At 64.7% G+C, this 105,375-nt stretch carries 107 protein-coding genes, 1 tRNA gene and 3 pseudogenes (1 of these 111 cut by a window edge); 49 read left to right on the top strand and 62 right to left on the bottom strand.

Annotated features, from left to right (window positions below):
- Window positions 1–1,581: 1,581 nt before the first annotated feature.
- From AC6I6X_RS14735 to AC6I6X_RS14725, 3 genes are all read right to left on the bottom strand, one after another.
- A complete protein-coding gene (locus AC6I6X_RS14735; protein WP_497931304.1) occupies window positions 1,582–2,985 on the bottom strand; it encodes an alkaline phosphatase family protein in 1,404 nt (467 codons plus the stop codon).
- Window positions 2,985–4,205: an inositol-3-phosphate synthase gene (locus AC6I6X_RS14730; RefSeq protein WP_497931277.1), complete on the bottom strand. Its 1,221-nt coding sequence runs from the start codon at window positions 4,203–4,205 to the stop codon at window positions 2,985–2,987. The genes AC6I6X_RS14735 and AC6I6X_RS14730 overlap by 1 nt, the downstream gene beginning before the upstream one ends.
- Window positions 4,206–4,306: 101 nt before the next feature.
- Window positions 4,307–4,516, bottom strand: coding sequence for a hydrogenase expression protein HypA/HybF (locus AC6I6X_RS14725; RefSeq protein WP_497931276.1), 210 nt, complete (start codon window positions 4,514–4,516; stop codon window positions 4,307–4,309).
- Between the two features lie 143 nt (window positions 4,517–4,659).
- Here AC6I6X_RS14725 and AC6I6X_RS14720 point away from each other — a divergent pair, with 143 nt between their 5' ends.
- From AC6I6X_RS14720 to AC6I6X_RS14705, 4 genes are all read left to right on the top strand, one after another.
- Window positions 4,660–5,445, top strand: coding sequence for a TatD family hydrolase (locus tag AC6I6X_RS14720; protein WP_497931303.1), 786 nt, complete (start codon window positions 4,660–4,662; stop codon window positions 5,443–5,445).
- Window positions 5,442–6,317, top strand: a complete 876-nt coding sequence (locus tag AC6I6X_RS14715; RefSeq protein ID WP_497931275.1) for a sugar phosphate isomerase/epimerase family protein — start codon at window positions 5,442–5,444, stop codon at window positions 6,315–6,317. The genes AC6I6X_RS14720 and AC6I6X_RS14715 overlap by 4 nt, the downstream gene beginning before the upstream one ends.
- A gap of 30 nt (window positions 6,318–6,347) precedes the next feature.
- Complete coding sequence (locus AC6I6X_RS14710) at window positions 6,348–7,286, top strand: UbiA family prenyltransferase (RefSeq protein WP_497931274.1); 939 nt, start codon at window positions 6,348–6,350, stop codon at window positions 7,284–7,286.
- Window positions 7,287–7,416: 130 nt separating this feature from the next.
- Window positions 7,417–8,268 (top strand): sugar phosphate isomerase/epimerase family protein, encoded by an 852-nt coding sequence (locus AC6I6X_RS14705; protein WP_497931302.1) that lies wholly within the window; start codon window positions 7,417–7,419, stop codon window positions 8,266–8,268.
- A gap of 81 nt (window positions 8,269–8,349) precedes the next feature.
- Here AC6I6X_RS14705 and AC6I6X_RS14700 read toward each other — a convergent pair whose 3' ends face one another.
- Window positions 8,350–9,321 carry a sugar phosphate isomerase/epimerase family protein gene (locus AC6I6X_RS14700; RefSeq protein WP_497931273.1) on the bottom strand — a complete coding sequence of 324 codons (972 nt, stop codon included), beginning with the start codon at window positions 9,319–9,321 and terminating at the stop codon, window positions 8,350–8,352.
- Window positions 9,322–9,601: 280 nt separating this feature from the next.
- On the opposite strand from AC6I6X_RS14700, the gene AC6I6X_RS14695 reads away from it, so the two are divergent.
- The 3 genes from AC6I6X_RS14695 to AC6I6X_RS14685 all read left to right on the top strand — a co-directional run bounded on the left by AC6I6X_RS14695 (window position 9,602) and on the right by AC6I6X_RS14685 (window position 12,539).
- Window positions 9,602–10,234: a plastocyanin/azurin family copper-binding protein gene (locus AC6I6X_RS14695; protein ID WP_497931272.1), complete on the top strand. Its 633-nt coding sequence runs from the start codon at window positions 9,602–9,604 to the stop codon at window positions 10,232–10,234.
- A 207-nt stretch (window positions 10,235–10,441) separates the two neighbouring features.
- Entirely contained in the window at window positions 10,442–11,410 is a 969-nt protein-coding gene (locus tag AC6I6X_RS14690; protein ID WP_497931271.1) for a sugar phosphate isomerase/epimerase family protein, read from the top strand.
- 10 nt (window positions 11,411–11,420) lie between these two features.
- Complete coding sequence (locus tag AC6I6X_RS14685; protein ID WP_497931270.1) at window positions 11,421–12,539, top strand: Gfo/Idh/MocA family protein; 1,119 nt, start codon at window positions 11,421–11,423, stop codon at window positions 12,537–12,539.
- 261 nt (window positions 12,540–12,800) lie between these two features.
- Here the strand turns inward: AC6I6X_RS14685 and AC6I6X_RS14680 are convergent, their stop codons facing one another.
- Window positions 12,801–14,447: a PQQ-dependent sugar dehydrogenase gene (locus AC6I6X_RS14680; RefSeq protein ID WP_497931269.1), complete on the bottom strand. Its 1,647-nt coding sequence runs from the start codon at window positions 14,445–14,447 to the stop codon at window positions 12,801–12,803.
- A gap of 243 nt (window positions 14,448–14,690) precedes the next feature.
- Between AC6I6X_RS14680 and AC6I6X_RS14675 the strand changes: the two genes are divergently transcribed.
- Window positions 14,691–15,047, top strand: coding sequence for a DUF8160 family protein (locus AC6I6X_RS14675; RefSeq protein ID WP_497931268.1), 357 nt, complete (start codon window positions 14,691–14,693; stop codon window positions 15,045–15,047).
- 222 nt (window positions 15,048–15,269) lie between these two features.
- On the opposite strand, the gene AC6I6X_RS14670 is transcribed toward AC6I6X_RS14675, so the two are convergent.
- The 5 genes from AC6I6X_RS14670 to AC6I6X_RS14650 form a co-directional block, all read right to left on the bottom strand.
- The gene (locus AC6I6X_RS14670) at window positions 15,270–16,319 is read right to left on the bottom strand and encodes an ABC transporter permease (protein WP_497931267.1); all 1,050 of its coding nucleotides are present in this window, start codon (window positions 16,317–16,319) and stop codon (window positions 15,270–15,272) included.
- Window positions 16,316–17,392 (bottom strand): ABC transporter permease, encoded by a 1,077-nt coding sequence (locus AC6I6X_RS14665; protein WP_497931301.1) that lies wholly within the window; start codon window positions 17,390–17,392, stop codon window positions 16,316–16,318. Before AC6I6X_RS14665 ends, AC6I6X_RS14670 begins: the two co-directional genes overlap by 4 nt.
- A gap of 50 nt (window positions 17,393–17,442) precedes the next feature.
- Complete coding sequence (locus AC6I6X_RS14660; RefSeq protein ID WP_497931266.1) at window positions 17,443–19,026, bottom strand: ABC transporter ATP-binding protein; 1,584 nt, start codon at window positions 19,024–19,026, stop codon at window positions 17,443–17,445.
- A gap of 51 nt (window positions 19,027–19,077) precedes the next feature.
- Window positions 19,078–20,118: a BMP family lipoprotein gene (locus AC6I6X_RS14655; protein ID WP_497931300.1), complete on the bottom strand. Its 1,041-nt coding sequence runs from the start codon at window positions 20,116–20,118 to the stop codon at window positions 19,078–19,080.
- Window positions 20,119–20,330: 212 nt separating this feature from the next.
- The gene (locus AC6I6X_RS14650) at window positions 20,331–22,580 is read right to left on the bottom strand and encodes a glycoside hydrolase family 3 N-terminal domain-containing protein (RefSeq protein WP_497931265.1); all 2,250 of its coding nucleotides are present in this window, start codon (window positions 22,578–22,580) and stop codon (window positions 20,331–20,333) included.
- Window positions 22,581–23,518: 938 nt separating this feature from the next.
- Here AC6I6X_RS14650 and AC6I6X_RS14645 point away from each other — a divergent pair.
- The 3 genes from AC6I6X_RS14645 (at window position 23,519) to AC6I6X_RS14635 (ending at window position 26,608) form a co-directional block, all read left to right on the top strand.
- A complete protein-coding gene (locus AC6I6X_RS14645) occupies window positions 23,519–24,334 on the top strand; it encodes a sugar phosphate isomerase/epimerase family protein (protein WP_497931264.1) in 816 nt (271 codons plus the stop codon).
- 538 nt (window positions 24,335–24,872) lie between these two features.
- On the top strand, window positions 24,873–25,805 hold the full coding sequence (locus AC6I6X_RS14640) for a sugar phosphate isomerase/epimerase family protein (RefSeq protein WP_497931263.1): 933 nt from the start codon (window positions 24,873–24,875) through the stop codon (window positions 25,803–25,805).
- 191 nt (window positions 25,806–25,996) lie between these two features.
- A complete protein-coding gene (locus AC6I6X_RS14635) occupies window positions 25,997–26,608 on the top strand; it encodes a YqaA family protein (protein ID WP_497931262.1) in 612 nt (203 codons plus the stop codon).
- A gap of 167 nt (window positions 26,609–26,775) precedes the next feature.
- On the opposite strand, the pseudogene AC6I6X_RS14630 reads toward AC6I6X_RS14635, so the two are convergent.
- The 3 genes and pseudogenes from AC6I6X_RS14630 to AC6I6X_RS14620 all read right to left on the bottom strand — a co-directional run.
- A pseudogene (locus AC6I6X_RS14630) lies at window positions 26,776–27,015 on the bottom strand (zinc ribbon domain-containing protein); the annotation flags it as partial.
- 12 nt (window positions 27,016–27,027) lie between these two features.
- Window positions 27,028–27,663 (bottom strand): IS6 family transposase, encoded by a 636-nt coding sequence (locus tag AC6I6X_RS14625; RefSeq protein WP_497931261.1) that lies wholly within the window; start codon window positions 27,661–27,663, stop codon window positions 27,028–27,030.
- A 56-nt stretch (window positions 27,664–27,719) separates the two neighbouring features.
- A pseudogene (locus AC6I6X_RS14620) lies at window positions 27,720–28,641 on the bottom strand (nuclease/transposase family protein); the annotation flags it as partial.
- Between the two features lie 1,518 nt (window positions 28,642–30,159).
- On the opposite strand from AC6I6X_RS14620, the gene AC6I6X_RS14615 reads away from it, so the two are divergent.
- Together AC6I6X_RS14615 and AC6I6X_RS14610 are read left to right on the top strand one after the other, a co-directional pair.
- Window positions 30,160–31,395, top strand: coding sequence for an LVIVD repeat-containing protein (locus AC6I6X_RS14615; protein WP_497931260.1), 1,236 nt, complete (start codon window positions 30,160–30,162; stop codon window positions 31,393–31,395).
- A gap of 238 nt (window positions 31,396–31,633) precedes the next feature.
- Window positions 31,634–32,428: an NAD+ synthase gene (locus AC6I6X_RS14610; RefSeq protein WP_497931259.1), complete on the top strand. Its 795-nt coding sequence runs from the start codon at window positions 31,634–31,636 to the stop codon at window positions 32,426–32,428.
- A 21-nt stretch (window positions 32,429–32,449) separates the two neighbouring features.
- On the opposite strand, the gene AC6I6X_RS14605 is transcribed toward AC6I6X_RS14610, so the two are convergent.
- On the bottom strand, window positions 32,450–32,983 hold the full coding sequence (locus AC6I6X_RS14605; RefSeq protein ID WP_497931258.1) for a GNAT family N-acetyltransferase: 534 nt from the start codon (window positions 32,981–32,983) through the stop codon (window positions 32,450–32,452).
- Window positions 32,984–33,124: 141 nt separating this feature from the next.
- Complete coding sequence (locus AC6I6X_RS14600; protein ID WP_497931257.1) at window positions 33,125–33,835, bottom strand: enoyl-CoA hydratase/isomerase family protein; 711 nt, start codon at window positions 33,833–33,835, stop codon at window positions 33,125–33,127.
- A gap of 61 nt (window positions 33,836–33,896) precedes the next feature.
- On the opposite strand from AC6I6X_RS14600, the gene AC6I6X_RS14595 reads away from it, so the two are divergent.
- The 3 genes from AC6I6X_RS14595 (at window position 33,897) to AC6I6X_RS14585 (ending at window position 36,364) form a co-directional block, all read left to right on the top strand.
- On the top strand, window positions 33,897–34,700 hold the full coding sequence (locus AC6I6X_RS14595) for a DUF7114 family protein (RefSeq protein WP_497931256.1): 804 nt from the start codon (window positions 33,897–33,899) through the stop codon (window positions 34,698–34,700).
- Window positions 34,701–34,777: 77 nt separating this feature from the next.
- A tRNA-Thr gene (locus AC6I6X_RS14590) sits at window positions 34,778–34,849 on the top strand.
- Between the two features lie 276 nt (window positions 34,850–35,125).
- Window positions 35,126–36,364, top strand: a complete 1,239-nt coding sequence (locus tag AC6I6X_RS14585) for a trans-sulfuration enzyme family protein (protein WP_497931255.1) — start codon at window positions 35,126–35,128, stop codon at window positions 36,362–36,364.
- 254 nt (window positions 36,365–36,618) lie between these two features.
- Here AC6I6X_RS14585 and AC6I6X_RS14580 read toward each other — a convergent pair whose 3' ends face one another.
- Window positions 36,619–37,125 (bottom strand): hypothetical protein, encoded by a 507-nt coding sequence (locus AC6I6X_RS14580; RefSeq protein ID WP_497931254.1) that lies wholly within the window; start codon window positions 37,123–37,125, stop codon window positions 36,619–36,621.
- A 228-nt stretch (window positions 37,126–37,353) separates the two neighbouring features.
- Here AC6I6X_RS14580 and AC6I6X_RS14575 point away from each other — a divergent pair, with 228 nt between their 5' ends.
- Window positions 37,354–38,070 carry a class I SAM-dependent methyltransferase gene (locus tag AC6I6X_RS14575; protein ID WP_497931253.1) on the top strand — a complete coding sequence of 239 codons (717 nt, stop codon included), beginning with the start codon at window positions 37,354–37,356 and terminating at the stop codon, window positions 38,068–38,070.
- A 48-nt stretch (window positions 38,071–38,118) separates the two neighbouring features.
- Here the strand turns inward: AC6I6X_RS14575 and AC6I6X_RS14570 are convergent, their stop codons facing one another.
- The 3 genes from AC6I6X_RS14570 to AC6I6X_RS14560 all read right to left on the bottom strand — a co-directional run bounded on the left by AC6I6X_RS14570 (window position 38,119) and on the right by AC6I6X_RS14560 (window position 42,517).
- On the bottom strand, window positions 38,119–38,358 hold the full coding sequence (locus AC6I6X_RS14570) for a DUF8593 domain-containing protein (RefSeq protein WP_497931251.1): 240 nt from the start codon (window positions 38,356–38,358) through the stop codon (window positions 38,119–38,121).
- Between the two features lie 80 nt (window positions 38,359–38,438).
- Window positions 38,439–42,125, bottom strand: a complete 3,687-nt coding sequence (locus AC6I6X_RS14565; RefSeq protein WP_497931250.1) for an Eco57I restriction-modification methylase domain-containing protein — start codon at window positions 42,123–42,125, stop codon at window positions 38,439–38,441.
- A 98-nt stretch (window positions 42,126–42,223) separates the two neighbouring features.
- Window positions 42,224–42,517 (bottom strand): DUF7521 family protein, encoded by a 294-nt coding sequence (locus tag AC6I6X_RS14560; protein ID WP_497931299.1) that lies wholly within the window; start codon window positions 42,515–42,517, stop codon window positions 42,224–42,226.
- A gap of 142 nt (window positions 42,518–42,659) precedes the next feature.
- Between AC6I6X_RS14560 and AC6I6X_RS14555 the strand changes: the two genes are divergently transcribed.
- Complete coding sequence (locus tag AC6I6X_RS14555; protein WP_497931249.1) at window positions 42,660–42,893, top strand: CDGSH iron-sulfur domain-containing protein; 234 nt, start codon at window positions 42,660–42,662, stop codon at window positions 42,891–42,893.
- 26 nt (window positions 42,894–42,919) lie between these two features.
- On the opposite strand, the gene AC6I6X_RS14550 is transcribed toward AC6I6X_RS14555, so the two are convergent.
- From AC6I6X_RS14550 to AC6I6X_RS14540, 3 genes are read right to left on the bottom strand one after another with little or no spacing between them, the layout of a single operon-like run.
- Window positions 42,920–45,445, bottom strand: coding sequence for a heavy metal translocating P-type ATPase (locus AC6I6X_RS14550; RefSeq protein WP_497931248.1), 2,526 nt, complete (start codon window positions 45,443–45,445; stop codon window positions 42,920–42,922).
- 16 nt (window positions 45,446–45,461) lie between these two features.
- The gene (locus AC6I6X_RS14545; protein WP_497931247.1) at window positions 45,462–46,310 is read right to left on the bottom strand and encodes a sulfite exporter TauE/SafE family protein; all 849 of its coding nucleotides are present in this window, start codon (window positions 46,308–46,310) and stop codon (window positions 45,462–45,464) included.
- Window positions 46,311–46,316: 6 nt separating this feature from the next.
- The gene (locus AC6I6X_RS14540; protein ID WP_497931246.1) at window positions 46,317–46,523 is read right to left on the bottom strand and encodes a DUF8131 family protein; all 207 of its coding nucleotides are present in this window, start codon (window positions 46,521–46,523) and stop codon (window positions 46,317–46,319) included.
- A 99-nt stretch (window positions 46,524–46,622) separates the two neighbouring features.
- On the opposite strand from AC6I6X_RS14540, the gene AC6I6X_RS14535 reads away from it, so the two are divergent.
- Genes AC6I6X_RS14535 through AC6I6X_RS14520 form a run of 4 tightly spaced genes read left to right on the top strand, consistent with a single transcriptional unit; the run spans window position 46,623 to window position 49,639 of the window.
- Window positions 46,623–46,829, top strand: coding sequence for a hypothetical protein (locus AC6I6X_RS14535; RefSeq protein ID WP_497931245.1), 207 nt, complete (start codon window positions 46,623–46,625; stop codon window positions 46,827–46,829).
- Window positions 46,826–47,629: a cytochrome c oxidase subunit II gene (locus tag AC6I6X_RS14530; protein WP_497931244.1), complete on the top strand. Its 804-nt coding sequence runs from the start codon at window positions 46,826–46,828 to the stop codon at window positions 47,627–47,629. The genes AC6I6X_RS14535 and AC6I6X_RS14530 overlap by 4 nt, the downstream gene beginning before the upstream one ends.
- Window positions 47,622–49,409, top strand: a complete 1,788-nt coding sequence (locus AC6I6X_RS14525; protein WP_497931243.1) for a b(o/a)3-type cytochrome-c oxidase subunit 1 — start codon at window positions 47,622–47,624, stop codon at window positions 49,407–49,409. Before AC6I6X_RS14530 ends, AC6I6X_RS14525 begins: the two co-directional genes overlap by 8 nt.
- Window positions 49,409–49,639 carry a CbaC protein gene (locus AC6I6X_RS14520; protein WP_497931242.1) on the top strand — a complete coding sequence of 77 codons (231 nt, stop codon included), beginning with the start codon at window positions 49,409–49,411 and terminating at the stop codon, window positions 49,637–49,639. The genes AC6I6X_RS14525 and AC6I6X_RS14520 overlap by 1 nt, the downstream gene beginning before the upstream one ends.
- Before the next feature lie 216 nt (window positions 49,640–49,855).
- On the opposite strand, the gene AC6I6X_RS14515 is transcribed toward AC6I6X_RS14520, so the two are convergent.
- Together AC6I6X_RS14515 and AC6I6X_RS14510 are read right to left on the bottom strand one after the other, a co-directional pair.
- Window positions 49,856–50,167 carry a DUF7091 family protein gene (locus tag AC6I6X_RS14515; protein WP_497931241.1) on the bottom strand — a complete coding sequence of 104 codons (312 nt, stop codon included), beginning with the start codon at window positions 50,165–50,167 and terminating at the stop codon, window positions 49,856–49,858.
- Between the two features lie 60 nt (window positions 50,168–50,227).
- On the bottom strand, window positions 50,228–51,826 hold the full coding sequence (locus AC6I6X_RS14510) for an amidohydrolase (protein WP_497931240.1): 1,599 nt from the start codon (window positions 51,824–51,826) through the stop codon (window positions 50,228–50,230).
- Window positions 51,827–52,012: 186 nt separating this feature from the next.
- Between AC6I6X_RS14510 and AC6I6X_RS14505 the strand changes: the two genes are divergently transcribed.
- A complete protein-coding gene (locus tag AC6I6X_RS14505; RefSeq protein WP_497931239.1) occupies window positions 52,013–52,207 on the top strand; it encodes a hypothetical protein in 195 nt (64 codons plus the stop codon).
- A gap of 192 nt (window positions 52,208–52,399) precedes the next feature.
- Window positions 52,400–53,647 carry a hydroxymethylglutaryl-CoA reductase (NADPH) gene (gene hmgA, locus AC6I6X_RS14500; RefSeq protein WP_497931238.1) on the top strand — a complete coding sequence of 416 codons (1,248 nt, stop codon included), beginning with the start codon at window positions 52,400–52,402 and terminating at the stop codon, window positions 53,645–53,647.
- 11 nt (window positions 53,648–53,658) lie between these two features.
- On the opposite strand, the gene AC6I6X_RS14495 is transcribed toward hmgA, so the two are convergent.
- Together AC6I6X_RS14495 and AC6I6X_RS14490 are read right to left on the bottom strand one after the other, a co-directional pair.
- Window positions 53,659–54,015 (bottom strand): hypothetical protein, encoded by a 357-nt coding sequence (locus tag AC6I6X_RS14495; protein WP_497931237.1) that lies wholly within the window; start codon window positions 54,013–54,015, stop codon window positions 53,659–53,661.
- A gap of 80 nt (window positions 54,016–54,095) precedes the next feature.
- Entirely contained in the window at window positions 54,096–54,620 is a 525-nt protein-coding gene (locus tag AC6I6X_RS14490; RefSeq protein ID WP_497931236.1) for a DUF5817 domain-containing protein, read from the bottom strand.
- Window positions 54,621–54,722: 102 nt separating this feature from the next.
- Between AC6I6X_RS14490 and AC6I6X_RS14485 the strand changes: the two genes are divergently transcribed.
- A complete protein-coding gene (locus AC6I6X_RS14485) occupies window positions 54,723–55,061 on the top strand; it encodes a cupin domain-containing protein (protein WP_497931235.1) in 339 nt (112 codons plus the stop codon).
- Window positions 55,062–55,289: 228 nt separating this feature from the next.
- On the opposite strand, the gene AC6I6X_RS14480 is transcribed toward AC6I6X_RS14485, so the two are convergent.
- A complete protein-coding gene (locus AC6I6X_RS14480; protein WP_497931233.1) occupies window positions 55,290–55,685 on the bottom strand; it encodes a helix-turn-helix domain-containing protein in 396 nt (131 codons plus the stop codon).
- Between the two features lie 95 nt (window positions 55,686–55,780).
- Here AC6I6X_RS14480 and AC6I6X_RS14475 point away from each other — a divergent pair, with 95 nt between their 5' ends.
- Entirely contained in the window at window positions 55,781–56,401 is a 621-nt protein-coding gene (locus AC6I6X_RS14475) for a DUF7509 family protein (RefSeq protein WP_497931232.1), read from the top strand.
- A 22-nt stretch (window positions 56,402–56,423) separates the two neighbouring features.
- Here the strand turns inward: AC6I6X_RS14475 and AC6I6X_RS14470 are convergent, their stop codons facing one another.
- The 4 genes from AC6I6X_RS14470 to AC6I6X_RS14455 all read right to left on the bottom strand — a co-directional run bounded on the left by AC6I6X_RS14470 (window position 56,424) and on the right by AC6I6X_RS14455 (window position 59,498).
- Window positions 56,424–56,855: a GNAT family N-acetyltransferase gene (locus AC6I6X_RS14470; RefSeq protein WP_497931231.1), complete on the bottom strand. Its 432-nt coding sequence runs from the start codon at window positions 56,853–56,855 to the stop codon at window positions 56,424–56,426.
- 36 nt (window positions 56,856–56,891) lie between these two features.
- Window positions 56,892–57,410, bottom strand: coding sequence for a hypothetical protein (locus AC6I6X_RS14465; protein WP_497931230.1), 519 nt, complete (start codon window positions 57,408–57,410; stop codon window positions 56,892–56,894).
- A 226-nt stretch (window positions 57,411–57,636) separates the two neighbouring features.
- A complete protein-coding gene (gene icd / locus AC6I6X_RS14460) occupies window positions 57,637–58,914 on the bottom strand; it encodes an isocitrate dehydrogenase (NADP(+)) (protein WP_497931229.1) in 1,278 nt (425 codons plus the stop codon).
- A gap of 305 nt (window positions 58,915–59,219) precedes the next feature.
- On the bottom strand, window positions 59,220–59,498 hold the full coding sequence (locus AC6I6X_RS14455; RefSeq protein WP_497931228.1) for a hypothetical protein: 279 nt from the start codon (window positions 59,496–59,498) through the stop codon (window positions 59,220–59,222).
- A 103-nt stretch (window positions 59,499–59,601) separates the two neighbouring features.
- Here AC6I6X_RS14455 and AC6I6X_RS14450 point away from each other — a divergent pair, with 103 nt between their 5' ends.
- The 3 genes from AC6I6X_RS14450 to map all read left to right on the top strand — a co-directional run bounded on the left by AC6I6X_RS14450 (window position 59,602) and on the right by map (window position 61,924).
- Entirely contained in the window at window positions 59,602–60,549 is a 948-nt protein-coding gene (locus AC6I6X_RS14450; protein ID WP_497931227.1) for an isoaspartyl peptidase/L-asparaginase, read from the top strand.
- Between the two features lie 295 nt (window positions 60,550–60,844).
- Window positions 60,845–60,970: a hypothetical protein gene (locus tag AC6I6X_RS14445; RefSeq protein WP_497931226.1), complete on the top strand. Its 126-nt coding sequence runs from the start codon at window positions 60,845–60,847 to the stop codon at window positions 60,968–60,970.
- Between the two features lie 57 nt (window positions 60,971–61,027).
- The gene (map, locus tag AC6I6X_RS14440) at window positions 61,028–61,924 is read left to right on the top strand and encodes a type II methionyl aminopeptidase (protein ID WP_497931225.1); all 897 of its coding nucleotides are present in this window, start codon (window positions 61,028–61,030) and stop codon (window positions 61,922–61,924) included.
- A gap of 62 nt (window positions 61,925–61,986) precedes the next feature.
- On the opposite strand, the gene AC6I6X_RS14435 is transcribed toward map, so the two are convergent.
- On the bottom strand, window positions 61,987–62,187 hold the full coding sequence (locus AC6I6X_RS14435; protein WP_497931224.1) for a DUF7835 family putative zinc beta-ribbon protein: 201 nt from the start codon (window positions 62,185–62,187) through the stop codon (window positions 61,987–61,989).
- 368 nt (window positions 62,188–62,555) lie between these two features.
- Here AC6I6X_RS14435 and AC6I6X_RS14430 point away from each other — a divergent pair, with 368 nt between their 5' ends.
- From AC6I6X_RS14430 to AC6I6X_RS14415, 4 genes are all read left to right on the top strand, one after another.
- A complete protein-coding gene (locus AC6I6X_RS14430) occupies window positions 62,556–63,095 on the top strand; it encodes an HIT family protein (protein WP_497931223.1) in 540 nt (179 codons plus the stop codon).
- Between the two features lie 54 nt (window positions 63,096–63,149).
- Complete coding sequence (locus AC6I6X_RS14425) at window positions 63,150–63,917, top strand: NAD-dependent protein deacylase (RefSeq protein ID WP_497931222.1); 768 nt, start codon at window positions 63,150–63,152, stop codon at window positions 63,915–63,917.
- Window positions 63,918–64,015: 98 nt separating this feature from the next.
- Entirely contained in the window at window positions 64,016–64,249 is a 234-nt protein-coding gene (locus tag AC6I6X_RS14420; protein ID WP_497931221.1) for an Lrp/AsnC ligand binding domain-containing protein, read from the top strand.
- A gap of 166 nt (window positions 64,250–64,415) precedes the next feature.
- On the top strand, window positions 64,416–64,835 hold the full coding sequence (locus AC6I6X_RS14415; protein WP_497931220.1) for a cupin domain-containing protein: 420 nt from the start codon (window positions 64,416–64,418) through the stop codon (window positions 64,833–64,835).
- A 104-nt stretch (window positions 64,836–64,939) separates the two neighbouring features.
- Here the strand turns inward: AC6I6X_RS14415 and AC6I6X_RS14410 are convergent, their stop codons facing one another.
- Entirely contained in the window at window positions 64,940–65,176 is a 237-nt protein-coding gene (locus AC6I6X_RS14410; protein ID WP_497931219.1) for a glutaredoxin family protein, read from the bottom strand.
- 89 nt (window positions 65,177–65,265) lie between these two features.
- Here AC6I6X_RS14410 and AC6I6X_RS14405 point away from each other — a divergent pair, with 89 nt between their 5' ends.
- Complete coding sequence (locus AC6I6X_RS14405) at window positions 65,266–65,745, top strand: redoxin domain-containing protein (RefSeq protein ID WP_497931218.1); 480 nt, start codon at window positions 65,266–65,268, stop codon at window positions 65,743–65,745.
- A 106-nt stretch (window positions 65,746–65,851) separates the two neighbouring features.
- Here the strand turns inward: AC6I6X_RS14405 and AC6I6X_RS14400 are convergent, their stop codons facing one another.
- The 9 genes and pseudogenes from AC6I6X_RS14400 to AC6I6X_RS14360 all read right to left on the bottom strand — a co-directional run bounded on the left by AC6I6X_RS14400 (window position 65,852) and on the right by AC6I6X_RS14360 (window position 73,715).
- Window positions 65,852–66,220 carry a helix-turn-helix domain-containing protein gene (locus AC6I6X_RS14400; protein ID WP_497931217.1) on the bottom strand — a complete coding sequence of 123 codons (369 nt, stop codon included), beginning with the start codon at window positions 66,218–66,220 and terminating at the stop codon, window positions 65,852–65,854.
- 102 nt (window positions 66,221–66,322) lie between these two features.
- Window positions 66,323–67,576 carry a tRNA (N(6)-L-threonylcarbamoyladenosine(37)-C(2))-methylthiotransferase gene (locus AC6I6X_RS14395; protein WP_497931216.1) on the bottom strand — a complete coding sequence of 418 codons (1,254 nt, stop codon included), beginning with the start codon at window positions 67,574–67,576 and terminating at the stop codon, window positions 66,323–66,325.
- An 84-nt stretch (window positions 67,577–67,660) separates the two neighbouring features.
- The gene (locus tag AC6I6X_RS14390) at window positions 67,661–67,840 is read right to left on the bottom strand and encodes a CbaC protein (RefSeq protein WP_497931215.1); all 180 of its coding nucleotides are present in this window, start codon (window positions 67,838–67,840) and stop codon (window positions 67,661–67,663) included.
- A 15-nt stretch (window positions 67,841–67,855) separates the two neighbouring features.
- Window positions 67,856–69,604: a b(o/a)3-type cytochrome-c oxidase subunit 1 gene (locus AC6I6X_RS14385; RefSeq protein WP_497931214.1), complete on the bottom strand. Its 1,749-nt coding sequence runs from the start codon at window positions 69,602–69,604 to the stop codon at window positions 67,856–67,858.
- Complete coding sequence (locus AC6I6X_RS14380; RefSeq protein ID WP_497931213.1) at window positions 69,597–70,484, bottom strand: cytochrome c oxidase subunit II; 888 nt, start codon at window positions 70,482–70,484, stop codon at window positions 69,597–69,599. Before AC6I6X_RS14380 ends, AC6I6X_RS14385 begins: the two co-directional genes overlap by 8 nt.
- Before the next feature lie 6 nt (window positions 70,485–70,490).
- Window positions 70,491–70,694 carry a cytochrome oxidase gene (locus AC6I6X_RS14375; protein WP_497931212.1) on the bottom strand — a complete coding sequence of 68 codons (204 nt, stop codon included), beginning with the start codon at window positions 70,692–70,694 and terminating at the stop codon, window positions 70,491–70,493.
- Between the two features lie 518 nt (window positions 70,695–71,212).
- Window positions 71,213–71,416, bottom strand: a pseudogene (locus AC6I6X_RS14370) (AAA family ATPase); the annotation flags it as partial.
- 97 nt (window positions 71,417–71,513) lie between these two features.
- Window positions 71,514–72,608, bottom strand: a complete 1,095-nt coding sequence (locus tag AC6I6X_RS14365; RefSeq protein WP_497931211.1) for a DUF7972 family membrane protein — start codon at window positions 72,606–72,608, stop codon at window positions 71,514–71,516.
- Between the two features lie 87 nt (window positions 72,609–72,695).
- Window positions 72,696–73,715: an AI-2E family transporter gene (locus AC6I6X_RS14360; protein WP_497931210.1), complete on the bottom strand. Its 1,020-nt coding sequence runs from the start codon at window positions 73,713–73,715 to the stop codon at window positions 72,696–72,698.
- Window positions 73,716–73,864: 149 nt separating this feature from the next.
- On the opposite strand from AC6I6X_RS14360, the gene AC6I6X_RS14355 reads away from it, so the two are divergent.
- Window positions 73,865–74,593, top strand: a complete 729-nt coding sequence (locus AC6I6X_RS14355; RefSeq protein ID WP_497931209.1) for a DUF547 domain-containing protein — start codon at window positions 73,865–73,867, stop codon at window positions 74,591–74,593.
- An 81-nt stretch (window positions 74,594–74,674) separates the two neighbouring features.
- Here the strand turns inward: AC6I6X_RS14355 and AC6I6X_RS14350 are convergent, their stop codons facing one another.
- Window positions 74,675–75,196 carry an amphi-Trp domain-containing protein gene (locus AC6I6X_RS14350; protein ID WP_497931208.1) on the bottom strand — a complete coding sequence of 174 codons (522 nt, stop codon included), beginning with the start codon at window positions 75,194–75,196 and terminating at the stop codon, window positions 74,675–74,677.
- A gap of 176 nt (window positions 75,197–75,372) precedes the next feature.
- On the opposite strand from AC6I6X_RS14350, the gene AC6I6X_RS14345 reads away from it, so the two are divergent.
- Window positions 75,373–76,203 carry an HNH endonuclease gene (locus AC6I6X_RS14345; protein ID WP_497931207.1) on the top strand — a complete coding sequence of 277 codons (831 nt, stop codon included), beginning with the start codon at window positions 75,373–75,375 and terminating at the stop codon, window positions 76,201–76,203.
- 107 nt (window positions 76,204–76,310) lie between these two features.
- Here the strand turns inward: AC6I6X_RS14345 and AC6I6X_RS14340 are convergent, their stop codons facing one another.
- The 5 genes from AC6I6X_RS14340 to AC6I6X_RS14320 form a co-directional block, all read right to left on the bottom strand.
- Window positions 76,311–77,039, bottom strand: coding sequence for a guanosine phosphorylase (locus AC6I6X_RS14340; RefSeq protein WP_497931206.1), 729 nt, complete (start codon window positions 77,037–77,039; stop codon window positions 76,311–76,313).
- Window positions 77,040–77,172: 133 nt separating this feature from the next.
- Window positions 77,173–77,475 carry a HalOD1 output domain-containing protein gene (locus AC6I6X_RS14335; RefSeq protein WP_497931205.1) on the bottom strand — a complete coding sequence of 101 codons (303 nt, stop codon included), beginning with the start codon at window positions 77,473–77,475 and terminating at the stop codon, window positions 77,173–77,175.
- Window positions 77,476–77,611: 136 nt separating this feature from the next.
- Window positions 77,612–78,514 (bottom strand): ATP-dependent ribose-1-phosphate kinase, encoded by a 903-nt coding sequence (locus AC6I6X_RS14330; protein WP_497931204.1) that lies wholly within the window; start codon window positions 78,512–78,514, stop codon window positions 77,612–77,614.
- A 36-nt stretch (window positions 78,515–78,550) separates the two neighbouring features.
- Window positions 78,551–79,372: a DUF63 family protein gene (locus AC6I6X_RS14325; RefSeq protein WP_497931203.1), complete on the bottom strand. Its 822-nt coding sequence runs from the start codon at window positions 79,370–79,372 to the stop codon at window positions 78,551–78,553.
- Between the two features lie 100 nt (window positions 79,373–79,472).
- Window positions 79,473–80,453 (bottom strand): ribose 1,5-bisphosphate isomerase, encoded by a 981-nt coding sequence (locus tag AC6I6X_RS14320; protein WP_497931202.1) that lies wholly within the window; start codon window positions 80,451–80,453, stop codon window positions 79,473–79,475.
- Window positions 80,454–80,613: 160 nt separating this feature from the next.
- Between AC6I6X_RS14320 and deoC the strand changes: the two genes are divergently transcribed.
- Both deoC and AC6I6X_RS14310 read left to right on the top strand, forming a co-directional pair.
- Entirely contained in the window at window positions 80,614–81,255 is a 642-nt protein-coding gene (deoC, locus tag AC6I6X_RS14315; RefSeq protein ID WP_497931201.1) for a deoxyribose-phosphate aldolase, read from the top strand.
- 135 nt (window positions 81,256–81,390) lie between these two features.
- Complete coding sequence (locus tag AC6I6X_RS14310) at window positions 81,391–82,797, top strand: HPP family protein (RefSeq protein WP_497931200.1); 1,407 nt, start codon at window positions 81,391–81,393, stop codon at window positions 82,795–82,797.
- Window positions 82,798–82,832: 35 nt separating this feature from the next.
- Here the strand turns inward: AC6I6X_RS14310 and AC6I6X_RS14305 are convergent, their stop codons facing one another.
- Entirely contained in the window at window positions 82,833–84,020 is a 1,188-nt protein-coding gene (locus tag AC6I6X_RS14305; protein ID WP_497931199.1) for an NAD-binding protein, read from the bottom strand.
- 182 nt (window positions 84,021–84,202) lie between these two features.
- On the opposite strand from AC6I6X_RS14305, the gene AC6I6X_RS14300 reads away from it, so the two are divergent.
- Genes AC6I6X_RS14300 through AC6I6X_RS14290 form a run of 3 tightly spaced genes read left to right on the top strand, consistent with a single transcriptional unit; the run spans window position 84,203 to window position 87,009 of the window.
- Entirely contained in the window at window positions 84,203–85,450 is a 1,248-nt protein-coding gene (locus AC6I6X_RS14300) for a DUF8167 domain-containing protein (protein ID WP_497931198.1), read from the top strand.
- Between the two features lie 46 nt (window positions 85,451–85,496).
- Window positions 85,497–86,693, top strand: a complete 1,197-nt coding sequence (locus tag AC6I6X_RS14295; protein WP_497931197.1) for a TrkA C-terminal domain-containing protein — start codon at window positions 85,497–85,499, stop codon at window positions 86,691–86,693.
- 31 nt (window positions 86,694–86,724) lie between these two features.
- Window positions 86,725–87,009 carry a ubiquitin-like small modifier protein 1 gene (locus AC6I6X_RS14290; protein ID WP_250142000.1) on the top strand — a complete coding sequence of 95 codons (285 nt, stop codon included), beginning with the start codon at window positions 86,725–86,727 and terminating at the stop codon, window positions 87,007–87,009.
- Between the two features lie 230 nt (window positions 87,010–87,239).
- Here the strand turns inward: AC6I6X_RS14290 and AC6I6X_RS14285 are convergent, their stop codons facing one another.
- The 6 genes from AC6I6X_RS14285 to AC6I6X_RS14260 form a co-directional block, all read right to left on the bottom strand.
- Window positions 87,240–88,022 carry a methyltransferase domain-containing protein gene (locus tag AC6I6X_RS14285; RefSeq protein ID WP_497931196.1) on the bottom strand — a complete coding sequence of 261 codons (783 nt, stop codon included), beginning with the start codon at window positions 88,020–88,022 and terminating at the stop codon, window positions 87,240–87,242.
- Between the two features lie 257 nt (window positions 88,023–88,279).
- Window positions 88,280–88,453 carry a DUF1059 domain-containing protein gene (locus AC6I6X_RS14280; protein WP_497931195.1) on the bottom strand — a complete coding sequence of 58 codons (174 nt, stop codon included), beginning with the start codon at window positions 88,451–88,453 and terminating at the stop codon, window positions 88,280–88,282.
- Between the two features lie 193 nt (window positions 88,454–88,646).
- Complete coding sequence (locus tag AC6I6X_RS14275; RefSeq protein ID WP_497931194.1) at window positions 88,647–89,456, bottom strand: helix-turn-helix transcriptional regulator; 810 nt, start codon at window positions 89,454–89,456, stop codon at window positions 88,647–88,649.
- A gap of 117 nt (window positions 89,457–89,573) precedes the next feature.
- Window positions 89,574–90,596: a GNAT family N-acetyltransferase gene (locus AC6I6X_RS14270; protein WP_497931193.1), complete on the bottom strand. Its 1,023-nt coding sequence runs from the start codon at window positions 90,594–90,596 to the stop codon at window positions 89,574–89,576.
- A 6-nt stretch (window positions 90,597–90,602) separates the two neighbouring features.
- Entirely contained in the window at window positions 90,603–91,847 is a 1,245-nt protein-coding gene (gatD, locus tag AC6I6X_RS14265; protein ID WP_497931192.1) for a Glu-tRNA(Gln) amidotransferase subunit GatD, read from the bottom strand.
- Window positions 91,848–91,904: 57 nt separating this feature from the next.
- Window positions 91,905–92,120: a hypothetical protein gene (locus AC6I6X_RS14260; RefSeq protein ID WP_497931191.1), complete on the bottom strand. Its 216-nt coding sequence runs from the start codon at window positions 92,118–92,120 to the stop codon at window positions 91,905–91,907.
- A gap of 453 nt (window positions 92,121–92,573) precedes the next feature.
- On the opposite strand from AC6I6X_RS14260, the gene AC6I6X_RS14255 reads away from it, so the two are divergent.
- Window positions 92,574–93,200: a DUF8526 domain-containing protein gene (locus AC6I6X_RS14255; protein WP_497931190.1), complete on the top strand. Its 627-nt coding sequence runs from the start codon at window positions 92,574–92,576 to the stop codon at window positions 93,198–93,200.
- A gap of 92 nt (window positions 93,201–93,292) precedes the next feature.
- Here AC6I6X_RS14255 and AC6I6X_RS14250 read toward each other — a convergent pair whose 3' ends face one another.
- A complete protein-coding gene (locus AC6I6X_RS14250; protein ID WP_497931189.1) occupies window positions 93,293–93,973 on the bottom strand; it encodes an ArsR/SmtB family transcription factor in 681 nt (226 codons plus the stop codon).
- 155 nt (window positions 93,974–94,128) lie between these two features.
- Window positions 94,129–94,869: a hypothetical protein gene (locus AC6I6X_RS14245; protein ID WP_497931188.1), complete on the bottom strand. Its 741-nt coding sequence runs from the start codon at window positions 94,867–94,869 to the stop codon at window positions 94,129–94,131.
- A gap of 337 nt (window positions 94,870–95,206) precedes the next feature.
- Between AC6I6X_RS14245 and AC6I6X_RS14240 the strand changes: the two genes are divergently transcribed.
- From AC6I6X_RS14240 to AC6I6X_RS14220, 5 genes are all read left to right on the top strand, one after another.
- Window positions 95,207–95,596: a DUF5802 family protein gene (locus AC6I6X_RS14240; RefSeq protein ID WP_497931187.1), complete on the top strand. Its 390-nt coding sequence runs from the start codon at window positions 95,207–95,209 to the stop codon at window positions 95,594–95,596.
- 29 nt (window positions 95,597–95,625) lie between these two features.
- On the top strand, window positions 95,626–96,549 hold the full coding sequence (locus AC6I6X_RS14235) for a Vms1/Ankzf1 family peptidyl-tRNA hydrolase (protein WP_497931186.1): 924 nt from the start codon (window positions 95,626–95,628) through the stop codon (window positions 96,547–96,549).
- An 86-nt stretch (window positions 96,550–96,635) separates the two neighbouring features.
- Window positions 96,636–97,655 carry an N-acetyltransferase DgcN family protein gene (locus AC6I6X_RS14230; protein ID WP_497931185.1) on the top strand — a complete coding sequence of 340 codons (1,020 nt, stop codon included), beginning with the start codon at window positions 96,636–96,638 and terminating at the stop codon, window positions 97,653–97,655.
- On the top strand, window positions 97,652–98,692 hold the full coding sequence (locus tag AC6I6X_RS14225) for a dipeptide epimerase (protein ID WP_497931184.1): 1,041 nt from the start codon (window positions 97,652–97,654) through the stop codon (window positions 98,690–98,692). The genes AC6I6X_RS14230 and AC6I6X_RS14225 overlap by 4 nt, the downstream gene beginning before the upstream one ends.
- Window positions 98,693–98,853: 161 nt before the next feature.
- Entirely contained in the window at window positions 98,854–99,792 is a 939-nt protein-coding gene (locus AC6I6X_RS14220; protein WP_497931298.1) for a hypothetical protein, read from the top strand.
- Window positions 99,793–99,808: 16 nt separating this feature from the next.
- Here AC6I6X_RS14220 and AC6I6X_RS14215 read toward each other — a convergent pair whose 3' ends face one another.
- The 3 genes from AC6I6X_RS14215 to AC6I6X_RS14205 form a co-directional block, all read right to left on the bottom strand.
- Complete coding sequence (locus AC6I6X_RS14215) at window positions 99,809–100,273, bottom strand: AAA family ATPase (RefSeq protein ID WP_497931183.1); 465 nt, start codon at window positions 100,271–100,273, stop codon at window positions 99,809–99,811.
- A 188-nt stretch (window positions 100,274–100,461) separates the two neighbouring features.
- Window positions 100,462–101,487 (bottom strand): DUF7972 family membrane protein, encoded by a 1,026-nt coding sequence (locus AC6I6X_RS14210; RefSeq protein ID WP_497931182.1) that lies wholly within the window; start codon window positions 101,485–101,487, stop codon window positions 100,462–100,464.
- A 142-nt stretch (window positions 101,488–101,629) separates the two neighbouring features.
- On the bottom strand, window positions 101,630–102,682 hold the full coding sequence (locus AC6I6X_RS14205) for a DUF7972 family membrane protein (RefSeq protein WP_497931181.1): 1,053 nt from the start codon (window positions 102,680–102,682) through the stop codon (window positions 101,630–101,632).
- A 224-nt stretch (window positions 102,683–102,906) separates the two neighbouring features.
- Here AC6I6X_RS14205 and AC6I6X_RS14200 point away from each other — a divergent pair, with 224 nt between their 5' ends.
- Window positions 102,907–103,416 carry an FxLYD domain-containing protein gene (locus tag AC6I6X_RS14200; RefSeq protein ID WP_497931180.1) on the top strand — a complete coding sequence of 170 codons (510 nt, stop codon included), beginning with the start codon at window positions 102,907–102,909 and terminating at the stop codon, window positions 103,414–103,416.
- Window positions 103,417–103,479: 63 nt separating this feature from the next.
- On the opposite strand, the gene AC6I6X_RS14195 is transcribed toward AC6I6X_RS14200, so the two are convergent.
- Both AC6I6X_RS14195 and AC6I6X_RS14190 read right to left on the bottom strand, forming a co-directional pair.
- Entirely contained in the window at window positions 103,480–103,821 is a 342-nt protein-coding gene (locus AC6I6X_RS14195) for a hypothetical protein (RefSeq protein WP_497931179.1), read from the bottom strand.
- Window positions 103,822–103,960: 139 nt separating this feature from the next.
- Complete coding sequence (locus AC6I6X_RS14190) at window positions 103,961–104,779, bottom strand: PspA/IM30 family protein (protein WP_497931178.1); 819 nt, start codon at window positions 104,777–104,779, stop codon at window positions 103,961–103,963.
- 251 nt (window positions 104,780–105,030) lie between these two features.
- On the opposite strand from AC6I6X_RS14190, the gene AC6I6X_RS14185 reads away from it, so the two are divergent.
- Window positions 105,031–105,375 carry the 5' portion of an alpha/beta hydrolase gene (locus AC6I6X_RS14185; RefSeq protein ID WP_497931177.1) on the top strand. Its footprint extends 264 nt past the window's final position, so 345 of the gene's 609 nt are visible here — the first part of the coding sequence; the start codon lies at window positions 105,031–105,033; the stop codon falls past the right edge of the window.

Below are 105,375 nucleotides of genomic sequence, written 5' to 3'. Positions count from 1 at the left end.
GTGTCTGCTCGCGCTCCACAAATTCTAACTGAATGTCGGTGCTAGGTAGCGTGAGGCGGTTGAATTCGGGCATGGATACCGCGAATTCCACCGCCTCGCTTCTTCAAACTCTAATCTGAACAGCGCCCTTCTAGATAGCATCTTCTTTGAGAACACACAGAAAGACAGCCACTCTATTCAGTTTAGTATTATTTAAGTATAAATGGGTATATTTCCCACTTCTAAACTTTTTATCATAGCATCTTCGCAAGAACTTTATATCTTTCTAATTTGTCTACATAAATATTACGTTGATATAAATAGTATTTACAGTCTAGCACAAAAAACACCCCTAAATTTATCAATATAGTAGCTCAATTCATCATAATGGGCGAAACTGTAGCTATGCACAAAGTTCTAGATCATATGAAGATATATACTATATATGTTATTATATCTTTTCTGGTTGCTATCTATTCTAATCAGATAAAATATCATTCATCAGTTCCGGTGACGTCGGCGTTAGTAGACGCGAACTCAAGTGAGAACGGAGTTTGTCGTCAACGCCCAACCCATTGACGATCAACGTGATGTAGCAGGCGTTGTCGGCGGCGGTCTGGTCGTAGTTCTCGTACTGGGCCGCGATCGTCTCTTATCAAGGTCTGAAAACATCGTTTGTACGTCTGAAGCGTGGTGAGAGGGAATCGAGACGAGATCAAGAACGGTTGTGTCGATCGACCTGTCCGTAACTGTATGAGACAGGAAAGAGGCGGATTCGCACCCGCCCGCGGATCAAAGCCCGCGTATTAATCTCATGAGTTGCAATGGACCGACGAACAGTAGCTTACGAGCCACCGCATCCAACAAAACCCCTTCATTCGATAAAAACAGTTTATTAAAATATTTTGAATGATTTCCTCACGTGTTTCTGAGCAAACCTTCTCGAGGTCTATATTTCTAATCGGTATTCGCATCTAATCGCAGCGCATGAAACCTACCAGTCGGCTGACTAAGTCGATGTCGAGCGATTCGTTATTTGGCCTTTTCCCTAGACTCTTAGTTTTTGGGCCGACACCGACGTTGACGCAGTCGGCGATACGAAAGCGCGGCCCTAATCGCTTGGTAACATGACACAGTCAACCGTTAGGTTGAATACTGTGACAAGCTACTGCCGTCTCCGCACTTAATCGGGGAAACTGCGACTATGTCGGACTGCAGAACAGCGTTCGAAGGATCCTCAATAGAGTATTACTTTGGGCCAAAATAGCTACAGAAAATTATATAGGATTCACTTCTATACTGGGGCAATTAAAATATATTCCGGATAGTATACTATTATGGCGGGCGCTATGAGGACGAGAATTGTAAGTAATACTCTTAGATTTCCTTTACAACAGTATGGTCGTAATTTTGCAGAGTTCCGGGCCTGCAAAAGAGTCCCCGCCAGCTAAGTATATAAGTCAAGTTGGAAATTGGCCTAAGAGTAATATTGGTATTTCTAGTTAGGAAGACCATCGCTCTCGGACTTCAGATGATGGTTGCTACTATCTCGAAAAAAAGACGACCGTCCTCGTACCGAATATTCGTCAGTGGGAGAAACGTCTACTGCAGTACTGACGGATGTTCAAAGGACAGTGATATCGAGTCGGTGATCCCGAGTAGGTCTGCGACCGTCGGCGCGACGGCCTGTGCATCAACGGTGTCGCCTTCGATCGAAACGTCCGGTACTGCGGGACCGCCTAGTCCGTAGAATCCGAACGCTGATTCGTCAACGCGACCGTGTGATCCGGATACCTTCGCCGGATTAAGTGAGGCAAGTCCTGATTCACCGAAGAACAACTCGCAGGGATCGAATCCGGGCTTCGCGTGGATGTCCATATCAGTCGCGTAGTACGGCGAGTCCTCGTTGTCCAACCACCAATAGTACTGGAACCAGGCGTTCGAGTCAGCAACCAAGACGAGTTCGCCGGAGTTCGGGTGGTTGATGCTGCGCTCTGCCTTTCCCTCCTCGCCCAGAACAGTGTCGACGCCGTTGAGTTCTTCGAGAATACGTCGGGCTTCGGCCGGAGCATCCGTGTATACGTGGGCGACCTGATGATCGACCATCGCGAACGCCCGTGACGCGGCAAGGTCGACTTCTTCGCCGCCCTCCCCATCGTCCTGAACCGAAAGCAGCCCGGATTCACGGAGCGCACGGTTGGGAAACACCGGCGTATCGACAGGGTGGAAACCGTACTCGCTGACGAGGTTGATGGCCGTCTCGTGCCAACGGTCTGTAGATCCGAGCCATTTGAGGAACACACCTACTAAATCGTCGACGGTCGACACGGCGTCCTCTAGTTCCTCCGAGCCGGGACCGTACCGTTGTGCGTCGTAATCGAGGTGCGGAATGTACACCCAGAGCAAATCAGGGTCGTAGCGTTCGATGGATTCCTGCGCGGCCTGCAGGATCCACTCGCTGCTGGCCTCGTTGGCAGCTGGTCCCCAGTAGTTGTGCAACGGGAAGTGGTCGTATTCCGAGCGGAGTTCGTCGTAGAAGCCGTCTGGGTTCGTCCAGCAGTTCATCTCGATCATGTCGTTATTCTCGTCCTCGATCGGTGACGGGGTAATGGCGATATTCGCCGATGTGTCGATGAGGTGCTGGAAGAAGAGTACGCCAGTTTGTAGGCCTGCTTCTTCGATCGCGGCTTCCCACAGACGATTACGATCCGCCCGGTCGCGCTCCCAGAAGGCAGCCGTGTCCCGTTGCCTATCGTACTCGCCGTTAGCGACATCGCCGTGTTCGGCGGGAGAACACCCTGTCGCAAGCGTTGTTTGGACCGGGATGGTCACGGCCGGAAACGGCGGCCTGAGAGCCCTAATCGATTCTGCGTCTAGAACGCTGCCGATGTTAGGAGCGAGCCCGGCGTCAAGATGCCATGGTTGGAGTCCAACGACATCGAGAACAATCACCCGGCTGGCAGCTTGGCCTGCCCGGTTCCCGGTAGTCTCGGATCGTCCCTGCATCATTCAGCGTTCCCAAGGATGCGTCGCGAATCACTCCGGTGTTGCTCGGCGTACTCGTAGAGTTGCTGGAACTGCCGAGAGAGGTTGTGCTCATCTACGCCCTGAGGTGATTTGAAGAACGAGGCGAGCTGCGGCTGTTGCCCGCCCTCGGCGTGCTCGTCGGCGAAGGCGGCGAGTCGCACCAAGTCGAGAACGAGCGGCGCAGCGAGTGCCGAGTCGGACCCCTCCCACGTGAATTGCATTTTCATCTCGGTCTCAAGGAACCCCTGGAAGTGGATGTGATCCCACGCGGTCTTCCAGTCACCCAGCGACGGAGTGTAGTCAATTCGAACCGAATTGTGGTGGTCGTATCCCAGGATCGATTCGAGGAGGTCGCCCTTACTTTCTATTTTGCCCGCCTTGTTCGCATCGTCCTCTAGAACGAGTCCGTCCCTGTTGCCGAGGATGTTGTGGCCGTCCCACGATAGGACGCGGAGGTTCCGTCCGGCAAACATCGGGGCGAGGGCAGATTTCACGAGCGTTTCACCTGTTTTGCCGTCTCTGCCCATATGAGGAACTTCGTTCTGCTCGGCCAGTTCTTGCAACCCGCCTAGGGCCGAGCCCGTACTCGGAGTGAAGTTGATATATGGGTGTTCGTCGACTAGCGCGGCGTACGCGTACAGGGTGCTAGCCGGCAAATCGCCGTCGTCAGCTTTGATTGCCGACTCGAAGTCCTCTAACGTTTCGTACCGTTCCGGGTTGTCGATCGGCGGTTCGGTGGAGGCGACGTTGACGACAACTAGTCGATCAACGTCCTGTTGCTCCGCGAACGTGGCGTAGTCGCGGCGTATCTGGGAGACAATATCGGCTACCGTCTCTTCGTCGGCCACCCGACTGTCGGAGAGATCCTCAACCACCTGACCACAGCGCCTCGCTGTTCCGGTTGTCACCCGCTTGTCGATGTCGCGGAGGTCTTCGCGCACGGCATCAATCGTATCTTCGTCCGGAACGCCACCTGCCTCATTCGCCTCTTCGACTGTCTGTTCTATGCTCTGGGAGCGGATGTCGTGGCCGCCGAAGACGAGTTCGTCGACATCAGGGAGTGCAAGCGACGCCATCGGCTCGCTCGCCGTCACCATCCCCGTCGAGTCGACGACTCCTCTCGCGATGGCTCGCGCCCCTGTCATGGTGACACTTGCAACGTTACCTCTTGCTCCGATCAGCCAGACTCCAGTTGTCATACAGATCCGCTTGGTACGGACATATATAACTATTTTCCTACCGGAAACAGCGTACGGCGTCGCGGGATCGGAGGTTGCTCGCTACGGCGCCGACGGATGACTCACCAGGTCAGGTCGGTATCGGACTCTCGTCGCGAGAGTTGATTTCCGTTCTTGCTGAAATCAAGGTCCCTCGCGAGGATCGTCTCTTCAGGATGCCGCCACTCCTCCTCGCAGTTCTCACATCGCCATACCTCATAGGGACGGCCCTGATCGGGATTCCTTCGAATGGAGTCCACGGCGATGCTACAGTAGGGGCAGTACTCCGGCATGCTCTCTCGTTATCGTGTGATAGTTATATATTTACCCCAGCCTGTGATCATGAGTTCCACACCTGAAACGATACAAAAGGATAATTATGATCTAGAAGCCAATCTGCACGTAGATCATGTCCGTACCGATAATCGACCCTCATATGCATATGATCTCCAGGTCCACCAACGACTACGAGCGCGCGCGATTGGCGGGCGTGGAGTGCTGCATCGAACCCGCATTCTGGAGCGGCCAGGACAAACAGCACGCGGAGTCCTTCTTCGACTACTTCGAGCGCATCATCGACTTCGAGACGAAGCGTGCCGAGCGAACGGCCGGCGTCGACCACTACGTCACAATTGGCCTCGAACCGAAGGAGGCCAACTATCCGGAGATGGCGGAACGAGTGATGGATCGCGTCCCTGAGTACCTCGACAGAGAGAACGTCGTCGGGGTCGGCGAGATCGGTCTCGACCAAGGCACCGAAGAGGAAGAATACGCCTTCAAACGCCAACTCCGCATGGCCGAGGAGCGCGAACTTCCAGTCATGATTCACACACCCCATACGAACAAGCCCGAGGGCACCAAGCGCCTCGTCGAGATGATCCGGGAGGAAGACGTCACCGAGGAGCGCATCGTCATCGACCACAACACGGAGAACACGATCGACATCACCGCCCAGACGGACTGTTGGATCGGATTCACGCTGTACCCCGGGAAGATCGACGACGAGACGGCGATTGACCTGCTCAAAGAGTACGGTACCGACAAAATGATGCTCAACAGCGCAGCGGACTGGGACCCCTCCGATCCGCTGGCGGTGCCAAAGGCCCGTGACAAGATGCTTGACCGCGGCTGGGACCGAGAAGAGGTTCGGAAGGTCGTCTTCGACAACCCATACGAGTTCTTCAGCCAGTCCCCGAACTTTGACTTCGAGGGCAACCAATGAACTTCGGCTTCTCGATGAACGCGTTTCAGCGGCACGGCCTGGAAGAGAGCCTTGCGACACTCGGCGAGATCGGATATGACGGCGCAGAGATATTACTCGACGAACCGCACCTCTTCCCGGGGGCGGCCGACGAGAGCGATGTGGCGGCGGTCCGGAATTGGCTCGACGCGCACGATCTCGTGGTAAGCAACTGCAACGCGTTTATGCTTAGTGCGATCGAGCGAACGGAAGAGAGCAAGGCCGCAGAGTACAGCCGCGACACCGAAGGATTCCACCACCCTTCGTTTCTCGAACCCGCCGCTGAAGATCGACGTGCACGCATTGAACACACGAAAAACGCGCTGAAAACGGCTGACGCCCTCGGCGCGGACAGCATCTCGCTTACCCCCGGCGGTCCGATCCCGAAGGGCACCTCCGACGAAGAGGCGATGGATCTGTTCCTCGAGGGGCTGCGCGCCATTGTGCCGACAGCCGAAGAGGTGGGGGTGGACGTCTTGGTTGAACCGGAACCAGATCTGTTGATCGAGACGTCAGACGATTTCTTGGAGTTCGAAGAGCGGATCAACTCGTCGCGGATCGGCTGCAACTTTGACGCGGGACACTTCTTCTGCGTCGACGAGGATCCGGCCGAACTCGTCGAGACGCTTTCCCCTTACACGAGCCACTATCACCTCGAAGATATCCCCGCAGACGGGACGCACGAGCACACCCAACTCGGCGACGGAGGGATGGATATCAACGAGTTCCTGCAGGCGATCGAGGACAGCGACTACGAAGGGTTCGTCACCGTCGAATTGTACCCCTACGAAGACACGGCCGCCGAAACCGCCCGCGTTGCGATGGACTACCTCGAAAAGCATGGCTGGGCCTGAACGGCTCGGAAACGGGCGATTCGATCCGATATGAACGGGTACGACAGTCAGCAGACGAAGGCTGGTGGCTGGTTGCGCTCGACCGCGGCCTACGCTAGACTCATCCGTGTTCCGAATCTCTTTACCGCTCCTCCGGACGTCATCCTGGGCGCGGCGATCGCCGGTGGGCTCGGGTACGACGTCACGGTTGAGGTCATCGGTGGCCTCGCGGTCGCGTCCACGCTGCTGTATGCCGCGGGGACGACGCTCAACGACTACTTCGACGCGACTGAGGACGCCCGCGATCGACCAGAGCGGCCGATCCCGTCGGGGCAAATATCTCGCACTCGCGCGCTGCTTCTCGGTGGAGTACTGCTCGTCGGCGGCGTTGCCGTCGCCGTGGCGTCCGGCGGGACGACCGCTGGCGCTGTCGCTGCGACGCTCGCGCTAGCGATCCTGTCATACGATGCGCTGTTGAAGGGAACGTGGGCAGGATTCCTGTCGATGGGGGCCAGTCGGGGTCTCAACGTGCTCCTCGGGACTGCGGCGGCCGTAGCGCCGACCGCGCTGACGGGGCCCGCTCTCGGGATCCCGGTGATAGTTGTGCTCTACATCGGGAGCGTCACCTACATGGCCGAGAGCGAAACCGGGCAGAGCGATCTACTCTCGGTGTCGATCGCCGTAGCGGGTACTGCCGTCGCCGCATTGAGCGTCGTCGGAGCAATCGTCCGCAACTCGGCGTCGCCCACCGGTACCGTTGTGGCGGTAGTGCTATTGGTCGGGTTTCTCATCTGGACGGGGCCGCCGCTACGAGCGGCGTATGTGCACCCGTCGCCAGGGACAGTCGGGCCCGCCGTCGGCGCTTGCGTGCTCGGACTGACAGTCCTGACGGGGGCATTCGCCGCGACGTTCGGTTTCGAGTGGGGAGTCGCCGCCGTAGTCTTTTTTCTTCCGGCGGTCGGTCTCGCTACTCTCTTCGATGTGAGTTGAGCTTTCGGGAACGGCCGGAGGGGGGTAATTCTGTCGAACAGTTCGTTCACGCCACCTGATGTACAGGCAGGTCCGCGAGGACGACGTAATGGGAAGAAAAGATATAACCACGCGAACGAGTAGTAGCAGTGTGACGCAACTAGCTTTCTCGACGAACGCGTACACGCGATTCGAACTGCCCGAGGCAATCAGGCGGATCGCAGATCGTGGTTACAGTGGCGTTGAACTGCTGGCTGATATGCCTCACGCATATCTGCCCCAGTTCGATGAAGGAGATCGTGAAGCGCTTGCCGCGGCACTCGACGAGGCAGGTCTCGAAGTATCGAACGTGAACGCGAACACGGTTACGGGGTATTACGAAGACGCGCCCCCGTCGTCGTTCTTCGATCCGACGATAGTCACGGCGGACGATGACGAGCGTGCTTGGCGGATCGAGTACACGAAGGATGCGATCGACCTTGCGGAAGCGGTCGATGCGCCGGCCGTTTGCGTCGCGACTGGACGACCGTTGCCCGGAAATCCGCCGGAACAGGCCAGAGAGTATCTTCTTGACTCGCTCAACGAGATTACGGGCTACGCCGAGGCGGCCGGCGTTGACGTTGGCATCGAATTCGAGCCGGAACTCCTCGTTGAGTGCACCGAAGAGGTCTTAGAACTCATCGACGACGTCGGGAGCGACGCTCTCGGAGTCAATCTCGACATCGGCCATGCAGCGGTGTACGGCGAAGATCCGGCCGAGAGCGTCCGCAAGTGCGCCGGGAATATCACCGGTGTTCACCTCGAAGACATCGCGGGAGGGGTGCGAGGGAAACACTACCACCTGATTCCCGGCGAAGGGGACCTCAACTTCGAGAGTGTCTTCGAGGCACTGAACGATATCGGCTACGACGGTTTCGCAACCATGGAACTGTATACCTATCCGGACAGGCCCGATCAGGCTGCCGAAGATGCCTACGCATTCCTTGAGCGGTACGTGCACTAAACTGATCGTCAAAAGATTCCCGTTCGAGTACTAACGTCGTTCCCTCACCGAAAACGAAGATGCCTGGCAGAGGGCGTCGGCCTACAGTAGTGCAGGATGGGTGTCCGAGTCGGTCCCACAGATGCCGCTGTAGTTGGGACGACTGTTCATCCGTTCGAGCCAAGCGGCGCCGATCTTCATGCTCGCCATCGGTCGGGGCGCCGCGTCGTACTCGTAGATGAGGTACTCGACGTCAGCGGCGTTCCGCGCGACGGTAGCGACCGCCTCCATACTGACGGCGCCCTCGTCGATTTCGTAGAAGTCGCCGCCGGCCATGTTCTTCATGTGGATCGAGTTGACCTTGTCGCTGTACTTCTGGATGTACTTGATCGGGTCGTATCCGCCGGTCAGGACCCAGCCCGCGTCGATCTGAAGATGTGCGTTGTCGTTGAGGTACTCGACGAAGATGTCGTAGGCAGGCGTGTCGCCGATCGTCTCCTCGAACTCGTGGTTGTGGTTGTGGTAGCCATACTGGATTCCCTCCTCAGCCAGCCGGTCCGCAACCGCGTTGACACGGTCGGCGAACTCGGCGATGGAGTCCTCGTCGCTGAAGGTATCCCGGCCCTTCCACGGGTGAACGAGGTGGTTGACGCCGAAGTCAGACAAGGTCTGGATAAACTCGTCGTTCCCCTCGAGGTCGCCGACGCCGACGTGCGCACTACCCATGTGCACGTCGTTCTTTTTGAGTGCGGTTGCGATAGCCTCCTCGTCGTCGAACATGAACGGCTCGACCATGTCGTAGCCGGCGTCGGCACTTTCCTCGATCAGCTCGGCGACCGACTTGTTGGAATTCTCGGAGTACGTCCAGAACTGCGTTCCGATCTCGACGTCGTTTTCGTCCTCTCCCAAGGCCGCGGCATTAACCATATCCCGTTGCTGAGCCTGCGCTTGCGACGTCCCGACGACGCCGGCGACGCCGGCCGCGCCGATACCCTGTAGGACGCGGCGGCGGTTCGCCTCAGGAGTTTCGTTACTGCTGGTTTCTTCTGCTTCAGACTGGTTTGAATTGCTCATTGTATATGTTATTATCGGGTGTGTTCTGTCGTTGCTATCTATCTCCTACCATTGATTGATTATGATGGTAGGTTGTATGTCATTGAATAACTACCATATAATAATTGTTCCGGTAGTGTGATACGCGATTGCACCAGCACCGCGATCTCGCATGGGGACCTACGAACCGCCTGCAACCGCGAGGGATCCGCAGAGAGACGCCCTACGACCGTTCGTTTGACTGTCTGACTGCAGTTACGTAAAAAAATACTTATGAGTGTGGGATACACACTCTTTCTTGATGGTCGATTATATATCGCGCCGTAAGGCGCTCAAGATCGTCGGTAGCATAGCGACTACTACGTACCTCGCCGGCTGTTCCGGTTCGAACAATGACGACGGATCCAGCGATGACGGATCCAGCGACGACGGATCCAGCGACGACGGATCCAGCGACGACGGATCCAGCGACGACGGATCCAGTGACGACGGATCCAGCGACGACGGATCCAGTGACGACGGGTCCAGTGACGACGGGTCCAGTGACGACGGATCCAGCGACGATGGGTCCAGTGACGACGGTGGCAACTCGGTCGACCCCGCCGAGTGGGAAGACGTGAGCACGATCCACCTCAAAAGCGCCGGCACCGTCTGGAACGGGGTTGCACCAGAAATGATCGCCGACGTAGAGAACCCGACGCTCGTCCTCTACGAGGGCAACGAGTACGAGTTCATCTACGAGAACGGCGACGGCGGCTACCACAACCTCGAACTGCGGAACGCGGACGAAGATGTCGTAAATGAGTACAGCACGGAGATCGTGAGCGAGCAGGGCGAACAGCGGTCCCTCACTGTCGAGGCGACCTCGGATATCGTCAAGTACGTCTGCAAACCGCACAGTTCGTCGATGGTCGGCGAGATCCAGATCGAGTGACCCCTGAGGACGTTTAATAAAAAGATTGCGGGCGATCGGGTGTAGCCGTTTCCCTTGCCACCGGTGCCCGGCAGAACACGGGAGAAGTCCCGTCACCGATCTCTACGAACTGCGCGCTCGCAGGTCTCCGCCCTTAGCCGGGGCCCATCGTCCAGACCTGCACCGAAATATCAGAATACTTTTGAGATATACGCTCGATTTACCGGTATGGAAGTCGGAGTATTAACAGCAGCGTTAGCAGACGAATCATTTCCGGATGCTCTTGAATATCTCTCGGACCACGGGGTCAGCGCGGTTGAGGTCGGCTGTGGTGGCTTCACCGGCGACGACCACCTGCCGCAGTCGGATTACCTCGACGATGAGAACGCCCAAACTGAACTGCGGGACGCGCTCGACGAGTACGACATGCACATCTCGGCGCTGGCAACCCACAACAACCCGATCCACCCGGACAACGAACGAGCAGCACACGACGACCGAGAGTTACGAGAGGCGATCAGGCTCGCCGCGCAATTGGATGTCGACGTCGTCACCTGTTTCTCCGGGCTGCCGGCGGGCGGTCCCGACGACGAGGTGCCAAACTGGGTGACGGCGCCGTGGCCGGGCGAGCACGCCGACGCCCACGAGTACCAGTGGGAGGACGTCGCGATCCCCTACTGGACCGAGATCGCCGAGCACGCCGCCGCCCACGGTGTCGACATCGCCATCGAGATGCACCCCAACATGCTCGTCTATGAGCCCCACGGGCTGCTGGAACTGCGCGAGGCGACCAACGACCGGATCGGCGCCAACTTCGACCCCTCGCACCTGTACTGGCAGGGGATCTCGATCACCGACGCGATCCGCCTGCTCGGTGAGGCCGACGCCATCCACCACTTCCATGCCAAGGACACGAAGGTCTACGAGGAACAGGCCCGCGAGAAGGGCGTGCTCGACACCACGGCCTACACCGACGAACCGAACCGCTCGTGGCTGTTCCGCTCGATCGGCTATGGCCACGGCGAGACCCACTGGAAGGACGTCGTCTCGACGCTCCGGATGGTCGACTACGACGGCGCCCTCTCGATCGAACACGAGGACTCGTTGACATCATCCCGAGAGGGTTTAGAGAAGGCAATCGACGTCCTCGGTCGTGCGGTCTTCGAAACGACGCCCGGCGAAGTATACTGGGCCTGAGGTGATTACGATGAGTCAACCACTGTCAATTGGCATGCTTGGGTATCGGTTTATGGGAAAAGCACACACCAACGCATTGGCGCGGCTGCCGATGTTCTTCCCGGAGGCTCCGGACGTCGAGCTGAAGGTGCTAGTCGGGCGGGACGAGGGGGCGCTGGCCGACGCCGCCGACCGGTTCGGGTTCGCGGAGATCGCGACCGACTGGCGCGACGTCGTCGACGAGGTCGACGTGTTCTACAATCTCGGGCCGAACGCGCTCCACTCGGCCCCGTCGGTCACGGCGCTCGAAGCGGGGGCGTCAGTCTTCTGCGAGAAGCCGCTCGCTCGCACGCTGGAGGACGCGGATCGAATGCGGGAGGCGGCGCGGGCGTCCGAGGGGACTGCTGGCGTCACGTTCAACTATCGGTTCATACCCGCGATCAGGTATGCGAAGGAACTGATCGAGTCGGGTGAACTGGGTGAGATCCACCACGTCCGCGGCGCGTATCTGCAAGACTGGCTCGCCGATCCCGAGGCGCCCTGGAGCTGGCGATTGGACCGCGAGATGGCCGGCAGCGGGGCGCTCGGCGATCTCGGATCACACACATTTGACCTGGCTCGCTTCCTCGTCGGCGAGCGCACCGGCGACATCGCGCAGGTCAGCGGGAATCTCCGGACGTTCGTCTCGGAGCGGCCCACCGCCGACGGCGCCGAGACGCGGCCGGTGACCGTCGACGACGCCTTCACCGCGCAGGCCGAGTTCGAGAGCGGGGCGACCGCAACGATCGAGGCCTCCCGCTTCGCGACCGGACACAAGAACGACCTCAGCGTGGAAATTAACGGCTCCGAGGGGAGTATCCGATTCTCGCTCGAGAGGCTCAACGAATTCGAGTACAGGGGAACCGACGATAGGGGCTACCAGACGATCTTGGTTACTGACGAGTCGGATCCCTATGTCGACCACTGGTGGCCCCCGGGTCACGTCCTCGGCTGGGAGCACACGTTCGTCCACGCGAACTACGAGTTCCTGACTGCAGTCGAACGGGGAGACGAGCACGCCCCCTCATTTGAGGACGGGTACCGAGTTCAAGAACTGCTCGACGCCGTGAAACAGTCCGACGAGGGCAGTGAGTGGATCGACGTACGCTGAGCCGCTCGCTATGTTCGATCGCGTTCTGGATCGTATCGGAACAATTGGCACTCGAACGCCCACGATGTCGCTGCAGCGGTGCCGCCCACTTTTGTCTGTGGCGTGCCAATAGCTCGTCCCAACTTGACGGACGTGTTGAGGACTTCGTTACTGTTTCTTTGCGAGTGAGAGAAAATAGCAGCAGGAATGGACGGTCCGGCTGCGCGAAACGGTAGGCGGTGCTATGACGATCCGCGCCCGTTCGGTACTACGAGAGTTCGGTTATCCTTCGAACTCAATCATGTAGATGTGGCCCTCCTCACCGGCCCACGGCGGACCGTACGTCTGGAGGAACAGGCGACCGTTCGGACCGACCGCCATATCGTTGGGTGACTCGAACTCCTCAGCCGGGAGAAAGTCGTTGAATTCGATGCTTCCATCGTCGCCGTACGTGAGGTACTTGATGTAGTTAGCGCCCCACTCCATGATGAACTGCTTCCCGTCGAAGTAGGGGTTCAGCGCGCCCTCGCCGAATCCGTCTTCGTACCGGTACCGCGGCCCGGCCATCGGAGCGCCGCCGGCCGGGAGCTCAGGGAAGCTCTTCTCGCCGGGGACGGGCATGTCGACCCAGTCGGGGGCATCGACGTAGCCGTCCCACGACCGGGGATACCAGATGTCGGCCGGCCTGACCGGCGGAAGGTCCTTAAGTCCGGTGTTGTGGACGGAGTCGTTCGTGAGGTTCTGGGGCCAGTATGGCTGACCGGATTCCTCGCTCTCGAAGTCGTACCGCCGGTAGGGGTAGTTGTACCCCCGCGCGAACGGCCAGCCAGCGTTGTGAGCCTCACAGACCTCACGGTACTCAACGATACCTACAGGGCCGCGTTCAGGGTCCCAAGTGTCGGCGTCGGGGCCGTAGTCCGCGATGAAGAGGTTGCCGCTCTTGTCGTCTACAGTGATGGTATAGGGGTTACGACAGCCCATCACGTAGATTTCCGGCTTCACGAGACCCTCTTCGATCTCGTCGCCGTATCCGTTGGCCTCGGTGAACAGGTTGTCGTCTGGGATTGAGTAAGAGCCATCGTCCTCCGGAGTGATCCGCAGCACGCTTCCCCGGAGGTCAGCGGTATTCCCGGCGGACCGTCGCGCATCGAAGCTCTTGCGGCCCTCCCGCTCGTCGAGGGGCGCGTAGCCGCTGGATTCGAAGGGATTGGTGTCGTCGCCGGTCGTAATATAGAGGTGCCCCTCGGGACCGAACTCCAGGTACCCACCGACGTGGCAGCACGTCTCGCGCTGATGAGGGATCCGGATGATCTCCGTCTCAGAGCTGGGGTCGATCGTGTCGCCCTCCATGACGAACCGCGAAACCAACATGTACGGATCATCGGGGTCTTCTAGCTGCTCCTTCGGGGGCACATAGAAAATGTACACCCACCCGTTGTCCTCGAAGTTCGGATCGAAGGTGATCCCCTGGCCGCCGTCCTCCTCGAACGTGCCGACGGTGAGCTCGAGCGCAGTGCCCGTTTCGCCGGAGTCGGGGTAGATGTAGCTGATTTTGGCCGTCCCGGTCCGCCCCTCCGCGCCGAAGAGGGCGCCGCGGTTGATATAGAACACTCGCCCATCGGGAGCGACGTCAAGAGACATCATCGTCTCGTCGACCGCCAACTTCGTCACGGTGTAGTTCTCCCAGTTCGTTGCGGCGTCCGCGTCCGGCTCTGGGGGCTGGTTGCTATCATCTTCACCGCCACCATCGCCGCCGTCGCCACCATCGCCGCCGTCGTCACCATCGCTGTCATTGTCGTCGTCGGATCCTTCGTCATCCGATCTGCCGAAACATCCGGCCAGACCGGCGGTGGTCGCCCCGCCGAGGCTCTGGAGAATGCGTCGCTTATTACTAACGCCATCCGATTTGTCTGACTGTTGGTCAGGCATGCAAAGTGTAATGTTCAATAAAAGCAGAAAAGCTTTTCGGAGGTGGGCGGGTATTTAGCAGCATCCAAATGCAGGTTTGAGAACTACGGCCCTCGGTCCCACCTGAGAACGATTAGCACAAACCGAAGAAAATATACCGGAGGGATTCTCCGTAAGAGTAAGGATAGTAATGATCTCACCCCGGCCTCAAAAATCGGCATCTGTGTACGAAAGAGCGACTGAATTTCACACGGAGGACGAACGATGAGCGGCGACATCCCTCTTGACGTCGCTGACAGAGAGAACGGTGAGACTGAGTTGGAGCACTCGAAGGTGTGGATGAACAGATCGATCGACGATGCCGCGCCTTCTTCGGCCGACATCGACGTCAAGTCCGAGTGGGGGAGTGTGACAGTGTACTTACCCGAGTCACTGCGCACGGAACTCGAATTGACGTACAGAAAACTCGGGTACGAGTGCAAGCAGTCGCACGATCGAGACATCCAGAAACTTCGGGACTTCTATCCGCTGGTCGTTGCGATGGGTCTGGAAAGCCTCGAGAGCACCAGTAGTCAGGACGCACTTGCGATACTAGACTTCCTCCTCGAAGACTACGAGTAATCCCGTTGCGGCGACTCCTCCTATTCCCGTTCGGTTTTTGTACGCGCGATCGCTGTACCTCCGTCGCTTGCGGTCATTCCGGATGCGATCGGTAAGTTCGTGGGGCCTGCCGGCGGCGCGTAGCGACGATCGACCAGAAACGACGGCGGTCATCGAACCGCCTGCAGGCGCGACTGTTCTTCGGACGAAAGGACTATCATCGAAAGGGTTCGGATTCGACCTTTACTCCTCGCTTTCGTAGGGTTCGCCGACGGCAGAGGGCGTTCGCGTAGAGCCCCAGATCGTAAGTACGACGATCACGCCGGCGTACGGGAACAGGTTGACGAGCCGATTCGGAACGTCGATCCCGGCCGTCTGAAGCTGGATCTGCAACATATCCAGTCCGCCGAATACGAGGGCGGCGGTGGCAGCGCCGATCGGGTTGTAGTTCCCAAACAGGTACGCGACGATGCCGATCCACCCACGGCCGCTGACCATCGTCTCTCCGGTGCCGGTGAACGACCCTGCCTGTGCCAGCAGTACGGCTCCACCGAGTCCTGCCATCACGCCGGAGAAGATCACGGCGGCGTACCGGACGCGCGTGACGTTGATACCGGCGGTGTCGAGCGCTTCGGGGTTCTCGCCTGCAGCCTGAATCCAGTAGCCGTACCGAGTGTCGTAGAGGAACTTCCAGGCCGCCACGGCCAGGAAGAGGGTGAGTAACACCAGCGGCGAGATGTCGAAGAGGATCGGCCCGAGGACTGGGATCTCGGAGAGCAGAGGGACCGTCAGGTCGTTGATGCTCTCCAGACTCGGGCTGTTTCGACTTCCCCAGACAAGAACAGCCATGAACGGTCCGAAGCCGAGACCGATGAACCACAGGGCCAAGCCGGCAACGATCTGATCTGCCTCATACCGGATCAACAGCACGGCGAAGATCACGGCGTACACGAGACTGACCCCCACCGAAGCGAGGATTCCGAGCCAGATGTCTGCCTGGCCGGGAGAGCCGCCGCTGATAATCCACATCATCACTGCCGCGGTTGATGCCCCGAAGATCATGAATCCCTCGACGCCGATGTTGAACACGCCGCTCTTCTCGGCGTAGAGACCACCGATAGCGGTGAGTGCGATCGGCGTAGCCGCCTGCAGCGAACGCTCGACGAAGCCAACAGTGACGATGTCGGCCAGTGGGTGCTCCAACACGATCGTCGCCAAGACGGCTATCGCGACGACCGCGGCGACGCCCCCGGCCAGGGTGCGGTTCTCCCGGGCGTACTCGGCGACGCTCATCGGCTCTCACCTCCTAGGCCGGTCCGCTGGGCGGCCATGCGGAACAGTTCCGGGACGGCGACGAAGAGGATGACGAGACCGATAACGCCATCGATGAGCTGAACCGGAACGTCCGTGTAGATACCGATGTGATTCCCCGCCGAGTCGAGGCCGCCGAAGAGCAGCCCGGCCGGGACGATGCCGAGCGGATTGTTTGCGGCGAGGAGACTCACCGCGATCGCGTCGAATCCGTACGTTCCGATTCCGCCGGGGTCCGTGTAGTAACCCTGAATCATGATCGCGAAGACGGCTCCCGCGATCCCGGCGATGACGCCGGAGAGAGCCATAGTCGAAACGACCATCTGCTTCGCGTCGACGCCGGAGTACGTCGCGGCTGACTCCTGGTGACCGCTGGTCACCATGTCGTAGCCGAACCGACTGCGCTCCATGACGACGTAGATCGCCACGACGACCGCGAGCGCGACGCCCAGCCCGATGATCGAGAAGCCGGGGCTGTCGAACACGAGCTTCGGAAACGTCACGTACTCTGGGATGCGCTCGGTGTTCGGAGCGGTGTTGCCTTCCCCACGCAGGGGATTCTGGACCAGCCACCCAACGACACCGGTCGCGATGAAGTTCAGCATGATCGTGGTGATGATCACGTTCGCATCCGCGTAAGCCTTCAACAAGCCGGGCAGCGCTGCGTAGGCGCCGCCAGCGACCGCTCCCGCGACGAACCCGATCAGCAGCAACACGCCGCCGCCGACCGTCCCCTCGGGGAGCAACGGCGCGGTCCAGATAATCGCGACGACAGTCGAGAACCCGCCGACGATGAACTGCCCCTGGACGCCGATGTTAAACACGCCCGCGCGGAACGCGATCGCGACGGCGACGCCGGTGAGGATGAACAGCGTAGAGAACTTCAGCGTCCGGGCGATGGCGGATCGGCTGCCGATCGACCCCTCGATCACGCTCGTGAGGAACTGCACCGGATCGTAGCCGGCGAGGGCGACAATCCCGATCCCGATACACAGCGCCAGCATCGTCGACGCCGCGGCGATCAGGATGCGCTCTATCACGGACGCGCCCAGCATCTGCGCCGCAGCGCGATCAACGACCGAACCGAGCCGCCCCGAGGAACCGCTCACGACTGAACACCTCCGGTGGAGACGTCTTCGGTAATCGGGTCGTCGCTCTCGGCGCTATGCCCGGCCATCAGCAGGCCGAGTTCCTCCTCGCTCGTGTCCGTCGGATCTACCGTATCAATGAACTCGCCCTCGTACATGACGGCGATTCGATCCGAGAGTTTCTGGATCTCGTCCAGCTTCGAGGACACGACGACGATCGCCATACCGTCTTCGCGGAGTTCGAGGAGCCGATCGTGAATGAACTCGATCGATCCGATGTCGACCCCGCGGGTCGGATGCGACGCGATCATGACGTCCGGATCGTGTTCGATCTCCCGACCGACGATGAATTTCTGCTGGTTGCCGCCGGACAGCGAACTCGCATCGGCGCTTTCGTCGGGCGGTTGCACATCGTACTCGTCGATGATGTCACGGGCGTGCTCGTCGACCGCTTGCCAGTCGATCATGCCGTTGTCGACGTACTGTTCGGTAGTCTGGTTACCCAGCAGCGCGTTACGCACAAGGTCGTAGTCCTGCACCAACCCTTCGGTCTGGCGATCCTCCGGAATGTACGCGATACCGGCGTCTATGCGCTGGCGGCGTCTCACGTCGGTGATCTCTTCGCCGTGGAATCGGATCGCTCCCGAGTCGACCGATCGGAGCCCGGTGAGGGCCTCGACCAGTTCGGTTTGGCCGTTCCCCTGGACGCCTGCGATACCCAGGACCTCGCCTTCCCGGACCGTGAGGTCGACGCCGCTGACCTGCTCTAACCCCCGGCTTCCGCGAACGCGGAGTTCTTCGGCGGCGAGGACGGCGTCGCCGGACGGCTCGGCGCGGGGCTCGCGGTCGAAGAGGACCTCTCGGCCGACCATCATCCTGGCCAGTTCCTCTTCGGTCGTGTCGTCGGCCCTAACGGTCCCGATGCGCTCCCCGTCGCGGAGGACGGTGATCTCGTCGGCAGCCTCCAGCGCCTCGCCGAGCTTGTGCGTGATGAAGATCAGCGAATGTCCGGCCTGCCTGAGCTCGCTCATCACGTCGAGCAAGTCCCTGATCTCCTGGGGCGTCAGGACAGCCGTCGGTTCGTCGAGGATGAGGATCTCGGCGCCCCGGTAGAGGCTTTTGACGATCTCAACGCGCTGTCGGGCGCCAAGGTCGAGGTCTCGGATCTTCGTGTCCAGATACTCTTCGACATCGAAGTCGTAGTGCTCGCAGATGTCTTCGATCTCTCGGCGGGCGGCTTCGGTGTCGACGACCCCCTTCTCGTTGGGTTCGTGACCGAGGATGATGTTCTGCAGGACGGTCATCGGTTCGACGAGCTGGAAGTGCTGATGGATCATTCCGACGCCGGCGTCCATCGCGTCCCGTGGCGAGTCGAAGGTGTGGCGCTCGCCGTCGATGTAGATCTCCCCCGCATTCTTCTCGTAGAGCCCGTAGAGGACGCTCATCAGCGTCGTCTTCCCCGATCCGTTCTCGCCGAGCAAGGCGTGGATCGAACCCTGCTCGAGAGAAAAGTCGACTGCATCATTCGCGACGACATCACCGAAGTGTTTGGTGATCCCCTCGAGCTGGACGGCAGGTTGTTGTGAGTTATCAATAGTCATTATTTTCAGTGCCGTATGTAGCCATAAATACGATCTAGAGGTGAGGACGGCTCAGTTGCAGCCGGATGCCGAGCACGGAACCTCGATATCGCCGTTCTTGATGCTGTCTTTCGCATCCTGGAGGTTCTGGCTCACGACGTCCGGGAGCTGCCCTTCGAACGCCTGGCCGATCACGACGTCGACACCCTTTTCATCGAGGCCAAGAGTGTTGGCGCCCTGAACGCTCTCGAAGTCGTCCTCGGCGACGGCCGCGGCGACCTCGCGGGTCCCTTCGTTGATGTACTTGACAGCGGAGCCGATGATGACATCCTGGAACTGCTCCAGCGTCACCGACTGGTCCGCGTCGACGCCGATGGCGAAGCGGCTGTTCTCCTGGGCGGCCTCAAAGACGCCCTGCCCGGCCGCGGCGGCGGCGTGGTAGACGATGTCCGCGCCGTTGTCGTACTGCGAAGTGGCGATGTCAGCTGCGGTTTCCGTGTCGCTGTAGTTGCCGATGTAGCCGACGTCGACGGTGACGTCGGAGTTGACCCACTCTGCACCGGCGCGGTAGGACTGCTCGAACGCGTTGATGAGCGACTCGTCGACGCCGCCGACGAAGCCGATGTTAGCGCTGCCGGGGTCGTTGGAGTTCCCTTCGTGAGACAGTTCCTCGGTCGTCATTGTACCGCCCAGGACGCCCGCGAGATACGACATCTCGTGGTTGGCCCAAGTGTACCCCGCGACGTTGTCCTCGTCGACGTGGGCGTTGATCAGCATCCAGTTCTGGTCGGGATAGTCGACCGCGTTCTGGCTCAGTGCCTCGGTGTGGTTGTACGAGACCAGAACGATGAGGTCGTAGTCGCCGCCCTCGGCGAGGTTCGACTGTGTCGACTGGTAGTTCGACTGCTCGGTCTCCTCGACCTTGTTGATCTCTATGTCGTAGTCCTCCTGTGCGGCTTCGAGACCCTGAACCGCGAGGTCGTTGAAGGCGTTGTCGTCGAAACCGGCCGGACTGGAGACAACCGCGATGTTCGTCGCCGATCCGGAACTGCTCCCTTCACCGCCGAGACAACCGGCCAGCGCCGACCCGCCGACGACGGCCGTACCGGCCATGAGGACGGAACGCCGGTCGATAGTCGTTTCTGACGCGTCTTTACCCGCTTCGACAGACTCGCTAGGATCGTCTGTGTTGGTCGGCATCACACTACCGCCGAGGAGATCATACATTAAAAAATTATTTATTCAGCTACCATCTATTTCCCAGACTGTGCGGGAAACTGTCCCGGAGAGCGAATTTGCTGTCCATAGTCGGGACAAGGGAGGAACTACACTACTTCGAACTCCGTGGACACGCTGCCCGCCGAAACCTCGAACGTTCCGGTTTCGACGACGGAACGGCCGTCCGGGTGGACGACCCCCAGATCGTCGATATCCACTGAGAGTGTCGTCTCGGTGCGCTCTCCCGGCGGGACGGTCACGCGGGTGAACGCCTTCAGCTCACGAACCGGCGTCGCGCGCGAACTAACGCGATCTTCGACGTACAGCTGGACGACTTCTTCGACCGATCTCTCCCCTTCGTTCTCGAGGACGACAGTTACGTCGACGGTGTCGTGCGATCTGACCTCTGACTCGGCGACCTCGATCGCCTCGTAGCTGCAATCGGTGTAACTCAACCCGTGGCCGAATTCGAAGAGGGGATCGTAGGACGGCATGTGTTCGTCCTCCCCGATTGGAGTCGGATTCGGAAGCCGATCGTGAGTCATCGGTAGTTGACCGATTGATTTCGGCATTGAAATCGGAAGTTTCCCTGACGGGTTCACTTTGCCAAAGATGGCTTCTGCGATGCCCTGTCCTCCCTCTGCCCCGGGAAGATATCCCATCAGTATTGCGTCGGCGTACTCGACAACATCAGTGAGCACAAGCGGCCGCCCCGTTATCAGGACAAGAACGGTAGGCGTGCCGGTCTCGTAGACCGCTTTGAGCAGTTGTCGTTGCGCTTCGGGTAGCCTGAGCTGACTCCGCTTCGGAAATTCGCCTGTCGGTCCCGTGACGGACTGCGGCCCAAACTCGTGGATGTACCAGTTTTCGCCAAGGACAACAACCGCCGCCTCGGAATCCGCTGCTTCGGCACGGACTTGCTCTAGGTTACCCGCTTCGGTTATCGACGCACCTTCCTCGTATATGATCTCGGTGTAATCAGAAGTAGTGAAGGAGGCGCCGTCGACAACGGTAGTACCCTGATAGTTGCTGTTCTTGAGAACACTCCAGCCACCACACTGGTTGTTAATCGAATCCGCGTTAGGCCCGGTGACGAGAACACGATCTAGGTCTGGATCTAGTGGGAGCGTTTCGTCTTCGTTCTGTAACAGGGTCACCGAACGCCTGACTGAGTCGAGAGCAACCTGTCGGTGGACGGTTTTACCGACGACGTCGCCTGCTTCGACCGGATCAACAAACGGATCATCGAAGAGGTCGAGAGAGAATTTGGTTTCGAGTATCCGTCGGACGTTCTCGTCGAGTCGTTCTTCCGAGTATCGCCCGGACTCGATCAGATTGAGGATACGGTCAGCAATTCGTGGCCCTCCGACTGAAAAGACACCCAACCCGGCAGCGAGCGCCTGATCCACCGCATCAGATAGTGATGTAGCTGTACGATGCTTCCTCCATAACATTTCGACGCCGTGCCAATCCGAGTATACACCCCCCTCGAAGTCGAAATTGTCCCGCAGTAGCTCCGTCAGAAAGCGACGCGATCCGTGTGCAGGTTCGCCGTCGATTGCATTGTACGACGGCATGATTCCGTGCACACCGGTATCGATGGCACGCTTAAACGGCGGTAGAAAAACTCTGTGTAGCGTAGTCGGAGAAACGTCAACGGGAGAAGCATCTTCGCCCTGTTGTGGTCCGTTAGCTGGAAAATGCTTTGCCGTTGCGGCGACGCCGTCTGCGATTTGTGAATTCTGCCGCTGTAACCCCTCAATCTCAGCCTCTACTAGTTTCTGAACCAAGTACGGAGACTCCCCGTAGGTTTCGTACGTCCTCCCCCACCGCGGGTCGCGGGCCACGTCTGCAGTCGGTGAATAGTTCTGTGTGGCTCCGGTCGCTCGCATTTCTATGGCGGTTATTCGACCGGCTTCCCTCACCATCTCTGGATCCCAAGTGGCCGCCATGCCCAGATTGTGGGGGAAGACCGTGCTATCATCTATATTCGCATGCCCATGTACCGCATCGACAGGTATGAGCAGGGGAATTCTCAATCGTGTCTCGTTCTTCGCCACCCGTTGAAGTTGGTTAGCAATTCGGGAGGTCACTGCAGTATTATTGTATGAAGAGGTACCTGTCCCAAACGGAGTAGCCGATCCGATGTTGTATTCACGAATTGCGTTTTTTACGTCTCCTATGGATTGTTCTTCAAATCCCTCATTCGGAGCCTCATCGTTTTCCACAGAATAGGTTCCAACCCACATACCAACTAATTGACCCACTTTTTCCTCGACCGTCATCCTCCCCAGAAGATCGTTGACACGGGCATTAAGAGGCGCGTCGGCATCTTCGTAGACTCTGTTTTCGCCCATTATGACTGGTCGTACTATTCACGGAGGTTTAAACCTGTGGTCACCGAGCGAAACGCCCGAGTTCGGAGTTACAGGAAGGCTCGATTGCAGTATCGAATTGGTATCTCGCTCTGTAGGAGTAGTCGTATAGAGGCCTGACGAGTTCGTTTTCGGAAAGCACCGGATACTTCATGTGCACCGATTGGCGGAATCTCGGATCTGTACTCACAACCCGCGTCAAAAATCGGCGCACGGAGATGCAGTATTACTAGTATTGAAATTGAGGCCATACGGCTTTGAGGTGCGGTTGAGCCAAAAAACCACCGCGAGATGGTCTCGAGATCACCCGCTCGGACCGCCTATTACAGCAATACAGATGTAAAACACCGGCTGAAAAAGTATGAGAGTAGTACAAATAATGAAAGATAGTTTGAGCAAACCGTTCCACGATGGAGTCGGCGACTAGAAACGAAAGAGATTGGCGGTGTTAGTGCTTCAGAAAACCAGAAAATAGACGAGTCATGGGATACCGATCGCGAATTAGACCGAAATGGATGCGCAATTGGGGGCTGAAGACTGATGAGAAATCCGCCGCTTTCAGATTATACCGGGATCAATGTGTTCACGTAACTCTAACTACCAGCATGTCACTTGACGTAACTACCAGATGTTGGTGTTGAGTCCTACGCGGCCGGTCGCTTCGGGATGCCACAACCCGCTTCCCCGAACTCGCTGGGAGAAGTCACTCGGCCGAACTGATGGTAGGATTCGTGGACAGGTCCCCACCGAATGGACTAAACGAAAGCTCGATGTGTAAATTAGGGTATTTCCTAGAGCATATTATAGAAATCGTGCCAATCGAACTATGTGAATGAGCAACATTTATAAAAGGAGACGAAAAATCTCCTCATACGGCGCTTGGCATTGAACCGGGTGCTACACGAAATTAGATCGAATATATGGACGATATCAACCAGGCGGATACGGCGGAAAACTCCACCGAGGGCAGTATGGACGAGATTCCTATCTCCACGCAGCTCTGGACGTACAACGCGTACTCCGACAAGTCAGTCGCCGAACTGATCCGCGAGAGTGCGGCCGCCGGCTACGATGCCGTCGAGCCATTTTACCTCGACGACGAGGAGGCTATCGTCGCCGCGCTCCAAGAGACTGACGTATACATGTCGAGCGCGCACGTCAGCGTGGGATCCCTCGAAGAGAACTTCGACGAACTGGCCCAGACCTACTCGGACTTCGGCGTTTCTGCACTCGTACACGGTTACCAAAGACGAGATACATTCGACGACGAGGGCGCCATCATTGAATTTGCCGAGCGGATCAATACGATGGCGGACCGACTGGCTGACGTGGGGATCGAGTACGGCTACCACAACTACAACCACGAGTTCGAGGAGATGATCGGCGACACGCCCGCCTACGACATTCTTACCGAGCATCTTGACGACAACGTCCATCTCCAGTTGGACGTCGGATGGGCACTCACAGGCGACGCGAACCCGGTCTCTGTCCTTGAACGGTACAGCGACAGGATCAATTCACTCCATCTGAAAGACATGACCGAAAACGGTGAGTTCACCGAGATCGGCGACGGCGATGTCGATCTGAAAGCGCTTGCCGACGTAGTCCGGGAGATCGCCGACATCGATTTCCTCATCTACGAGTACGACGCCGCGCCCCAGCCAATCGTGAGTATGAACATCGGCGCAGATTTCCTCAAACGCTGGACCGCCCCTCGCCATCGAAACCGTCACTAGCTCTGGGAGTTGCAATAGAAGAGGTATTATCGATTATAATATATTTGTATATATTTATATTGCACGTCCTGAGGATATTATCGAACACAGTCATCGGCCTTGTTTAGACGCGGTGCAGATCGTCCTCTACGGCTGTTGTCCAAACAACAAACCGAGTCGAGAGACGCTCACGGACTGGTTCTGTTTACCCGTCGTAACTACTAACCGGTGCCTTCTGGAGCGTCTAAACAAGGCTCAGTCATCTATTGTAGATCCTTCCGATTCCCGACTAGAGCATCTCTGGAACGTATTCGGCCGACGAATAGTTCTGTTTCCTCACTATCAAATATGGCTCGGGTTTGACGTCAGTGTCGGCCGAACGTTACCGGATGAGATGACGGAGGTTCGAATCACACGGAATTGGCACGTTGTCTATCACGCACCGAAAGAGATCTCCTGGTCGAAATACCCCCCCTGGGGAATGTTTATAATGGACGAGGGTAATGATAACTGTAGCACTTGGCAATGAACCAGGTGCTACACGGACTAAATCGAACATATGAGCGATACAAACCAGGAAGATACGGCAAGAAACGGCAGGAGTGGACGACTAACGAACCGACGGCGAGTTCTTCAAGGGCTTGGTGCCGTTGGACTCGGCGGTTCTATCACGGGACTCGCACAGGCGAACGGTAGCGAGTCTGGACAGAGCCGCCCCGAAGGCAGTGCGGACGAGATTCCTATCTCCACGCAATTCTGGACGTACAACGCGAACTCCGACAAGTCAGTCGCCGAACTGATCCGCGAGAGCGCGGCCGCCGGCTACGACGCCGTCGAACCCTTTTACCTTGATGATGAGGACGCTATCGCCACTGCACTTGAGGAGACTGACATGTACATGTCAAGCGCACACGTTGGCGTCGGGTCCCTCGAAGAGAACTTCGACGAGTTGGCCCAGATCTACTCGGACTTCGGCGCTTCCGCACTCATCCACGCGTATCAAGGACGAGATACGTTTAGCGACGAAGACGCCCTCGTCGCGTTCGCTGATCGGATCAGTTCGATGGCGGACCGACTGGCTGACGTAGGGATTGAGTACGGCTACCACAACCACAACCACGAGTTCGAGGAGACGATCGGTGACACACCCGCCTACGATATCTTTGCCGAGAACGTCAGTGACAATGTTCATCTTCAGCTGGACGTCGGGTGGGCACTCACAGGTGGCGCGAACCCGGTCTCGGTCCTCAATCGCCACAGCGACAAAATAAACTCGCTACACATGAAGGACATGACCGAAGATGGTGAGTTCGCCGAGATCGGCGACGGCGATGTCAACATGAAAGCGCTCGCCAACGTCGCCCGGGGAGCCGCCGACATCGATTTCCTCATTTACGAGTACGACGCAGCCCCCCAGCCAATCGAGAGTATGAACACTGGCGCAGCGTTCTTGGAGCGATGGAACGGCCCCCGTCATCGTAACCATCGCTAAATCTGTAGGTTATAATTAGAGTCGAAAACGTTAGCGACCGAACTCACCCATTTTTGGCCAATAGAATATAAGCTGGATCTGACACCGAGAATAGACTATAGGACAATTCCAAGCGACGATTCGGTAGCGGAGCGTATCAGGATATCGAAAAGTCATAAAGATTTAGTCGGACGTATTCATACCCCATCAGTATGGTATCCGTTAGTCCATCAGATTACTTCGATCTTTCCCGTGAACTGTTCATCTCTTTGGGTATACCCGGGCTGTTTACTGTTGCATTCCTGGAGTTTTTTCTCCTTCCTGTCCCGCCAGACCTTGTGCTGATTCCTCTCGCGGTTGCAACACCGGAACTCGCGTTCCTGTATGCCGCAGTAGCGACAGCGGGATCAGTTGCGGCCGGTCTTGCAGGTTATGCGATCGGACGTGTCGGGGGGCGAACTGCGCTTGAATCTCGATTCGCCGGTGGTCGTACTACCAAAGCGGAAACGTATTTTGAGAAGTATGGCGTCGCCACGGTCGGTGTAGGAGCGATTGCACCAATCCCAGAGGGATACGAAATCCTTTCGATCAGTGCGGGGGCGTTCGGACTTGACGTCCGATCGTACCTTGTTGCGTCACTTCTTGGACGAGGGGGGCGATATTTTCTGGAGGCATTTCTCGTGCTCTTGCTTGGGGAAGCTGCCAAATCGCTGTCCGAAGTTCAACTCTACGCTCTCATGGGTGTCGTAGCGATCGCAGTGATCGTCGCGTACCATTTCCGTCGACGGTGGATACCAGAGCGATGGCTGGTCAAAACCCGATAATAGGAACCGATACCGGAACCCCTAGCTATTTGAAGCGGGTAAACTCCCCACCCGACTCCCTCGGCGCTACGCGCCTCGGTCCTTGAGGGTGTCGTCAGAGCGAAGCTCTGACTGCTAACCAGAACCGGTGGTTCTGGTGATGGGGCTTTGACGTGGACTCCCGGTAATCAGTCGCCAGCAATAGGCTGGTGACTTTCACCGTTCACCGTCCCACCAATTATACGCACGTCTACTGGTGCGTCTCCGCTACCCGACGTGGGCGGGGAACGGAGGCTGTGTTGTCGCTTCCGGGCGTACCGTATGCCGATATTCTTCGCAGCGTTGTAATCCGCGTTCACCTCGTACCCGCACTTCACACAACAGAACTGTTCACGGTGGCGGTTGTTCTCGTGTGAAAACCCACAATCCATCGGCATCGTTCAGATTAGCCTGTTCCAGCAGTACGCGAAACTCTGCAGCCATGTTTCGGCCGTTTCTGGATCGGCGTTTCTAAAGCAATTTCCAAACTGGTAGGTTCGCCGTTTTACTTCTTGGAAAACACGTTCAACACTGTTGCGTTGGCCGTGGCGTTCGTACCGAGACTCGTAGTCACGGCGGTGGAGAGCGGCTTTCAGCCAGTCTGCAGAATCGACGAGAAACACGGCGTCGTCGACGTCGTGTTTCTCGCTCAGTTCGTCGAGGAAAATTCCCGTAAGCCCCGTATTTCTCGTCGGAAACAGCCGAACAGGGGGAAATTCGTTCATATCTGGATCAACCGCTGCAAACAGCCAGTACCGGTCGCCAGTAAGTTGAATCACAGTCTCATCAACCGCGATGTGATCCGATGATTTGCCATCCTCGGGCTGTAACTCTGCTTTTTCCACCCAGTTATGGCCAGTTGATCGAGCACGATAGACACCGAACCTCTCCAAGTCACGAACAGTATTCGAAAGCGAGAGATCGGCGAGATGAAGGTGGATACTGAGCCGCATCAACTCGCGCGGTGTCTGCTCGCGCTCCACAAATTCTAACTGAATGTTGCTGCTAGGTGGCGTGAGGCGGCTGAATTCGGGCATGGACACCACGAATTCTACCGCCTCGCTTCTTCAAACTCTAATCTGAACAGCGCCAACAAACGACGGAACGCCCACACGTGGTGCCATTTCGTGTGTGGAAGACGCTCGCGTATGCCGGTTAAGTCCTCGAACATAATCACGTCGCAGTCGTATTCAACGGCTTCCGTGACGATCTCATTGGCGACCGTGTGGATGTACTGTTTCCGCTATGCTTCTTCACGCTTGCCGAGTCGAACCAGAGCGTTATGTGCGGCTTGCATCCCGCGCTGGTGCAACTCACCACGTCGCTTCTCGAACTCGCGACACCAGTGGTCGTACTCGTCACCGTGCCAGAAGTGCCCGGTCGAGGAGACAGCGAGACTGCTAACGCCGAGGTCGATACCGAGGACTGTCTGGTGCTCGGTATTTGCCGAACCCTTGGACGAATCGCTGTCACCATCGGAGTCATACTTCCGCGTGGTGATGTGGAAGCTCGTTGTCCACTGCGTCGTACTGGAGTGTGCTCGGGTGGAACTCAAACTCCTCAGACAGGACGTACTGTTCGTACGGTGTGGGGCTACTCGACGGAAGTTCGAACTCACACTCGATACGACCGTTGACGGTTGAAAGTGAGACGTTGTTCCGGTAGAACGTGGCGCTGCGTTTGTCGTAGACCGTACTCCATGATGTGAGCTCCGGTTGACTCACGCGCTTGCCCTGTTTCCGCCGTTCAACGCATCCTTTGGTCACTTGGACGGCGCGTCGGATGGCTTCTTGGACCCGGTTAGCGGTGAGGTCGGTTTCTGCGCGAAGTTCGTCGTAGAGCGCGTCCCGTGCGGTCGTGTTGGCCGTGATGCACTCAGTGTAGGAGTCATCGGACCAGCAGAATTTGGCGGCACGGTTGGCGCAGTAGAGGAACTACCGGGCGGATTCGTGGAGATCGTCGCGTCGGTCGTCCGGAACAACGAACTTGACGGGCGCGGTACGCCGGACTTCCATGTTTCAGATGTATCACTAACGGTTCTTAGGTATTTGGAAGCCGGGTAACCAACGTAGTGCGGTTAGTCTACACCATGTCGGTTTCCTCTTCGGCCTACTCGCTCACTGCGTTCGCTCCGTTAGGCTGGTGGCTCTACCTTGTGTTATGCTGAAGATGTAACTTCATGGCCGAGAACATCGATTTTTATCTTCTAGTATTGAGGTTCTCCGCCACGAGTGGTATGAAATATATAAAAAAATACATACTATACATCAAAATATTGGTATTTATGCAGATCGGAGTAAAAGTTCTCGAGACTACGGTAATGGTTTCATGCACGGAGCCCAATTCGGACGTATTGTGCCTTGTCTACCCTCGTCGTTCAACCATCCCGACTTATCTGTATCCCTGATTGTCTCGTGGCGCCATGTGCTACTCTATCGTCGATTCTCTCCCCCCATGAGCACCATTTGTACCCTCACGTATCCCAGTGTTGTCGTTTCTTTTGATCTATGCCACATCGTGCGACAAAAATAATTCACAAACTCTTTCCATACTGTATGTGGTATATTTGACTATTAAAACATCAACTTGAAATAAATTAGCCAGGCGCCAAATTCGGACGCTCCTCGTAACGGCGTTTGATGAATCTCGGTACGTCGACCGCAGATCGAGTCATCGAAAACGCGGAGAAACTGATCGACTCCTGAACTGCGGAGAACATGCATAACTCGTACCCGATCCTGTATTTCCGTCGAAAAAGGAGGCTCAAGAACACCCGTCCGGACACTGATCTTGTCTGGTATGCCGTTCTATCTCCGCACAAGCATACCCCGCTAGTTCTCTCACGAGGACTTCAGAGGGACAGACAGAAGGACATGGCACCGAATGGGGATCGCTTTACGAAACTAAGGCCCAAAACTCACAACGCAGGTATCTATAAATTATCGGATAGTGTTATTCACCGAGGAACTCCCGGACGCTGTCGAGAGAAACTGCCGGACGGAGACGCGCTGACCGTCAGTTCCAGTGTTTCTTCATCATCTATCGCCGAGGGATTGATGGCGGGTTGACACTGATTTCGGTACGTCTCTTGCAACGAGCCCCCCAAGCTCATAGCCCGGGTTCAATTCCCGGCCAGCGCACTCCAGACGCCTTCTCTCGACGGTTTTCTGGTCTTCCGCACGAGATCCGATCACGTCCCAAAAGGCTCGTAAGGCGGGTACCCGGACGGTATCGCTCCGCGATCATGCGGTTATAACGAGTCTCCGACATGGGTTCGCACGTTCTAGCGTCATAACTACCCAGGTGATATTGTTATCTGGGAGACGACTGGTGATAGATAAAAACTATTTTCTTTCATCTACTAATAAATGCACGCTAACATCTAGGGGTGTCGTAGATTCTGCGTAACAAAGGCGAGTAAGTCTCATTTCTCGAGTACTGTGGTTACCTCAGACAACCCCCAGACCCGTCGGCGAATACTCGCGGGTTCCGCCGCCGTCTCCGCAGGAACGATCCTCGCTGGCTGTTCCGGCTTGAACGATAACGGCGACGAGGAAGCAACGTCGTCCGAGGAAGAGCGGGCCGACCCCGATCGATTGTCGTTGCGAAAGCTGGGCCAAACGAACCTGTCGGAGGAGTCACCGCCCGAGGGCGGCTACTCGGACGCGGACATTCGAACCGACGGCCGGTACGCCGTCGTCGGAACCAAGTGGGGCGTACACGGCAGCTATCTCGTCGATCTCGAGGACCCGACCGACCCGGATCGCGTACATCATCACGGGAACGAAGACGAGGCGCCGAATCTGGACGTCAATTTCGACCATCGCGAGGGACTGTACCACCGAGCGATAGAGGAAGACTGGCCCAACAACTTCGAGATCGTCGACTACGGCTTCGAAGAGGGGACCCCGCGAGAGCCGACGGTCATCGGGACTGCCTCCGAGGGAACGTCACACAACGTGACGCCGCACCCGACCGAGTCGGTTCTCTACGCGGTGAACTACGACCTCGAAACGGATGGATTCGACGTGTACGACACCAGCGACCCGACGGATCCGCGTGACGTCGGTCAGCACGGCCCGGAAGGGGCCTGTCATCACGTCACGGTCGATCCGGATCGGGAACTGCTCTGCGTGTCGTTCCAGGGCGGCGCGTTCGTCGGAATCGTCATCTACGACGCGAGCGATCCGCGAGAGCCAGTCGAAATCGGCCGCTTCGACTATTCGGAGGAAAAATCGTACAGCGAGGCGGACGTCGGCGAGGAGGCGTTCGGAAGCGCCCACCGCAGCTACTTCGATCCACGGCGGGAGCTGCTCGTTGTCGGAGACGAACGCCTGTCGGGTACCCCCGGCGGCAAGCACGTCTTCGATATCGGGTGGGAGGATGGATCGCTCGAAAATCCCGTCCCGATCGGGTTTACCGTCTCGCCGAACGCTCGTCGAATGGCGGACGATTGGGCCAGCCGATTCAATTGGACCGGTCACCACTTCAACGTCGTCCCGTGGGGGGATGCGACACTCCTCGTCAGCGCCGACTGGCACGAAGGGGTCGTGGCGTACGATATTACCGACCCGACCGATCCACGGTCGATCGATCGGTATCCGACCGACGACGGCGCGAGCGAGGTCACACCCAACGACACCGTTGCCCGATTCGGGGAGCCACCGATGGCGTGGAAGGCGGCGTACAATGCCGACCGAGACCTCGTCGTCGCAAGCGACGTATTCACTGGTCTCTATACATTCGAACTCGGCGCGGCGTCGAATTGACTTCTCATCGGATTGTTGTCACGATTTTCGCACGTGTAACACAAACCCCCTTCCCACGCTCGTAGCCCGGATTCAATTCCAGGTCGGTGCACTGCTGGTAATCGATTCCCGAGCGGTGCCGACAGTATTCGTGTCCGTTCGTGATCGGGTCCGTTCCCCGAACCCGAAAATCGATCGTCCGGTCACTTTTTTCCCGTAGGGAGTGTCTATTAATCCGATCGACCCGTACGGACGGTCGATGCTCGACCTTCGGTTCTCGGAGGCGGAACTGGAACAGCAACGCGAACACATCACCGACTTCGTCCGCGAGCAGGTCGACGCCGCCGGCGCGTCGGGCGTCGTCCTCGGCCTCTCGGGCGGGATCGACAGCACGCTCGTGGGCACCCTCGCGGTCGACGCGCTCGGTGCCGAGAACGTCCACGGACTCGTCCTCCCCGGCGAGGTCAGCCGCGAGGCCAACATGAGCGACGCCGAACGGGTCGCCCGCGACCTCGAGATCGGGTACGACGTCATCGAGATCGACCCGATCGTCGACGCCGTGGTCGCCGCCTACCCCGAAGCGGAGGGCGATCACGAAGCGGTCGGGAACGCCCGCGCCCGCGTTCGGGCCGTCTTGAACTACCTCGTCGCCAACCACGAGAGCCGTCTCGTGCTGGGGACGGGCAACCGGAGCGAGGCCGCGGTCGGCTACTTCACCAAGTACGGCGACGGGGCCGTCGACTGCCACCCGATCGGGAACCTCTACAAGGGACAGGTCCGCCAGCTCGCCCGCCACCTGGGCGTTCCCGACGACCTCGTGGACAAGACCGCCACCGCGGAACTGTGGGCCGACCAGACCGACGAGGAGGAACTGGGCATCAGCTACGAGACGCTGGACTCGATCCTCGTGACCCACGTCGACGGCCCGCTATCGATCGCCGCGACCTGCCGATTGCTCGACGTCGACGAGGAGACGGTCGAGCGGGTCCGGCGGATGTACGACCGGAGCGAGCACAAGCGGCGGATTCCGCCAGCGCCCGATCCGTCGAACTGAATGGACGCGCTGGCGTCAGAGTCACTCCTCGCGCCACTCGTCTTCGAGGAGGCCGTACCAGTAGACGTCCCGGTACTCGCCGTCGATGAACTCGGCGTCGCGATGGACGCCGTCCCGGGTGAAGCCGATCGACTCGAGGAGTCGACGTGACGGCTCGTTGAACTCGAACACGCGCGCGGCGATCCGATGCAGCCGGAGCTGGTTGAATCCGTAGCTAACGACGAGCGCCGCCGCTTCGGTGCCGTACCCCTGGCCGTGGTGGTCGGGAGCGACCCAGTAGCCGATCTCCGCCGATCCGGTCTCCCGATCGATGGCGTGGAGCCCGATCGTCCCGACCGGCTCCGCGTCGACGGCGATCAGGAGGTTTACCCCGTCGTCCTCGCAGACGACGTTCTCGTAGAACTCCCGCTCCTGCTCCGCGGTGACGGGGTTCGATCGGCCGATCGCCCGCCAGATGCGCGGGTCGTTGATCTGGGTCTGCAGGAACTCGAGGTCCTCCGCTTCGATCGTTCGGAGCGCGATGTCGTCGCCGTCGAGAAACACTGGACCGGGCATAGCTCATCGATCCGAGCCGACGGAAAAGAATCGATCGGTGGTGTGTCACGGAATCACACGACACCGGCCGTCCGATCGCGCGACTCGCGTTCCCGTCGATCCCTCCAGGTCGGCGTCGTGTCGGTCGACGGTGTCGAGTGGCTACTCCAGCACGGCGTCGATGTCGTCCGCGTGGGCCGCCACGAGGTCGCCGAACACCTCGGCCTCGCGTCGCTCCTGCGTGGCTCGCTCGCGATCGTCCCGCAGGCGCCGTTTGAGCACCGCGAGCGCGTCGTGAGCGTTGTCGGCGATCTCCTCGGCGACCGATCGCGGGTCGTCCTCGACCCTGGAGATGAGCCCCATTCGCCGGGCTGCCTCGGCGTCGATCACCCGCCCCGACAGCGCGAACTCGAGTGCGTCGCCCTCGCCGATCACCCGCGGCAGGCGGACGGTGCCGCCCCACGCGCCGAACAGGCCGAAGGTGACGCCGGGTTCGCCGTACGTCGAGTCGGGCGTCCCCGCGCGGACGTCACAGGCCAGCGCCAGTTCGAGGCCGCCGCCGCGTGCGGGACCGTCGATCCCCGCCACGACGATCGACTCTGCGTCCTCGATCATCCGGGCGACGCGCTGGCCCAGCCTGGCGAACTCCGCGGCGCGGTCGCGATCGCCGTCGAGTTCGCCCACGACCTCGAGGTCGGCACCGGCACAGAACGCCGGGCCGCGCCCCCGGAGATAGATCACCGCTTCGTCCGCGTCCCCGATCGCCGCCTCGAGCGCCTCCAGCCCCGCGACCGTCAGCGCGTTGCGCGCGTCCGGCCGGTCGAGCGTGACGGTCCGGATCGATCTCCGGTCGTCAGTATCGATCGTTATCATATCCAGACCCTCTCTGGCACTTTCCAAAGGTCTTTGCGTGCTCCGTCGTAACCCCCCGGTAATGGACCAGGCCGACAGCTGTCGGCGTGCCGCCGCCGAGGCCGTCGCGGACGTCGAACCGCCCCGGTTGCACGATCGCATCGGCGCGGTGCTCGACAGTGCATCGATGCTCCCCGGGGTCCTCACCCTCGAAAGCGCCGCCGCGGTCGCTCCCGAGACGACCGGTGGGCTCGATCCGGCGCTCGATCACGGACACGACGGCGCCGTCGAACCCAACGCGACGTCCGGCGGCCCCGGCACCGATCCGTCCGACGACCCGACGGAGGCAGTTCTCACCCACGCCGCGGGCGTACAGCTCATCTACGAAGGCCTCCGGCTGACCCGATCGCTCTCTCACGACCCGCCGTGGACCGGCCCCGACGACGCCGCCGAGGACGGCGACCTGACGATCCTCGCCGCCGACATCCTCGTCGCCCGCGGATTCTACCTCCTCGCCCGGACCGACGCAGCCGGCAAGGCGGTCCGGACCGTCCAGGCGTTCGGCCGCGACCAGACGCGCCGCGCCGCCGCCGCTCGCGACGAGCAGGTCGCCGACGTGGCGTTCGGCCACGACGACCCCACGGACCCCGCGTCGATCGACGCCAACCTCGAACGCGACGTCCTCGAACTCGCCGTCCTCGCCGGCGCCGCCGCCGTCGACGAGACGCCCTCGACGCGGCTGCTCGGGATCGCCGATCGGCTGGCCGACACCGTCGGCACCTCGCTCCCCGCGGCCGACGACTGTCTCGCCCGCTTCGAGTCGCTCCCCGACCGCTCGATCGACGATCCGCCGACCGATCGGGCGACGTCCGCGACCGATCGGTGACGGGGTGGAATCGCCTGACACGGCACCGGTAGATGGAAAGCAATATAACCCGTGGCACCACTCCATCTGAATGTGGTGCCTGGGTAGCTTAGCGGTAAAGCGCGTCCTTGGTAAGGACGAGAGCCCGGGTTCAAATCCCGGCCTAGGCTCTCCCCGTTTTACTGACGATCGCACGGCCGAGCGATCGCCCAGAATCACTGCGCGACGAAATCTATAGCATCTGTCATCTAGGGCGGGAGCCCGTCCGGAACGTTGCCGATCGATCCGCACCCCTTGAACGGTGTCTCAGGCCCCGAACGGCCAGAAATCACCGATCCGCAGTCGAACGTCGCCGAAGTTGGCAATAGTTGCAGGTTATATTAGACGTCGGCTAATATTACTGTAATATAGAAAACATTATTCGGATTCGACGGCGTCGTTCTGTCATGGACGCAGACGATCGGACGTTCGAGACGCTCGCCGTCACGGCCGGCGAGGAACCGTTCCGGACCGGAAGCGAGGCGGGCGACGCCGTCTCGCCGCTCCATCTCGCTTCGACCTTCGCGCTCCCGGGGCTCGACACCGAGATGAGCCTCGAAGACGTCGACCCCGACGCGGGGGAGTTCGTCTACTCGCGGCTCTCGAACCCGACCCGGCACGCCCTCGAGACGCGACTGGCCGCACTCGAGGGCGGCGAGTACGCGATGGCGTTCTCGTCGGGAACCGCGGCGATCTTCACGGCGATCCTCTCGGTCGTCGAACCCGGCGATCACCTCGTTGCCTTCGACGATCTCTACGCCGGCACGCGTCGGATGCTGGAGGACCTCTTCGCGGCGCGTCTGGACGTCGACGTGACGTTCGTGGACGCGACCGACACCGCAGCGGTCGAACAGGCGGTGACCGAGGAAACGGCGTTCGTCTGGATGGAGACGCCGACGAACCCCCGACTCGACCTCTGTGACATCGCGGCGATCGCCGAGATCGCCGATCGCGCGGATGCCACCTTCGGCGTCGACAACACGTTCGCGAGTTCGTATTTCCAGCGCCCGCTCGAACTGGGTGCGGACGTCGTCGCCCACAGCACGACGAAGTACCTCAACGGCCACTCGGACTCGGTCGGCGGGGCGGTCGTCACCAGCGACGACGCGCTCGCCGACGAGTTGCAGTTCCTCCAGCAGGTCGGCGTCGGCGATATGCTCGCGCCGTTCGACAGCTACCTCGTGCTTCGCGGGCTGAAGACCCTCCACATGCGGATGCGCCAGCACGAACGCAACGCCATGGCGATCGCGGAGTTCCTCGAGGGCCACGAGAAGGTCTCCGACGTCTACTACCCCGGTCTCGAGAGCCACCCACAGCACGACCTCGCCCGCGAGCAGATGGACGGCTTCGGCGGCATCCTCTCGTTCGAACTCGAGGGGGAGATCGACGACGCCGTGGCGTTCCTTGAGACGCTCGAGGAGTTCACCCTCGCGGTGTCGGTCGGCGGCGTCGAGAGCCTGATCGAACTCCCGGCCGGGATGACCCACGAACCGCTCCCGAAGGCGGAACGCGAGGAACTGGGGATCACCGATACGCTGGTTCGCGTCTCCGCCGGCGTCGAGGGAACCGCCGATCTGCTCGCCGACCTCGAACGCGGGTTCGACGCGATCGAGCGGCGCTCGGCGGCGGTCGCGGACGACGATTGAGCCGATCGAGCCGACAGCGACCTCTCCGACGCGAACGACGTGTCGATCAACGAGATCGGCACCTCCGATCGACGCGGGGGCACGATCGCGGGGCCCCACGGATCTTCGGCTCGGCTCGATTGAGTCGACGCTCGCGATCGGCCGGGATCGGGAAACGGATCGATCGGCCCCAGAGCAGTAGGTCGGCGGCACAGTGGCGGCCGAGCGACGATCGACCGGCGATGGAGGTCCGCGAGTCTCCGTCCGGTCGCCGGTCAGCTGCGGGCCGCAGCGTCGACGATGCCGGCGGTCTGTCCGAGTCCGACGAGCGCGAATCCGGCGAGGGCGATCGGGTCGCCGACGCCGGCCAGCCACCAGGCGAGGTAACACCCGGCACCGAGCGTCGACAACAGGGCGGCCCCGGTGTAGCGCACCCGTGCGGCGGGGAGTTCGCGGGCGGTGTACGCCAGTCCGGCGGCCGGGAGGAGCATCCAGCCGACGAGGCTGACGGCGAGTGCCGGATCGGCGGCCTCGAGAAAGCCGACGATGCCGGTCAGCGTGATCCCGAACCCGACGACCATGACGGCCCGCCAGCCGGCCAGCGCACCCGTGGCCATCGCCGACCAGCCGGTGACGACGAACCCCGCGATGAAGGCGGCCATCACCAGGTGGGCGACGAAGATCGCATCGTCGCCGACGAGGTCCAGATGCGCGCCCGTGGCGACGAGCCAGGCAAGCGGTACGAGAACGACCGGTCCTCGCTCGCGAATTCGACGGAGCATTACCGATCGGTACAGGGGAGTGACACAAGAGCGTGGCTGTTCCAGTAGGTGATGGGGACCGTCATCCGGTGCCGGAAATCGAGGAGTCACCACTAAGGAGTGTTATCGGGTACCACTAGCCGTGATGATCGGCAATCACCGCACCGTCGACCGACGTCACGGGATCGCTCGTCGGAATCGCGTGCTGTCCGCCCGCGATCGGCGCCGCGGCGATCGGAGGTGACGGCGATGGCGACCGACTCTCGCACGTCGACACGCGACGACGACCCGGCGGCGCGCCGTCCGATGTCGATCGACGAGATCCGCGACTCGTACGCGGCGTGTGCCGACTGGGCCGCCCGATTCGACTGGCTCGAACGGCGTCTCACCGGCCGATACCGGCGCGAACTCTTCGGGAAGGCGACGAGTCGGGTGCTCGACGTCGCCTGCGGCACGGGACCGAACTTCGAGTACTTGCCGGACTCCGCCGACCTCGTCGGGATCGACGTCAGCCCCGAGATGCTGGCGAAGGCGCGGGATCGGCTCGATCGACTCCCGATCGACGGGACGCTCCGGGAGATGGACGCGCAGGACCTCGCCTTCGACGACGACAGCTTCGACACCGTCATCTCGTCGCTGTCGACCTGCACGTTCCCCGACCCCGTGGCCGCACTCGAGGAGATGGACCGGGTCTGCCGGCCCGGCGGACGGATCCTCCTGTTCGAACACGGCCGGAGCGACTTCGGCCCGATCGCGCGGTTTCAGGACTGGCGGGCCGACGCCCACTACTCGCAGGCGGGGTGTCGGTGGAATCAGGAACCGCTGGAACTCCTCGTCGAGGCCGACCTGCCGGTTCGCGAGGTCCGCAACCGGGCGCTGGGAATCGTGACGCTCGTCGAGGCCCGGCCGTCGCGCGACTCGGTGCGCGAGGCCGTTCGTGCACACGTTCTCGACCGGGACGAATAGGCGCGTCGCCGCCGGTGCCGACCGACGGCCGCTTCCGGGATCGGCCGTTCAGAGCCGTCCGAGTCGCACCTCGTCGTCCGTGATTCGATCGACGCTGTCGCTATCGAGTGCGTATGTCTCCTGGTCGGCCTCGCCCCAGCCGAGTTTGGACTTGATCGTGTCCGTCATCCCCGGGTCGGGTTTGACGTGGGCCGTTCCGCGTTCGACGTCGTGGACGACGCCGATTTCGTCTCCCTGTGCGTTGACGACTCGTTTCCCCTCATCGTCGGCTGTGAAGTTTGCGCTCACAGGGACGTCTTGCCGACCCATCGAGTAATAGCCGCCGCCGGCTACTGCAGGGGCCGATCGGCCACCCGATCGCCCCGTGCTCACTCGAGGACGTCCCTGACGACGGCCAGTTCGTGGCTCTCGTGGATCCGATCGACGGCCCAGTCGTCGGTGACGGCCACGGTCTCCGCGAGCACGTCCCGGATCGCGGGCCAGCGTCCGTCGGGGTCTCCCTCCGGCTTCGCGTACCGTTCGACGTAGAAGTCGTCGAACAGCGCCTCGACCGTCGACGTGTCGGGTCCGCGCCGATCGAGCGCGGTCGTCCAGCGATCGCGGCGGTCCTCGCGATCGAGGTAACACGCGGCGACGAGCGCCTCCAGCGCCCGTTCGAGGGCGTCGGCCACGTCGTCGAGGGCCCGGTCCCGATCGTCTCCGTCGACGGGAACGGCCTCGAGACGTTGCGCGGCTCCGCCGGCGGCCGCGTCGGTCGCACCGCGATCCCGATCGACCGCCAGTTGCCGCGCGAGCGTCAGCGCCCAGGCGAGGCGGGCGACCGCGGCCTCGGTCCCCCGGCCGGGATCGGGGATCGGGATCGGGCGCGAGTACTGGCCGTCGAGCACCCTGGCGGTCTCGGTCGTCTCCGAGAAGATCGTCTTCTGGAGGTAAAACGACGCGAACGGGTGGTTGCAGACGGCGTAGACGAACGCGATCTCGCGCCCCTCCCGATCGGTCAGCGGGACGTTCACCAGCTTTTCCGTCCCCACGAGCGCGCCGATCGGATCGAGCCACGCCCGGAGGCGCGACCCCCGGAGTACCTTCAGCATCACCCGCGGGACGGCGTAGCGCTCGATCGCGTCGGCGTACTCGCTCAGGTCCGCGTATCGCACCCTCTGCAGGTGGTAGGGACCGACCCACGGGACCTTCTCGACGTAGGGATCGGAACCCGCCTCCAGGGTCGCCTTCTCGTCGTCCGGGACGTAGAGCTGGCGCGTCGTCTCCGCCGTCGCCATCACCTCGCCCAGCCGCCGATCGGCGGCGAGGATCCGATCGAGTACCGCGCGCTGGTCGTCGGTAACCGGCCGGAAGACGATCGTTCCCGCGTCCGTCACGTACCGCCGCGGAACCCGGCCGAGAGAGACTGGCTCGTTCGCCGTCGGCCGACGAAGATCACGGCTCCGGTGGATCGTCGGCCCGATCGAGCCACTGGATCCGGCGCGATCGCCTTCCGCGGGATCGCCGTCGGCACGCGTCGCGACGAACGCGATCGTCTCGAAGGTCACGCCGGCGAACCCGAGCCCGACGTCGAGGACGTGCTCGAGCGTCGTCTCCGCGAGGAGCCGTTCGCGGACGTCGCTCCAGGAGCCGTAGAACGCGAGGCCCTTGGGGACCACGGCCGCGACGGTCCCCGTCTCGCCCGCGAGTTCGAGCATCCGTTCGACGAACCACTCGCAGGTGTCGCTCGCGCCCTGGCACGCGTAGGTCCCGCTGTGCTTCAGCAACGGCTCGGCTTCGGGCTCGAGTTCGGCCCCGTACGGCGGATTGGAGACGACGACGTCGAACCCGCCGGACTCGAAGACCGAGGGGAACTCCAGGGGCCAGTGGCAGGCGTCGAGTCCGCCCGGGGCGAAATCCGTACCCGCGTACTCGCGTTCGACGCCGATCGACCACGCGTCCCGATCGCCGACCCGATCGGCAAGGAGGTCGAACAGATCGCCGATGTCGTCCGGTTCGAGTGCCGGCTCCGCGAACGGCCGTTCGAGACGCGCCCGGTACGTGTAGGTCGTGAACCCGACCGCGTTCAGCGCCGCGTCGAGGTCGTCCGGAATCCCCGCCGGGACCTCGACGCAGAGGGTCGTCGTGGCGGCCGCCCCGGTCCGGAGACTCTCCCACGCCGCGCGGGCGGTGTCGACGCGGTCCTCGAACCGGAGCGGCGATCCCGTCTCCGGGTCGCACTGGGACGCTGCGTACCGTTCGTCCAGTTCGGTCCGCACTGCGTCGTACCGCTCCTTCAGCGCCCGCCGACTCACGCCCTCCCCGTCGGGCGCTGTTTCGGTGTCCCCGTCGGGCACCGGTTCAGTGACGATCCCGGGGTCGGTGACCCCGAGCAGGCTGTTCCCCGATCGGATCCCGATCTCGCGCGTCGACAGCGGTGGGGGCGTCGATCGGTCCGCGGGCGGCGTCGCGGCGAGCACCCAGCACCGGAGTCGGCGCCTGCAGCGGGCCGCGACGTCGTCGCGCAGGTCGACGCCGAAGACGGTGTCGGCGACGATTTCGCGCCGGAGCGTGGCCGCGTCGACGCTCGGGCGACACATCGATCGCCACTCGAAGAGGACGTTCGCGACGGCGAGGACGAACGACCCGCTACCGACGGCCGGGTCACAGACCGTCAGGTCGCGGAGCGTCGCGTCCACGTAGGCGAGGACGTCCTCGTCGTACCCGTGGGACTCGTAGAGCGCGTCGAACCCGTCCCGCTGGCCATCGACTTCGGGGCCTCGATCGCGCGCTGGACGGTACAGCGGCGTCGACTCGAGGGGATCCGGTGCCGTCCCCGCCGCGAGGTCCTCGTCGATCGCCGCCCGGAGCGCTCCCCAGCAGGCGCGTCGCGCCACGAAGTCGGCGATCCGATCGTCGGTGTAGTACGCGCCCAGTTCGTCGGTTCCGTCGGCAGGGGTCCCCGATCGGGCCGCGTCGGCCTCGTCGACCCGATCGGCGTCGCGACCTCGGCCGGCGAATCGCTCGCCGCAGTCGCCGAGTACCGCCGGCGTGACCGTCCCCGTCGCGGGCCGATCGGGTTCGGGGACGGACGCGTGGCCGGCGGCCCAGGGGCCGTCGCTCAGTCCCCAGTCGTATGACGCGAGGCGATCGAGCAGCCGGTCCCAGTCGAAGCCGTCGACGCGGACGGTCGACTCGCCGGCGGTGGGTCCACGGCCCGCCGATCGGTCGTCCTGGCGGCCGAGAAACGGCACGCGGAGCCGGCAGGACCCGGTCATCTGCAGGTGCGCCCGATCGGGGGCGTGAAGCGTCTCGACGATCGCCCGCAGGGCCGCCGGGACGTCGTCGCGCTCGCGAACGATCGTCCGCAGGACCCGTTCCGGCCCCTCCGGGGTGGATTCGCCGTCGTCGGCGATCGGGACCACGACGCCGCCCGCGACGAGAACGTAACAGTAGAGCAGTCGATCGAGCAGGCGCTGGGCCGCGAGCCGTCGCTCCCGCTCCGTGGCGTCGTCCGCGTCGCCGATCGTCAGCGCCCGCGCGAGCCCCACTCGCGCGTCCCGGAGGTCGTCGGCGATCCGATCGACGACGTCGCTGTGGTCGAACAGCGCGTCGACGGCCTCCGCGGCTCGGTCGAGTCGGCCCCGTCGGGACGACGGATCGGTCGCCGGATCGTACTCGAACTGGGCGGGACGCCCGGCGGTTCGAATCGCCCGGACGCGATCGGTCGCCGGGTCGAAAAACCAGCAGTACTGGAGCCGCGTCCGACGGCCCACGCCGCGCGCGATGCGTGCGGACGCCTCCCGCGGGAGTGCGGCCAGCGGGACCTCGAAGTAGCCGAGACGAACGGGGCCGTCGACGCTCGCGGTGTACCTGACGCTGTGGCCCGCGGCGTACGCCGTCTCCCGTTCGCACGGCTCGGAGAGGTAGCCGGCAGCCTCGAGGAACCCGTATCCGTACGCGGCCCCGGCCCGGTCCGAGTCGACGACCGACTTGCCTCGATCACCGCTCGCGGGCGTCGCGTCGAGCCGCGACGGCAGCGCCTCGCCAGGGGCATCGCGTCCGTCCCGATCCATGCGACGCTCTCTCCGACGCCGCGCTCCCTAATCGTTTGCCCCTCGCCGGCCGAGGACGGTTCGATCGGCGCGAGGGGTTCGAGACGGCGGGAACCCCGTCAGGTCACGTACAGCGAGTACGCGATCACCAGGAAGCCGGCGAGCATCAGGAGACTCTCGAACAGGATCCCGAGGTACAGCGAGATGTTCAGCAGTTCGTACACCACGCCTGCGAGAACGAACCCCAGGGTGACGAGCCCGAACCCGACAGCGAGCATCCCGAGCGCCCGCTGTTTCGTCCGTCGGTAGGCCTTGTACGCGAAGAACGTGATCGCGCCGCCGACGAGCAACACGAGCGTCTTGACGACTGCGAGGGCGATCGCCATCGTCATTCCGCTGCCGTGCAGGCTCATCTCTTCGTACGTTCGAGATGAGAGACCGGGGCCAAGTAGTTTGCCGTTTCGACGGGTGACGCCCGCCAACCGGTCGACGCCCGCGTACTGGTTGCTCGCGGCCTGGCGAAGCTTTTCGGTTCCGCGGCTCCGACCACCGGCCATGACCCGACTGGTCGAACTCGACGCGGCCGGACCGCGAAAGCTGACGCCCGAGGATCTCGACGACGAGAAAGGCGACGTCGCGGTCTGCCAGTGCGGACTCTCCGATTCGTTCCCGTTCTGTGACGGCAGCCACCGGCGGACGGCCGACGAGGACGCCGACGAGACGTACGTCTACGAGGACGGCGAGCGGCGGGTGGTCGATCGCGTCGTCACCGACGACGAGTCGGCCTGACGGCGGCCCGGGGTCGCTCGTCCCCGTCAGATCGATCGCGAGGAGTTCATCACGACGATCACGCTGCTGCCCGCCATCGCGACGGCGGCGAACAGCGGGTTCAGCAGGCCCGTGATCGCCAGCGGAATCGCGATCGCGTTGTAGGCGAACGCCCACGCGAGGTTCTGTCGGATCCTACGGTGCGTGCCGGCGGCGACCGAGAACGTCTCCGCGACGGCCCCGAGGTCGTCGCCGACGATCACCGCGTCCGCGGCCTCGGTCGCGAGTTTCGTCCCGCTGCCCATCGCGATGCCGACGTCCGCCGCCGCGAGCGCGGGCGCGTCGTTGCTCCCGTCGCCGACCATCGCGACGGTTCCCCGCGAGCGGAGTCGCCGGACCGTCTCCGCCTTCGCTTCCGGTGGGACGCCGGCGAAGACCTCGTCGACCGCGTCGACGTCTCGGAACCGATCGGCCGCCGCGCCCTCGTCGCCCGTGAGGACGACGATCTCACGGCCCGCCGAGAGCGTCTCGACGGCCTCGCGCCACGCCTCGCGGGGTGCGTCGCCGACGACGATCACGCCGCGGGCGCGCCCGTCCCAGCCGACGACGACCGGCACGTCGCCGCTCGATCGCGCGCGTTCGATCGCGGGTTCGAGCGTTTCCGGGACGACGTGGCCCCGCTCCCGGAGGTAGTCGGGGTGGCCGACAACGACGCGGTCGCCCTCGCTGGTCCCGGACCCGTCTTCGACGATCGCGCTGACGCCGCGACTGTCGCGCTCGAACGTGTCGACGGCCGCGCTCACCGGCCGATCGGCGTCGGCGTCGTCGCCGCCTGCGGCCCCATCAGCGCCCTCGCCCTCGTCGTCACCCTCCGTCGTCCCGGCCGCCTCGGCGATCGCGGCGCCGATCGGGTGCTCGGAAAGGGCTTCGACCGCACCGGCTCGGGCGAGGAGCGCGTCGGGGTCGACGCCCGCGTCGGGGTCGATGCGGACGTCCGCGACGGTCATCGACCCGGTCGTGAGCGTACCCGTCTTGTCGAGGACGACGACGTCGACGTCGGGGGCGTCCTCGAAGATCGACTCGGCGGCGACGACGATCCGGCGCTTCGCGGCCGACTGGACGCCCGAGGCGATCGCGAGCGGGGTCGCGAGTCCGAGCGCGCACGGACAGGAGACGATGACGACGGTCAGGCCGACGAGCAGTGCAGTCGAGGGCGCCGATCCGGTGGCGAGCAAGAATGCGGTCACGCCCGTCGCGATGGCGAGCACGAGCGGGACGAAGATCGTCGCGAGTTTGTCCGCGAGCCGTTGGACGCCGGGTCGGGCGCTCTGGATCGACCACAGCAGGGAGACGAGGTGATCGAGGGTGCTCTCGGCGTCCTCGCCGACCGCGACGACGATCGGGGCGTCAGTGACGACGGTTCCACCTCTGACCGCGTCGCCGGGTTCTTTCTCGACCGGGAGCGATTCGCCGGTGACGAGCGATTCGTCGATCGCCGCCGTCCCCTCGGCGATGTCGCCGTCGAGCGGGATCCGTTCGCCGGGTCGGACGAGGAGCCGATCGCCGGGGTCGATTTCCGAGCGCGGGACGGTCTCGCCGTTCGCCAGGCGCGCCTCGTCGACCTGCTGTTCGGTCAGGTCCGAGAGGAGTCCCGTCGCCTTGCGTTTGATGCGATCCTCGTAGTAGTTGCCGGCGGTGACCGCGAGGATGATCGCGACGCTGACGTCGAAGTACAGGTCCGTCCGGCCGAGCCCCATCGCGAGCGTACTGTAGGCGTAGGAGCCGACGGCAGCGACGGCGATCAGCAGGTCCATGTTCGGCATGCCGGCCCGGACGCTCACGTACGCGCCCCGGAGGATCGGGTAGCCGGTGTAGAAGAGGACGAACGACGTCATGAGCCAGATGTTCGCGGCCACGTAGTAGCCGTCGTAGCTCCCGAAGTCGGCGATCGGCTCGTAGCCGAAGTAGGTCGGGTACAGAAAGAGCGCGTACCAGATCATCACCATCATCCCGAACATCCCGCCGCCGACGAGGAACTTCACGAGCGCGGCGTCGCGGGGCTCCTCGTCGCGGCTCTCGGTCCGATCGTGGGCGTCGTAGCCGTAGCCGGAGACGACCTCGGGGAGGTCCGCGGGATCGATCTCGTCGGGATCGTACGTCACCCGAACCGTGTCCGTGGCGTAACTCGCCGCCGCGCCCTGGACGCCCTCGGCGTTCGTCGCTCGCGTCTCGAGAAACGCCTCGCAGGTCGCACAGTGCATGCCGTCGACGGCGAGGAAGGCGTCCTCGCCCTCGAGGTCGTCCAGGTCGGGCGACTCGTCGTCGACCCGATCGCGGACGGCGTCGGCCGAGACGTCGTCGACCGCGCCGAGCGTGCGCTGGACCTCGAGACAGCCCTGACAGCAGAACGCGCCGTCTACGTCCGGCGCGGTGTAGGGGTCGGCCGGCGTCGGAAACGAGCAGAGGGTACACTCGTCGGCGGCCGCTTCGGAGTCGGCGACGGCGTCGCCACTCTGTGCGTCGGTGCCGTCGGCGAGCGCGTCGCCGTCGAGTCGATCGTTCGAGTAGCTCATCGGGTGGGAAACGGGGTTACAGCGGCTGGTAGAACGGCACGGGTGGGTGCGGGAGGTGGATGCCGTAGAGCATCAGCCCGTGCTGGAGCGGGAGGTAGCCAAGCAGGAGGAAGGCCGCGCCGAGTCCCCGGTGGAGCCGAATCCGGTTCGCCGTCCCGATCGAGGTCAGCACCGTACCGTACAGGAACAGCGTCGGGATCGTACCGATGCCGAGGACGGCCAGCGAGAGCGCCCCGCGGAGCGGATCGCCGAGCGCGAACGCGTAGAGGTACGCGGGGTAGATGATCGGACACGGCAACAGGCCGTGAACCGCGCCGAGACCGACGATGCCGGGCGACCCGGCGAGTCGATCGACCCGGCTCGCGAGCAGGCCCGAGAGCCACCCGAAGACGGTGCCGACGACGGGCAGGCCGTGCGGGACACCCGCCTGGCCCCGCAGGTAGTAGAGGCCGCTGGCGATGATCGCGATCCCGACGAGGATGCCCATCGTCCCCCGGACGGTGTCGCCGACGGCCGCGACGGTGTCGGCGGACGTGAACGCCAGCCCGCCGAGCAGGCCGAACAGACCGCCGATGGCCGCGTAACTCGCCGCCCGGCCGAGGTTGAAGAGGCCGTGCTGGCGGACCTCGAACAGGGTCAGCGTGTCCTCGTGCGCTCTCCCGGTCCGGCCGCCGTCGGGCTTGGCTTTGCCCATCCGATCGGCGTAGGTCGTCACGAGCGGCCCGCACATCCCGAGACAGTGCGCTCCCGCGAGCAGGCCGACGAGCAGGAACACCAGCAGGTCGGCGTGTTCGGCGGTTCCGGTCGTCGCGTGATCGTGCGTCGCAACGAGCGTTCCGAAAACGACCGCCTCGTACCCGGTCATGTGGAATTACGACGCGTCGGTCGATTCGTGACCGTGGTGGGCGTCGGGGACGGGTTCGAACGCGACGTAGAGCGCGGTGACGATGATGAGGACGTTGATTCCGGAGACGACGCCCGCCGAGAGGGAGCTCCCGAGCCCGTACCACGTGACCGGCAAGAGCGCCAGCAAGCCGACGATGAGTGCAGTCCGCGGTGAGAGATCCTCGAGTACCATACTGGACCGTTACCAGATCCAGCGTATAATAATGACCCCCGTTCCTACGGGCTGGGAATTGATCCATTGATTAAGGAGTGACTTTCCCAATACGGGCATATGAGTCAGGTAACGGAAGAACGGGACGGAGTACGCACTCCGGAAGAGACGCGTGAGATCGGCCACGACGAGTACGATCCGGTCGGGACGCTCGTCCTGATCGGGCTGTACTTCCTGATCCTGGTCGCCCTGTGGTTCTTCATGTACTTCGTCGAATTCCTCGGAAACGATCCGACGGTCGTCGGAACGGTGATGGGGGGACTATGAACATTCACACGTACGAGAAAGTCTGGCTGGTCGCGGCGCTGCTCCTGATCGTCGGGTTCATCGCGACGATCACCTACGGCTCGGTCGGGCTCGGTATCGCGATGATCGACGACAGCGAGGAGACGATCGAGCCGAGCGAACTCAGCGAGGACGAGCGCTTCAGCGAACCGCGCGTCGAGCAGGTCGGCGAGAACGAGTACGAGGCGTACGTCGTCGCCCGGACGTTCATCTTCCAGCCCGATCCGATCGAGATCCCGGCCGGAAGCGAGGTGACGTTCTACGTGACGAGTCCGGACGTGATCCACGGCTTCAGCGTCGTCGGGACGAACGTCAACACGATGGTCATTCCCGGCGAGGTGTCGACGATGACGGCCGAGTTCGACGAGGCCGGGGAGTACGGGATCGTCTGTAACGAGTACTGTGGCTCCGGCCACCACACCATGGAAGGACAGATCACCGTCGTTCCCGAGGACGAGTTCGACATGACCGAACTGTCGGTCGAAGCGCCGGACGAAGTCGAATCCGGCAACGAAACCGAGTTCGAGGTGACGGTCGAGAACGGCCAGCTCGAGGACCTCGAGACGACGGTCGCGCTCGAAATCGGCAACGAAACGTTCGAAGAGGACGTGACGGTCGGCGGCGACGACAGCGAGACGGTGACGCTCACGGTCGACGCGGCCGATCTCGGCGAGGGCGACCACGACTGGACGGTCACCGTCGACGACTACGAGGAAACCGGGACCCTGAGCGTGGTCGACCCGGACGCCGAGAACGGTGACGGAGGTGACGGCGATGAGTAACGCGTACATCGACGACTTCCCCGCGGAAGCGAAGCTCATCCGTGCGGCGTTCTACAGTTCGTTCCTCGCGCTGGCGCTCGGGGGACTGTTCGGGATCATCCAGACGCTCCACCGGACCAACGTCTATCGGTTCATCGACTCGGTGGACTACTACACCGTCCTCACGGCCCACGGCGTCTTCCTCGTGATTTCGTTTACGATCTTCTTCCTCGTCGGGATCTTCACCTGGGCGGTGACGACCAGCCTCGATCGGGGTCTCGAAGACCTCCGATTTAGCTGGGGCTGGTACTCGCTGATGGCGATCGGGATAACGATGTCAGGCGTTGCGATCCTGGCCGGCTTCACCGACGCGATCGATATGAGTGCATCGGTCCTGTTCACGTTCTACGCGCCGTTGCAGGCCCACCCGATGTTCTACCTCGGCCTCGTGCTGTTCGTCGTCGGGTCGTGGCTCGCGGGCGTCGACTGGTTCCGCTCCTGGTGGGCCTGGAAGCAGGAGAACCCCGACGAGCGGATCCCGCTGCCGACGTTCATGGCGCTGACGACGATGCTGATGTGGTACCTCGCCACGCTGGGCGTCGCCGCGGCAATCTTGCTGTTCTTGCTCCCGTGGTCGCTCGGCCTGATCGAGACCGTCAACCCGCTGCTGACCAGGACGCTGTTCTGGTTCTTCGGCCACCCGGTCGTCTACTTCTGGCTGATGCCGGCGTACATGCTGTGGTACATCATGCTGCCGAAGGTCTCCGGCGGCAAACTGTTCAGCGACCCGCTGGCCCGCGTCGTGTTCGTGCTGTTCCTGGTGCTGTCGGTGCCGACGGGCATCCACCACCAGTACCTCGATCCCGGAATCGCTGAAGGGTTCAAGTTCATCGCGATGACGAACACGATGTTCCTCCTCCTGCCGAGCCTGCTGACGGCGTTTACCGTCGTCGCCAGCATGGAACACGGCGCCCGCCAGCGCGGCGGCGAGGGCTACCTCGGCTGGTTGAAAGCACTCCCGTGGCGCGATCCCGTCTTCACCGGGATGGCGCTCGCCGGCCTGATGTTCGCCGCCGCCGGCTTCTCCGGGATGATCAACGCCGGGATGAACATCAACTACCTCATCCACAACACGTTCTGGGTCGTCGGCCACTTCCACCTCACCGTCGGTACCGCCGTCGCGCTGACGTTCATGGCCGCCACCTACTGGTTCCTCCCGCAGGTGACCGGCAAGGCGCTGTGGAACCGATCGGTCGGCCTCGCACAGGTCGTGATCTGGTTCCTCGGGATGACGTTCATGTCCAACGCGATGCACCGGGCCGGCCTGCTCAGCGTGCCGCGCCGGACCGCCGAACCCCAGTACGAGGGCGTCACGTTCGACGCCGCCGTCGGGAGCGTCGGCGAACTCGACGCCCAGATCGCGCTCGGCGGCACCCTGCTGTTCCTCTCGCTCGTGCTGTTCTTCGCGAACGTGATCGGCACGGCGTTCAACGGCCGGAGCGACGACCTCCCGGCGAACGAGTACGCCGGCACGCTCTCCGGCCCCGAGGACTCGCCGCTGGTCCTCGACAACCTGAAACTCTGGACCGCGATCGCGATCGTGCTCGTGGTCTTCGCGTACACGTTCCCGCTGCTGAGCATCATCGAGCGCGGCGGACTGTTCGGTCCCGACATCACTCCGTTCCCGGCCAGCGTCGAGTCGCTGACGCTGTACGCGGCGGCGGTCGAACGCTCGGCCGCGACTGCACTCGCATCGGCCGGTGATCTCGTACACTCGACCCTCCCCGGGGTGATCCGATAATGCGGATCTCGAAGGGCGGACTCCTCGTCGTGCTCGCGCTGCTCGCCCCGTTCCTGGTCGAACTCCGGACGGTGCTCGCCTGGGTCAATATCCAACTGAGCGTGGGCCAGACGGCCCTGGTCGGCCTCGTCATCGTGAGCGCGATCCTCGTCTGGGCGTTCCTGCCCGAAGACGAGAACGGTAACGCCGAGGGCGACGCGCCCGCTCGCGACCTCACGAACGGCGACTGATCAGTCGTCCGCGGGCGACGCGCCGGATCCGCCCCGCTCACCGGTCCGTTCTGCTGGCTGAATCGCCGATTGCCACGTCATAATTCCCATCGCGAGCACCAGCAGCAGTTCCCAGCGGAACGCGGGGTCTCCGAGCGCCGCCGGACCACGCGATCGGTCCCTCGCGGACAGAAAACCAGCACGATCGCGTCGTTTTCGCCGAAACCCTGGTGCGTCTCACCAGGTCTCGATCCGCCCCTCCCGGACGTCCTCCGCACACCCCTCGCAGTCGGGGTGGCCCGCCTCGTAACAGGCCGGCCGGTACTCGTCGTCCAGCATCGCCGCTCGCCGTTCGGCGTAGCGCCGACAGACGATCTTCGTCCGTCCCTCCTCGTCCGACGGCAACTCGCGGGCGTTTCTCGCCACCCGGTAGGCCTCTCGCGCCTCGTCGAGTTGTGCGTCGGTCGACGTGCGTAGCTCCTCGTACTGCTCGCCCGCCTCCTGAAGTTTCGATCGCAGGAACCGCTCGAGTCGGCGACGATCCGCCATTGGGATCGTGTTGGGTCGCCGATCACATAGTCCCGTCGCCGACGCCGCGAGTCGATCGAGTCACCGGTCGTCGTAGACGACGTCGCCGTCGACCAGCGTCAGCGCCACGTCGATCGCGTCGATCCGATCGGGCCGCTCCCACGGCGACGCCTCGAGGACGACCAGGTCGGCCCGGTTCCCGGCCTCGACCGTCCCCAGGCGGTCCTCGTCGAAGCCGGCGTAGGCCGCACCCCACGTGTAGGCCCGGAGCGCCTCATTGACCGACAGCCGCTGGGCGTCGACGGGCGCGTTCACCGCGTGGTGGATCCCGAGCAGCGGATCGAGCGGCATGCAGTCCGATCCGAACGCGAGCGGGACGTCCAAGTCGAGGGCGCGCTGGAGCCGGTTCGTCCGTTTCCGCCGCTCGACGCCGAGGCGCTGGTCGTAGAGGCCGCCTTCCTGCGCCCAGCGGTGGAAGTTCGGCTGCATCGACGCCACGATGCCGGCCTCGGCCATCCGTTCGAACTGGTCGTCGGTCGCCAGTTCCGCGTGCTCGATCCGGTGGCGGGCCTCGGCGGGATTGCCGGTGGTCTCAAGCGCCGACAGCGTCTCCTCGATCGCCTCGTCGCCGATCGCGTGCACGGAAAGCTGGAAGTCGCTGTCGTCGGCCCGGTCGACGAGCGCCGAGAGGGCCTCGGGATCGACGACCCACTGGCCGCGGGTGCCGTCCGCGTCGCCGTCGCCCGTCGCGGTCCCGTCGCTGTCATCCTCCTCGTCGGCCCCGACGTAGGGTGTGCTCAGCTTCGCCGTCTCGCTCCCGATGCTCCCGTCGGAGAAGGACTTGATCGCGCCCGTCTGGACGAGCGCGTCCGCAGTCCCACCCTCGGTGTCTGTCGCCAGTCCAACCTCCGCGAGGGCCTCGAGGTGGTCGCTCCAGTAGTCGATCCGAACGCGCAGGGGCAGATCGCCCGCGGCGGCCAGGTCCCGATACACGCGCGGGGCCGTCGAGCCCCGGACCTTGTCGTGGACGCCGGTGACGCCCAGGGAGACTGCGTGGTCCGCCGCGGCCGTGAGCACCTCCCGCATCTCGGATCGATCGGCCGTGATCTCGCGCCGAACGGCCTCGGCGGCGTCCTCAACGGCGACGCCGGTCGGTTCGCCGTCCGCGGTCCGGAGGTCGGCGGCCGGCATCTCGTCCCGGAGCCGCTCGAGCGCAACCGAGTTCAGCGAGGCGGTGTGCAGGTCGACCCGCATGGCGACGACCGGCCGCTCCTCGCTCACCCGATCGAGGTCGTCGCGGGTGAGGGAGCGGGACTCGTCCCACTCGCTCTCGTCGTAGCCGAACCCGAGGACCCACTCCCGATCGGGGTCGGTTGCCGCCTGCTCGACCAGTAGATCGAGGCTCTCCGAGCGGCTCTCCGCGGCCGAGAGGTCCGCGTGCACGAGGTGCTGGCCCAGTTGCTCGAGGTGGGTGTGGGCGTCGATGAAGCCCGGCAGGACGACCCGTCCCTCGCAGTCGATGCGATCGGTCTCGACCCCCTCGAGGAACGCGATCTCGTACGTGTCGCCCACGCGGACGATTTCGCCGTCCCGGATCGCGACGGCCTCGTGGGTCCGATCGGGGTCCGTCAGGGTGTGCACCTCCGCGTTCGTCAGCAGGAGATCCGCAGCCGCGGTCATGCGAGAGTGCGCGCGTGCGAGGAGCAAAACAGTTGGGTTCGATCCGCGTGCTCCACTTGACCGGAAGGCCATACTCCCGTCTCGTTCGTGCCCGTGGCGGGGACGGTTCGTACGTGGTGATCGTCACGGCGGCCCCGGAATTGATAGATTCATGGTGGGTGATGACATACTGTTGACCATCCCGCAATGGCGAGCAGAGACGACGTGATCAGAGTTCTCGCGTCCTGTGTCGAGTGTGGCTCGGTCTACGCCGCGCGGCAGTGGCCCGACGGATCGATCAAGCTTATCGGACAGGAGGGGTGCAGTTGCGGGTCGACCGCGTTCGCCGTTCTCGACGACGCCGACGACTCCGATTCGACACCGACGTCGGACGCCGAGTGATCGTTCAGGTATCGTCGAGCGAGCGACTGGCGGTCCTCGCCATCGCCGGACCGCGTCCCCGGTACCCGTCCGGTACGTAGCCCTCGCCGGCACCCGGGCGTCGCGAGCGGTCGAGGCACACCTCGATCACGACCGCCACCGTCCCGGGACGGATCAGCAACTGTTAGGACCCGTGACCGTCTTGGCCAACCCATGACAGACCCGCAGGACCTCGCCGATCGGGTCCGCGAGGGTGACCTCCGGATCCACGAACTCGAGGCGCACGCCGACGCAGACGTCGCAACCGAGGCTCGACGGCTGTTCGTCGAACGGGAGACCGACACCGACCTCGACGCGATCGGCGACTACGGCTTCCCCGCCGAGGCCGCGGAGTCGGCGATCGAGAACATGATCGGCGCGGCCCAGGTACCGATGGGCGTCGTCGGGCCCGTCCAGATCGACGGCGGCGCGGCCGACGGCGAGCACTACCTGCCGCTCGCGACGACGGAGGGCGCGTTGCTCGCGTCGGTCAACCGCGGCCTCTCGGTGATCCGCTCGGCCGGGAGTGCGGACGCTCGCGTCACGAAGAACGGCATGACCCGCGCACCGGTGTTCCGGGTCGACGGCGTTGCTGAGGCCGCCGAAACCGTCGAGTGGGTCGACGATAACACCGGAGCGCTCAGGGCGGCCGCCGAGTCCACCACGAGCCACGGCGAACTGCTCGGCGTCGAACCGTACGTCGTCGGCGACTCCGTCTACCTGCGCTTCGCCTACGACACCAAGGACGCGATGGGGATGAACATGGCCACGATCGCGACCGAGGCGGCCTGCGAGGTCGTCGCGGACGAAACCCCGGCCTCGCTGGTCGCGCTCTCGGGCAACCTCTGTTCGGACAAGAAACCCGCCGCGATCAACGCCGTCGAGGGACGGGGCCGCTCCGTGACGGCGGACGTCGTGATCCCCGGCGAGGTCGTCGCGGACCGACTCCACACCACGCCCGAGGCGATCGTCGAGGCCAACACCCGCAAGAACCTCGTCGGGAGCGCCAAGGCGGGCAGTCTGGGGTTCAACGCGCACGCCGCGAACGTGGTCGGCGCGGCCTTCCTCGCGACCGGACAGGACGAGGCCCAGGTCGTCGAGGGTGCGAACGCGATCACGACGATGGACACCCGCGAGGCGGCCCCGTCGTCTCGTTCTGACGAGGACGGGACGACCGACCTCTACGCCAGCGTCTCGCTGGCCTCGCTCGAGGTCGGGACCGTGGGCGGCGGGACGAAACTCCCCACCCAGTCGGAGGCCCTCGACGTGCTGGGGCTCCGCGGGGGCGGCGATCCCCCGGGCTCGAACGCCGACGCGCTCGCCGAGATCATCGCCGTCGGCGCACTGGCCGGGGAACTCTCCCTGCTGGCCGCGCTCGCGTCGAATCACCTCGCGAGCGCACACGAGGATCTCGGGCGGTAATCGTCGCACTGCTAGCTCGGCGCGTCGCGTCCCTCGCGGCGGGCACGGACCGTCACGACCGTGACGTACGATCCGCCGGCGACGAGCAGGAGCAAGCCGCCCGCGACCTGCCGGCCGCTGACGGCGACCGCGACGAGGAGGAGTCCGACACCTGCGAGGGCATACGCACCGGCGAGATCCCGCCGACCGTAGGCGCCGTGGAGGGCGGCGATCGCGAGGGCGGTCAGCGCGACGGTTCCCGTCGCCAGTGCCGTCGTCTCGACCCCGAGTAGCGTCCGGCTGACGAACGTGCCGTAGACGAGGGCGGCGACGGCCACGACCGTCCCGACGCCGATCGTCGTCGCCTGCGCGTCGATCGTGTCGTCCATGGAGCCACCTTTCTGCGCCGAGTCAAAGCGCTGCCGTTCGATCGCTCGGGGACCGACACGTCTTCGACGCCGCGGCGGGGCTACAGGCGACGGTATCGGCCGCGGCTCTCGCTCACCTCGCCGCCTCTCACGAGTTTCTCGAGGGCGTTCCTGACGTACTCCGCGGAGACGCCGCGATCGCCCGCGTAGTCGACGATCTCCGCTTCCGTCGGGCGATCGAGGTCCGAGAGCGCCGCTTCGACGATTTCCTTCTTGCTCCCGCTCCGGGTCGGCCCGCGCGGGTCCCGCTCACCCGCATCTTCGACCTCGTCGACGTCGAGACCCGATCTCGCGAGGTACTCGTCGTCGTCGACGACGCCGTCCGCGACGTCGTCTTCGAGGTCGGCGAAGGAGTCCAGTTCGGCGAACGTCTCGCCCTCTCCCTGCCGGTTCGCCAGCATCGAGGCTCGCACGTCCCTGGCGTGGTCGGCGTCGTCGGTCTCGACGAACTTCTTGCGTTTCTCGTAGGCTTTCCGAGATCCACAGCGGGGACACTGCGTCGTCTCCGATCGGCCCTCGATGAGCCAGAGGTGCGAGCACTCGCTACAGCCGACGACGGCGTACATGGATCGAGGTCCGGCCGGATCGTAGTTCAACCTTCGGCAAGCGCGGCGGAAGTGGTCGCCGGCGGATGGAACTATTAGGGTCGCCGGTCACTCACTGGACGTATGGAACACGTTTCCCTGGACGACCTCGATCCGTCGGAAGCCGCCGACGGCGTCCACCTGGCACTGATGGCGGGCACCGACTCGATGAACGTCCAGCACTTCGAGATCGAACCCGACGCGACCGTCGAAGAGCACAGCCACCCCCACGAGCAGACGGGGTTCATCTACGAGGGCGAACTGGTCTTCGTCACGGACGGCGAGGAAATCGTCTGCGAACCCGGTGACGCCTACGCGATCCCGGGCGAACAGCCCCACGCGGCCGAGAATCGGGGCGACGAGACGGTCCGTGGCGTCGACATCTTCAGCCCGCCGCGCGAGAACCCGAGCTGGCAGGAGTAGGTCGCTACTGATACGGTTTACTGTAAGTCATTTCTGGCGCAACCGCGATCCGGGCGGCGGTTGCGCCGGTACATCGGTACAGCAATCCGTATGAAACTGCTCACACATCGATCGTACAGCCATCGCGCGATCGGGTGTACAGTGACGTTTAGTTGCTACTATAGTAGCAACTGAAACGATTTACACACTGATCGCACAGCAGTCCTGCGATCAGGTGTGCATTGACGTTCAGTGGCTACTATCGCTGTACTCCTCGAGCGCGTCCCACTCCTGGCGCATCAGTTCGCGGACGCCGTGCTCGAGAATGCCCTCACCGAGCGACGTTGCCCGATAGTACGAGTAGAGGCCGTCGGTGTCGGGTTCCTTGCGTTTTCGGTTCTCGACGAGACCGACGTCGACGAGTTCGTCGAGGTGGTAGTGGAGGACGTTCGACTCGACGCCGAGTCGGTCACGCAGTTCGCTGGCGCTTTGCGGTCCCGCTTCGACCAGCGCGTTCAGGACGCGAAACCGCGTCTCGTTCCCGATCGATCGCTGCATCGCGAGGTACTCCTCGACCGAGAGGACGCTGTGCTCGGGCAGTAACTGGTCCCCCGATCGTCGTGCGGAGCGCTCGGATTCGGCCATGACGCTAGGTTGCATCCCCGACTGTTTAAGCGTTCGCTGAGTCAGCGATCGCTGAAATCGCCTGCATTTATATATGGTCGGTGAGAACTCGTCGTATGCGCGACCGGATCGTCGACGAACTGGGTGATCTTCCACGATCGCGGTTTCTCGTCTATCTGATGGGGCCGTACGAGGCGTTCGACGTCGAGACTGCGATCGCAGACGTCGCTCCCGACGCGATCCCCGAATCGGTTGATTTCGGGTCGCTCGTCGGATCCGATCACGAACTCGGCCGGGATGAAGCGGCACTCGACCTGTTGCTGGACGTCCGCGACCACCTTCGGACGTCGGCGGGCGTCAATGCGTTCCTCGCGATCGACGTCGACGTCGACCTGTCCGAGATGGACGCCGCGACCCAGAGCATCGCGTTCGCCCGGGCGAGCAACGCGGTCGTGTACGTGGTCCCCGCCGCTGGCGACAACCTCGGTGTCGGAATCGAGGTCGGATCGGTCCTCGAGGCCCTCTTCGACGAGGAGACCGCGGCCCACCGCCGCGAGCGGGTCATGTTCGTCCACGAGTCGGGCGTCCGCAGCGCGATGATCGCCGCGGTCCGAGATCGGTGGGAGGCCCGAATCTACGCCTACGAGGACCGCGAGGACCTGACACGCCAGCTTCGGCTGTTCGTACGCGATCTCATTCGAAAGGAACGAACGGGCGAGTTGCCGCGACTCGGGTAGCGCTTCCGTTCCGTCGTGGGCGTCACTCCAGCGACTTTCGCATCTCGACGTGGGGGATCCCCGCCTCCTCGAACTCCGCGCCGCGGCGTTCGTAGCCGAGTCGGCGGTAGAACGCGGCGGCGCGGGTCTGGGAGTGGAGTTTGAGTTCGGTCAGGTCTCGATCGCGCGCCGCGTCTTCGACGGCGGCCATCAGGTCTCGGCCGATCCCCTCCTCCCGTCGCGACCGGAGGACGGCGACGCGTTCGACCTTGCCGAGTCCCGGGTCCGGCTCACGGAGTCGGGCGGCTCCGATCGGCTCGCCGTCGTCGTAGGCGACGAAGTGGACGGCCTCGTCCTCGTGCTCGTCGTACTCGATCGCCTCGTCGACGCCCTGTTCCTCGACGAACACCGTCTGCCGGACGTCGAAGGCGTCCGCCCGCTGTTCGTCCGAATCGACTTCGCGTACCTCGGCCATCGGGCGGGTGTAGGGGACGGCGTGCCGAGAGCGTTACTATCGCGCCGCCGATCGATCGCGGAGCGCTCGCACGTCGGCCGCGACGCCGGCCGACGCGTCTTCGGGAACCCGATCGAGCCAGAGGAGGTCCGCCACGTCATCGCCGTCGAGGGTCGGTTCGTTCGCGATCGGCCGGCCGGCGACCGTGGCCCGGACGAGCACGTCGGTCGTCGTCACGGATCGATCGGCACCCTCCAGTTCGAACGCGACGCGGCGGAGGCGAACCGGCCCGTCGAACGACGCGTCGACGCCGGTCAGCGCGCCGGCCGCGCGACGGGCGCCCTCCACCCAGTCCGCGTTGTCGGCGACGGGTACGGCGGGCAGCGCCCACCCCCGGGCCCCGTCGCTCACGACGAGGACGTCGCCCGCGTCGTTCGTGAGGCCGACGGTCACGTGACTCTCGAGGCCGCGGGCCGTCTCGAACTCCGGTCGCGTCACGGTTCGCGTCTCGGTCTCGACGGCGACGTCGTCGCGATCCTGCAGGGACTGCGGATCGAGGTCGAGTGTGGACTCCATGCGTGAGAGGCCGGACTGCCGGGCCGAAACGGTGGCGGTTTCGATCGCGGTGGTGCAGAGAGCGCAAAAAACGAGACAGGCGGTGCGTTACCGCGCGAGTGCGAGAAGCCCACTACGAAAGCTTCTCGAGAGCGTCAGAACGCGTCGCGTTCTGACTGCCCGAAAAACTCTCGTAGAGCGTTTTTCGATGTTCTCGCGGCCAAGCCGCGAGAGGACGAAAGGCTGTCTATGACAGCTTTTCGATGTTGCTGACGACTTCCGCAGTGTACTCGCTGGTGGCGAGTTTCTCGGCGTCCTCGAGCTGGCGTTCGAGGTCGTAGGTGACGTTGCCGGAGGAGATAGTCTCCTCGACGGCGTCGCGGACGAGGTCGGCGGCGTCGTCCCAGCCGAGGTAATCGAACATGAGACGGCCCGAGAGGATCATCGCGGTCGGGTTGGCCATGTCCTGGCCGGCGCGTTTGGGCGCGGAGCCGTGGACCGGCTCGGCGAGCATGCGGCCCTTGCCGAAGTTGCCACCCGGCGCGATGCCGAGACCGCCGATCTGGGCACCGGCGGCGTCGGAGAGGTAGTCACCGTTGAGGTTGGGCATCGCGAGCACGTCGAACTCGTCGGTGCGCAGCTGCATCCACTGGAGCATCGCGTCGGCGAGGCGCTCCTCGACCATGACGGCGCCCTCGGGGATGTCGATGTCGTCCTGCTCTTCCCACAGGGAGTCGGGGGCGGCGAAGACCTCGTCGTCCGGGTACTCCTCGTCGGCGACCTCCATGCCCCACTCGGAGAACTGCCCCTCGGTGAACTTCATGATGTTCCCCTTGTGGACGAGCGTGACCTTGTCGCGGTCGTGCTCGAGGGCGTAATCGATCGCCTCGCGGACGAGACGCTTCGACCCCTTCTCGGTGATCGGCTTGATGCCGATGCCGACGGGACCCTCGTGGATGGTCGAGTCGAAGCCCATCTCCTGCTCGACGAAGTCGCGAACCTGTTCGACCTCGTCGGTGCCGGCCTCCCACTCGATGCCGGCGTAGACGTCCTCGGTGTTCTCCCGGAACGTCACCATGTCCATCTCCTCGGGCGCCTTCATCGGCGACGGGACGCCGTCGAGGTAGTAGGTCGGCCGGACGTTCGCGTAGAGGTCGAGCGTCTGGCGGAGCGCAACGTTCAGCGATCGGAAGCCGGCGCCGACGGGCGTCGTCAGCGGACCCTTGATCGCGACGCGGTGTTCCTTGATCGCCTCGACGGTCTCGTCGGGCAGGTTGACGTCCTCGCCGTAGATTTCGCGCGCGCTCTCGCCAGCGTAGACGCGCATCCAGCTGATTTCGCGGCCGGTCGCCTCCGCGGCGGCCTCGAGGACCTCCTGTGCGGCAGGACCGACGTCCTTGCCGATCCCGTCGCCGTGGATGATCGGGATGATCGGGTTGTCGGGCACCTCGATCTCGTCGTCGGTACCCTCTTTCAGCGTGATCTTTTCCCCGTCCTCGGGGACCTCGATCTTGTCGTAACTCATCTCGTCTGTACGGTGCCCCGATGGGGGTAAAAGGTCTACCATTTCCATCGACGGCGGCAAAAGTTGCACGAGAACGAATCGGCCAGAATCGCCCGCTGATCGCGAACCCACGCCGCTGTGCGCCTGTGAGCGCCGAAGCCGTTCCCTCGGTCATACATAAACATTCGTCGTGTGAAGGGCGTGCTACTGACAAAAAACGGAACTTCGTGTCGGGAAACGCACTGGTATCGGTCGGATCGAGGAGCGAATTCGCATTCGATCGGGTCGGGACGTCGGCGGTCGATTGCGAGAGGGGGCGAACCGAATCAGGACGAGTATCCCGGCGACCGGTCCAGGTAGCGAAACAGCAGTCCCACGCCCGCGACGACACAGGCGCTGCCGACGATCGCGAGCGCGAATCGGCCGCTCGTCAGCAACCAGGATTCCGTGAGGGCCGCCCACAGGAGCGCGAGTGACGTACTGCCGACGACGATCAGGGCGACCCCGACGTCGACGGGGTCTCGCTCCTCACGGACGGCAAGCCGTGCGGTTGCGATCGCCGCCATCGTGGCACAAAACGCGACGAGCAGGAGGGCCGTCGTCATCGTCGTCGCGGTACTCGGGCCCCCATCGTAAGTCCCGGTGGTTCGGTCGCGACGGCGGACGGGGTGGAAAGCCACAAGGACCGCCGCGCGAGAGAGACCGCGCATGCAGGTACTCGTCCACGGCGGTGCAGGAAGCGACCCCGACGACCCCGATTCGCGGCGGGAGGTCCTCGAAGCCGCGGCCGAAGACGGCGTGGCGGCCCCGTCGCCCGTCGACGCGGTCGAGACGGCCGTCAATCGGCTCGAGTCCTCGCCGCGGTTCAACGCCGGCGTCGGGAGCGCGGTCCAGAGCGACGGCCGGATCCGAACCGACGCGGGGCTCATGACCGACGATCGATCGGTCGGGGCGGCGTGTTCGATGCCGGACGTCGAGCACGCGGTCAGCGTCGCCCGAATCGTGCTGGAGGAGACGCCGCACGGCTTCGTCTCGGGCGACCACGCCGTCTCGCTGGCCGAGGCGTTCGGCGTCCAGACCGGGGTTGACTGCTGGAGCGACCGGACGCGCGAGCAGTGGGCGGAACTCGACCCGCCGACCGGGGGCACCCGCGAGGAACTGGCGTGGATCCGCGATCGGTACGGCCGATCGGATCCCGACGGGCGGGACGAACGGGCGGACGACGGCGGACAGGTGGACGACGATCGGAGCGCAGGCCCGATCGACGAGCACGACCACGACACCGTCGGGGCGGTCGCGTTCGACGGGGAGTCGCTCGCCGCGGCGACGTCGACGGGCGGGCGCTGGCTCGCGCTCGCGGGCCGGGTCGGTGACGTGCCCCAGGTCGGGGCCGGCTTCTACTGCTCGCCCGCCGCCGCGGTCAGCGCGACGGGTGCCGGCGAGGACATCGCCCGCGTCACGCTCTCGCGACGCGTCGCTCGGCACGTCGAACGGGGACGTGACGCGTCCGCCGCGGCGGAACTCGCGATCGAGGAGTTCGCTGAACTCACCGGATCGACCGCCGGGGTGATCGTTATCGACGCGCGTGGAAACCTCGGCTCGGTGTACAACAGTGCCGCGATGCAGACCGCTCGCAAGACGTCGTTCTCGGGGTGACGCCCTCGAGACCGGTGTTTCCCGCCGGGTACAGTGCCGTCGGTCTCGAGGGCTCCCCTCGCGTGGTCGTTCCGGAACCGGCTCGAACGAGGGCTGTGGCGTCTCTCACGCCACCCGGTACGGACGCGTTCGACGGGGATAATCGGTCGCGACCGTTTCACGGAATTCGGTCCAGTTACGAGTCGTTTCCGGAGGAAACGGTCGCCGCCGGGTTTATCGGGGCGGCTCTCGTTCAGCTCAGTTCGACGATCGTCGTCACATAGTTTTATTATCGTCGTGACCCTCACGGGAACTGATGCTCGAACCCCCGCATCACGCGGCACGACGGTGTCCGGACTGCGCGGCGACGCTCTCGAACGTTCAGGGCCTCGCCGCCTGTTCCGACTGCGACTGGATCGACGATCGGCGGGCCGACCGCTGACCGCACGCGTCGGCCGGAGGCGGAACCTCTTTTTGTCGACCGATACAACCCCGTCGCATGGCCGAATCCGACGTGGATCTGGAGTCCGAGCAGTACGAGAAACACCGTGAAGCCGGCGAGATTCTCGCGCAGGTGCGCGAGGAAGCGGCCGATCGCGTCGAGGTCGGCGCGAGCCACCTCGAGGTCGCCGAGTACGCGGAAGACCGGATCCGCGAACTCGGCGGGAAGCCGGCGTTCCCGGTGAACATCTCGATCGACGAGGAGGCGGCCCACGCCACGCCGTCGATCGACGACGAGACGACCTTCGGCGAGGAGATGGTCAACTTAGACATCGGCGTCCACGTCGACGGCTGGCTCGCCGACACGGCGATCACGGTCGACCTCTCGGGGAACCCGGAACTCGCCGAGGCCTCCGAAGAAGCACTCGAGGCGGCCCTCGAGGTCGTCGAACCGGGCGTCGAGACCGGCGAGATCGGTGCGGAGATCGAGGACGTCATCGACGGCTACGGCTTCAACCCGGTCGTCAACCTCACCGGGCACGGGCTGGGTCACTGGGAGCAACACACCAGCCCGAACATCCCGAATCGCGCCGTCTCGCAGGGGGCCACGCTGGAGGTCGGCGACGTCGTCGCCATCGAACCGTTCGCGACCGACGGCGGCGGGAAGGTCACCGAGGGCGCGAGCGAGGAAATCTTCGCCCTCGAGCGCGAGGGGAGCGTGCGGAACCGGCAGGCTCGCGACGCGCTCGACCAGATCACCGAGGAGTTCCGCACGCTGCCCTTCGCGACGCGCTGGCTCGAGACCGATCGGGCCGAGATGGCGCTTCGCCGACTCAAGCGAAACGACATCGTCCACGGCTACCCGGTGCTCAAGGAGGACGACGGCTACCTCGTCAGCCAGAAGGAACACACGGTCATCATTACCGAGGACGGCTGTGAAGTGACGACGAGATAGGGAGGAGAACGGGGACCGAACGTCGGTTCGGTTGCGATTTCCGGTCGAGTCGCTGGAGGCGATCAGGCGTTGTTCATCCGCTGGCTGGTCCGATTGCCACACCGCTGGCACTCGGCCACGCGGTAGGGCTCGCGGGAGAACTCGGCGTTCTCGTTTCCGAGGCTCTCGGTCCGGATCTGGACGGACACCTCGTGGAGGGTCTCCAGTTCGCAGTCGTCGCAGCGTTCGGTCATCCCGTTGAACGAGTCGTCTGTCGTTGCCATTACTGGATCCGTAGGAATAGTGTCCTCTTAAACCCCTGCTTCGTTCCGAAACGTGGGTTTAGCGAATCGAAAGACGGTATTACCGCCTCTACAAAACGGCCTGAGAGCGTCCGTTACCGTTTCGTGACGGCCCCTGGGATGTCTTCGGCTATCGATCGGAAATACTGACAGTCTCGTCGTAATCCCTCATCTGTTTCTGTCACGTCGTCCGCTCACACGCGTGGTCGGACCGTCTGGGTCGTCCAGGTGGGGCCCGTGTCACGCGACGTGCGAGGACGTTCCCGGGTGTCCGCCCCTCAGTCTCCCGCGAGTTCGGTCCGACGAGCCGGTGGCGAAGACGACTTATCGCCGTGGGAATACCCGCGAGTATGGACCAGGTGTTCGCACCGTGGCGGATCGAGTGGATCGAACGCGAGGACAAGAACCCCGATATCGAGGCGTGTGTCTTCTGTGAACTCCCGGAACGGGACGCCGATCGGGACAACCTGATCGTCGCGCGGAGCGACCACGCGTTCGTCATGCTGAACAACTACCCGTACAACCCGGGCCACGCGATGGTGATTCCCCGCGCACACACCGGCGACTACCGGGACCTCGACGACGAGCACCTGCTCGATCACGCCCGCCTGAAACAGCGCACGTTCGACGCGCTCGAGACGGCGCTCGACCCGGACGGCTTCAACGCCGGTCTCAACCTGGGCGAGGGGGCCGGTGGCTCGATCGGGGACCACCTCCACACACACGTCGTCCCGCGCTGGCAGGGGGACACCAACTTCATGCCCGTCCTCAGCGATACCTCCGTGATCGTCGAGGCGCTCGCGGACACCTACGATCGGGTCCACGAGGCGTTCGCCGGGCAATCGGGGACGACGGTTCCCGACGAGGACGCCGCGGTCGTCGTCGAGTAGCCCGCGCGTCGCCGAGTGATGGGGATTTTGGTCGCTCCCGTACTACGGCTAGCCGTGACAACCGACGAGGCCCTCGCGACCGCTGCACGGACGATTCGCGACGCCGACGAGGTCGTCGGCCTGACCGGAGCGGGCGTCTCCACCGCGTCGGGCATCCCCGACTTCCGGGGTGACGACGGCCTCTGGCAGCAGTACGACCCGGCCGATTTCCACGTCGATCGGTTCCGGGCGGATCCGGCCGGCTACTGGGACCAGCACCTCGACCTGCACGACGAGTTCTTCGACGGCGACGTCGCCCCGAACGCCGCCCACGACGCGCTCTCCGACCTCGAGGCCGCGGGCCACCTCGACACGCTCGTCACGCAGAACATCGACGGCCTCCACGCCGAGGCGGGTTCGGACTCGATCGTTCGCCTCCACGGGACCGCGGCGAACGCGGTCTGCCAGTCGTGCCGGGAGCGGTACGACGTCGAACCGATCCTCGAACGGGCCCGCGACGGCGACCTGCCGCCGACCTGCGACGAGTGCGGCGGGACTCTCAAACCGGACACCGTCCTCTTCGGCGAACGGCTCCCCGAACACGCGCTCATGCGATCGCAGGCCGCCGCCCAGTCGGCCGACGTCTTCCTGGCGATCGGCTCCTCGCTGACCGTCGAACCGGCCGCGTCGCTGCCGCGGACGGCCGCCGATCGCGGCGCGACGCTCGTAATCGCGAACCTCGACGAAACGCCGCTCACCGATCGCGCGGCCCACGACTTCCGGGCGGACGTGACCGACGTCGTGCCGCGGCTCAGGGACGCGATCGTCGACGACGCGGAGTGAGGCCGAATCCGCGGGTTCGAACAGTTCGATCCAGCGGACGGTGGAAACCTTGATGAGTGCTATCGTGGCACGTCATAACGTAGCAAGGGTGTGTACACATGACCGACGCATACGTCAATATCCTGGTCGATCCGGGTGCCGTGACCGACGCCGCGAACGAGATCGGTGATCTCGACGCGGTCAGCACCGTTCACGTCGTTACCGGCGAATACGACGTCATCGCCCAACTCGATCTCGACGACTCCGACGACCTGCCCCGCGTCGTCGCGGACGAAATCCACGGCGTCTCGGGCGTCGTAGACACGGTGACCAACGTCGCCTTCGAGCCGTAACCGATCGAGCGGCATCGCGGGGGCGGTGTCCTCGTCCGCCTCCCGGGGCGATCTAGCGCCCGGACTCGGACGTGGGCCCGATCGGCGGAACCACCGCTTCGTAAGCCAGCAAAACGGTCCGCCTGCCCGTACGCTTTTGAGTGAATGGGTCGTGTTCCCGATCGACATGGAGTACGAAGTCGTCCACACGGAGGACGTCCCGATGACCGACCTCTCGGAGATCGACGAGGTGCCCCCGGACCTGCGGATTCGGGCGCTCGACGAGGTACTGCCGACCGAGAACGTCCAGCTCAAGCTCTGGTACTTCGAGCCCGGCGAGGAGATTCAGTATCACGCCCACGCCGAACAGGAGGAACTGTACTTCGTCCTCGAGGGGGAGTTCTCGCTTAAACTCGGCCGATCGGGCGAGGAGGAGTACGTCGAGGCCGGGCCGGGCACGGTCTGGATGGCCCGGCCGGAGATCGGCCACGGCCACCGCAACGTCGGCGACGAGGAGGGAGTCGTCCTCGCGATCGGCGCGCCGGCCGTCGAGGATCCGGGGCTCGATCCGCACAGCCTCGACGACGAGGACGCAGACGGCGAGTAGCGCCCGACGCCGATCGATCGGTTTCATACGGACTGCTGTCCGTCAGTTCCGACGCACCCGCGACCGTCCCGCGGTTGTACCGGAACTCGGTGTACCAGCCCGTCTCAGGCGTACCTCGCGTCGAGATAGTCGAGGATCCGCTCCGATTCGGCCATCGTTACGCCGTACTCGTCGTCGACGACGACTGGAACCTGTCGCTGACCGGAGAGCCGCCTGACCTCGTTCCGTTTCGAGTGGAGTCCCTCGACCCAGACGCTCTCGTAGTCGACGTCGAGTTCCTCGAGCCGATCGACGACGACCTCGCAGTACGGACAGCCTTCGAGGCGGTACAGGGTGACCATGCGCCGTCGTTCGCACTGGACCGGCAAAAGCGTGGGTGAGGGCGTTCCGGTGGGCGGACGTTTTTGGTCCCCGCGCGAGACGCCCGCGTATGCCACCGACAGCAGGGGAGCGGCTTCCCGACTTCGAGGCACCGCTGTGCGACGGCGAGACGTTCCGATCGACGACCCTCTCCGCGGCGCTCGGCGATCGGGGTGGCGTCGTGGTCTGTACCGGCTTCGCGTTCAGCGCGATCGCCCAGAACTGGTGGAAACGGTTCGTCCGGGCCGGCTGGGAGGAGTTCGAGAACGTTTCGGTTCTCGGCGTGAGCCGGGACGGTCCCTACGCACAGAACGAGTTCCTCCGCTGGCTGGACCGGCCGGACTTCCGGTTCTTCGCGGACGTGAACGGCGTCGTGAGCGAGTCGCTCGATCTGCTCGCCGATCGCGATCACATGGCGACCGTCTCGACGCCGTGGCGATCGGCGTTCGTCATCGATTCCGATCGCGAGGTCCAGTACGCGTTCGTCGCGGACGACTGGATCTCGCCGCTCCCACGCGAGGAAATCGAAGCCGCGGTCGGGGATCTCTGATCGACATCAGCGTCTCGCGTTGGCACTGAGGGACGGTGGTCTCACGTCGGTGACGGGGCGCGATCAGCGATCGGAGTCGCGGAACGCGTTTCGTTGCGAACGGCCCTCAGTCGGGTTCACACCAGAGGGTCGCCCCGTTGCGGGAGCACTCGATCCGGAGGGGGTCGTCGTAGGTCACCGAGACGGCGTCCATCGACTGGACGTAGTGAGCCGGCAACCCGCCCTGGGATCGCTCGTTGAGTTGGCGGAGCAAGCCGGCTTCCTGTAGCTCCTCGACCTTCCGGTAGGCGGTCGATTGTGGCAGCTCGAGTTCCTCGGCGATTTCGGGAACCGTCACCGGTTCCGCGGCCCGCAGATACACCTCGCGCGCGTCGTCGGTGGCGAGCAGTTCGATTATCGCCTGGGGGTTACACCCCATCGGACCGTCTCGCTCGGCGTACGTACACCGTGGTTGGTCGTCGACTGTCTCGCTCATATATACCCGTTGTACGTCCGCAAAAGAGTACCTCGTCCCTCCCTCCCAGTCCGTGGGAATCGATCGTCAAACCGGGCAGGCTACCGAGTCGATGGCCGGCCGCTACACCGGTTCGCCGAACGCGTACATCGTCTCGTGGGCCGTGATCTCGAGGTCGACGAAGTCGCCGGGCTCGATGCCGTGATCGCTCGCGTTCCGGACGATGATCTGCCGGTAGGCCGAGTCGCGACACTTCACGGAGTCGGCAGTTCCGTGCTCGACGACGAGACAGTCCTCGCGACGCTCGCCGACCATGTCGGCGTAGGCCTCGCCGACGATCTCGCGCTTTTCCGCGCTCATTTCCTTCGATCGCTCCTTTTTGATCGTGCCGCCCAGCCCCTTCATGTCGGCGGCGTCGGTGCCCGGCCGCTTCGAGAAGCGGGTGACGTTGAGCTTCTCCGGTCGCGTCTCCCGGAGGAGCGCCATCGACTGCTGGTGATCGTGGTCGGTCTCGGTGGGGAAGCCGACGATGAAGTCCGTCGAGAGCGTCCAGTAGTCGAGCGCCGCGTCGAAGGTCTCGACGACCTCGAGGTACTCCTCGACCTGGTGCTGGCGGCGCATGTCGCCGAGCACGTCGTCGCTGCCCGACTGGACCGGCGCGTGCAGGAAGTCGTACAGCTCCTCGTTCTCGGCGAAGACCGCGGCGAGTTCCTCGCGGATGCCGTGGACGCCCTTGGGGTTGGCCATCCCCACGCGGACCCGGAAGTCGCCCTCGATGTCGCAGATCCGATCGAGCAGCCGGTGCAGCTTGCGCTCGCCCTCGTCCCAGCCGTAGACGCCGGTGTCCTGGCCCGTGATCCGGATCTCCTTCGCGCCGGCGTGGATCAGCGCCCGGGCCTTCTCGACGTTCTCCTCGATCGACGGCGAGTCGATCTTGCCCGTCGCGTGCTTGGTGATGCAGTACGAACAGTCGGACATGCAGCCCCGCGCGATCGGCAGGATGCCGACGACGCCGTCGAGGACGGGTTCGGCGTCCGGGGTCGTCGTCGGACACTCGCCGTTGGTGACCGCTTCCGGCACCTCGTCCCAGTGGAGGACCTGCCCGTCGACGTCGGCCTTCGCGAACTCCTCGCCCTGCGCGAGGGCCATACAGCCCGTGATGAACAGATCGGCGGTCTCCTCGGCCAGTTCCTCGGCCCGCCGGAGCATGTTCCGCTCGGTCTTTTCGACGACGGTGCAGGTGTTGAGGATGGCGACGTCGGCCTCGTCGGGGCCGTCGACCCGGTAGTGGCCCGCGTCGCGGAGCCGTCGCTCGATCTCGCGACTCTCTCCGCGATTGGACGTACAGCCGTACGTTTCGATGTGATACCGGGCCATTCGTCGTTGCCCTATCGTCGGATCCGGGAGGCCAAAAGCCCGACGGATCACGGTTTGGCCGCGGGATTGACGGCTCAGGGCAGTTCAGCCGTCGTTCGGCCACAGCGCCCAGAGGACGAGCAGACCGATCGCGAGGGCACCGAGGCCGACCGTCTCCGGGACCGTCAGTACGACGTCGAAGAACCCGAGTGCGGTCCGGAGTTCGACGAGGATCACGACGAGAAGCGCGATCACGATCAACAGCCGGGGGAGGGTGATCCGCATCGATCGATCACTGGGTTAGCCGACGCCCGCGAGGCCGCTCTCGACGACCCCGCGGAGCATCGAGAGGAGACTCGTCGGATCGATCTGGACGGGGAACGGGCCGACGTCCGGCCCGAACAGGCCGCCTCTCGCGACGATGCTGGCCAGCGGAAACCCGTACGCGAGAACCAGCAGGACGATCGCGATGCCGGCCCACAGCTTCAGGTTGTCGAGCACTCGCGGCGAGTCCTCGGGGCCCGACAGCGGGCGCGGGATCCGGTGATCGTCGATCGGGTCGCTGTTCCCGTTGAACGCCGTCAGGAGCATCAACGCGAGGAACAGCATCGACGAGATGAACAGGAGGGTGCCGCCGATCGCGAGCTGGGCGTTGAGTTCCCCCATCGAGCCGACGACGGTCTCGTACTCGAACCCCTCGTACTGCGGTTCGGCCGTTCGACGCGGTATCCCCGCCAGTCCGCCGCGGTACATCGAGTTCGTCATGAAGACGATGCCGATGAACCAGAGGAGGACCTGGACCAGCCCGAGTTCCCGTCCGACGAGGCGGTTCCCGGTCACCTGCGGGACGAGCCAGTAGGAACCGGCCATGAACGTCAGCGCGGCGGCGGTTCCAACCTGCGTGTGGATGTGACCGGGTATCCAGAGCGTGTTGTGGACGAGGTAGTTGATGTTCATCCCGGCGTTGACGATGCCGGTGAATCCCCCGAACGCGAAGACAGCACCGGCCAGCGCCATTCCGGTAAACGCCGGCTCTCGCCACGGCAGTGCGGTCAGCCAGCCGAGATAGCCTTCTCCGCCGCGCTGGCGAGCGCCGTGTTCCATGCTGGCGACGACGGTGAACGCCGTCAGGAAACTCGGCAGGAGGAGGAACATCGTGTTCGTCATCGCGATGAACTTGAACCCCTCCGCGATCCCCGGATCGAGGTACTGGTGGTGAATGCCCACCGGGGTCCCAAGCAGGACGAACAGGATGAAGACGACGCGAGCGAGCGGGTCGCTGAACAGCCGTCCCCCGGAGAGCTTCGGCAGCAGGATGTACCACAGCAGGTACGCCGGCAGCAGCCAGAAGTAGACGACGGAGTGGCCGAAGTACCAGAACAGCGTCCGCGTCAGCAGCGGGTTGATCGACTCGACGATGCCGAGCGACCACGGCAGGATGAACGCGAGAATCGACACGGCGACACCGATCGACGAGACGTACCACATGATCATCGTCGTCAGCACCATGAACGTCGGCAGCGGGATCCGCTCGCCGGGGTGGTCGCCTTTCCAGGCCCACCAGGATCGGAACCAGTCGACGCCCGCGACCCACGTCCCGACGACGAAGACGACGAGGCCGACGTAAAACATCGGATGGCCCTGGAGCGGCGCGTAGAAGGTAAAGAGCGTGTCCGAACTCACGTCGATTGCCTCGACGAAGCCGGCCAGGATCGCAACGCCGGACAGCGTTATCCCGATCGCCATCAGCGAGTACCAGCCCCAGGTGAGTCGCATGTCGACGGGACCGCGATCGAGGCTGTCCGTGACCGCCCACTGATAGACGCCCACGAGGAAGAAGATCGTGAACGAAACCACGAGGAAGACGCCGTGGCCCGTCAACACGGTGTAGTAGGCCTCCGACTCGATGAACCGGTAGATGTCGGTCCGGTGAAACGCCTGGATGAGGCCGAAGAACGCGCCCACGCCGAACGCGACGAACGAGGAGGTAAACACCAGCCGAATGAGACGCGCCTGATCCGGGTACTCGTCGGCGAACGTCTCAGGCATCGTCATCACCCTCGCCGTCGGTCCCGGTCTCGTTCCCGTCGTCGGCCTCGGTTTCGTTCCCGTCGTCGGTCTCGGTCCCATCGCCGCCGTCGTCGCCCTGCTCACCCTCGTCGCCGGCTTCCGCCACGCTCAGGGTCCCGCTCTCCTCGTAGTCGTCGACGGTGACCGTCCAGTCGTGGTCGCCCTCGCCGAGATCGGCCGCGTCGACCGTGAGCGTCACCGTCTCGCTGTCGTCGCCGCCGACGGTGACGTCTTCCTCGTACGTCTCGTTGCCGATTTCGAGCGCGACCGTCGTCTCGAGGTCCTCGAGCTGGCCGTTCTCGACCGTGATCTCGAACTCGGTTTCGTTGCCGGGTTCGACCTCGTCCGGCGCTTCGACCGACAGTTCGGTCAGGTCGAACTCGTCCTCGGGAACGACGTTGAGTTTGCCCTCCATCGTGTGGTGCTGGGAGCCACAGTACTCGTGACAGATCAGCCCGTACTCTTGGGGTTCGTCGAACTCGACGGTCATCGTCGACACCTCGCCGGGAATGACCATCGTGTTGGTGTTCGTCCCGACGACGCTGAAGCCGTGGATCACGTCCGGACTCGTCACGTAGAACGTCACCTCGCTGTTCGCGGGCACCTCGATCGGATCGGGCTGGAAGATGAACGTCCGGGCGACGACGTACGCCTCGTACTCGTTCTCGCCGACCTGCTCGACGCGCGGTTCGCCGAAGCGTTCGTCCTCGCTGACGTCTCCCGGGGACATCACTTCCTCGCTGTCGTCGATCATCGAGATGCCGAGCCCGACCGAGCCGTAGGTGATCGTCACGATGAACCCGACGATCAGCACGAGCGCTCCAACGAGCCAGACCTTCTCGTAGGTGTGAATGTTCATCGGAACTCACCCGATCACCAGCGGCGTCGGGGCGTTTCCGAGGAACTCGACGAAGTACGTGAACAGCCAGAGCAACACGAGCACCAGGAAGTACAGCGCGATCAGCACCAGCGTTCCCACCGGATCGTACTCCTCGTGGCTCACCGATCGATCCGGTGCCGATAGCTCGTGGACGTTCGCGTCCGGCAGTGTGGCGTCCGCGTCTGACATACTTTACCACCCGACCACGCCCGTGCGTATAAATCGGTAGCCCAATTTCACCGCTATCCCGACGCTACCGCCGGCGATCGGCGGTACGTGTCCGATTTTGCCTCGCGAGACGCGTCCAGCCGTGCCGGCGGTAATCGCGACGTTGTCGACGCGATAGCGGTCGTTGAGTCGGCCACGCCACGACTCGGTTCGACCGCGTCACTGACCAGCGGCGCGTCTCTCGGTCTCTCGGTCGCGACCGAGACGCGAGCGGTCGGTCACGGAAAATTTTGCCTCGCCGACAAGAAGACGAACCCACTCCCTCCATGACCCTCCGATTGCGTATCTGTGCCGTCCTCGGGGTGTTCGTCGCGGTGAACGCCCTGTTCGTCTTCGCGATCCTGTGGGCCTACGGCGTCTTGCTCCCCGGGATCGTCGCCGGGGCGCTCGTCTACGCCCGACACGGCACTGTCGGATTCGACCTCCTCCAGGCGCCGATCTCGTGGCCCGCGTTCCTGGTCGCGGTCGCGGCGTTCCTCGCGGCCCAGACGTACTACGGCCGCGGTGGCGAGCGATCGGGCCGTCAGCGTCTTGCCCGTCCCGGGGACGTCTTCGAGGAGCACGTGCCCGCGGGCGAGGATGCCGGCGGTTACCTCCTCGAGGACCGTTCGATCGGCGACGACTGCGGAGAGGACTTCGTCGACGACGGCCGCCGCCGTCGACGCGGTGTCTGCGACTGATATCTCGGGTACGCGGTCGCCGGGAACTTATAATTCTCGTGACCCGACGCGTCGGAAACGATCGCGGCGGAGGGGCTGCGTAGGATCCGTTCCGCCCCGATCACCGATCGGACCGGTCGTCAGAGGCGGTTTCCCGGTCGCCGTCCAGGACGAACGGGCCCTCCTCGGGCGTCCGTTTGGTCACCGTCGCGGCGCGCAGGACGTACGCGGTGAGCACGGCGTAGGGCGCGAGCGCGATCGTGTACGCGAGGCTGATGAAGACGGTCAACGGGGTGTAGCCGAGGAATCTGACGTCCGGGAAGACCCCGGAGTCGATAGCGAGTAACACGTACGTGATGAAGACGATGATCGGCAGGGAGACGGTCAACAGCGTCGTCGAGAGGTCCGAGAGTTCGAGCTTGTAGTACAGCGTCTTGAAGTACTCCCGGCTGACCACGAGCTTGCGGAGCGTGTCCATGATGTCCTCGATCACGGCCCGTTCGTCGTCGGTGAGTTCCTCCCCGTACTTCGTCAGGATGCGCCGCGACTGGTAGAGCTGCCACGAGGAGTCGTAGTTCAGCCCCGTCAGGAGTTCGTCCGTCGTTCCGGCCGGAACCCGCGAGAGCGTCGTCAACACCTCCTCGGTGTTCGCCTGGATGTCGGTCCGGAGCCGATCGACCTCCTCTCGGTAGGCTCGCCCCGCACGTTCGTCCCGCGTCGCGGCGGCGTCGAGTCGGTGGAGGTCGTCCGCCCGTTGCTTGATCGATCGGAGGACGACGGCCGTGAACTGGCCCGGCCGCGCCGGGCTCACGTCGACGATGTCGCTCTCTTCGATCGCGCTCTGGAACGCGATGATCGTCTCGACGCGTTCGGACTGGTTGCCGAGCGAGGTCAGTTCCTGGGAGATCCCGACGGCCGCGATCGAGACGACGATCGAGACCAGCAGGATCGTCCCGGAGAGGAGCGTGTTGAACACGGTCTGTACGACCGTCGTCTCCCCGAGCAGTTCCTGGTACTCGATCGGCCAGATCCCGCCCATCACGAGCAGGACGAGGAACACGGTGCCGAGCAGTGCGGTCGCGACCCGCTCGCGGCTCCCGTCGAACAGGATCCAGCGTTTCACGCGATTCTCGCTCGAGCGATCGATCCGTCTGTGCGAGGTGCCGAGCCCGATGCGGTTCCGGATCGATTCGAATCGTGAGCCACCGTCGACCATCGGTCGATGGCCGACACCGCCGACCGATAAATAGACACCACCGGTCGCTGGTCGGAAGCCGGCGTACTGGTCGTGTGGCCGCCGCCGTCAGATCGCGTCCGACTCGTCTCCGAGCCGATCGTAGTTGTCGTCGACGACGGTGACCGTCGCGATCAGCGCCCCGGCGATGACGGGCCCGAAGAACAGGCCCATGACGCCGAAGGCGTAGATCCCCCCGAGCACGCCGAGCATGATGACCGCGGGGCTGATCTGGGCGTACCGATCGACGACGATCGGCCGCAGGTAGTCGTCGGAGATTCCGACGACGATCGTGCTGTAGATGCCGAGCGCCGCGGCGAGGAACGGCTCACCCGTCAGGAAGAGGTAGATGACGGCGGGGATCCACACCAGCGGCGCACCGACCAGCGGGATCAGCGAGAGGATCACCATGATGAACGTCCAGAACGCCGCGTTCGGAATCCCGGTGGCGAACAGCCCGAACCCGGCGATGACGCCCTGGATGATCGCGATCAGGACGTGGCCGGCGAGCACGGCCCACATGACCTCGCTCAGTTCGTCGTAGAGGTCGTCCTGGACGTCGTCGGGCAGCGGCGTCACCGTCCTGATCCAGGCCATGAGGTTGTTTCCGTCTTTCAGCAGGTAGTACAGCAGAAAGAGCATGACGCCGAGGCCGATCAGGGCGTGGGTGAGTGCGCTGAACCACATCGTCGTCTGGTCGAGCAGGATCGATCCGATCTGCTCCGCCGATCCGGCCAGTTGTCCCGCCAGATCGACCTCCTGCCCGGTCTCTTCCGCGATCAGTCGCTCGAGTTCCGTCAGCTGGAGTGTTTCGGGCTCGACCCCCTGGAGGAGCCGGGCGACGTCCCCGGCGATCGCCGTCGCCACGACGACGAACGGGACGACGAAGCCGACGAGCGCGAGGACGAGGAGCGCGAACGCGGCGATCGTCGGCGACACGTAGTTCTCGAGCCGTTCCTGGAGGGGGAAGAGGACGAACGCGAGGAGGAGGGCGCCGAGGACGTACTGGAGGAACGGCAGGACCAGTTGCAAAGAAAGGTACGCGAAGATGCCGACGAGTGCGAGGAGATACCCCTTGCTGAGGTTCACACGGGGAATAACAACGGTCAGCCGGATAAAATCGACCCAGACGTGTGTCGGTCAGCCCGATAAAACCGATCCAGACGTGTTCCCAGTCAAGACTGTCGTAGGGAGTCGCCACACGGCTTCAAGGGTTTGCCTGGCGAATTCACGACCGAATGTCGACCCAGCTCGATCCCCTCTCGCTCTCGGCGGATCTCCTGTATACGGTCAAGACGGAGGGCGACACCGACTGGCTGCGATCGCGGCTCGCGTCGCTCGATCGATCGCAGCTCGGGCGAGCCCTCTCGACGCGGGAGCGCAAACTCTCCTTCTGGCTCAACTGCTACAACGCCTACACCCATCTCCTGCTGGAGGAAGACGACGATCGGGCGTTGCTCGAGGGCGGCCTCCTCGATCGCTGGCGGTTCGTCGCCCGCGATCGGATCCCGGTCGGCGGCGCCTGGCTCAGCCTCAACGACATCGAGCACGGGATGCTCCGCAGTTCGAAGCACCCCTGGGGATTCGGCTACGTCCCTCGGCCCTTTCCCTCGGCGTTCGAACGCCGGTTCCGACTCGTGGAGTGTGACCCGCGGGTCCACTTCGCGTTACCCCGGAGCGCCGAACACTGTCCGCCGATCACCGTTTACTCCCCCGCCGACGTCGACGAAGATCTGGACATCGCGATCGAGTGGTACCTGGAGGAGAACGTCCACTACGACCCCGATCGGCGCGTCGCGACGGTCCCCCGGTTCTTTCGGCGCTACTGCGGCGATTTCGGCGGTAGACGCGGCGTGATCCGGTTCCTGCGGGAGTACAACGCGATCCCGGACGATGCGACGCCGGCGCTCGATTACGAACGCGGCGGCCGGACCTCGGCGATCGACGCCGAGGTGCTCCGCCACTGATCGTCGGTGCCGTCCGTCTGCCGGCCCGCTCGGCGAGCGCGGGCGACGGCTCCCGATCCCCGTCGACCCCGAGACGGGGCGCTACGACTCCGTCTCCTCGACCGTCGCGGTCGGCACTGCCCGCATGACGCCCCTGACGGCGCGCTTCGCGTTCGCACGCGAGGTGTACCCCTCGCCGCTGTCGGCGAGGATGTTGCCGTTCCAGTGGACCAGCCGCCAGCGCCACTCGTCGGCCCGGTCCTGGTACACCTCGAAGCGACTGGTTCGGCTGGTCCCGGACGACTGGCCCTCGATCGGCTCCCCGGGCTCGTCGGTCGGTTCGTCCGCCGGGACGGTCTCGACGCGGACGCTCGACCCGTCGGGATCGTCCCATTCGAGTCCGAGTTCCAGATCGGCGGTCGCCGGTTCGGGGTCGCCGTCCCGATCGGTCCTGAGTTCGGCGACCAGCCGGTCGGGAAAGTCCACCTCGAGCCGTCGCTGTGCTGTGTGCAACTGGAGCGTGTGCCCGCCCTCGAGGGCGGCCGCGATCTCGTCGACGACGGCGGCCAGTTCCTCGCGATCGTACGCCTGCTCGAGTTCGAACTCCGGATCCGGCTCCGACATGGCCCTGTCTACGTGACGGAACAGGTTAGGATTGCGGTCGATCGGCCCCGGTCGCGGACGAACACCGGCCCGGGGGCCGGCCGATTCACGGGCCGCCGACCGCGTCACGCGAGTTCGTGTCAGCGGTAGCGAGTGCTGTCGGAGCGTTTTTGATCCCGCGCTGTGACCCACCGGCCGTGACTTCCCGCGAGTGGCGTGGCGATCGGCGAGCCGTGTTCGAACGAGACGAGTACGCGTGTCGCAACTGCGGTACGACCGGCGGCGACGAGGAACCGACGAGCGTCCGGACGTACCCGGTCGGCGACGTGTCGCTCGAGGGGACGGTCCACGAGAGTTCGCTCGTGACGGTCTGTGAACGGTGTTTCACCGCGCTACGGGAGTCGGATGCGCTGTCGGACCTGTCGGTCGATCGGGACGAGCTATTTTTACTCGTCCGCGAGACGACCCGCACGCAGGGAGCGACCATCTCCGACGTCGCGTCGTTCGCGTCGCTCGTGACGTCGTTGCCGACCGCCCTCGCCGAGGCCGAACCGGGCGACGAACCCCGTGACTACGCCACCGAGTACGTCGAGACTCGCCGCGACGTCCTGCTGGCGATCGATATCGTCGACACGCGACTCGATCGGCTCGGGGCGGTCGAGACGACCGATCTGGGGCCCGAGGTGGCGACGCCGCTCGAGACGGTGACGGAGACGGCGACGACCCTCCAGTCGGATCTCCGCGAGGTCGTCGAACTGGGCGAGACGGTCGTCGCAGGACTCGATCGGTGCCACGGCTGTTTCGAACCGCTCGAGGGGGTCGCTGCGAGCGGGAGCGGGACCGAAACGTGCGGAACCTGCGGCCTCGAGCCGCGATCGACCGACGACTGGCGTCGATCGGAGGGCGACGGCGTGGCGTTCGAACGGCTCTTCTCGACGATCAACGATCGGCTCCGGGGGACCTCCACGACGACGGAGGCGCTGACCGATCGAACGATGGCGCTCGCGGAGACGCTTCTCGACGAGTGAGACGGTCCACTGGAACGAGTTCTCGGTCCAATCGCGGGGCGCTCGCGGTTGCCCCGGCACTGACTTCCAGTAGCCGTACGATAGAACGAGGGGGACGACGTGTCCCGTTACAGTTGCGTTACGGCCGCAAGCGAGATGTCGATCGCGCGTCCGACGTTGTTCTTCGCCTTCTCGGGGAGTTCGTCGTCCTCGGTGTCGGTCCCCTTCTGGGTGCCCTCGACGAGGTTGCCGTCGACGGTACAGATCGCCCCTGCCCTGAGTCCCCGCCGGCGTGCCAGCGAGAAGACGGCGGCGGCCTCCATCTCGACCGAGAGCAGTCCGGCCGCCTCCCAGTCCGCGACGTACTCGTCGGTCTCGGCGTAGTAGGCGTCGTCGGAGGCGATCGGGCCGACGTGAACGTCTTCGTTATTCGCTTCCGCCGAGTCGACCAGCGCCGAGAGGACGTCGTAGTCCGGCACGGCGGGGTACTCGACCGCCTCGTAGCGCTTCGAGGTCCCCTCGTTCTTCGCGGCGCCGGTCGCGACGATCATGTCGCCGATCTCGATCTCCGACTGGAGGGCCCCGGTCGTCCCGACGCGGATGACCGTCTCGACGCCGACGTTCGCCAGTTCCTCGATCGCGATCGCGGCCGACGGACAGCCGATGCCCGTCGAACAGATCGTCAGCTCTCGCCCCTCGTAGGTGGCGTTGACGACCTTGTACTCGCGGTTCTGGGCGATCGTTTCGGCCTCGTCACAGTGACCGGCGATCCGATCGACGCGTCCGGGGTCCCCCGGGATGAGGGCGATGTCTGCGACGTCCCCGTCGTCGACCAGCAGGTGTGGTTGCGTTGCCATACCCCCGCGTTCCGGCGGCGACGAGAAAAAAGGTTCTACTGCGGGACACCGATCGGCGACGGCCCGAACGCGTCTCGCGGATCGGCGTCGCCGATCGGTGAGCCATCCCGCCTCGCGGTGCCCGATCACGCCGTCAGTCCGTCGGCCGTACCTCCACTCGATCGGGCGTAATCGTCATCGTCAGGTCGTCGGCGTCGACCTCGACGGATCCGTTCGACCTGGCGGTCCCGTTGCAGGTGTCGGCGAAGAGGGCGTCGAGCGCTTCCGGATCGACGTAGTCGTAGAGCCGCGTACTGGCGGCCGTGACGTCTTCGTCGTGATAGCGTGCCAGCGCCGTCGCGGCCGCGATACTCGGCGGTTCGTCTGGACTCGGCTCGTAGCGGATGCGACGACCGAACGCGCACCCGTGGGAAGTGCTTCTCCTTCGTTCCGTCATGTCTCTCTGTCACGTCTCCGTGACATTCTACTCGAGTGAGCAACGGCGCAGCTGATATAAGTGTCGTCAGACAGCAACCCCTGAGAACCGCCAGGAGACGACGGAATCTCCCATCCCGCCTTCGGTACCGACCCCTTCAAAACCGATCGGCCAGAAACGTCTCGACCGCCGATCGCGTCGGGGCGCTCCGAGCCCCCTCTTCGGCTGCGGTGAGCGCGCCGCAGGCGTTCCCGAACTCGAGCGCTCGCTCGACGTCGGCACCGGCGAGGTCCTGCCCGCCGTCGCCCAGTACGGTCGCGATGAATCCCGCGGCGAACGCGTCACCCGCCCCGGTCGTGTCCCGGGGATCGACGTCGAACCCAGGATGGGCGTACGACCCGCTCGGCGTGTGTACCGCCGCGCCGTCGCCGCCGCACTTGACGACGACGATCCGATCGCTGAAGTCCGAACCGACGTACTCGCCCTCGAGCACCGCCTCGGCCTCGCGATCGTTCGCGAAGACGACGTCGGCCATCGCGAGCGCGTCGCCGTAGTCGCGGTCGCCGAGCCGTCGACCGGGATCGAAACTCACGGTGACCCCGGCCTCGCTGGCGATCCGGGCGATCGCGGCGGCGGTGTCCGGTCGCTGCCCGGTGAGGTGAACGTGGTCGACCGATCGGATGCGCTCCCGATCGAGATCCGCGGGGGTGACCGCCTCGTTGACGCCGTCGTTTCCCAGCACGGCGACCTCGCCGCCGTCGTCGACCAGCAGGTACTTGACGGCCGTCGGGGCGTCCTCGACGACCCGGACGCCCCCGAGCGAGACGCCCGCGTCCTCGAGTTCGCGTCGCGCCAGCAGGCCGTTGTCGTCGTCACCGACGCTCCCGATCAGCCCGGCCTCGACGCCGAGTCCGGCGAGGGCGGCCGCGACGTTCGCGGCGCTACCGCCGCCGGACTGGTGCTGTGAGCGGATCGCCGATTCGCCGTCGGCGACCGGGAGTCGATCGACGCGCAACGTCACGTCCCAGTTGACGTGACCCGCAGTGAGCACGGAGAGCATAATAATATCGGGACGACGGCCTCCGGCCGGAAAAGTCTAGCCGAGCGTAAACAGCAGGAGGTTGTGAACGCCCGGTCCGAGCCCCACCGCGGCGATCAGCCCGAGGATCGTCCGCCCCTGTCGGGGCGTTTCCTGGACGTACTCCTTGAACAGTCCGAGGATCAGGAGCGAGAGCACCACTTTCACGAGGACGAATAACCAGCCGCTACCGATGTACGCGGCCGTCGGGAGGCTCCCGCCGGCCTCGAGGAGTAGCCGGGACAGCGGGACGGTCTCCCCGGTGCCGAGCACGTCGTAGCCGATCGCGGTCGAGACGCCGTCGAGCGTGTGGCTGAAGACGACGAGCGCCCCGGTGATGCTCGTGATGGCGGCGACCTCGGTGAACCAGAGGCTGAGCGCGAGCCACGCGATCGCCGTCACGATGCCGGTGACGACGACCGCGATGACCGGCCAGAAGGGATCGAGCATCCCCCCTCCCGACCGGGTGACGACGGCGAACGACGCGAACGCGACGAAAAACGCCGTCCCGGTGACGCCGACGAACCGGGCGATCGATCGCTGGAGGCCGGCCGCGTAGAGGAACGACCCGAGCAGCCAGATCCCGCCCGCGAGGGTCGCCGTCACGAGGTAGACGCTCGGCGTGGCGAACAGGACCGCGATCCCGTCCGGGTACGCATCGATCTGGTAGAGGACGTGGAGCGTCGAGCCGACCATCATCCACGGCGCGAACGCGAGCACCGTCCGATCGGTCACCGGTGGATCGACCGTCCACAGCAGCGCGACGACGCCCGTCAGGACGACGAGAAGCGGCGCGAGAAAATACCACGGCGGGAGCGCGAATCCCTCGGGCAATACCATATTCAATACGCCCTCAGACCAGTAACTAACACGTTTCGATTATCACCGACTCGGTGATACGACGCCGCCGTCCGCCCGGATCGATCGGGGACGACCGGGTCTACGGTTCCCAGGGTTCGCCGGTCGTCTCGCCGAACAGGTCCCGCATCAGCGTCACGATACTTTCGGGCGGGTACTGGCCCCGCTCGGTGACGATCGCGTCGACGTACCGCGGCGGCGTGACGTCGAAGGCGGGGTTCTCGACGACCAGTCCCTCGTCGGCCGGCTGCTCGCCGGTGACGTCGTCGCGCTCCGCAGCGGAGAGCACCTCCGACTCGTCGCGCATCTCGATCGCGACGGTGTGGCCGGTCATCGTGTCGGGGTGGAGTTTGATCGTCTGGGCCGCGACCATCACCGGGACGCCGCGTTCGCGGGCGTTGACCGCCAGGCCGCTGGTTCCGATCTTGTTGATGACGCCGCCGTCGGCGGCGATGCTGTCGGCTCCCACGAGGACGTGATCCGCGTCGTCTAAGTACCGACGCGCCGCGTTGTCGACGATCAGCGTCACCGGCACGCCCCACTCCCGGAGCTGGCGGGCCGTGATGTGGCCCTGCTTGCGCGGCCGGGTCTCCTTGACGATCGCCTCGACGTGTTTGCCGGCGTCGAGCGCGGCCTCGATACACGAGAGCGCGTCCGTCGAGTGACAGTGGGTCATCACCACGTCGCCGTCCCGGAGCCGGTTGGCCCCGACCTTCCCGAGCTGGTCCTGGGCCTGCCCGAGTTCGGTCCGGAACTCCTCAGCGCGGGCGATCGTCGACGCCTGCAGTTCGGGGACGGTGTCGCCGTCCATCCCGCGGAGGACGTACCGGAGGGCGTTCGGGAGGCTGACGGCGGTCGGACGGGTCTCGTAGAGTTCCTTCGCGGCGGTCCGTAACTCGGCCCGGAAGGCCGCCGGCTCGTCGGCGTCGGTCCGATCGGCCTGCGTGGCGAGTGCGTCGGCCGCCGCGTCTGCGATCGTCGCCGCGCCGCGGATCTCCATCGACGCGATGTCCTCGGCCGTCTCGGCGACGACGGGATCGACGGCTGGCTGGTCCTCGTCCATGCGGGCCAGTAGCAGGTCACGGTCAATAAGCGCCCGGGCGGCGAGTCGCCGTGTGTCGGTTATCTGGCGATCGACACGTGACCGGGGCCGCGCTCGATCTCCCCGACGAACGCACCGAACGACCGATCGGATTTTTGAGGGCGGGACGAGTCCACCCGGTATGCACCGGAGCGAACTCGCGCCGCTGATCGATCACACCGTGCTCGGGCCCGAGACGACACCCGCCGACGTCCGACGGGTGCTCGACGAGGCCGCCGAGTACGGGATGAACGCCTGTATTCCGCCCTACGCCGTCGAGGAGGCAGCCGACTACGCGCCGGACGTGACGATCGCGACCGTCGTCGGCTTTCCCCACGGCCAGCAGAGCCACGACGTGAAACGACGCGAGGGCGTCCTCGCCTGGAAAGCGGGGGCCGACGAACTCGACGCCGTGATCAACGTCGGCCGCCTCAAGGCCGGCGAAGTCGACGTCGTGCGCGCCCAGATCGCGGAACTCGTCGCCGCCGTCCCGATCCCGGTCAAGGTCATCATCGAAACTGCGCTGTTGACCGACGCGGAGAAACGCCAGGCCTGCGAGGCCGCCGCCGAGGCCGACGCGGCGATGGTCAAGACCTCGACCGGGTTCGCCGACGGCGGTGCGACGATCGCGGACGTCGAACTCATGAGCGAGTACCTCCCCGTCAAGGCAAGCGGCGGCGTCGGCAGCTACGACGAGGCGATCGCCATGCTCGAGGCCGGGGCCGAGCGGATCGGAGCCTCGAGCGGTGTCGACATCGTCGCGGGGGCACCGACCCCGGAGTAGGGGCGGGACAGGTTCGAGACCGATCGCGGGATCGCGGTACTGATCGCTCCCGGATCGACCGTGGGATCCGCCGATCCCGGCAGGATCGCCCGCGGAACCCAACGGTTTTTCTCCGAACGTGCTCACTATGAGCCTATGCTCGACCCGGTTCGAGTGCGGGTGCGCGCACTCGCCGATCGTCTCCGGCGGTTCGAGCGGCGGGAACTCGACGCGTTCGTGCGGTGGATCGAACGCACGGGGAACCTGCTTCACCTCTCGGTGCTCGTGTTCGTCCCGCTGTTGATCGCCGTGGTCACCTGGCTGTCGAACGCGACGGTCGCGGTCTCGTTTCTCCTGTTTCCGCCGCTGGCATCCGGCACGTACACGCTCTTTGCCGATCCCGAGGGCCGGTACTCCACGCCGACGAAGTTCGTCGGCGGGATGACCGTGGGCGCGCTCTGTGGCTGGGGCGCCCTCGAACTGGCGGCGACGGCGGGATTGAACGGCGGCCCCGTCAGCGCGTCCGGTGCCGCCCTGGGCGTCTTCTTCACCGGCGTCGCGACCTGGGCGCTCGACCTCGAGGAACCCACGGCGTTTTCGACCGCCCTGCTCGTCCTCGTCACCGGCAACGCGAAGGTCGCGTACGTCCTCGGGATCGTCGTCTCGAGCGCGTTCGTCGCGGCCACCTTCGCGATCTGGCGCGATCGATTCTACGAGCAGCGGGCGCGCTATCTCTACCAGACGACCAACGCCGACGATCACGTGCTCGTCCCGGTCGGCGACTCGGAAACGGTCGCGCGGTTCGCGGCCGAACTCGCCGGCGCACACGAGGCCGGCAAGGTCGTTCTCTTCGACGTCGTCGACACGGTCCCGGCCGAGCGCGGCGACGGGACCGCCGACGAGGCGGCGTCGACCGCCGAACGCGCGACGGCCGAGACGGTCGGGGAACTCGAGTCGCTCGCCGACGACATCCAGACCGCGTACGAGGTCCCCTGTCAGGTGGTCGTCGCAGAGGCCGATCGACGCTCGTCGGGACTCGTCCTCCGATCTGCCCGACAGAACAACTGTGATCTCATCGTCGCCCCGTACGAGGAGGACGATCGCGGCGGCCTCTCGTCGTTCATCCGCGGCCTGTTCGACAGCGAGATCGACGTCATCGCGTTCCGCTCGAGCGACGATCGCCGCCGGTGGCGACGCGGGCTGGTCGCGGTCCGGGGCGCCGGCGACACCGCTCGCACGATGGTCGACTTCGCGTTGCGACTCACCGAACCCGGCTGGCCGACCAGCGTCGCGACCTGCATCGACGACGAGTCGCGCCGGCGGAGCGCGGAGAACACCCTTGCAGACCTCGTCGACGCCTTCTCGGGTCGGTTCGAGACCCACGTCGTCACCGAGTCGGTCGAGGCGTACCTCTCGCGCGTGGCACCCCGGTACGACGTGCTGTTCGTCGGCTCGAGCACCGATCGGTCGGCGGCCTCGCGGTTCGTCTCGCCGCCGACGTTCCGAAACCTCGGGGATCTCGACACCGACGTCGCGATCGTCCACCGTGGCCGGCATCGGTAGCAGCTCTCGGGCCGCGCGTCGGAGAGGACCGGTTCTTACTCCGCGCCCATAATCCGATCGATCAGGTCCGTCTCGTCGCTCCCGAGCGCCGATCTGACGAGCAGGTGGCCGCCAAGCACCGCCGGACTGATGACCGTGTCCGCTCCCGCTCGATCGAGCTTCCTGGTGTTCTCGCGATCGGTCGCGGCCGCGACGATCCGGGCGCCGGTCGACAGTTGGCGAGCAGTGAGAATCGCCAGCGCATCCTGTGCGTCGTGTTTCGTCGCGACGACGATCGCCGAGGCCCGCTCGATCTTCGCGCGCTGGAGCGGTTCCTCGTCGCTCGGGTCGCCGGTGACGACCGGCAGGTCCCGGTCGGTGAGGTCCGCCGTCGCGTCGCGGTCGTTCGTCACGACGACGAACTGGGTGCCGTTGCGAGCGAGTTCGTCGACGATCGGTTCCGTCAGGTCGCCGTAGCCGAGGACGAGGATGTGGTCCTCGAGGACTTCGAGTTCTGAGTCGGTCATCTTTCCGAGTGTTTTCGAGATTCTGGACTGGATCGCCGGGCCGACGAGGGCCCCGATGGCGATACCGAAGCTAGCGACGCCGAGGACGAGGACGGACATCGTGAACAGCATCGCCTCGGTCGACGTCGGGTCCGGCGTGATGTCCCCGTAGCCGACCGTACTCGACGTGATCAGGGTGAAGTAGAACGCGTCGAGGATGTTGGAGATCCCCTCGAAGTCCTCACGGAGCGCGTAGCCGCCGATGGTGCCGTACAGCTGGACCCCGATGAGGGCCGATCCGGCGGCGATCTGGGTCGTCGAGAGGGACAGGGAGTTGTCGAACCGGTCGCGAGTGAGCAACAGGACGGGGATCGAGACGGTCGAGAGGACGATCAGCGGCACGGAGTACTGGCTCGTCTGGAGGAGCCCCTGGGCTGCGGTCAGTGGCAACAGCAGGAGCGACGCCCACCAGCCGACGCGGAGGCCGCGTCTGAGCGCGAGCGCGCTCCCGACCATCAGGAACCCGGTGAGCGCGCCGGTAAAGCCCGCGGCCTCCTGGACGGCGTCGGGGACGTACCCGGCCCAGGGGCCGTAGACGGTATCGGTCCCGATGTTGACGACTGCGGTGGCGACCGAGAGCAGGGCGACCGCCAGGACGAGCAACACCGCCGCTCGCACCGTGAGCACTCGTGGCCAGTTGTCCGGGAGGCGCGATCGACCCGCCCGCTCGTCGTCCATACACGCCGGTGGGCGACGCCGTCAGTTAACTCTTTCAAACCCGTCTCCGGTCGAACGGAACGCGCGATCGAACCGCCGACGGGGGCGAGGCCGTCCGCCCCGCGGCCGGCCCGGCGACTGCCGTCGAGGCGGGACCGGGACCTGCCGGTACTGGTTTACCCGTCCCGGTCCACCTGCCGACAATGACGCTCCCAGTCGAGATCCTGCTCGGCGTCTACCTCGGACTGTTGACCGGTATCGTCCCGGCGCTGGTCGCCGGTTCGCTCGGCTTTCTCGTCCGGTACTTCAGCGGCGTCACGCTCCCCGGGTTCGGTGTGGTCGTGCTCGCGCTGTCGATCGCCAGCGTTCAGGGCGGACTGCTCGGCCTCGTCGAACCGACCATCGCGCAATCGCCGCGGCTGCTGGTCGCGGTACTGGTCGTCCTGATGCTCGCGCTGTACGCGCACAACCAGGGGGACAAACTCGGTGCCGAACTGCCGCGGCGACTCTCGCTGACCGCGCTCCGCCAGCGGACGCTCTCGGCGGACGTCGTCGAACTCGTCGGGACCGTCGGCCAGGTCACGATCCGGCCGATCGGCGAGATCCGCGACATGGAGGGGTATCCGCCGCTCCCGGCGGATCTCCGGCGGACGCTCAGGACCGGGTCGTGGAGGCTTCCCGCCGACCTCCCGCTGTCGGAACTCGAGGTCCGCCTCGCGGAACGGCTCCGAACCGACCACGACCTATCGGACGTCGACGTCTCGATCGACGAGCAAGGGCGGGCGACGATCGCCGCCGCACCCCCGTCCGGGACCCTCTCGCGGCGCGTGCCGGCGGGAACGCGGGCGGTTTCGATCGAAACGCTCGTCCCGACCGGGCTGGCCCGTGGCGACGAGGCGGTCCTCCGGACGGCCGAGCGGCCGATCCGGGGGACGGTCCTGAGCGTTCGGACCGACGCCGACGCCGAGGACACCGTGGCCGGCGACGGTGACGACGCGGTGTCGGACGAGACGACGCTCCCGGACGGCGGTGCAGCGTCTCCGGTGGAGGCCCCCGCGCGGCGTTCCGGGGCCAGTCCCGGAGGAATCGGTCGCGTCACGATCGCCGTCGCCCGGCGCGACGTCGACCCGTTGCTCGCGGCCGATCGGCCGCGACTCGTCGTCCGATCCCGAGGGACGAATCGCGAGTTCGAGGCGTTCGCCCTGGTGAAACGGGCCGGATACGCGATCCGGCGGATCACCGTGGAGGCGGAGGAGGGGACCGCGGATCCGCGATCGACGGCGGACGTGACGGTCGTCGCGGTCCGGCGACAGGGAAGCGAGACCGGCGGTCGTCGACACGGCTGGGTGTTCGGTCCCGGGATCGAACGATCGCTCGCGCCCGGCGACGAGGCGTTCGTCGCGGGTCCCGAGGCGCTCGTCGAGGACTTTGCGGAGGCGATCGGCCGATGAGCGGTGCCGCGATCGTCCCGATCGCGACTGCTGGGGGTGATGCCGCGTGATCGCGGTCGCCCAGGCGGCTTCCCTGGAGGCGCTGCTGGACTTGCTCGTTCGCCTTCTGGGCTTCGCGATCCTCGCTGGCGGCACGGCGGCCGTCGCGGCCGTCGCCTTCCGGTGGTACAGCGCCGACGAACTCCCGGAGGGTGTCGGCGTCCTGCTCGGCATCTCGACGGTCGCGATCTGGCTGAATACCACCGCCGCGCTCCAGGACGCGGTTCTCGGCACGTCGGCGCTTCTCGACCCGGAGACGGCCGTCTACACGGTCGTCACGTTCGCCGTGAGCGCGATCGCCGCGGACGGGGGCCGGCGGATCGGTGACCGCCTCGCCCGCGACGTGTTCGCACTCGCGACACCCCGGTCGATCGACGACGTGACCGAACTCGTGCGATCGGCCGGCCGGGTGGTGACCCTCGAACTCCCCGAGGAGATCGAGGACGTGGACGGCTACGACCCCGTCGACGACGCGACGAAGGCGGACCTCGCCGGCCAGACGGTTCACTTTCCGCGGCGACTCGACGTCGAGGAGCTCCGGGAGCGACTCGTCGATCGGCTCGCGCGCGACCACGGCATCGGCCACGTCGACGTCGAGTTCGCCGCCGACGGCTCGATCGAGTACCTCGCGCTGGGGAGTCGGCCGGCCGGAATCGGACCGACGCTCGCGCCGGGGACCGTCGCGGTCGCACTCCGCGGCGATCCGGCAGCCGACGCGAGTCCCGGTGACGCCGTCCGCCTCTGGCGCCGCGACGGCGACGCCTACCGGCGGGTCACTCGCGGCGAACTCCGCGGCACCGCCGACGACGTCGTGACGGTCGCCGTAGACGCCGACGACGCGGCGGAACTCGAACCCGACGCCGACTATCGGCTCGTGACTCTCCCCGGAAACCCGGGCGTGGAACGCGATCTCGTCTCCCTGCTCCGGGCCGCCGACGAGACGGTGACCACGTTCGCCGTCGACGAGGGAGGCCCGCTCGCGGGCGCTGCCGTCGGGTCCCTCCCGGCGCTCGTGCTCGCGATCGACAGGGGCGGCGATCCGATCGCACTGCCGGCCGACGACACCACGCTGGACGCGGGCGACGTCGCCTACGCCCTGGCGCGGCCGGCGGCCCTGCGACGGCTCTCGACCGGATCGATCGACGAGGCCGACGGGGCGGTCGACGTGGACCCGGAGGCCGTCGGTCGTCGGCCGGAGCGGTAGCTACTTGACCTCGGCACCGATAGCGCCATCTATGCCCACGGAGTGGAACCTGTTCGCCGATCTCGCCGAACGTGCGGGCGACAAACACGTCACCGTCGACGCCGACGCCGGCGACACCGTCGGGGACGCACTCGACGACCTGCTCGCCGCCGCACCCGAACTGGAGGGGCGAGTGCTCGACGGCGACGGCGACCTTCGATCGCAGATCAACGTCCTCCGCAACGGGACGAACGTCCTCGTCGAGGAGGAGGGTCTCGAGACGGAACTCGAGGAGGGCGACGAACTGGCCCTGTTCCCGCCGGTCAGCGGCGGCTGATACTCCCGGACCAACCGGTACACGGACCGGTCGCACTCGGGCGGTCGCTACCCGCAGGGATCGGCCGCGAGGCGCGGTCTGGTGGTAACGTGTCCGGTAGTATGAGTCCGCGCGGGGGGTCCGCGATCGGCGGGCGATCGATCGCCAGCACCGGTCTCGTCTGTCGATCGATTTTGCGACGGGCAACGGCGGGCCGGAAAGGCGGATCGGCCTCCAGGTGCCACCGACGGTCAGTGGCTCCTATCGGTGGTGCGGGCCGCGAGCGAGATGCTCTTCACGCCGTACTTCTGGCACGCCCCCTGTGCTTGCTCCGAGATGAAGTCGTACCGCGGGTTCTCCCTGATCTCGAGGTCGCGGAAGCCGGCCGCTTCGATCATCGCGGTGTAGTCGTTGATCTGTTCGGCGCCGCCGATACACGCCGCCCAGAGATCCGCGTTCGTCTTGATGCTGTCGGGCATCTGAGTCTCGCTGATGATGTCCGAGAGGCCGAGTCGTCCGCCCGGTCTGAGTACCCGGTTCACCTCCCGGAAGACCCGCTCTTTCTCCGCAGAGAGGTTGATGACGCCGTTCGAGATCACGACGTCGAACGACTCGTCCGCGAACGGGAGGTCTTCGACGTAGCCCGGTTCGAACGAGACGGCGTCGAATCCGCCCTCGTCGCGGAGCTGGCGTGCGTTCTCCAGTTGTTCCGCAGTCATATCGAGCCCGGTCACGCTTCCGGTCTCGCCGACGTGACGCGCAGCGACGAACGCGTCCGTGCCGGAGCCACACCCCAGATCGAGCACGTCGTCGCCCTCCTGTACGTCGACGAATTCGAAGTGACGGCCGACGCCTGCGAAGGACTCGACCGCGGCCTCCGGGACTGCGTCGAGATCCGCGTCGGGATAGCCGAGTCGCGACGCCAGCGGGCGCCCCGTCTCGAAGTGGAACTCCTCGTCGGGGGTCTCGGCGACGGCCCGGTACACGCCCTTGACCTCCCGTTCGAGTTTGTCGACGTCGAGTGATCCAGTCACGCTCGATCACCGCCTGCACTCTGAACCGTGCGACCGTCCGATGCTGTCATGGGTTCGTTTCGCCTCTGTATGAGAGTCGCTACGCTCGTCCGGGGTAGATAGGTATCCCGTGGCGTTCTCCCGGGCACTGCCCTCCTTGCACCCGTCGAACGCCGGTCACCAGTTGCAAGTCGGCCCGGTCGCCGTGCCGCAGGTCGAACCGGCCCGAACGGGTGGTTCCGTCTCGGAACCGATCGCTGAACTCCGTCGAGGGTCGCTCACACGACTTGCAGATGTTTCTCCTGGAGTTCCTCGTCCGTATACTCCTGTCCGTGGACCTCTTTCATGTGGTTCTTGGCCAGTTCGATCGCTTCCGTCTCGTCTTCCGATTGGATAACGAACCGGCAATCTGCTTCCGCCGATTCGCAATCGAGTTTGTGTGCGTCGTTCATGATTCTCTCCGCAGATATCGCTACGCCCGTCCGGATTAGATAGGTATCCCGTGAACGCCGTGCAGGGACTGCTATCTGGTCACTCGGTGACCGACAGTCACCGGCTGCAAGCCGACGTGACTGCTGGTGCTCCCCGGTGTCCGCTCACAGTCGCCCGGCGATCGTCGCCGGAGCGGTGGTTTCGTGAGCGGATTCAGGAGACGGGTGTCTCGGGGCTGAGCGTCGGAACCTCGCGTCGGTAGGACTCGTACGTCGACTCCGCCCACTCGCGTGCCGCCGGGTCGTCGGTGTCGATCACCGTCTGGACCGTTCCGCTGGTGGGATCGGTGCCGCTGATCGCGACGCGATCGTCGAAGATCCCGATCCCGTAGGACGGCAGGTCGTCGCGCAACCGGACCGTGAGATTGCCGTTTTCCAGAGCCTCGGCGAACTGCTCGGGATCGGTCGAGCGGATGTACGTGGCGACGCTGGGCGAGGTGATGATCTCCGCGGGCATCCCCGCGACGATCCGCTCACAGAGGTCGTCCCGGCACGGTTCGAGCAGGGCCACGTCGAACCCGACGACCCGGAATCGATCCGTCTCCCGGAGCAGAGACGTAAAGCGGTTCACCGGGCGGTACGGGTCGTCGGCCGTGGCGACCGTCACGACCGCGTCCGAGACCATCTCGATCGAGAACCCGTCCGCGTCGTCCGGGAGATACGCCCAGACGTTCCGAAGCGTCTGCTCGGTCTCGAGTTGCTCGAGCAATTTCTGAATCCCCGCCGCGACGAAGGCACCCAGTTGCGTCGCTTCGTAGTGTCGTCCCTCCCTGGTGATCCAGGACCGATCTTCGAACGCGCGGAGCGTGCGCCCGATCGTGGACCTCGATACGCCGGTCATAGCCCGGAGGTCGGCCCGGCTTTGGGGCCGCCTGGCCAGGGCGGCCAGCGCGGTCACCCGATGCTCCGAGCGCGCGAGGAACTCGACGTCGTCGATCGGCGAACCCGTGGCACTCGTTAGCATAGTTCTTACTACAGAATCCAGCGGTATAGCTATTCGTTCACCGGTCCTGGAACGATGTCGAGAAGCAACCGTCAGAACGGGGAGTAGAACCCGATTACCCGCCCGATAGTCCGTGATTCACCCGACCCGATCTTCGGACGCCATCGCGTCCGCGGCGAGGTCGATCCCGAGCACGAAGTCCGGTTCGTCGGACACCTCGCTCCCCGCAGCGGACGCGTCGCTGACGGCCGCGACCGTCTCGGGAATCAGCACGCGGGTCCGATCGGCCCCGAGGTCGGCGGCGTCACGTGCGATCGCCGCGAACAGCGATCGGGTCGCGTCGACGTCCTCCCAGGCGGCGACGCCGTACTCGGCCCACGTTTCAGTGGCGTCGTCGCGGTCGTCGGCCGCCGCATCGTCGCTGTCTGCGTCCTCACCGTCCGCCGATCGCTCGACCGTCCGGGTCCGGTAGGCCGCACCCGCGAGTCCGCCTGCGCTCTCGACGGCGAAGACGACCGTCTCGTCGGCGAAGCGATCGAAGTCGTCCCGCACGAGTTCTCGCACGGCCCACGTCTCCTCGGGAGCGAGGCCGAGTCCGTCGAGGTGGGTTCGCGCGTCGCTGTGGGTCCAGTAGCGCCAGGCGGCGGCGGGGTCGTTCGTGACCCGGTGCGTTTCGGGGGCGTCGATCTCAGCCTCGTCCGAGTTCGGCTCGGGGTGTGCCCACCGGAACTCCGTCACCGGCCCGTAGCCGCCCGCGCGGGCGGCCCCGAGGCCGGCCGTGTTCCACGAGAACACCATGATCCGGCCGACGGTCGCGCCCCGATCGCGTGCCCAGGCGAAGCCGGCCTCGTTCAGCCGGGTGCTGACGCCCAGTCGCCGGTAGTCGGGGTGGACGCGCATCCCCTGGAACCACGCCTCGTCGGCCGAGACCATGACGCCCTGGACGAGTCCCACGACCGTCCCGTCGACCGCGGCGACGAACGTCTTCTTCGGGTCGTCGTCGTCCTCGAGCCACTCGTGGTAGATCCGCGGGATGTAGTCGCCGCCCCGATCGCTCCAGAGGTCGCCCGTGAACGCGAGGACGTCGTCGTAGTCGTCGTGTCTCGCGCGGCGGATCTCGATTCGCTCGTCGCTCGCCGATCGCTCCCCGTCAGCGCTCACGGTCGATCACTCCCAGGGGACCGATCGATCCTGCAGTTCGCCGGCCAGCGAGGTGCGCATGGCTTCCTCGACGTCGTCGGCGTTCGCCAGCGTCCACATCAGTTTGCCCTTCGCGGTGCCGGGGAGCGTGTCGCCGGCCTCGATCACGCCCGTGTCGAGCAGGTCGCGGCCGGTGTCGTAGACTCGATCGCAGACCCGCCCTTCGAGGCACTGACTCGTCATGACGACCGTCGTCCCGTTCTCGATCAACTCCTCGATTCGCGGGATGAGATCGGTGTGAACGTGGCCGAGTCCCGTTCCCTCGAGGATCAGCCCCTCACATCCCTCGACGACGTCGAGGAACGCGGGATCCATTCCGGGCGTGAACTTCAGGAGTTCGACGTCGCTCTCGAGGTCGGGTTCGATCGCGAGGTCCGCTTCGCCGCGTTCCCGGTGCTCGCGGCGGAACTCGACCGTTTCACTCTCGTAATCGACCTCGCCCAGCGGCCTCGCGCCGATCGTCTCGAACGCGTCCCGTCGGGAGGTGTGGTTCTTGCGAACCCGGGTGCCGCGGTGGAGCGCGCAGACGTCGTCGCTCCCGGAGGCGTGCATACAGACCAGCACCTCCGCGCAGTCGCTCTTGGCGGCCTCGACGGCGCAGACGGCGTTCATCACGTTGTCCGAGGAGGGCCGATCGGCCGAGCGCTGGCTCCCGGTGAAGACGATCGGGACGGGCGTGTCGAGCATGAACGAGAGCACCGACGCGGAGTACTGCATCGTGTCGGTCCCGTGCATGACGACGACGCCGTCGGCACCGGCCTCGATCTCCTCGTGGACCGCCTCGGCGAGGTCCTGCCAGATCGGCGGCTCCATGTTCTCCGACAGGATGTTGGCGACGACTCGCCCGCGATAGTTCGCACGACCCGCGAGGTCCGGCACCGCACGGAGGACGTCCTCGGCGTCGAACTGCGCCGTCACGGCGCCGGTCCGGTAGTCGACGGTCGAGGCGATCGTCCCGCCGGTCGAGATCAGCGCGATCGTCGGCAGGTCGTCGTCGAACTCGACGGTCGACTCGCTCTCGTCGGTGCTCGCGCCGTCGATCCGGTAGACGTCCTCCTCGAGGACGGTGACGTCGGCGTCGGCCCGATCGACCCCGACGTTGTAGCCGCCCTCGAGTTTCACCACGAGGTGGTCGTCCGTGCTGGAGGGGAGCACCACGCCGTCGTACGTGCGGTCCGCGCGGTCGACGCGGACGCGGTCGCCTGGGTTCATGCGTGGCCGTTGCGCAGCGTTCGACTTGAAGGCACGCTTTCCCTGCGCGGCGTCGGGTTACGTGATCAGTCCGAGGAGGATCAGCCCTGCTCCGGTCAGCAGGAGGACCGCGGCGATCAGCGCGGTCAACAGTCGGATGGTCGACAGCGCGTCCTCCGCCAGCTCGAGCCGCGGATAGAAGCGTCGAGCGGCGGACAGTAACCCCACCCCGAGCAGAATCGCGACGGCCCCGAACACGATCAACTCGGTACTCACTGCGTACCGGTACCTCATCGGGGGTAAAAAAGACGTGCCCCGTCGCTCGCACAGTGGAACTCCGCTCTCCGGACGCGTAGCCCGTGGCGGTGGTCCTCGTGGTTAGCCCGTCGGCGGCCCCCGCGGCGAGGGGAAACGCCGCCCCGATCGCGAACCCACGGCGCCCGATCGCCGCCCCGATCGGCCGTACCAGGTCGGTCATCAGCGTCGGGGTACTCGGGTCGGGGAGTCGTTGTTCGCGACCTCCACGAGGACGAACGCGCCAGTCCTGGCGATGACCGTCCCGACCGCAGCCGCCGTCAGCTTTAGTAGCCACTGAAAGCCACTGCACACCCGATCGCAGGACGGCTTTTCGAGCAGTGTGTAACTCGTTTCAGTGGCTACTATAGGCCATGCTGGCCGTGTGCGGCCGACCTTCCGCTAATCCGTGGATGGGAAAGGTCCTTGCCGCCGGCCCACGTCACCTCGATCATGAGCGATCGCTCGGACGAGGTGACCGCGTCCCGGGAGGGCGATGCCCGGTCGACCGACGAGCTCCTCGAGGAGACGGCGGAGTTGCTCTCCGGTTCGGGTGCCGACGCGGGACCGTCGCGGGACCGATCGACGGGCCGGGACGCGCCCGGCGACGAGCCGATGGAATCCGGCTCGTGGTGGCGATCGGCCGACGCCGAGTCGGACGCGACCGCTGAGGCGAGCACCGACACCGAGGCCGGCGCCTCCCGCCTCTCCCGACTCGCGCCGTCTCACTCGCCGAGCGAGTACTTCTCCCCGAAAGCGTTCCTCGCGCTCGTGCTCGCGCTCGGCGCTGGACTGTTCGTCGGCGATACGATCCTCCCGATCGGCGGTCGGATCGCTGGCATGTTCGCCGTCGCCTTCGCGATCGGGCTCGTCGCGTCGAAACGGCGCTACCTCGAGACGACGGCCGCCGGCGTCTCCGTCGGTGCGCTGGCCGCGCTGGCAAACCACGCCGTTATCGCCGTCGCCGGGTCGAGCCGCGCGATCGTGGCCGTCGGCGCGACGGTCGGCCTGCTCTCGTGTGTCGGCGGCTACTACTTCGGCCGCGACCTGCGTGACGGACTGCGACGCGACGTCGAGTGATACGGTCCGTTGTGATTCTTCACCGGTGACCGCGCCCTGGTCGGGCGATCACCGGTAAAACGTTCCAATGATCTGTATGAGCCGTCGCGTCGTCAGTCCTGTTCCGGTTCGGGGTGGGGGTTCGTCGCCAGCTCCCAGCCGCGTTCGGTTCGTCGAACGACGCCGTTGTCGGCCATCACCTCGAGCAACTCCGCGACGACCTCGCGGGGTGCGCCGACGTCCTCGCTGAGGTCGCCGACGGACTTGGGCTCCGATCGGATGCTCGCGAGCACGTCGGCGTAGATGCGGCTCTCGGGGCCGGCACCGATTTCCTCCGAGATCCGATCGAGGACGTCACAGAGCTGTCCCTGGACCCACCGCTGGGCCAACGAGAGCTCGTTTTCCAGCTGTTCGAGGTCCTCGAGGGACGCGAGCAGGTCGTCGAGGTCGTCCGTCTCGTCCCACGAGACGTCAAGCGACAGGTGCCGGCAGGTCGTGATGTCCAGACTGCTGTTTGCAGGATAGGCGCTCTTGCTCGCGTAGCCGTAGGGCGAGACGTTCACCTCGAGCCTGACGTTCCTGGCGATATGAAAGTACTTCCGGCGCTGGTCGTCGACCCGGCTCTCGATCAGCCCCGCCTCCTCGAGTTTCCGGAGGTGTTCGATGACCGCCTTGGGACTCACGCCGAGGTACTCCGAAATTTCGGTCACGTAACAAGGTTTTCGGGCGAGTAGCCGGAGGATTCGCCTCCGATTTTCGTTCCCGAGTAGATCGAGCAACGCGGCGGAGTCCATCGGGTGTCCGTAAGCGGTCACCGCTGAAAAGCGTGTCTTCTCTCCGCAGGTCGTGCGGGATCGTCGGCCCCGACAGTCGGCACCGCAAACGGGTGTCGTCGCGCGCCGGGCCGGGAACGGCGTCACTCGGTACTGTCGTCGCCGCTGGTCCCCGGTTACCCGCCGTTGTCGTTCTCGGTTTCCCCGTCGTCACCCTGGTTCGAGTCGGGGGTCTCGTCCGGCGGGCCATCGCCCGAGCCGTCCTCCTCGTCCGTCTGACCCGGTTGCTCACCGTTTCCCGGCTTCTCCTGGGAGGACTGGTCGTCCTCCGTCGGCGCCCCGGTCTCACGATCGTCCGGTGGCCCCTGACCGGGCACTCGATCGGCGCCCGCCATCCCGCGGGCCATCTCCACGACCTCCGGTCCGGCGAGGTCCGAGGCGTTCTGATGGAGGGTCTCGAGGCGTTCCTCTGCGACACCTGTCTCGGCGGCCCGGGGACTGGTTTTCTCGATCGCTCGTTCGAGTCCGGCAATCTCGACCGTCAGTTTCGCCATCCGGGCGTGGTACTGTCCGTTCGAGAGTTCGTCACGCTGGTCGCGAAGCGTCCGGCGTTCGTCCTCGAGGGCCGCGAGTTCGGCCTCGATCGCGTCGGTTCGCTCCGCGACGATCGCGGCTTTTCGTTCGTCGTCGGCGGCCTCGTACCTGGCCTCGAACATCTCGTCGTCGACGGTGCTCTCGGCGTCCGCCGTACTCGTCTGCATGAACGTCGAGACCGTCGTGTTCGCCGCCGTCTCGTCGGCGGCCTCGGTCTCGGTCTCGGTGATCGCACCCACGACGGCGCCGCTCCCGAGGGGGGCGATCGTGAGACCGACGACGGTTGCCAACACGAGGAGGACAATTGCCCGTCTGGAGCTCATTGCACCATCGTACTGCCCAACGTCCTAAAAAGACGAACCTTCGTTCGAACCGTTCAATCGACACTCTCGACGGTTGAGATTCGTTTGGAGTGTTTACAACGATTCTAGGCGCCGTCGATCGGGCGTTCCGTCCCGGTAGATCGACAGCCCCCGGTCGCCGGTTCAGGCACCCGTTGATGGCCGCGTCCGATCGGTTTCACTATGCTTGAACGTCCCGATCGCTACACTGTTCGTCAGCAGTGAACGTCGTCCCGGACGGTCAAAGTCCGCTGAAAGCGCGTCGGCTTATATTTGTCTGCCAATAGTTATGTCGTTCCGTCCCGTGTCACTAGGTAGCATGTTCGAGGTGTTTTCGCGGAGCTACTATCTCGGACGACTCTACGTGACGCCGACCGAGAGCGATCGCGCGCTTATGCAGCGCGACCAGCACGAACGGATCAACGAGGAGGTGTACGCGAGCGGCGAGGGACTCGAACGGCTCGACGCGCCGCTCGTGATGAAACTCGAATCGAGTCACTTCCCGGTCCACGGGGACGACGCCGTCCCGGCGGACACGCTGGCGCTTCCCGAGTCGATGCTCGAGGGGACCGACGTCCGGAATCCTCCATCCCTCCGGGAGGTGTTGCTCGCCCGCCGCGAGCGCGCCCAGCAGTTGCTCGAGTTCGCCGGCGGCTGGGAGGCGCCCCGTCCCGACCTCGACGACGACTTCCCCGGTGCCGGAACCTAAAAGTACTCCCGCTTCGCGTATGTCGCCAGATGCTCGACGAGTTGCTCGGCCGCGCCTCGCTGAAAGAGCGCATCGACGACCTGGAGGAGGAAAACGAGCGGTTGCGAAAGCGGTACGAGGCCGAATCCGATCGCCGGGCCGACGCCGCGACGGCCAGACAGGAGGCCGAGGCGGAGGTGAACCGGCTCGAAGACCGTATCGCGCAACTCGAGGGCGAACTCGATCGGGTCGAGACCGACGACTCCGGCCCGACGGTCCGTCGTCGGGAACACCTGCGCGGGCCGCGCCTCGCCGAGGTCCTCGATCGGCTGGCGTCGGTCCGAACCGGCCCCGAGGGGGCGTTCACCGCCCCCATCGGGGAGGCAGGACCGGGTCCCGTACGAGACGATCTCGAGGCGGTCCTCGGCGATCGCGTCGCGCTGGTCGACGACGCCGCGCCCTGTCTCTGTTGCGTCGACGACGCGGGCCTCGTGTCGGTGACGCTCGACCCGCCGGTTCTGCCCGATCGCGACCCGGCGTGGGCCGATCGGTTCACGATCGAGCGGGAGTGGTTCCTGCCGACCGGCCGGTACGCGCTCGCGCTCGTCCGGGCGGACCTGTTCGCAGTCGGGACGTACGAGGACGGTGAGCGCGTCGACTACCGCGGCTTCGAGAGCGACGTCAAGGGGAGCCACTCGAAAGGCGGCTTCTCGCAGGCCCGGTTCGAGCGCATCCGCGACGAGCAGATCGACGCCCACCTCGATCGGTGCGGAGAGGCGCTGACCTCGTCGGTGGAGGCCGCCAACACGGACCGGCTCTACCTCGTGGGCCAGCGCGGCGTCGTCGAGACGCTCGCCGAGGAGGCGGCCCTCGATCCGGACGCGACGGCGGCCGTCGACGCGACGGGCGGCCCCGAGTCGGCGCTTTCGGACGCCCACCGATCGTTCTGGACGACGGAGTTGCAGGTGCTCTGATCGCCGGCCGATCGTCGCACTCGGGCCCGTTCGCGCGATCGGCCGCGGGTCTTCAGGGTTAAATACTCCCTCGACTACCATCCGGTATGCGCGTCGCAATTCTCGCACACGAGAAGTTCCCCGACCGAGCCAAGACGGCCCTCGGGGTCCTCAGGTACGCCGATTACGATGCCGCCGCGGTCCTCGATCGAGAGACCGCCGGCGATCGCGTCTCCGACTACGTTCCGGACGTCCAGGACGCCCCGATCGTCGAGGGGATGGCCGACCTCGGGGCGGACGACGTCGACGCCCTGCTGATCGGCATCGCGCCGATCGGCGGCGACTTCGACGAAAGCTGGCGCGAGGACGTCCGCACGGCCCTGGAGTACGGCTGCGACGTCATCTCCGGGCTCCACTACTTCCTCGAAGACGACGAGGAGTTCGCCGCCCTCGCCGCCGAGAACGACTGCGACCTGTGGGACGTCCGCAAGCCGTCCGATGACCTGACCGTCGCGGACGGCGTCGCCGGCGACGTCGACGCCGAAGTGATCCTCACCGTCGGCACCGACTGCTCGGTCGGCAAAATGACCGTCTCGATGGAACTCGCCCGCGACGCCCGCGAGGCGGGCTACGACGCCGCCGTGATCCCCACCGGCCAGACCGGGATCATGATCGAGGGCTGGGGGAATCCGATTGACCGGGTCGTCTCCGACTTCACCGCGGGCGCGGTCGAGGAGATGATCGTCGAGAAGGGCGACGAGTACGACTACCTCTTCGTCGAGGGCCAGGGCAGTATCGTCCACCCCGCATACTCGGCAGTCACCTGCGGTATCCTCCACGGCGCGATGCCCGACAAACTGGTGCTCTGTCACGTCGCCGGTCGCGAGGCCATCCACGGCTACGAGTCGTTCCCCCTGCCGCCGATCGAGAGCTACGTCGACCTCTACGAGGATCTCTCGGCACCGGTCAGCGAGGCCCCGGTCGTCGCCGGCGCGATAAACACCGCCCACCTCGAGGACGAGGCGGCCGAGCAGGCGGTCGCCGACTACGCCGACGAACTCGGCGCGCCCGCGACTGACGTCATCCGGTACGACACCGCCGACCTGCTGGAGGCCCTGCTCGAATGACGCTCGCCACCGACTTCGAGCGCCGCTCGCTGCCGCTCGAGTACCCGTTCACGATCGCCCGCGGGACGCAAACGGAGTCGGCGGTCGTGACCGTCCGCGTCGAGGACGACGACGGAACGGTCGGCGTCGGCGGCGCCGCGCCGTCGTCCCACTACGGGGAGACCGTCGACACCGTGACGGCCGTGCTCCCCGACCTGCTCGCGGTCGTCGAGGAGGTCGGCGATCCGCACCAGCTCGATCGGATCGAGCGGCGGATGCGCGAGACCGTCCGGCGCAACCCGTCGGCCCGCTGTGCGGTCAGCGTCGCGCTCCACGACCTCGTCGCGAAACGGCTCGACCTCCCGCTGTACCGGTACTGGGGGCTCGATCCGGCCGAGAGCCTCGAGACCTCCTACACGATCGGCCTCGACGACACCGAGACCATGCGCGAGAAGACCGAGACGGCCCTCGACCGCGGCTTTACCACGCTGAAGGTCAAACTCGGCACCGATCGCGACGTCGAAATCGTCGAGACGATCCGATCGGTCGCCCCCGACGTCAGCCTGTTCGTCGACGCCAACGAGGCCTGGACGCCCCGCGAGGCCGTCCGGAAGATCGATCGGCTCGCCGCGTACGACCTCGCGTTCGTCGAACAGCCCGTCCCCGCCGAGGATCCGGCTGGACTGCGCTACGTCTACGAGCGGGCGGCGCTACCGATCGCCGCCGACGAGTCCTGCGAGACGCTGACCGACATCCCGCGGATTGCGGACCGGTGCGACATCGCGAACCTCAAACTCATGAAATGCGGTGGCCTGCGGGAGGCCAGGCGAATGATCCACGCCGCGCGCGCTCACGGCCTCAAGGTGATGTGTGGCTGTATGACCGAATCCAACGCGTCGATCGCGGCGGCCTGCCACCTCGCGCCGCTGCTCGACTACGCCGACCTCGACGGGTCGCTCCTGCTGGCCGAGGACCCCTACGACGGCGTCCCGATGCCCGGCGGAGAGATCGACCTCGCGGGGCTCGATCGGCCGGGAACCGGCGCCGTCACGGAGTAGCCGACCGGCGGCTTCGACGACCGATCGCGGTCTCCGCTCGGCGTCTGCGGTCGCTTGCTGTTCGGCATCTGCGATCGTGATGCTGTAAATAGTAGTGACCGATCCTCTAGAACTGATCCCAACTGTCGTTTACGGTCGTGGGGTCCGTGACGACACACGTCATGCAAGACGGGTACGAGGACGGACGCGATTCCTCGCGGTTGTCCCGGCGAACGGTTCTGCAGGCGACCGGCGGGGCGGTCGCGCTGTCGGCCGTCGGATCCGCGCGGGCCAGCGAGGGCGAGGCCGAGGCCGAATCGCACGGAGCGCGGATCGATCGGCGCTGTCCCGAGGCGACGATCGAGCCGAGTCACGGCCACTGCGCGGGGGGCAGCCTGGAGGGCTGCGCCGACGACCACCCGGTGACGGTCGAACTCCAGGCGGCCGTCGCGGAGACGCTCTCGGACCGGTACCCGGACGTCGGGTCGTTGCTCGACGACGACTTCAAGCCGTACTTCGATACCTTGGGCGGGGACAGCGACTACTCCCACTGGCTCAGCCCCGAGTACATCGGCGACGAGGCGCTTCTGGACCCGGATCGGCCGGAATCCGTACTCGTCGATAACGAGTCCTGGCGGCCGATCGGCGTCATGTTCGTCGCGACCGTCGACGGCGCCTCGGTCTCGCCGCCGCCCGTGATCTACGACGCGGCCGCCGACGTCACGTACGAGGACGGGGTTGCCCCCGCCGTCCCCGAGTCGGAGACCGGCGACGACGGCGAGTCTCCGGATCGCTGCTCCCCGTGGCACCACCACGCGGGGCTCCCCTCGCGGTTCGCGTGGTGGTACTACCGGCAGGTATACGAGGGGGACTACGAGGGGGGCGAGGTCCGACTTCCCTGTCGCACGCCCTGTCTGCTCCACGTCTGGACCGTCGACCACCCCGAGAGCGTCTACGCTCACGACGCGCCGCCGGCTGAGTACCGCGATCGAGACCCCGCAGACGAGGCCAGTTTCGAGACGGACGCGGACCCCGGCGAGGACGCGCTCGGCTGGGACGTACTGCCGGACGAGGCGACTCCCGATCTGCTCCCGGGCGAATTCTCCGTTCTCGGCCCCTGAACACTCTCCTGTGGACTTACTCGGCGGCCGCCGCGAGCCAGCCCCACGCCGCCAGCGCGGCCACGATCCGATCGACCGCCTCCGTCACGGTGCAGTCGTCAGTGTCGATCACGACGTCGGCGTCCGGGTCAGCGAACTCCCGGTAGACCACGTGGACGCCCTGCTCGTCGATCGGATCCGATCGCGACCGATTGCGTTCGAGGCAGGTCTCGAGGCTCGCCGTGACGTGGACGAACCGGACGTCCCCGAGGGTGCGAAACTGCGTCTGCCACTCGCGCCGGTAGAACGTGCCGTCGACGAGGTGGACGGCGTTCTCGGGTCCCCCGGAGACCCGTTCGTAGAGTCGTTCGTACGTGCGACTCGAGAACTCGTCGGAGTGGTGGCTCTCGACGCGCACGCCCCGTCGGGCGAGACGGTCTCGAACCCGGTTCGTGATCGTCGTTTTGCCAGCACCGGGCGGGCCGCAGACGACGAGGATCACGGTCGCTCACTCGTCGTCGAACGGGGTAACCCCTTCCGTTTCTGTCGCTCTCCGATCGCTACGGCTCCCACTCGATCTCTTCGCCGCGGCCCGACTCCCGGTGGATGAACGGCCCGATCGCCAGCGCCCGAAAGAGCGCCCCGATCGGGCCCGCTACCACGACGAGCGCCCCGAGCGAGGGGGGTAGGTTACCCCAGGTCCTCGTCGCGCTCGGACTCCCGGAGGATGAACGGCCCCATCGCGAGCGTTCGCTTGGCAACCGACGCGATCCGGAGGATGTAGACGCTGAAGACGACGAACGGGGAGATTCCGACGACGAAGCCCGCGCTCGTCACCCAGACGAGGTTGTCGACGCCCAGCGTCGTCCCGGGAAGCGCGCTCCCGTCGACGTACATCAAGAACAGCGCGATCACCGTCAGCGCGGGCACCGAGATGTAGAGCAGGGCCCGCGAGAGGTTGATCAGCTCCCACTGGAAGTACAGCGTCTTGAAGTGCTCGCGGGCCGGCCCGAAGAACTTGAGAAGTGTGATCATCTCGCTGATCTCCTCGATAGCGTCGTCAGACAGTTCGTCGTCGTGCTCGGCGCGGATCTTGCGGGCGTCGTAAATCTTCCGGGAGTAGTTGAAGTTGAGCGCGTTCCAGATCACGTCGAACGTCCCGAACTGGGCACTCTTGAGGTCGTCCTTGACTACCTGCGCGTTCTCGACGGCGTCGTCGACGTAGTCGTCGATCTTCGCCTGCAGTTCGTCGCTGTGGCCGCCGGCCATCGCGTGTTCGAGATCGGTCGCTTCCTCCTCGATGCCGTCGACGAGTTCGTAGAGGAACGCCGCCGGTTCGGGCGGAGTCGCGTCTTCCTCGAGTTTATCCTCGATGTCCCGGCGAAAGCCCATGGCCTCTTGCATGCGCTCGCGTTGGTCGCCGACCGCCCCCAGTTCCTGGGAGAGGACCAGCTGATTGATCGTGACGACGATCGACGTCCCGGTGATGATCGCCCCGATGAACGCCGAGAAGATCCAGAAGGTGCCGTTGTGCCGCTGGACGATCACGCGCAGGGGCGTGAGTCCGAGCCAGCTGAACCCGACCAGGATGGCGAACACGGTCGCCAGTATCGCCGCCGTGAAGAGCCACCGGTTCAGCCGGAGCAACACCCACAGCCGCGTGCTGCCGACGCCGGCCCGCTGACTCAGCACTTCGCTCGAGTCCGAATCGCTCATTGACCGTGCCGAACGAACGACGTCGGCGGATAAAATACCCCCGCGGGAGTGAGCAAACCCGCGGTCGTCCGATCGGCCTCGACTCCGGGCTCGGCCAGTGCGGCCCCGGCTCGATCGCGAGGACGCCGACGAGTGGGAGCGACTACCGATCCTCGCCGTAGGTCACGTCGAACGGCCCTTCGTCGGGGTCCTTCTGGGGAATCATCGGGCCGACCGACGCGGTCCGGCGCGTGACGGTCGCGGTTCGCAGGATGTAGGACGCGAGGAGGGCGAGCGGCGAGAGGCCGACGACGATCAGCGCGATGACGACATAGGGGAGGACGACGGTACTGATGCTCGGACCGGCGAAATCGGCGTACAGGAGGCCGATGAGGATCGCGGACAGGATCGCCGGAACGCCAAGATAGATCGTCAGCTGCGAGAACCGGGTGAGTTCCCGCTGGAGGTAAGTCGTCTTGAACTGCTCGCGGGCCACGTTGTACAGCTTCAGCGAGTCGATCAGGTCGTCGAGGTGGTCCGTCGCGACTGGTGACAGCGAATCCCCGTATTCGCCACGCAGGTGGGTGGCGACGTGCAGATGCCAGGCTTCGTCGTAGTTGATCGCCGCCGAGACGGCGGTAAACGAGCCGAACTCTCCCGTCTCGAGTACCTCGTCGACGCGCCCGGTCCGCTCTCGAACGCTGTTCGTGTACCGCGTGACCGTTTCGCGGACGTGCCCGTCGTCGTGAGTCGCCACGGCGTCGGCGAAGGCGGCGGCGTCGTGTCGGATCGATTCGACGATCAGTTCGAGGATCTCGGTCGGCGTCGCCGGACTCGCCGGAACGCCCGTGTCGGCTGCGACGTCCCGTCGGAACTCCACGACGTCTTCGAGTCGATCGCGCGCTTTGCCGGCCGCACTGAACTCCTGTGAGAGGATGAGCTGATTGACCGAGACGACCAGCGTGACCAGCGAGAACGTCCCCGCGATCATCCCGCTTGCGACCCGCGTGACGGTGCTCGGGTCGACGAACGAGACGATACCGAGTTCGCGCAGGACGAGCAAGAGAGCGACGACGACGATCGACAGGAGCCCCGCGACGACGACGCGATTGCCCTCGACTATGAACCACTCGCGAAATCCAGCCAGCGCTCCCGATTTCACCCCGACGTCCGCCCCGTAGCTCTCGAGCGTCTCGTCGGTTTCCGAAGGCCCCATGGCGACACGTTCTACCGTCCCGACAATAAGGCCCTGCGTTGCATACACCGCTCGTGTCCGCGTCGGCCACGGATTCGTTGCGACTCGGCGTCGTCGGAACGGACGTCCGATCGGCGTCTCGTGGCGCAACCGCTGTCGGTTCAGGGCCTACACTGAAATACGTTCGTGGTGTCGAATCACCGTATGCCCGGTGACGAAACTACCTCGCGGACGCACGCTCGGCGATGACCCGCTCGGAGCCGACGAGCAGACGGCGACTGCTCACATCGATCGGTGCGGGTATCACGGCTGCAGCAGCCGGCTGTACGGGCAGCGGCGGGCTCGACGGCGAACCGACCTACGAGGACGGGTCCGTCGACGCGAGAAACGCCAGTAACGTTTCCAACCGATCGGCGTCCCAGATGGCCGCGGCCGAGGCGGTCGCCGTACAGGAACCGAACACCTCGGTGACGCCGCTCGATCCGCTCTCGCTGATCGAACACGAGTTCGTCGTCGAAGACAACTATCTCGGCTCGACCATTCAGGGAATCGTCGCGAACACGGGGTCCGATCGGATCCAGTTCGTCGAAGTCCGGACGCGGGTCTACGACGACGCCGGCAACATGCTCGGCCAGTACCTCGCCAGTACCGGCGACCTGAACGGCGGATCGTCCTGGTCGTTCCAGGTGGTCGTCCTCGAGTCCCCGGCGGACGTCGCGGACTACGACATCACGGTCCTGGGAACGCCGACGTGAGTTCGGTCCGTCCGTGGCGTCGACACCTCGGCGGTCGATGAGCACGAGTCACCCTCTCGCGCCCTACGAGGACGACTCCATCGCCTCGGCGAGGTCGTCGTCGACCGCGTCGACGATCGCGTCCGGACCCTCGCTCAGCGCGTAGGCGGGTCGGCCCTTCCCCGTCGGCGACGTCTCCGATCCGGCGATCTCCTCGACGATACCCTCGTCCTCGAGGCGGTAGAGCGATCGCATCACGTCCGCCTCGGTGAGCGTTCCGACGACCGTCTCGACGCCGTCCAGCCGCGTCTTGCACACTTGCCTGAGTTCGGGTGTCTGCACCGGCGTCTCACCGTCCCGATCGAGCGCGACGACCCCGAGCAGGACGGCCTGATCGGTCAGTGACAGCGAGTCCTTCGAGACCATACGGCTACGTTCGATCCGGGAGGTCCTATGTATTTCCCCCGCGACAGGTATCGCTCGTGAGAGAACCGATCGGGAAGCGGCGGCGGGAGCACTGCTCACGGGGGACCTGTCTAGCATAAAACGGTGCTGTTCGACCCGCTTACTTGTTCTCTTCGTCCTGCAGTTCCGCGAGTTCGCTCTCGATCTCCTCGTCGTCGACCTCGCTCGCTACCTCCTCGATCTCTTCCTCGTCGACCGCGTCGGGATCGGCGGCCGACTCCTCGACGCCGACGTCGGACTTGAGCGTCTCGAGTTCGGCCTCCACCCCGCTGTCGGTCGAGAGCGACTCGAGTTCCCGATCGATGCTGTCCTTGTCTGACAGGACGTCGTCGAACGCGCCGCTCTCGTGGAGTTCGTCCATGGCGGCCGCCCGGGCTTCCATGTCCTCGGTCTGCTCCTCGGCGCGTTCGATCGCACGGCCGACGTCCTCGAACTCCTCGCCGGTTGCCGTCATCGCTTCGGAGACCGAGGAACTGGCCTTCGCGGCCTCGTGGCGGGCCTTCATCGTCTCCTTCTTGGTGCGGAACTCCTCGATGCGCGTCTGGAGTTCGTCTTTCTGCTCGATCAGCCGATCCTGCTGGTTCTGGAGCTCCGAGATCTGGCGATCGAGGTCCTCGATCTGGTTCATCTTCGTCTTCTTCTTCTCGAGGGCGCGTCGCGCCAGATCTTCCCGGTCCTGTTCGACGGCCGTGCGGGCCTGCTCGTTGTGTTTGTCGACGTTCTCCTCGAGGCGTTTCTTCTGCATCTCGAGGCGCTTTTTCTGCGTGGTGAGGTCGGCGATACCGCGTTTGACGTCCTGGAGCTGGTCACGCATCTGCTCGTAGGAGTAATCGAGCGTCTCCGTCGGATCTTCCGCCCGGTTGAGCACCGAATTGATCTTCGACCGGATGACGTACGAGGCCCGAGAGAGGATGCCCATACTCATACGTCTCGCTCGGCACCCTTAAAAACATCACATTAACGACAGTCATGGCCGGAATGAACCCCGTACGTCGTCCGTTCACCGACTCAGACTGTCGATATCAGTGACCCGATCGCCGCCCCGCTCGTGCTGGTCCGATCGCTGCCACGCTCGAACGCGCTCGACCTCGAAGACGTCGGCCGGCGAATCTGACCAGTGATCCGCTTCCGTCCAGTGACTACTAAGGGCGGCGGTGCGAACGATCGGACATGACCGACGTACTCGTTCCCGGCGGTCGCGACGTCCGGGGAACCCTCGACGAACCCGCGGCCGACCCGGACGCGATCGTCGTCGCCTGTCCGCCCCATCCACAGCACGGCGGCTCGCGATCGGATCGGCGACTGACGGCGGTGAGCGAGGCCCTCACGGCGGCGGGAATGGCCTGCCTCCGGTTCGATTACGGGCCGTGGGACGAGGGGAAGGGCGAACGCGAGGACGTCCGGAACGCGATTCGATGGGCCAGCGAGCGGGCCGATCGCGTCGGCGTCTTCGGCTTCAGCTTCGGCGCCGCGCAGTCACTGCTCGCCGCGGCCGACGTGGACGTGACCGTCTCG

Source organism: Halosolutus sp. YCN4, from assembly GCF_059736495.1.
The sequence above is the reverse complement of the archived record's forward strand: the minus strand, read 5'-3'. Positions and strand labels throughout refer to the sequence as shown.

Coding starts and splice junctions, on each gene's coding strand:
- AC6I6X_RS14205 (WP_497931181.1), bottom strand. CDS start 102,682: ATGGGGCCTTCGGAAACCGACGAGACGCTCGAGAGCTACGGGGCGGAC.
- AC6I6X_RS14355 (WP_497931209.1), top strand. CDS start 73,865: ATGTCGACCCAGCTCGATCCCCTCTCGCTCTCGGCGGATCTCCTGTAT.
- AC6I6X_RS14375 (WP_497931212.1), bottom strand. CDS start 70,694: ATGTCAGACGCGGACGCCACACTGCCGGACGCGAACGTCCACGAGCTA.
- AC6I6X_RS14735 (WP_497931304.1), bottom strand. CDS start 2,985: ATGCAGGGACGATCCGAGACTACCGGGAACCGGGCAGGCCAAGCTGCC.
- AC6I6X_RS14560 (WP_497931299.1), bottom strand. CDS start 42,517: ATGAGCCTGCACGGCAGCGGAATGACGATGGCGATCGCCCTCGCAGTC.
- AC6I6X_RS14575 (WP_497931253.1), top strand. CDS start 37,354: ATGGCGACCGACTCTCGCACGTCGACACGCGACGACGACCCGGCGGCG.
- AC6I6X_RS14450 (WP_497931227.1), top strand. CDS start 59,602: ATGCAGGTACTCGTCCACGGCGGTGCAGGAAGCGACCCCGACGACCCC.
- AC6I6X_RS14350 (WP_497931208.1), bottom strand. CDS start 75,196: ATGTCGGAGCCGGATCCGGAGTTCGAACTCGAGCAGGCGTACGATCGC.
- AC6I6X_RS14310 (WP_497931200.1), top strand. CDS start 81,391: ATGCTCGACCCGGTTCGAGTGCGGGTGCGCGCACTCGCCGATCGTCTC.
- icd (WP_497931229.1), bottom strand. CDS start 58,914: ATGAGTTACGACAAGATCGAGGTCCCCGAGGACGGGGAAAAGATCACG.
- AC6I6X_RS14190 (WP_497931178.1), bottom strand. CDS start 104,779: ATGGGCATCCTCTCTCGGGCCTCGTACGTCATCCGGTCGAAGATCAAT.
- AC6I6X_RS14210 (WP_497931182.1), bottom strand. CDS start 101,487: ATGAGCGATTCGGACTCGAGCGAAGTGCTGAGTCAGCGGGCCGGCGTC.
- AC6I6X_RS14290 (WP_250142000.1), top strand. CDS start 86,725: ATGCCCACGGAGTGGAACCTGTTCGCCGATCTCGCCGAACGTGCGGGC.
- AC6I6X_RS14670 (WP_497931267.1), bottom strand. CDS start 16,319: ATGAGCGTCGCCGAGTACGCCCGGGAGAACCGCACCCTGGCCGGGGGC.
- AC6I6X_RS14280 (WP_497931195.1), bottom strand. CDS start 88,453: ATGAACGACGCACACAAACTCGATTGCGAATCGGCGGAAGCAGATTGC.
- AC6I6X_RS14300 (WP_497931198.1), top strand. CDS start 84,203: ATGACGCTCCCAGTCGAGATCCTGCTCGGCGTCTACCTCGGACTGTTG.
- AC6I6X_RS14380 (WP_497931213.1), bottom strand. CDS start 70,484: ATGAACATTCACACCTACGAGAAGGTCTGGCTCGTTGGAGCGCTCGTG.
- AC6I6X_RS14595 (WP_497931256.1), top strand. CDS start 33,897: ATGGACCAGGCCGACAGCTGTCGGCGTGCCGCCGCCGAGGCCGTCGCG.
- AC6I6X_RS14555 (WP_497931249.1), top strand. CDS start 42,660: ATGACCCGACTGGTCGAACTCGACGCGGCCGGACCGCGAAAGCTGACG.
- AC6I6X_RS14605 (WP_497931258.1), bottom strand. CDS start 32,983: ATGCCCGGTCCAGTGTTTCTCGACGGCGACGACATCGCGCTCCGAACG.
- AC6I6X_RS14420 (WP_497931221.1), top strand. CDS start 64,016: ATGACCGACGCATACGTCAATATCCTGGTCGATCCGGGTGCCGTGACC.
- deoC (WP_497931201.1), top strand. CDS start 80,614: ATGCACCGGAGCGAACTCGCGCCGCTGATCGATCACACCGTGCTCGGG.
- AC6I6X_RS14430 (WP_497931223.1), top strand. CDS start 62,556: ATGGACCAGGTGTTCGCACCGTGGCGGATCGAGTGGATCGAACGCGAG.
- AC6I6X_RS14480 (WP_497931233.1), bottom strand. CDS start 55,685: ATGGCCGAATCCGAGCGCTCCGCACGACGATCGGGGGACCAGTTACTG.
- AC6I6X_RS14490 (WP_497931236.1), bottom strand. CDS start 54,620: ATGTACGCCGTCGTCGGCTGTAGCGAGTGCTCGCACCTCTGGCTCATC.
- AC6I6X_RS14335 (WP_497931205.1), bottom strand. CDS start 77,475: ATGACGGAACGAAGGAGAAGCACTTCCCACGGGTGCGCGTTCGGTCGT.
- AC6I6X_RS14690 (WP_497931271.1), top strand. CDS start 10,442: ATGGAAGTCGGAGTATTAACAGCAGCGTTAGCAGACGAATCATTTCCG.
- AC6I6X_RS14530 (WP_497931244.1), top strand. CDS start 46,826: ATGAACATTCACACGTACGAGAAAGTCTGGCTGGTCGCGGCGCTGCTC.
- AC6I6X_RS14715 (WP_497931275.1), top strand. CDS start 5,442: ATGAACTTCGGCTTCTCGATGAACGCGTTTCAGCGGCACGGCCTGGAA.
- AC6I6X_RS14365 (WP_497931211.1), bottom strand. CDS start 72,608: ATGGTCGACGGTGGCTCACGATTCGAATCGATCCGGAACCGCATCGGG.
- AC6I6X_RS14220 (WP_497931298.1), top strand. CDS start 98,854: ATGCAAGACGGGTACGAGGACGGACGCGATTCCTCGCGGTTGTCCCGG.
- AC6I6X_RS14515 (WP_497931241.1), bottom strand. CDS start 50,167: ATGGCGGATCGTCGCCGACTCGAGCGGTTCCTGCGATCGAAACTTCAG.
- hmgA (WP_497931238.1), top strand. CDS start 52,400: ATGACAGACCCGCAGGACCTCGCCGATCGGGTCCGCGAGGGTGACCTC.
- AC6I6X_RS14305 (WP_497931199.1), bottom strand. CDS start 84,020: ATGGACGACGAGCGGGCGGGTCGATCGCGCCTCCCGGACAACTGGCCA.
- AC6I6X_RS14635 (WP_497931262.1), top strand. CDS start 25,997: ATGGTATCCGTTAGTCCATCAGATTACTTCGATCTTTCCCGTGAACTG.
- AC6I6X_RS14225 (WP_497931184.1), top strand. CDS start 97,652: ATGACGCTCGCCACCGACTTCGAGCGCCGCTCGCTGCCGCTCGAGTAC.
- AC6I6X_RS14415 (WP_497931220.1), top strand. CDS start 64,416: ATGGAGTACGAAGTCGTCCACACGGAGGACGTCCCGATGACCGACCTC.
- AC6I6X_RS14535 (WP_497931245.1), top strand. CDS start 46,623: ATGAGTCAGGTAACGGAAGAACGGGACGGAGTACGCACTCCGGAAGAG.
- AC6I6X_RS14385 (WP_497931214.1), bottom strand. CDS start 69,604: ATGCCTGAGACGTTCGCCGACGAGTACCCGGATCAGGCGCGTCTCATT.
- AC6I6X_RS14250 (WP_497931189.1), bottom strand. CDS start 93,973: ATGGACTCCGCCGCGTTGCTCGATCTACTCGGGAACGAAAATCGGAGG.
- AC6I6X_RS14525 (WP_497931243.1), top strand. CDS start 47,622: ATGAGTAACGCGTACATCGACGACTTCCCCGCGGAAGCGAAGCTCATC.
- AC6I6X_RS14580 (WP_497931254.1), bottom strand. CDS start 37,125: ATGCTCCGTCGAATTCGCGAGCGAGGACCGGTCGTTCTCGTACCGCTT.
- AC6I6X_RS14645 (WP_497931264.1), top strand. CDS start 23,519: ATGGACGATATCAACCAGGCGGATACGGCGGAAAACTCCACCGAGGGC.
- AC6I6X_RS14465 (WP_497931230.1), bottom strand. CDS start 57,410: ATGGAGTCCACACTCGACCTCGATCCGCAGTCCCTGCAGGATCGCGAC.
- AC6I6X_RS14720 (WP_497931303.1), top strand. CDS start 4,660: ATGCATATGATCTCCAGGTCCACCAACGACTACGAGCGCGCGCGATTG.
- AC6I6X_RS14680 (WP_497931269.1), bottom strand. CDS start 14,447: ATGCCTGACCAACAGTCAGACAAATCGGATGGCGTTAGTAATAAGCGA.
- AC6I6X_RS14700 (WP_497931273.1), bottom strand. CDS start 9,321: ATGAGCAATTCAAACCAGTCTGAAGCAGAAGAAACCAGCAGTAACGAA.
- AC6I6X_RS14395 (WP_497931216.1), bottom strand. CDS start 67,576: ATGGCCCGGTATCACATCGAAACGTACGGCTGTACGTCCAATCGCGGA.
- AC6I6X_RS14660 (WP_497931266.1), bottom strand. CDS start 19,026: ATGACTATTGATAACTCACAACAACCTGCCGTCCAGCTCGAGGGGATC.
- AC6I6X_RS14400 (WP_497931217.1), bottom strand. CDS start 66,220: ATGAGCGAGACAGTCGACGACCAACCACGGTGTACGTACGCCGAGCGA.
- AC6I6X_RS14325 (WP_497931203.1), bottom strand. CDS start 79,372: ATGGTATTGCCCGAGGGATTCGCGCTCCCGCCGTGGTATTTTCTCGCG.
- AC6I6X_RS14545 (WP_497931247.1), bottom strand. CDS start 46,310: ATGACCGGGTACGAGGCGGTCGTTTTCGGAACGCTCGTTGCGACGCAC.
- AC6I6X_RS14435 (WP_497931224.1), bottom strand. CDS start 62,187: ATGGCAACGACAGACGACTCGTTCAACGGGATGACCGAACGCTGCGAC.
- AC6I6X_RS14710 (WP_497931274.1), top strand. CDS start 6,348: ATGAACGGGTACGACAGTCAGCAGACGAAGGCTGGTGGCTGGTTGCGC.
- AC6I6X_RS14495 (WP_497931237.1), bottom strand. CDS start 54,015: ATGGACGACACGATCGACGCGCAGGCGACGACGATCGGCGTCGGGACG.
- AC6I6X_RS14255 (WP_497931190.1), top strand. CDS start 92,574: ATGAGCGATCGCTCGGACGAGGTGACCGCGTCCCGGGAGGGCGATGCC.
- AC6I6X_RS14240 (WP_497931187.1), top strand. CDS start 95,207: ATGTTCGAGGTGTTTTCGCGGAGCTACTATCTCGGACGACTCTACGTG.
- AC6I6X_RS14550 (WP_497931248.1), bottom strand. CDS start 45,445: ATGAGCTACTCGAACGATCGACTCGACGGCGACGCGCTCGCCGACGGC.
- AC6I6X_RS14445 (WP_497931226.1), top strand. CDS start 60,845: ATGCTCGAACCCCCGCATCACGCGGCACGACGGTGTCCGGACTGCGCG.
- gatD (WP_497931192.1), bottom strand. CDS start 91,847: ATGAACCCAGGCGACCGCGTCCGCGTCGACCGCGCGGACCGCACGTAC.
- AC6I6X_RS14695 (WP_497931272.1), top strand. CDS start 9,602: ATGGTCGATTATATATCGCGCCGTAAGGCGCTCAAGATCGTCGGTAGC.
- AC6I6X_RS14510 (WP_497931240.1), bottom strand. CDS start 51,826: ATGACCGCGGCTGCGGATCTCCTGCTGACGAACGCGGAGGTGCACACC.
- AC6I6X_RS14585 (WP_497931255.1), top strand. CDS start 35,126: ATGGACGCAGACGATCGGACGTTCGAGACGCTCGCCGTCACGGCCGGC.
- AC6I6X_RS14650 (WP_497931265.1), bottom strand. CDS start 22,580: ATGGGCGAAAACAGAGTCTACGAAGATGCCGACGCGCCTCTTAATGCC.
- AC6I6X_RS14230 (WP_497931185.1), top strand. CDS start 96,636: ATGCGCGTCGCAATTCTCGCACACGAGAAGTTCCCCGACCGAGCCAAG.
- AC6I6X_RS14600 (WP_497931257.1), bottom strand. CDS start 33,835: ATGATAACGATCGATACTGACGACCGGAGATCGATCCGGACCGTCACG.
- AC6I6X_RS14470 (WP_497931231.1), bottom strand. CDS start 56,855: ATGGCCGAGGTACGCGAAGTCGATTCGGACGAACAGCGGGCGGACGCC.
- AC6I6X_RS14275 (WP_497931194.1), bottom strand. CDS start 89,456: ATGCTAACGAGTGCCACGGGTTCGCCGATCGACGACGTCGAGTTCCTC.
- AC6I6X_RS14320 (WP_497931202.1), bottom strand. CDS start 80,453: ATGGACGAGGACCAGCCAGCCGTCGATCCCGTCGTCGCCGAGACGGCC.
- AC6I6X_RS14640 (WP_497931263.1), top strand. CDS start 24,873: ATGAGCGATACAAACCAGGAAGATACGGCAAGAAACGGCAGGAGTGGA.
- AC6I6X_RS14195 (WP_497931179.1), bottom strand. CDS start 103,821: ATGGTCTCGAAGGACTCGCTGTCACTGACCGATCAGGCCGTCCTGCTC.
- AC6I6X_RS14485 (WP_497931235.1), top strand. CDS start 54,723: ATGGAACACGTTTCCCTGGACGACCTCGATCCGTCGGAAGCCGCCGAC.
- AC6I6X_RS14730 (WP_497931277.1), bottom strand. CDS start 4,205: ATGACAACTGGAGTCTGGCTGATCGGAGCAAGAGGTAACGTTGCAAGT.
- AC6I6X_RS14610 (WP_497931259.1), top strand. CDS start 31,634: ATGCTCGACCTTCGGTTCTCGGAGGCGGAACTGGAACAGCAACGCGAA.
- AC6I6X_RS14260 (WP_497931191.1), bottom strand. CDS start 92,120: ATGAGGTACCGGTACGCAGTGAGTACCGAGTTGATCGTGTTCGGGGCC.
- AC6I6X_RS14505 (WP_497931239.1), top strand. CDS start 52,013: ATGGCGAGCAGAGACGACGTGATCAGAGTTCTCGCGTCCTGTGTCGAG.
- map (WP_497931225.1), top strand. CDS start 61,028: ATGGCCGAATCCGACGTGGATCTGGAGTCCGAGCAGTACGAGAAACAC.
- AC6I6X_RS14520 (WP_497931242.1), top strand. CDS start 49,409: ATGCGGATCTCGAAGGGCGGACTCCTCGTCGTGCTCGCGCTGCTCGCC.
- AC6I6X_RS14410 (WP_497931219.1), bottom strand. CDS start 65,176: ATGGTCACCCTGTACCGCCTCGAAGGCTGTCCGTACTGCGAGGTCGTC.
- AC6I6X_RS14340 (WP_497931206.1), bottom strand. CDS start 77,039: ATGGCAACGCAACCACACCTGCTGGTCGACGACGGGGACGTCGCAGAC.
- AC6I6X_RS14390 (WP_497931215.1), bottom strand. CDS start 67,840: ATGCGGATCACCCTCCCCCGGCTGTTGATCGTGATCGCGCTTCTCGTC.
- AC6I6X_RS14675 (WP_497931268.1), top strand. CDS start 14,691: ATGAGCGGCGACATCCCTCTTGACGTCGCTGACAGAGAGAACGGTGAG.
- AC6I6X_RS14245 (WP_497931188.1), bottom strand. CDS start 94,869: ATGAGCTCCAGACGGGCAATTGTCCTCCTCGTGTTGGCAACCGTCGTC.
- AC6I6X_RS14475 (WP_497931232.1), top strand. CDS start 55,781: ATGCGCGACCGGATCGTCGACGAACTGGGTGATCTTCCACGATCGCGG.
- AC6I6X_RS14725 (WP_497931276.1), bottom strand. CDS start 4,516: ATGCCGGAGTACTGCCCCTACTGTAGCATCGCCGTGGACTCCATTCGA.
- AC6I6X_RS14405 (WP_497931218.1), top strand. CDS start 65,266: ATGCCACCGACAGCAGGGGAGCGGCTTCCCGACTTCGAGGCACCGCTG.
- AC6I6X_RS14565 (WP_497931250.1), bottom strand. CDS start 42,125: ATGGATCGGGACGGACGCGATGCCCCTGGCGAGGCGCTGCCGTCGCGG.
- AC6I6X_RS14330 (WP_497931204.1), bottom strand. CDS start 78,514: ATGCTCTCCGTGCTCACTGCGGGTCACGTCAACTGGGACGTGACGTTG.
- AC6I6X_RS14685 (WP_497931270.1), top strand. CDS start 11,421: ATGAGTCAACCACTGTCAATTGGCATGCTTGGGTATCGGTTTATGGGA.
- AC6I6X_RS14665 (WP_497931301.1), bottom strand. CDS start 17,392: ATGCTGGGCGCGTCCGTGATAGAGCGCATCCTGATCGCCGCGGCGTCG.
- AC6I6X_RS14235 (WP_497931186.1), top strand. CDS start 95,626: ATGCTCGACGAGTTGCTCGGCCGCGCCTCGCTGAAAGAGCGCATCGAC.
- AC6I6X_RS14455 (WP_497931228.1), bottom strand. CDS start 59,498: ATGACGACGGCCCTCCTGCTCGTCGCGTTTTGTGCCACGATGGCGGCG.
- AC6I6X_RS14540 (WP_497931246.1), bottom strand. CDS start 46,523: ATGGTACTCGAGGATCTCTCACCGCGGACTGCACTCATCGTCGGCTTG.
- AC6I6X_RS14200 (WP_497931180.1), top strand. CDS start 102,907: ATGACCCGCTCGGAGCCGACGAGCAGACGGCGACTGCTCACATCGATC.
- AC6I6X_RS14655 (WP_497931300.1), bottom strand. CDS start 20,118: ATGGCCGGTACGGCCGTCGTCGGCGGGTCGGCGCTGGCCGGTTGTCTC.
- AC6I6X_RS14625 (WP_497931261.1), bottom strand. CDS start 27,663: ATGCCCGAATTCAGCCGCCTCACGCCACCTAGCAGCAACATTCAGTTA.